This is a genomic window from bacterium (assembly GCA_026708015.1).
Taxonomy (GTDB): Bacteria; Actinomycetota; Acidimicrobiia; order Acidimicrobiales; family Bin134; genus Poriferisocius.
Map to the genome: position 1 here is coordinate 1 of JAPOVT010000048.1, position 115343 is coordinate 115343.

General features: G+C 64.6%; 110 protein-coding genes, 1 tRNA gene and 1 pseudogene (1 of these 112 running past the window's edge). 59 read left to right on the forward strand and 53 right to left on the reverse strand.

Annotation, left to right across the window (positions count from 1 at the left end):
• Positions 1 to 1271: 1271 nt before the first annotated feature.
• Both OXG30_10665 and OXG30_10670 read left to right on the forward strand, forming a co-directional pair.
• A complete protein-coding gene (locus OXG30_10665) occupies positions 1272 to 1898 on the forward strand; it encodes an HAD-IA family hydrolase (GenBank protein MCY4135355.1) in 627 nt (208 codons plus the stop codon).
• A gap of 319 nt (positions 1899 to 2217) precedes the next feature.
• The gene (locus tag OXG30_10670; protein ID MCY4135356.1) at positions 2218 to 2400 is read left to right on the forward strand and encodes a hypothetical protein; all 183 of its coding nucleotides are present in this window, start codon (positions 2218 to 2220) and stop codon (positions 2398 to 2400) included.
• 37 nt (positions 2401 to 2437) lie between these two features.
• Here the strand turns inward: OXG30_10670 and yihA are convergent, their stop codons facing one another.
• The 11 genes from yihA to OXG30_10725 form a co-directional block, all read right to left on the reverse strand.
• Positions 2438 to 3034: a ribosome biogenesis GTP-binding protein YihA/YsxC gene (gene yihA, locus OXG30_10675; protein MCY4135357.1), complete on the reverse strand. Its 597-nt coding sequence runs from the start codon at positions 3032 to 3034 to the stop codon at positions 2438 to 2440.
• A gap of 40 nt (positions 3035 to 3074) precedes the next feature.
• Complete coding sequence (locus OXG30_10680) at positions 3075 to 4115, reverse strand: XRE family transcriptional regulator (GenBank protein ID MCY4135358.1); 1041 nt, start codon at positions 4113 to 4115, stop codon at positions 3075 to 3077.
• Positions 4112 to 4696 (reverse strand): hypothetical protein, encoded by a 585-nt coding sequence (locus OXG30_10685; protein ID MCY4135359.1) that lies wholly within the window; start codon positions 4694 to 4696, stop codon positions 4112 to 4114. The genes OXG30_10680 and OXG30_10685 overlap by 4 nt, the downstream gene beginning before the upstream one ends.
• Positions 4697 to 4793: 97 nt before the next feature.
• Positions 4794 to 6098: an acyl-CoA dehydrogenase family protein gene (locus OXG30_10690; GenBank protein ID MCY4135360.1), complete on the reverse strand. Its 1305-nt coding sequence runs from the start codon at positions 6096 to 6098 to the stop codon at positions 4794 to 4796.
• A 49-nt stretch (positions 6099 to 6147) separates the two neighbouring features.
• Positions 6148 to 7326: an amidohydrolase family protein gene (locus OXG30_10695; GenBank protein ID MCY4135361.1), complete on the reverse strand. Its 1179-nt coding sequence runs from the start codon at positions 7324 to 7326 to the stop codon at positions 6148 to 6150.
• A gap of 89 nt (positions 7327 to 7415) precedes the next feature.
• The gene (locus OXG30_10700; protein MCY4135362.1) at positions 7416 to 8447 is read right to left on the reverse strand and encodes an NADPH:quinone oxidoreductase family protein; all 1032 of its coding nucleotides are present in this window, start codon (positions 8445 to 8447) and stop codon (positions 7416 to 7418) included.
• 33 nt (positions 8448 to 8480) lie between these two features.
• Positions 8481 to 9230: an ABC transporter permease gene (locus OXG30_10705; GenBank protein ID MCY4135363.1), complete on the reverse strand. Its 750-nt coding sequence runs from the start codon at positions 9228 to 9230 to the stop codon at positions 8481 to 8483.
• 17 nt (positions 9231 to 9247) lie between these two features.
• Positions 9248 to 10222, reverse strand: coding sequence for an ABC transporter ATP-binding protein (locus tag OXG30_10710; GenBank protein MCY4135364.1), 975 nt, complete (start codon positions 10220 to 10222; stop codon positions 9248 to 9250).
• Between the two features lie 108 nt (positions 10223 to 10330).
• On the reverse strand, positions 10331 to 10636 hold the full coding sequence (locus OXG30_10715; protein MCY4135365.1) for a HigA family addiction module antitoxin: 306 nt from the start codon (positions 10634 to 10636) through the stop codon (positions 10331 to 10333).
• Positions 10636 to 10926 carry a type II toxin-antitoxin system RelE/ParE family toxin gene (locus OXG30_10720; protein ID MCY4135366.1) on the reverse strand — a complete coding sequence of 97 codons (291 nt, stop codon included), beginning with the start codon at positions 10924 to 10926 and terminating at the stop codon, positions 10636 to 10638. The genes OXG30_10715 and OXG30_10720 overlap by 1 nt, the downstream gene beginning before the upstream one ends.
• A 202-nt stretch (positions 10927 to 11128) precedes the next feature.
• The gene (locus OXG30_10725; protein ID MCY4135367.1) at positions 11129 to 11260 is read right to left on the reverse strand and encodes a hypothetical protein; all 132 of its coding nucleotides are present in this window, start codon (positions 11258 to 11260) and stop codon (positions 11129 to 11131) included.
• A 41-nt stretch (positions 11261 to 11301) separates the two neighbouring features.
• Here OXG30_10725 and OXG30_10730 point away from each other — a divergent pair, with 41 nt between their 5' ends.
• From OXG30_10730 to OXG30_10740, 3 genes are all read left to right on the forward strand, one after another.
• The gene (locus tag OXG30_10730) at positions 11302 to 12252 is read left to right on the forward strand and encodes an MFS transporter (protein ID MCY4135368.1); all 951 of its coding nucleotides are present in this window, start codon (positions 11302 to 11304) and stop codon (positions 12250 to 12252) included.
• A gap of 86 nt (positions 12253 to 12338) precedes the next feature.
• Positions 12339 to 12749: an NAD(P)H-dependent oxidoreductase gene (locus tag OXG30_10735; protein MCY4135369.1), complete on the forward strand. Its 411-nt coding sequence runs from the start codon at positions 12339 to 12341 to the stop codon at positions 12747 to 12749.
• Between the two features lie 76 nt (positions 12750 to 12825).
• Positions 12826 to 13590, forward strand: coding sequence for an SDR family NAD(P)-dependent oxidoreductase (locus tag OXG30_10740; GenBank protein MCY4135370.1), 765 nt, complete (start codon positions 12826 to 12828; stop codon positions 13588 to 13590).
• Positions 13591 to 13601: 11 nt separating this feature from the next.
• Here the strand turns inward: OXG30_10740 and OXG30_10745 are convergent, their stop codons facing one another.
• Positions 13602 to 14084 carry a dual specificity protein phosphatase family protein gene (locus OXG30_10745; GenBank protein ID MCY4135371.1) on the reverse strand — a complete coding sequence of 161 codons (483 nt, stop codon included), beginning with the start codon at positions 14082 to 14084 and terminating at the stop codon, positions 13602 to 13604.
• 83 nt (positions 14085 to 14167) lie between these two features.
• Here OXG30_10745 and OXG30_10750 point away from each other — a divergent pair, with 83 nt between their 5' ends.
• Positions 14168 to 14476: a hypothetical protein gene (locus OXG30_10750; protein ID MCY4135372.1), complete on the forward strand. Its 309-nt coding sequence runs from the start codon at positions 14168 to 14170 to the stop codon at positions 14474 to 14476.
• Here the strand turns inward: OXG30_10750 and OXG30_10755 are convergent.
• Positions 14466 to 15752 (reverse strand): amidohydrolase family protein, encoded by a 1287-nt coding sequence (locus OXG30_10755; GenBank protein MCY4135373.1) that lies wholly within the window; start codon positions 15750 to 15752, stop codon positions 14466 to 14468. The two genes, OXG30_10750 and OXG30_10755, sit on opposite strands and share 11 nt — an antisense overlap.
• Positions 15753 to 15858: 106 nt before the next feature.
• Between OXG30_10755 and OXG30_10760 the strand changes: the two genes are divergently transcribed.
• Entirely contained in the window at positions 15859 to 16674 is an 816-nt protein-coding gene (locus OXG30_10760; protein ID MCY4135374.1) for a coniferyl-alcohol dehydrogenase, read from the forward strand.
• A 19-nt stretch (positions 16675 to 16693) separates the two neighbouring features.
• Here OXG30_10760 and OXG30_10765 read toward each other — a convergent pair whose 3' ends face one another.
• Positions 16694 to 17212, reverse strand: a complete 519-nt coding sequence (locus tag OXG30_10765; GenBank protein ID MCY4135375.1) for a hypothetical protein — start codon at positions 17210 to 17212, stop codon at positions 16694 to 16696.
• Positions 17213 to 17294: 82 nt separating this feature from the next.
• Between OXG30_10765 and OXG30_10770 the strand changes: the two genes are divergently transcribed.
• Both OXG30_10770 and OXG30_10775 read left to right on the forward strand, forming a co-directional pair.
• A complete protein-coding gene (locus tag OXG30_10770) occupies positions 17295 to 19385 on the forward strand; it encodes an acetate--CoA ligase family protein (protein MCY4135376.1) in 2091 nt (696 codons plus the stop codon).
• Between the two features lie 3 nt (positions 19386 to 19388).
• Entirely contained in the window at positions 19389 to 21383 is a 1995-nt protein-coding gene (locus OXG30_10775) for an acetoacetate--CoA ligase (GenBank protein ID MCY4135377.1), read from the forward strand.
• Here OXG30_10775 and OXG30_10780 read toward each other — a convergent pair.
• Positions 21380 to 22870 (reverse strand): AMP-binding protein, encoded by a 1491-nt coding sequence (locus OXG30_10780; protein MCY4135378.1) that lies wholly within the window; start codon positions 22868 to 22870, stop codon positions 21380 to 21382. The genes OXG30_10775 and OXG30_10780 overlap by 4 nt on opposite strands.
• Before the next feature lie 135 nt (positions 22871 to 23005).
• Here OXG30_10780 and OXG30_10785 point away from each other — a divergent pair.
• Positions 23006 to 23155, forward strand: a pseudogene (locus tag OXG30_10785) (heme-binding protein).
• Positions 23156 to 23164: 9 nt separating this feature from the next.
• Here the strand turns inward: OXG30_10785 and OXG30_10790 are convergent.
• From OXG30_10790 to OXG30_10800, 3 genes are read right to left on the reverse strand one after another with little or no spacing between them, the layout of a single operon-like run.
• A complete protein-coding gene (locus OXG30_10790; protein MCY4135379.1) occupies positions 23165 to 24316 on the reverse strand; it encodes an acyl-CoA/acyl-ACP dehydrogenase in 1152 nt (383 codons plus the stop codon).
• A gap of 25 nt (positions 24317 to 24341) precedes the next feature.
• Positions 24342 to 26321: an acetate--CoA ligase family protein gene (locus tag OXG30_10795; protein MCY4135380.1), complete on the reverse strand. Its 1980-nt coding sequence runs from the start codon at positions 26319 to 26321 to the stop codon at positions 24342 to 24344.
• Positions 26318 to 26659 (reverse strand): hypothetical protein, encoded by a 342-nt coding sequence (locus OXG30_10800; GenBank protein ID MCY4135381.1) that lies wholly within the window; start codon positions 26657 to 26659, stop codon positions 26318 to 26320. The genes OXG30_10795 and OXG30_10800 overlap by 4 nt, the downstream gene beginning before the upstream one ends.
• Before the next feature lie 20 nt (positions 26660 to 26679).
• Between OXG30_10800 and OXG30_10805 the strand changes: the two genes are divergently transcribed.
• A complete protein-coding gene (locus OXG30_10805; GenBank protein ID MCY4135382.1) occupies positions 26680 to 27708 on the forward strand; it encodes a 2-dehydropantoate 2-reductase in 1029 nt (342 codons plus the stop codon).
• Here OXG30_10805 and OXG30_10810 read toward each other — a convergent pair.
• From OXG30_10810 to ftsH, 4 genes are read right to left on the reverse strand one after another with little or no spacing between them, the layout of a single operon-like run.
• Entirely contained in the window at positions 27705 to 28484 is a 780-nt protein-coding gene (locus OXG30_10810; protein MCY4135383.1) for an enoyl-CoA hydratase-related protein, read from the reverse strand. The genes OXG30_10805 and OXG30_10810 overlap by 4 nt on opposite strands.
• On the reverse strand, positions 28477 to 29088 hold the full coding sequence (locus OXG30_10815; GenBank protein ID MCY4135384.1) for a methyltransferase domain-containing protein: 612 nt from the start codon (positions 29086 to 29088) through the stop codon (positions 28477 to 28479). Before OXG30_10815 ends, OXG30_10810 begins: the two co-directional genes overlap by 8 nt.
• A gap of 11 nt (positions 29089 to 29099) precedes the next feature.
• The gene (locus OXG30_10820; GenBank protein ID MCY4135385.1) at positions 29100 to 29510 is read right to left on the reverse strand and encodes a hypothetical protein; all 411 of its coding nucleotides are present in this window, start codon (positions 29508 to 29510) and stop codon (positions 29100 to 29102) included.
• On the reverse strand, positions 29495 to 31525 hold the full coding sequence (gene ftsH, locus OXG30_10825) for an ATP-dependent zinc metalloprotease FtsH (protein ID MCY4135386.1): 2031 nt from the start codon (positions 31523 to 31525) through the stop codon (positions 29495 to 29497). Before ftsH ends, OXG30_10820 begins: the two co-directional genes overlap by 16 nt.
• Before the next feature lie 52 nt (positions 31526 to 31577).
• Between ftsH and OXG30_10830 the strand changes: the two genes are divergently transcribed.
• From OXG30_10830 to OXG30_10895, 14 genes are all read left to right on the forward strand, one after another.
• On the forward strand, positions 31578 to 32360 hold the full coding sequence (locus tag OXG30_10830; GenBank protein MCY4135387.1) for a type II CAAX endopeptidase family protein: 783 nt from the start codon (positions 31578 to 31580) through the stop codon (positions 32358 to 32360).
• A 52-nt stretch (positions 32361 to 32412) separates the two neighbouring features.
• Entirely contained in the window at positions 32413 to 33567 is a 1155-nt protein-coding gene (gene manA, locus OXG30_10835; GenBank protein MCY4135388.1) for a mannose-6-phosphate isomerase, class I, read from the forward strand.
• Between the two features lie 55 nt (positions 33568 to 33622).
• The gene (locus OXG30_10840; protein ID MCY4135389.1) at positions 33623 to 33859 is read left to right on the forward strand and encodes a Trm112 family protein; all 237 of its coding nucleotides are present in this window, start codon (positions 33623 to 33625) and stop codon (positions 33857 to 33859) included.
• Between the two features lie 43 nt (positions 33860 to 33902).
• Positions 33903 to 34934: an SIS domain-containing protein gene (locus OXG30_10845; protein ID MCY4135390.1), complete on the forward strand. Its 1032-nt coding sequence runs from the start codon at positions 33903 to 33905 to the stop codon at positions 34932 to 34934.
• Between the two features lie 42 nt (positions 34935 to 34976).
• Positions 34977 to 36419, forward strand: a complete 1443-nt coding sequence (gene ahcY / locus OXG30_10850) for an adenosylhomocysteinase (GenBank protein ID MCY4135391.1) — start codon at positions 34977 to 34979, stop codon at positions 36417 to 36419.
• Positions 36420 to 36485: 66 nt separating this feature from the next.
• Positions 36486 to 37160 (forward strand): ComF family protein, encoded by a 675-nt coding sequence (locus OXG30_10855; GenBank protein ID MCY4135392.1) that lies wholly within the window; start codon positions 36486 to 36488, stop codon positions 37158 to 37160.
• Positions 37151 to 37483: a ribosome-associated translation inhibitor RaiA gene (raiA, locus tag OXG30_10860; GenBank protein MCY4135393.1), complete on the forward strand. Its 333-nt coding sequence runs from the start codon at positions 37151 to 37153 to the stop codon at positions 37481 to 37483. The genes OXG30_10855 and raiA overlap by 10 nt, the downstream gene beginning before the upstream one ends.
• A 114-nt stretch (positions 37484 to 37597) precedes the next feature.
• Positions 37598 to 40324 carry a preprotein translocase subunit SecA gene (gene secA / locus OXG30_10865; protein MCY4135394.1) on the forward strand — a complete coding sequence of 909 codons (2727 nt, stop codon included), beginning with the start codon at positions 37598 to 37600 and terminating at the stop codon, positions 40322 to 40324.
• 22 nt (positions 40325 to 40346) lie between these two features.
• Entirely contained in the window at positions 40347 to 41447 is a 1101-nt protein-coding gene (gene prfB, locus OXG30_10870; GenBank protein ID MCY4135395.1) for a peptide chain release factor 2, read from the forward strand.
• A 124-nt stretch (positions 41448 to 41571) separates the two neighbouring features.
• Positions 41572 to 42249, forward strand: a complete 678-nt coding sequence (gene ftsE, locus OXG30_10875) for a cell division ATP-binding protein FtsE (GenBank protein ID MCY4135396.1) — start codon at positions 41572 to 41574, stop codon at positions 42247 to 42249.
• 53 nt (positions 42250 to 42302) lie between these two features.
• Positions 42303 to 43196 carry a permease-like cell division protein FtsX gene (locus tag OXG30_10880; GenBank protein MCY4135397.1) on the forward strand — a complete coding sequence of 298 codons (894 nt, stop codon included), beginning with the start codon at positions 42303 to 42305 and terminating at the stop codon, positions 43194 to 43196.
• A gap of 119 nt (positions 43197 to 43315) precedes the next feature.
• Positions 43316 to 44398: an S-(hydroxymethyl)mycothiol dehydrogenase gene (locus tag OXG30_10885; protein ID MCY4135398.1), complete on the forward strand. Its 1083-nt coding sequence runs from the start codon at positions 43316 to 43318 to the stop codon at positions 44396 to 44398.
• A 154-nt stretch (positions 44399 to 44552) separates the two neighbouring features.
• Positions 44553 to 44972 carry a hypothetical protein gene (locus OXG30_10890; GenBank protein MCY4135399.1) on the forward strand — a complete coding sequence of 140 codons (420 nt, stop codon included), beginning with the start codon at positions 44553 to 44555 and terminating at the stop codon, positions 44970 to 44972.
• Positions 44973 to 45029: 57 nt separating this feature from the next.
• Positions 45030 to 45671 (forward strand): protein-L-isoaspartate(D-aspartate) O-methyltransferase, encoded by a 642-nt coding sequence (locus tag OXG30_10895; GenBank protein MCY4135400.1) that lies wholly within the window; start codon positions 45030 to 45032, stop codon positions 45669 to 45671.
• A gap of 11 nt (positions 45672 to 45682) precedes the next feature.
• Here OXG30_10895 and thpR read toward each other — a convergent pair whose 3' ends face one another.
• Entirely contained in the window at positions 45683 to 46186 is a 504-nt protein-coding gene (gene thpR / locus OXG30_10900) for an RNA 2',3'-cyclic phosphodiesterase (protein MCY4135401.1), read from the reverse strand.
• A 163-nt stretch (positions 46187 to 46349) separates the two neighbouring features.
• On the opposite strand from thpR, the gene OXG30_10905 reads away from it, so the two are divergent.
• From OXG30_10905 to OXG30_10940, 8 genes are all read left to right on the forward strand, one after another.
• A complete protein-coding gene (locus tag OXG30_10905) occupies positions 46350 to 46649 on the forward strand; it encodes a type II toxin-antitoxin system RelE/ParE family toxin (protein ID MCY4135402.1) in 300 nt (99 codons plus the stop codon).
• A 17-nt stretch (positions 46650 to 46666) separates the two neighbouring features.
• Complete coding sequence (locus OXG30_10910; protein MCY4135403.1) at positions 46667 to 47758, forward strand: HigA family addiction module antitoxin; 1092 nt, start codon at positions 46667 to 46669, stop codon at positions 47756 to 47758.
• 153 nt (positions 47759 to 47911) lie between these two features.
• Entirely contained in the window at positions 47912 to 48112 is a 201-nt protein-coding gene (locus OXG30_10915; protein ID MCY4135404.1) for a hypothetical protein, read from the forward strand.
• 39 nt (positions 48113 to 48151) lie between these two features.
• Positions 48152 to 48559, forward strand: coding sequence for a M67 family metallopeptidase (locus OXG30_10920; protein MCY4135405.1), 408 nt, complete (start codon positions 48152 to 48154; stop codon positions 48557 to 48559).
• Between the two features lie 10 nt (positions 48560 to 48569).
• Positions 48570 to 49520: a cysteine synthase family protein gene (locus OXG30_10925; protein ID MCY4135406.1), complete on the forward strand. Its 951-nt coding sequence runs from the start codon at positions 48570 to 48572 to the stop codon at positions 49518 to 49520.
• Between the two features lie 246 nt (positions 49521 to 49766).
• Entirely contained in the window at positions 49767 to 50498 is a 732-nt protein-coding gene (gene rph, locus OXG30_10930; protein MCY4135407.1) for a ribonuclease PH, read from the forward strand.
• Between the two features lie 11 nt (positions 50499 to 50509).
• Positions 50510 to 51106: an RdgB/HAM1 family non-canonical purine NTP pyrophosphatase gene (gene rdgB, locus OXG30_10935; protein ID MCY4135408.1), complete on the forward strand. Its 597-nt coding sequence runs from the start codon at positions 50510 to 50512 to the stop codon at positions 51104 to 51106.
• A gap of 14 nt (positions 51107 to 51120) precedes the next feature.
• Positions 51121 to 51205 (forward strand) — tRNA-Leu (locus OXG30_10940).
• Positions 51206 to 51717: 512 nt separating this feature from the next.
• Here OXG30_10940 and OXG30_10945 read toward each other — a convergent pair.
• From OXG30_10945 to OXG30_10960, 4 genes are all read right to left on the reverse strand, one after another.
• The gene (locus OXG30_10945) at positions 51718 to 52866 is read right to left on the reverse strand and encodes a phospholipase D-like domain-containing protein (protein ID MCY4135409.1); all 1149 of its coding nucleotides are present in this window, start codon (positions 52864 to 52866) and stop codon (positions 51718 to 51720) included.
• Entirely contained in the window at positions 52863 to 53648 is a 786-nt protein-coding gene (locus OXG30_10950) for an ion transporter (GenBank protein ID MCY4135410.1), read from the reverse strand. The genes OXG30_10945 and OXG30_10950 overlap by 4 nt, the downstream gene beginning before the upstream one ends.
• Before the next feature lie 401 nt (positions 53649 to 54049).
• Positions 54050 to 54445 (reverse strand): hypothetical protein, encoded by a 396-nt coding sequence (locus OXG30_10955; GenBank protein MCY4135411.1) that lies wholly within the window; start codon positions 54443 to 54445, stop codon positions 54050 to 54052.
• Between the two features lie 145 nt (positions 54446 to 54590).
• Complete coding sequence (locus tag OXG30_10960) at positions 54591 to 55010, reverse strand: GIY-YIG nuclease family protein (protein MCY4135412.1); 420 nt, start codon at positions 55008 to 55010, stop codon at positions 54591 to 54593.
• A gap of 483 nt (positions 55011 to 55493) precedes the next feature.
• Between OXG30_10960 and OXG30_10965 the strand changes: the two genes are divergently transcribed.
• Positions 55494 to 56057, forward strand: a complete 564-nt coding sequence (locus OXG30_10965; GenBank protein ID MCY4135413.1) for a hypothetical protein — start codon at positions 55494 to 55496, stop codon at positions 56055 to 56057.
• Positions 56058 to 56087: 30 nt separating this feature from the next.
• Positions 56088 to 56678, forward strand: coding sequence for an ATP-dependent Clp protease proteolytic subunit (locus tag OXG30_10970; GenBank protein MCY4135414.1), 591 nt, complete (start codon positions 56088 to 56090; stop codon positions 56676 to 56678).
• Positions 56679 to 56695: 17 nt separating this feature from the next.
• Here the strand turns inward: OXG30_10970 and OXG30_10975 are convergent, their stop codons facing one another.
• The 4 genes from OXG30_10975 to OXG30_10990 form a co-directional block, all read right to left on the reverse strand.
• Complete coding sequence (locus OXG30_10975; protein ID MCY4135415.1) at positions 56696 to 57169, reverse strand: hypothetical protein; 474 nt, start codon at positions 57167 to 57169, stop codon at positions 56696 to 56698.
• A gap of 2 nt (positions 57170 to 57171) precedes the next feature.
• Positions 57172 to 57858 (reverse strand): ribulose-phosphate 3-epimerase, encoded by a 687-nt coding sequence (gene rpe, locus OXG30_10980; GenBank protein MCY4135416.1) that lies wholly within the window; start codon positions 57856 to 57858, stop codon positions 57172 to 57174.
• Between the two features lie 65 nt (positions 57859 to 57923).
• On the reverse strand, positions 57924 to 58688 hold the full coding sequence (locus OXG30_10985; protein MCY4135417.1) for a glucose 1-dehydrogenase: 765 nt from the start codon (positions 58686 to 58688) through the stop codon (positions 57924 to 57926).
• A 4-nt stretch (positions 58689 to 58692) separates the two neighbouring features.
• Positions 58693 to 59460, reverse strand: a complete 768-nt coding sequence (locus OXG30_10990) for a hypothetical protein (protein ID MCY4135418.1) — start codon at positions 59458 to 59460, stop codon at positions 58693 to 58695.
• 101 nt (positions 59461 to 59561) lie between these two features.
• Between OXG30_10990 and OXG30_10995 the strand changes: the two genes are divergently transcribed.
• The 3 genes from OXG30_10995 to OXG30_11005 all read left to right on the forward strand — a co-directional run bounded on the left by OXG30_10995 (position 59562) and on the right by OXG30_11005 (position 61345).
• A complete protein-coding gene (locus tag OXG30_10995; GenBank protein MCY4135419.1) occupies positions 59562 to 60707 on the forward strand; it encodes a Rieske 2Fe-2S domain-containing protein in 1146 nt (381 codons plus the stop codon).
• Positions 60708 to 60789: 82 nt separating this feature from the next.
• Positions 60790 to 61053: a ribbon-helix-helix protein, CopG family gene (locus tag OXG30_11000; protein ID MCY4135420.1), complete on the forward strand. Its 264-nt coding sequence runs from the start codon at positions 60790 to 60792 to the stop codon at positions 61051 to 61053.
• Positions 61040 to 61345, forward strand: coding sequence for a type II toxin-antitoxin system PemK/MazF family toxin (locus OXG30_11005; protein ID MCY4135421.1), 306 nt, complete (start codon positions 61040 to 61042; stop codon positions 61343 to 61345). The genes OXG30_11000 and OXG30_11005 overlap by 14 nt, the downstream gene beginning before the upstream one ends.
• A 22-nt stretch (positions 61346 to 61367) precedes the next feature.
• Here OXG30_11005 and OXG30_11010 read toward each other — a convergent pair whose 3' ends face one another.
• Positions 61368 to 62189, reverse strand: coding sequence for an enoyl-CoA hydratase-related protein (locus OXG30_11010; GenBank protein ID MCY4135422.1), 822 nt, complete (start codon positions 62187 to 62189; stop codon positions 61368 to 61370).
• An 84-nt stretch (positions 62190 to 62273) separates the two neighbouring features.
• On the opposite strand from OXG30_11010, the gene OXG30_11015 reads away from it, so the two are divergent.
• A complete protein-coding gene (locus OXG30_11015) occupies positions 62274 to 63473 on the forward strand; it encodes an amidohydrolase family protein (protein MCY4135423.1) in 1200 nt (399 codons plus the stop codon).
• Between the two features lie 45 nt (positions 63474 to 63518).
• Here the strand turns inward: OXG30_11015 and aceE are convergent, their stop codons facing one another.
• The gene (aceE, locus tag OXG30_11020; protein MCY4135424.1) at positions 63519 to 66215 is read right to left on the reverse strand and encodes a pyruvate dehydrogenase (acetyl-transferring), homodimeric type; all 2697 of its coding nucleotides are present in this window, start codon (positions 66213 to 66215) and stop codon (positions 63519 to 63521) included.
• 45 nt (positions 66216 to 66260) lie between these two features.
• Between aceE and OXG30_11025 the strand changes: the two genes are divergently transcribed.
• The gene (locus OXG30_11025) at positions 66261 to 66719 is read left to right on the forward strand and encodes a ribonuclease HI (protein ID MCY4135425.1); all 459 of its coding nucleotides are present in this window, start codon (positions 66261 to 66263) and stop codon (positions 66717 to 66719) included.
• Between the two features lie 19 nt (positions 66720 to 66738).
• Here OXG30_11025 and OXG30_11030 read toward each other — a convergent pair whose 3' ends face one another.
• Positions 66739 to 67194, reverse strand: a complete 456-nt coding sequence (locus OXG30_11030) for an SRPBCC family protein (GenBank protein MCY4135426.1) — start codon at positions 67192 to 67194, stop codon at positions 66739 to 66741.
• Positions 67194 to 68087: a TIGR01777 family oxidoreductase gene (locus tag OXG30_11035; GenBank protein ID MCY4135427.1), complete on the reverse strand. Its 894-nt coding sequence runs from the start codon at positions 68085 to 68087 to the stop codon at positions 67194 to 67196. The genes OXG30_11030 and OXG30_11035 overlap by 1 nt, the downstream gene beginning before the upstream one ends.
• A gap of 71 nt (positions 68088 to 68158) precedes the next feature.
• On the opposite strand from OXG30_11035, the gene OXG30_11040 reads away from it, so the two are divergent.
• The 5 genes from OXG30_11040 to OXG30_11060 all read left to right on the forward strand — a co-directional run bounded on the left by OXG30_11040 (position 68159) and on the right by OXG30_11060 (position 74164).
• Positions 68159 to 68464, forward strand: a complete 306-nt coding sequence (locus OXG30_11040; GenBank protein ID MCY4135428.1) for a lipopolysaccharide assembly protein LapA domain-containing protein — start codon at positions 68159 to 68161, stop codon at positions 68462 to 68464.
• 127 nt (positions 68465 to 68591) lie between these two features.
• The gene (gene lpdA, locus OXG30_11045; protein MCY4135429.1) at positions 68592 to 69989 is read left to right on the forward strand and encodes a dihydrolipoyl dehydrogenase; all 1398 of its coding nucleotides are present in this window, start codon (positions 68592 to 68594) and stop codon (positions 69987 to 69989) included.
• Positions 69990 to 70026: 37 nt separating this feature from the next.
• Entirely contained in the window at positions 70027 to 71349 is a 1323-nt protein-coding gene (locus OXG30_11050; protein MCY4135430.1) for a 2-oxo acid dehydrogenase subunit E2, read from the forward strand.
• The gene (lipA, locus tag OXG30_11055; protein MCY4135431.1) at positions 71346 to 73052 is read left to right on the forward strand and encodes a lipoyl synthase; all 1707 of its coding nucleotides are present in this window, start codon (positions 71346 to 71348) and stop codon (positions 73050 to 73052) included. The genes OXG30_11050 and lipA overlap by 4 nt, the downstream gene beginning before the upstream one ends.
• A gap of 5 nt (positions 73053 to 73057) precedes the next feature.
• Positions 73058 to 74164 (forward strand): Xaa-Pro peptidase family protein, encoded by a 1107-nt coding sequence (locus OXG30_11060; GenBank protein MCY4135432.1) that lies wholly within the window; start codon positions 73058 to 73060, stop codon positions 74162 to 74164.
• An 18-nt stretch (positions 74165 to 74182) separates the two neighbouring features.
• On the opposite strand, the gene OXG30_11065 is transcribed toward OXG30_11060, so the two are convergent.
• Both OXG30_11065 and metH read right to left on the reverse strand, forming a co-directional pair.
• Positions 74183 to 75040 carry a hypothetical protein gene (locus OXG30_11065; GenBank protein MCY4135433.1) on the reverse strand — a complete coding sequence of 286 codons (858 nt, stop codon included), beginning with the start codon at positions 75038 to 75040 and terminating at the stop codon, positions 74183 to 74185.
• A 12-nt stretch (positions 75041 to 75052) separates the two neighbouring features.
• On the reverse strand, positions 75053 to 78583 hold the full coding sequence (gene metH / locus OXG30_11070) for a methionine synthase (GenBank protein MCY4135434.1): 3531 nt from the start codon (positions 78581 to 78583) through the stop codon (positions 75053 to 75055).
• A gap of 82 nt (positions 78584 to 78665) precedes the next feature.
• Here metH and OXG30_11075 point away from each other — a divergent pair, with 82 nt between their 5' ends.
• The gene (locus OXG30_11075; protein MCY4135435.1) at positions 78666 to 80138 is read left to right on the forward strand and encodes a leucyl aminopeptidase; all 1473 of its coding nucleotides are present in this window, start codon (positions 78666 to 78668) and stop codon (positions 80136 to 80138) included.
• Here OXG30_11075 and OXG30_11080 read toward each other — a convergent pair.
• The 4 genes from OXG30_11080 to OXG30_11095 are packed head-to-tail and all read right to left on the reverse strand — an operon-like array spanning position 80098 to position 83491.
• Positions 80098 to 80613 carry a hypothetical protein gene (locus tag OXG30_11080; protein ID MCY4135436.1) on the reverse strand — a complete coding sequence of 172 codons (516 nt, stop codon included), beginning with the start codon at positions 80611 to 80613 and terminating at the stop codon, positions 80098 to 80100. The genes OXG30_11075 and OXG30_11080 overlap by 41 nt on opposite strands.
• Before the next feature lie 3 nt (positions 80614 to 80616).
• Complete coding sequence (locus OXG30_11085; protein MCY4135437.1) at positions 80617 to 81804, reverse strand: hypothetical protein; 1188 nt, start codon at positions 81802 to 81804, stop codon at positions 80617 to 80619.
• Between the two features lie 52 nt (positions 81805 to 81856).
• Positions 81857 to 83041 carry a hypothetical protein gene (locus OXG30_11090; protein MCY4135438.1) on the reverse strand — a complete coding sequence of 395 codons (1185 nt, stop codon included), beginning with the start codon at positions 83039 to 83041 and terminating at the stop codon, positions 81857 to 81859.
• Between the two features lie 9 nt (positions 83042 to 83050).
• Entirely contained in the window at positions 83051 to 83491 is a 441-nt protein-coding gene (locus OXG30_11095; GenBank protein ID MCY4135439.1) for a hypothetical protein, read from the reverse strand.
• A gap of 107 nt (positions 83492 to 83598) precedes the next feature.
• Between OXG30_11095 and OXG30_11100 the strand changes: the two genes are divergently transcribed.
• Both OXG30_11100 and moeB read left to right on the forward strand, forming a co-directional pair.
• A complete protein-coding gene (locus OXG30_11100; GenBank protein ID MCY4135440.1) occupies positions 83599 to 84372 on the forward strand; it encodes a Sir2 family NAD-dependent protein deacetylase in 774 nt (257 codons plus the stop codon).
• Positions 84373 to 84487: 115 nt separating this feature from the next.
• Positions 84488 to 85651 carry a molybdopterin-synthase adenylyltransferase MoeB gene (gene moeB / locus OXG30_11105; GenBank protein MCY4135441.1) on the forward strand — a complete coding sequence of 388 codons (1164 nt, stop codon included), beginning with the start codon at positions 84488 to 84490 and terminating at the stop codon, positions 85649 to 85651.
• 22 nt (positions 85652 to 85673) lie between these two features.
• Here moeB and OXG30_11110 read toward each other — a convergent pair whose 3' ends face one another.
• The 3 genes from OXG30_11110 to OXG30_11120 are packed head-to-tail and all read right to left on the reverse strand — an operon-like array spanning position 85674 to position 88138.
• On the reverse strand, positions 85674 to 86039 hold the full coding sequence (locus OXG30_11110) for a DUF2304 domain-containing protein (protein MCY4135442.1): 366 nt from the start codon (positions 86037 to 86039) through the stop codon (positions 85674 to 85676).
• Entirely contained in the window at positions 86036 to 86740 is a 705-nt protein-coding gene (locus tag OXG30_11115) for a glycosyltransferase family 2 protein (protein MCY4135443.1), read from the reverse strand. The genes OXG30_11110 and OXG30_11115 overlap by 4 nt, the downstream gene beginning before the upstream one ends.
• 9 nt (positions 86741 to 86749) lie before the next feature.
• Positions 86750 to 88138, reverse strand: a complete 1389-nt coding sequence (locus tag OXG30_11120) for a hypothetical protein (GenBank protein MCY4135444.1) — start codon at positions 88136 to 88138, stop codon at positions 86750 to 86752.
• 74 nt (positions 88139 to 88212) lie between these two features.
• On the opposite strand from OXG30_11120, the gene OXG30_11125 reads away from it, so the two are divergent.
• The 5 genes from OXG30_11125 (at position 88213) to rfbD (ending at position 93342) form a co-directional block, all read left to right on the forward strand.
• Positions 88213 to 89736, forward strand: a complete 1524-nt coding sequence (locus tag OXG30_11125) for a hypothetical protein (protein MCY4135445.1) — start codon at positions 88213 to 88215, stop codon at positions 89734 to 89736.
• Positions 89737 to 89840: 104 nt separating this feature from the next.
• Positions 89841 to 90947: a glucose-1-phosphate thymidylyltransferase gene (locus tag OXG30_11130; GenBank protein MCY4135446.1), complete on the forward strand. Its 1107-nt coding sequence runs from the start codon at positions 89841 to 89843 to the stop codon at positions 90945 to 90947.
• 5 nt (positions 90948 to 90952) lie between these two features.
• On the forward strand, positions 90953 to 91519 hold the full coding sequence (locus OXG30_11135; protein MCY4135447.1) for a dTDP-4-dehydrorhamnose 3,5-epimerase: 567 nt from the start codon (positions 90953 to 90955) through the stop codon (positions 91517 to 91519).
• A gap of 1 nt (position 91520) precedes the next feature.
• Positions 91521 to 92483 (forward strand): dTDP-glucose 4,6-dehydratase, encoded by a 963-nt coding sequence (gene rfbB, locus OXG30_11140; GenBank protein ID MCY4135448.1) that lies wholly within the window; start codon positions 91521 to 91523, stop codon positions 92481 to 92483.
• Positions 92484 to 92496: 13 nt separating this feature from the next.
• Positions 92497 to 93342: a dTDP-4-dehydrorhamnose reductase gene (gene rfbD / locus OXG30_11145; protein ID MCY4135449.1), complete on the forward strand. Its 846-nt coding sequence runs from the start codon at positions 92497 to 92499 to the stop codon at positions 93340 to 93342.
• 67 nt (positions 93343 to 93409) lie between these two features.
• Here rfbD and OXG30_11150 read toward each other — a convergent pair whose 3' ends face one another.
• Positions 93410 to 96250, reverse strand: a complete 2841-nt coding sequence (locus tag OXG30_11150) for a SpoIID/LytB domain-containing protein (protein ID MCY4135450.1) — start codon at positions 96248 to 96250, stop codon at positions 93410 to 93412.
• 356 nt (positions 96251 to 96606) lie between these two features.
• On the opposite strand from OXG30_11150, the gene OXG30_11155 reads away from it, so the two are divergent.
• From OXG30_11155 to OXG30_11170, 4 genes are read left to right on the forward strand one after another with little or no spacing between them, the layout of a single operon-like run.
• Positions 96607 to 99699 (forward strand): glycosyltransferase, encoded by a 3093-nt coding sequence (locus OXG30_11155; protein MCY4135451.1) that lies wholly within the window; start codon positions 96607 to 96609, stop codon positions 99697 to 99699.
• 11 nt (positions 99700 to 99710) lie between these two features.
• Positions 99711 to 100538: an ABC transporter permease gene (locus OXG30_11160; protein MCY4135452.1), complete on the forward strand. Its 828-nt coding sequence runs from the start codon at positions 99711 to 99713 to the stop codon at positions 100536 to 100538.
• Positions 100539 to 100551: 13 nt separating this feature from the next.
• Positions 100552 to 101778 (forward strand): ABC transporter ATP-binding protein, encoded by a 1227-nt coding sequence (locus OXG30_11165; GenBank protein MCY4135453.1) that lies wholly within the window; start codon positions 100552 to 100554, stop codon positions 101776 to 101778.
• 11 nt (positions 101779 to 101789) lie between these two features.
• Positions 101790 to 103712 (forward strand): methyltransferase domain-containing protein, encoded by a 1923-nt coding sequence (locus OXG30_11170; GenBank protein ID MCY4135454.1) that lies wholly within the window; start codon positions 101790 to 101792, stop codon positions 103710 to 103712.
• 14 nt (positions 103713 to 103726) lie between these two features.
• Here OXG30_11170 and OXG30_11175 read toward each other — a convergent pair whose 3' ends face one another.
• The 4 genes from OXG30_11175 to OXG30_11190 all read right to left on the reverse strand — a co-directional run bounded on the left by OXG30_11175 (position 103727) and on the right by OXG30_11190 (position 109101).
• Positions 103727 to 104788, reverse strand: a complete 1062-nt coding sequence (locus OXG30_11175) for a glycosyltransferase family 4 protein (GenBank protein MCY4135455.1) — start codon at positions 104786 to 104788, stop codon at positions 103727 to 103729.
• 246 nt (positions 104789 to 105034) lie between these two features.
• Positions 105035 to 106009 carry a hypothetical protein gene (locus OXG30_11180; protein MCY4135456.1) on the reverse strand — a complete coding sequence of 325 codons (975 nt, stop codon included), beginning with the start codon at positions 106007 to 106009 and terminating at the stop codon, positions 105035 to 105037.
• Between the two features lie 7 nt (positions 106010 to 106016).
• A complete protein-coding gene (locus OXG30_11185) occupies positions 106017 to 107285 on the reverse strand; it encodes a glycosyltransferase (GenBank protein MCY4135457.1) in 1269 nt (422 codons plus the stop codon).
• A 58-nt stretch (positions 107286 to 107343) separates the two neighbouring features.
• Positions 107344 to 109101: an acetyl-CoA carboxylase biotin carboxylase subunit gene (locus OXG30_11190; GenBank protein ID MCY4135458.1), complete on the reverse strand. Its 1758-nt coding sequence runs from the start codon at positions 109099 to 109101 to the stop codon at positions 107344 to 107346.
• Between the two features lie 75 nt (positions 109102 to 109176).
• Between OXG30_11190 and OXG30_11195 the strand changes: the two genes are divergently transcribed.
• Positions 109177 to 109935 carry a biotin--[acetyl-CoA-carboxylase] ligase gene (locus OXG30_11195; protein MCY4135459.1) on the forward strand — a complete coding sequence of 253 codons (759 nt, stop codon included), beginning with the start codon at positions 109177 to 109179 and terminating at the stop codon, positions 109933 to 109935.
• Here OXG30_11195 and OXG30_11200 read toward each other — a convergent pair.
• Positions 109910 to 110773 carry an aminotransferase class IV gene (locus OXG30_11200; protein MCY4135460.1) on the reverse strand — a complete coding sequence of 288 codons (864 nt, stop codon included), beginning with the start codon at positions 110771 to 110773 and terminating at the stop codon, positions 109910 to 109912. The two genes, OXG30_11195 and OXG30_11200, sit on opposite strands and share 26 nt — an antisense overlap.
• Positions 110770 to 111786 (reverse strand): anthranilate synthase component I family protein, encoded by a 1017-nt coding sequence (locus OXG30_11205; protein ID MCY4135461.1) that lies wholly within the window; start codon positions 111784 to 111786, stop codon positions 110770 to 110772. Before OXG30_11205 ends, OXG30_11200 begins: the two co-directional genes overlap by 4 nt.
• Positions 111787 to 111940: 154 nt before the next feature.
• Here OXG30_11205 and OXG30_11210 point away from each other — a divergent pair, with 154 nt between their 5' ends.
• The gene (locus OXG30_11210) at positions 111941 to 112315 is read left to right on the forward strand and encodes a hypothetical protein (GenBank protein ID MCY4135462.1); all 375 of its coding nucleotides are present in this window, start codon (positions 111941 to 111943) and stop codon (positions 112313 to 112315) included.
• Between the two features lie 38 nt (positions 112316 to 112353).
• Here OXG30_11210 and OXG30_11215 read toward each other — a convergent pair whose 3' ends face one another.
• Together OXG30_11215 and OXG30_11220 are read right to left on the reverse strand one after the other, a co-directional pair.
• Positions 112354 to 113580, reverse strand: a complete 1227-nt coding sequence (locus tag OXG30_11215) for a DUF222 domain-containing protein (protein ID MCY4135463.1) — start codon at positions 113578 to 113580, stop codon at positions 112354 to 112356.
• A 126-nt stretch (positions 113581 to 113706) separates the two neighbouring features.
• Positions 113707 to 115343: the 3' portion of a site-specific DNA-methyltransferase gene (locus OXG30_11220; GenBank protein MCY4135464.1), read on the reverse strand. Its footprint extends 1033 nt past the window's final position; 1637 of the gene's 2670 nt are visible here — the last part of the coding sequence; its start codon lies off the right edge, out of view; it ends in the stop codon at positions 113707 to 113709.

The following is a 115343-nucleotide window of genomic DNA, read 5'->3' on the forward strand; positions in this document are numbered from 1 at the left end:
CCCCCCCCCCCCCCCCCCCCCCCCCCCCCCCCCCCCCCCCCCCCCCCCCCCAGCTGATCATCGTCGACAACAGTGTGTCGAGGTGGACAGAGCTGCAGTACCTCCAGCAGTGGACCGAAATTGCTGAGTGTGGCACGTATATTCATTGACGGCCTTCGCCATGAGTCCTAAATGAGACGATGAGACCTGAAGACGACTATCTCCTGGCGGTCGGATGGGCGCACTATGCGTTCCTGTATCTGGAGTGGGAGGTCATTTATGTCCTCCATCGCATCACCGAAACGGAATTGGCGTCACTGACGGATGACTCACCCAGAGGTCTGTTTCGGAAACTGCAGAAACACTGGACCGACGATCCGGACTATCCGAATCTGGTGGAGCGATACAACGACACCGTGACGCGGCGTGAGCACTTGGCTCACTCTCATCCCGCGACCCTTTCTGACGGTATGCAGAGACTCCACAGGTACAACATTAAGCGAGACAAGGACAGGACTGTAATGTTTATCGAGACGGACTGGCTAAAGCAGCTTGCCGGAGACGCTATCGCCTTGAACTGCGAGTTCAACTCATTCCGTGTTACACGGCACTCTGACCAGACAGAGAGAACTGTCTAATATTGTCTGCAAGTCCCAACAACGGAGTCCGCTATCAGTTCTCGAATCCCTTTCGAGCTCGCTCTATAGCGTCATGCAGAAGCTTGCGCTCATCATCACTTGGCACTTTGCCAATCAAGAATCGACAGCCCTTTTGAGTTGCGTTGCTGTGTAATATAATTGAGGAATTTTCGAAGTCTTCGACTAGGTCTTGAACATCTTCGCTCTCTAACCACTTGGCCTCAACTTTACTTGGCTTTTTTGTGGAACAAAGGTGACGAAGTTCGACGCTTTACCTCTCTTTGACAGCCCGATATAGAATTTGTTGTAGTTGAGTGATACGTCTGGATCAACTTCTCTGGCAATATCAAACAGATGGTCCGTAATTCGCAGCGTGCTTGGACTAGCTTTATCCTCCCAGTAGGGGCGATCTGTTGCTATGCTGGCAGCTCAGGTTGATCGGAGAGACGTTCATGAAGCCAAACTTCATTGAACTCCGGATGGCTCTTCATGGAGATTTGTTTGAGCTGAACAAATTCGGATGCCATCGACGGGTCCTCTTGAAGTGCGAGTATGTGAAACTAGGGGTTCAACCTAGGGATGTCAACCGGCTGGATCTTGTGTAGGTTCGTCTGAGCGTTTCTGCTTTGAGACCCGTGAGGGTACTCTCGGGCGGTGGTTGAGGCGGTGTTGTTTGACATGGGCGGAGTGATCGTGTCGGGGCCGTGGGAGGGGTTTGCGGCCTATGAGCGGGAGAATGGGCTGCCGGAGGGGTTGATTCGGCGGATCAATTCGACTGATTCCGATAGCAATGCTTGGGCGCGGATGGAGCGGGGAGAGATCGGGCTGGAGGAGTTTGCCGTGGCGTTTGAGGGCGAGGCAGCGGCGATGGGTTATCAGGTGGATGGGATGGCGGTGCTGAACGGGCTAGGTGGAGAGCTGATTCCCAGCATGGCCGAGGCGGTTCGTCGGTGCTCGGAGCGGCTGAAGACGGGGCTCTTGACCAACAACTACGCGCCGATGGGGTCTTCAGAGCGGTCTGCGGAGCTGGCCGAGGTGCTGGGGCGGTTTGACGTGGTGATCGAGTCGTCGGTGGTGGGGGTGCGCAAACCCGATCCGGCTTTTTACGCCTTGGCCTGTAAGGCACTCAGCGTGGAGCCCTCGGGGTGCGTGTTTCTCGACGACTTGGGCGTGAACCTCAAGCCGGCTCGGGCCATGGGGATGACCACCATCAAGGTGATTGATCCCGACGAGGCGCTGGCCGAGTTGGAGGCCGCAGTGGGGTTCCCGATCAGAGGTTGAGCCGCAGGGCGTTGGCTAGTTCGGCCCGTAGCTCGGAGTTGCCTTGGCCCTTGGCTGACCAGAGGGAGGCCGTTTTGGCGTGGGTACCATGGCTGCCATGGCCTTCCGGGTCGAATGGACAGATGGCACTCTACGGATCGAACTCAGCAGATGGGATCGCATGGCCAACTTTCGACGAGCCGTTGAGATCGACCGCGCCCAATTGGCCAGTGCGGTTGTTGTCCCGCGTGGGGAACTCGAGACCAAGATCGATCACCGCCAGATCGGAATTGGGGCGCACTTCGGATGGCGATGGCCGGGCAGGCGTCGAGTGGGGACCATGCTCGGCCGGGCCGTGGTCGGAAAACAGTTCTGGGCTGTGGCCCGCAGCGGGCCGGAACTGCCTCTGCTAGTGCTGGACCTGATCGACCACGAATTCGTGAGGGTTGTGATCGATGCGAGCGATTCAGAAGCGATTGCTACATCGATCGGGTCGGACTCTTCGCCTGAACGGGATATCTGACCACAACGACGGCCAGGCGAATGCAGTCCGATGGTGGTCAGGGGTTGAGCCGCAGCGCAGCAGCCAATTCGGCCCGTAGTTCGGGGATGCCCTGGCCCTTGGCTGCGCTGGTCCACAGGACATCGCCGGGGGCGACGCCGAGACCTTGAGCCAGCTCGTTTCGGCGGGCACCGCGGCGGGAGGACTTCACCTTGTCGGCCTTGGTGGCCACCGGGCGCAGCGCCACATCGTGGTGGGTCAGCCACTCCACGGTCTGAAGATCCAACGGTGTGGGGCCGACCAGGCCATCGATCAGCAGCAGCACCTGTACCAGCGCGGGCCGGTCGATCAGGTAGCCGTCCATCATCTGCTGCCAGCGGTAGCGGTCGGACTTGGGGGCTTTGGCGAAGCCGTAGCCGGGGAGGTCCACCAGCCAGCGACCGGGCTCACCCTCCAGTTCAAAGATGTTGAGTAGCCGGGTGGCCCCTGGCGCCTTGGAGGTACGGGCCAAGCCCTTGCGGTTGGCCACTGCGTTCAGAAGCGACGACTTGCCCACATTCGACCGGCCCACCAGCGCTACCTCGCAGCGCGACTCAGGCAGTTGGTTGGCATCGCTGGCCGACCGTAAAAAGCTCAGGGCCAGCGGCTTGGACATCCCTAAAGGCTACCGGCCCCTTTGGCGCGCCTTTGCGGCCTTAAACGAGTCGAAGATGAGCCGCGTCAGAAAGGAAGGGGTTATCTGGATTATCAGGAGAGAAGCCGCAAATGATGGCGGCTTCGCTGTCGGTGAGGCCACGAGCGATCAGGGCTTGGCCAATCTCCGCGGCGAGACGGGGCTTTTCTGGTGGCAATTCATCGCTGACGGGTTCGTGGGTGCGCCAACCCAACTTGCTGAATTTCTTGTAGAAGCTGGTGCGCTGTGTAGCACTGATTGTCTCGAGGCGATACGCGCGTTCGATGAGTGCCTGCATCGATACTCCCCAATGCCTTTTGAGATCGTGCAGCTTGCCAGTGGTGAGGTTGCGGAGTTGGGGGCGGATGGTGTCGGCGGGCATCAGGAATTCGGCAGCGAAGGCCGAGGCGTCGGCTTCTACATCGTCGGGTACCCCATGGCTGTGCAGGCAGAGGTGGCCCAACTCGTGAGCCAGAGTGAGGCGTCGGCGGTCGGTGGGCGGTGTCGAGTTCAGCATGATGACGGGCTGGCTGTCGCTCCACTGTGAGAGGCCGTCGACGCGAGAGGTACCGAAGTCGGCGACAATGATGAGACAACCAGCGGCTTCCATCCACCCTGTGAGATCGCGTACTGGTCCGCTGGGCATGCGCCACTGCATTCGCAGCAGGCGGGCGGCGGTGTCGGGCTCGTACTCGAATGGATCAAACCAGGGGACGGTCAGTTCCACATGAAGCTCCACTTCGTCGAATAGCCGCTGGGCGTGGAGGCGGTAGAGGTTCAGCTGGGCTTCTAGACGACGCCATGCTGTGGCTTTCGCCGTTGCCCGGCGACGCATGTGAGCACCGACAGCTAGTGCCCCCTGCATGCGGTCAGCTTGGTCCAGAAAGTCGGGGGTAAGGCCAAGGGCCGAAGCGATGTCACCCAGAACACCCTCTGTCGGCTCTCGCAGATTGTGTTCGTAGCGGGACAGGGCGGCTTGGGTAATCCCAAGCTGCCCTGCCAGGGCGACTTGGGTCAAACCGCGGGCTCGGCGAGCCGTGGCGATGGCCTCTCCCAGGCTCATTGCTGGATTGTCCCAGACCTCCCACCGGCGTCTGGGAGGCCGAATTGTGGCTGCGGTGGCACCGACGGGCCTGTGATTGGCACCGCGGGCGCGCCTTGTGATGGTTCGGGAAGCTCGACCATCCAGACCATGTTGCCCACGCCATCACGATAGGAGAGGACCGCGGAGCCGATCTCACGGGCTTCTGGCACCCAGCGATACCCTGCGATCAGTCGGACCTCGGTTCTGCCGTCTAGTTGCAGCTCCAGTGACAGCTGCTCGAAGAACGCATTGGCCGCCGCGGTGGGGTAAGAGGCAACGCGGCCATGAGAGTCGTGGCGTTTGATGCGCAGCCGGTAGGTGTCGTCAACCAGGATTTCCCGAGTTGGCCCGCTGTCGACGAACTGGACTGTGTCCGAATCCTCCAGATTGGCGGTCAGGTGGGTCCACAATCGGTCATGAATCCAGTTGGCCAAGCCGCGTTCGCTCGCGTCGGCCACGAATTCAGGAAACGTCGAGCGATAGTCGTTCAAGTCGTTCCGGGCTTTGAAAACGGCAGCACCCAAGGATTCGACGATCTTGTCGCCGAGCGCCTCTAGCACCTCTTGGGGATTTGGATGCGATTTCATACCGGAAAATATACCATCATCGAAACTTTGAGTCGTGTACCTCGGAAAATGACTCAGAGACGACCAGTCGCTAGCTGTTCATCACCTCGATGTCGAGGTGGTCGGCGAAGCGCTCGAGGGCGGCGGCTCGGCGGGTGGGGATGTGCTCGGTGGGAAAACCGTCCACCGCGGCGTATTCCTTGAGAGTGCGGCGGGCGATGGACACCTTGTGCACCTCGTCGGCCCCGTCCACCAGGCGGGAGGCCCGGGCGTTGCGGTACATCTCCTCCAGGGGCATGTCGGCTGAGTAGCCCAGGGCGCCGTGGACCTGGATGGAGCGGTCGATGGCGTTGAACAGCATCTTGGTGCCGTACACCTTGATCATGGCGATTTCGGTGCGCGACGCGGAGGAGCCGTGCTTGTCCATGTGCCAGGCGGCGTGCAGGCACAGCAGCCGGGCCGAGGCGATATCAATGCGGGTCTCGGCGATGAAGTCCTGCACCATCTGCTTTTCGGCCAACAGGCTGCCGTGGGCGAATCGGGACAGAGCCCGCTCGCACATCATGTCCAGCGCCCGCTGCGACTGGCCGATCCAGCGCATGGCGTGGTGGATGCGCCCAGGGCCGAGGCGCTTTTGGGCCAGCACGAACCCGTCGCCGGGCTCGCCGATCAAGTTCTCGGCCGGCACCCGCACGTCGTTGTAGATCACCTCGGAGTGGCCCAGGGGATGGCGGGCGAACTGGCCAGGGTAGGGGTGGTGCATGTTGGGCACGTCCCGCACGATCTCCAAACCGGGGGTGTCGGTGGGCACCACGATCATGGACGACCCCTGATACGGGTGGACATCGGGGTTGGTCACCACCATGGCGATCAGGAAGTCGGCCCCTGAGCCGCCCGAGGTGAACCACTTGTGGCCGTTGATCACCCAGGTGTCGCCGTCGCGCACCGCATTGGTCTCCAACAAGGTGGGGTCGGACCCGGCGGTGTCGGGCTCGGTCATCGAAAAACCCGAACGCAGCTCGCCGGCCAACAGCGGCTCCATCCACTTTTTCTTCTGCTCCTCGTTGCCGCCGATGGCCAATAGTTCGGCGTTGCCGGAGTCGGGGGCGTTGTTGCCGAATATGGCCGGTGCGATTGACGACCGGCCCAATATCTCGTGCATCAACCCCAGCTTCACCTGGCCGAAGCCCTGGCCCCCCAGCTCCGGGTCGAGGTGGCAGGCCCACAGTCCCCGGTCCTTGACTTGCTGCTTCAGCGGCGCGGTCAATGTCTTCCACTGCTCGTCGGTCACCTCCAGCTCGATGGTCTCCAGCGGCAGGATGTGCTCGTCGAGGAACGCCCGGGTCCAGTCAAGCTGCTCTTGGAACTCGGGCTCGGTTTCAAAATCCCAGGCCATACAAGGCCCCTTTCAATCAGGTGGTGAACTCGGAGGGCGGTGGTCTGGGCTAGACGGCCAGCCGCGACAGGCCAGCGCCGTTGTCGCACATGATGCGGCGTATGTCGTCGTCGCTGAACCCGTTGAGGTCGTCCACAAACGACACCGGGTTGGCCAGTCCTTCGGCGTGGGGGAAGTCGGAGCCGAACAGCATGTGATCGGTGCCGATCAGCCCGGCCAGTTCGTGCAGGTCGTCCTCGTAATAGGGCGACACCCACACCTGGTTGCGGAAGGTCTCCACCGGGTCTTCCTCGAAGGCGTGGCGGTGCTGGCCGTAGGTCTTGGCCAGCTTCTGGATGAGGGGCCGTACCCAGTACGAGCCGGTTTCGATGGTGGCCACCCGCAGGTTGGGGAACCGCACCAGCACCCCGTCGGCCAGAAGCGAGGCCATGGTGTCGCTGATCGGGGAGTGCGACAGCAGGCTCTGGAGCGGGTTGTAGCGGAAGGCTTCGGTCTCGGTGCCCAGCCCCCAGCGATGGTTCATGAACGAGTAGCCGGAGTCGCCGGAGTGGAAGGCCACGCACACGCCGTGGTCGTTGAGGAACTGCCACACCGGGTCGTGGGCGGGATGGCCCAGAGAGCGGTAGTTGCCGTGGCCGTCGGGCACCGAGGTGGCCCGGAAGTTCACCAGCCGCAGGCCCCGGCCGATGGCCCATTCCAGTTCGCCCAGTGCCCAGTCCACGTCAACCAGGCTCAGGTACAGGGCGGTGAAAAGGCGCTCTTGGTAGGAGAAGCCCCAGTCGTCGTCCAGCCAGCGGTTGAACGCCCCGAACGCGGCGGTGATGGCGTCGATGTCGTCTTCCAGGCAGGCCTCCATGCCCACGCCCAGGGTGGGGAACAAAAAGCAGCCGCCCAGCCCTTGGGAGTCCATCAGTGCCAAGCGCTCATCGCGGTTGCGGTAAGCGGGGCTGATGGGGTCGAGCTCGCCGAAGGCCTCCCGCATGTCGCTGGCCGAGGTCTTGGCCCGGAAATACTCATCGAGGATGCCGGGTTTGGCCACCGGGTCGAACGTGGGATTGGGAATGAACCGGTTGATCCGCCCGCCCACGATCAGCCGCTGCTTGCCCCCGATGTCGGCCCACTGCATGCAGCGCTTGGCCATCTTGGGGTCGATGTGGCGGGTGAAGGCGTCGGTGGCCTCGTAGTAGTGGTTGTCGGCGTCGAAGGCGAGATATCCGAGCTCGGTCATGGCTCTATTTTGGCTTGTTTGCTCGGCAATCGACCACAGCAGGGAGTGTTGATCAGTAGACCGCCCGCGGGACTACAAACGGGCTTGGATCAGCAGACCACCACGATGCGCCCAGTGGTGAGGCGGTCCTCCATCTGCTCCAGGGCGATGGGCAGCTGCTCGAAGGCCACGGTGCCGCCCACCAGCGGGGCGATCCGGCCCTCGGCTAGCCGGCCGCAGAGCTCCTCGTGGATCCGGTCGCCCAGCGATCGGGGGTTGATATTGAACCCCGCCATCCCGCCATAGACCGCCGGATTGCTGTTATAAGCCAAGAGCACCCCGCCGATCGAGACCTGGGAGAAGCACAGCAGCCGCGGGCGAAGGCCAGCGGCATCCTCGGCTTCGATCTTGCTGGCGAAGCCGATGATCATCAGCCGACCGCCCCGGGTCATGCACCGCAGCGAGGTCTCGGTCACGTCGCCCCCCACGCCATCGAACACCAGGTCGACTCCGGCTCCGCCGGTGATGTCCCGCACCTCGGTGGCGAAGTCCCCCTCCCGGTAGTTGACCGCGGCTTCGGCCCCCAGAGAGCGCACCAGCTCGCACTTGGCCTCGCTGCCCGCAGTGCCGATCACCCGGGCCCCGGCGTCAACAGCGAGCTGCACCGCGGCCGAGCCCACCCCGCCGGCCGCGGCGTGGATCAGCACCCACTCCCCGGGTTGGACCTGACCCCGCTCGTGCAAACCCAGCCAGGCCAAATGGAACGGAAAGAAGAAGGCGGCCGCCTCGGTGTCGTCCAGCGATTCGGGGGCGTCGAACACCATGTCGGGTTGGGCGATCACCTTGTCGGCGTAGCCCCCGAAGGCACTCTCGGCCGTGGCGTGTACTCGGCGTCCGAGCCATTCCTCGGCCCCCTCTCCAGCGGCATCCACCGTGCCCAGTACTTCCATGCCCAGGGTGTAGGGGAGGTCGGGGTTCACGGTGCGGTAACGCCCGTGGCAGCCGTCGATCTCGTTGAAGTTCAGCACCGTCCGAGTGGGCGCCACCCGGATCTTGCCCGGCTCCGGCACCGGCTCGTCGATTTCGTCCAGCCGCAGCGCCTCCGACGGCCTCCCATATTGATGAACTCGCCACGCTCGCACGGCCGCGAAGCCTAGCGGTGCGGCCTGAACGATCTAATTGCGCGACGGGACCCAGCTGAATGTCCGCATGGCAATGGCGATGGCACCGATGCCCCAGATGGCCAGCACCAATGAGGCCCCGAGGGGCACACCGTCGGCCGTCGGGTCGTAGGCCGCGACAAGGAGCTCGACGAGGGCTTGGACGGGGAAGAGGGAAACCAGGGTCTCCAGCCAGCCGGGGATGTTGATGCTGGGATCGAAAACACCGGAGACCAATGCCAGGGGGAGGTAGGTGGCATGGGTGATGGGACCGGCAGCATCGGCATGGGAGATGGCCGAACTGAGGGCGAGTCCGAGGGCGGCAAAACAGATGATGCCGAGAACGAGTCCGAGCGCGAGAGCAAGCACACCTTCGGTTCGGGGGGAGACGTCGAAGGCGACGAATCCCAGAAGGATGGTGGCGGCGCTGGCCAACAGGGTGGTGGCCAAGGTGCTGAGGAGTTGCGCGGTGAGATACGCCCGCGGATCGAGTGGCGTGGTTCGAATCCTCTTCAAGACCCCATCGGCCCTGAGAACAGCCAGGCGAGATGCCAGGTTGGCGTAGGCGGAAACCATCACCGCGAAGGCGACCACTCCGGGCACCACCAAGTCAATGGCGTTGATGTCGGTCCGGTCGCCAATCTCGTCCCCTGAGTTGACGGCCCCGAGTAGGGCCAGCAACAAGAGCGGCAGCAGGAAGGTGAAGAAGGCATAGTCGGGGTTCCGCCAGAAGGCCCGCTGTTCGAGCTTGGCCTGGCGACCCATTCGGACAAGGATCGACATCATTGCGATCTCGAATCTGTCGGGAGCGATTGCCTGCCGACCAGCGAGAGGTAGGCCTGCTCAAGGCTCGGAGGCTGAACTCGGAGACTGGCAAATGCCCGCTGCGACGCGTGATCGTCGAGCAATTCGAGTCGACGAGTGAGGGCGCGGACATTGTCGATCTGGCCGTCCACAGACTCGTCGGCTGTTTTGAGCCCGGGGAACTCGCGAGCAAGCTCCTCAGCGACTTCGGCCGACGCCTGGAACGAGACCGTCACCCCCAAATTGGCCAGATGAGCCAGTTCCTGGGTGCTGCCGATCGCTCCGGCCGCGCCGTCCAAGAGCACTGCAATTCGGTCACCAAGGCGTTCGGCCTCGTCTAGATAGTGGGTGGTCAGCAGTATGGTCTTGCCTAGTTCTCGCAGACTGGCGATGGCTTCCCAACAGCGCGCCCTCGCCTCTGGGTCGAAGCCCGTGGTCGGCTCGTCAAGGAAGATGACTGCCGGGTCGCCGGCGACCGCCAGTGCGAAATCGAGTCGGCGACGCTGCCCTCCGGAGAGTTTTCGTATCAACTTCGCCTCGTCGTTACGAAGGCCGACGAGGTCGAGAATGTCGTCGTAAGGCAGCGGATCGTCGTAGTAAGACCGCCAGGTGTTGATCATCTCTCCCACCCGAAAGAATTTCGGGAATCCGCTCTCTTGGAGCACAACCCCAACGCGTGGCCGGAGAACTTCACCAGATGCGAGCGGGTCGCACCCGAGGACTTGGACCGATCCGGAATCGGGTTCGAGGAATCCCTCGAGGATCTCCATGGTGGTGGTCTTGCCCGCGCCGTTCGGTCCAAGCAGGCAGAAGATCTCACTCCGCTCGATAGAAAACGAGAGCTCCCGCAAGACCGACTGGTCGTCAAACGATTTCGAAACGCGGTCGACCTCGACCACTGTCGTTACGGCCGCTCTCCAAACGCGGCCGTGTTGCCGCTCGGAGCTGACCATGCATGCACGGTTCTTGACACTAGGTCAGCGGAAATAGCGCTGGTCACCCCGAGGGTGTGAGTCTGCCCTCGCGGTGGGCATCCGGCTCGCCGATCTTCATCTGCACGGCTACACGGGCTCGTATCGTTTGACATCGACCTCGTCAGCTCGGGCTCGCATCATTGCCGCGTCGTACCAGGCCTGCATCCGCAGGAGCATCTCCATGCTTGCATCGAAGGCTTTCTCAAGACGGAGTGCCATTTCTGCTGATAGGGCGGCATTGCCGTTCAACAAATCGGACAGGGTTGCTCGGCGGACCCCCAAGATCTCGGCCGCTTTCGAAACGCTCAGACTGAGTTCCTCGATGATCTCAGTGCGAACGAAATCGCCCGGATGCGATGGGGTCATGTTGATTTCGATTTCGTGAGCTGCCATTAGTGGTAGTCCTCCAAGTTCAAACGGTTGATGTGGCCAGCCTCTTCTTCAAAGGTAATCCGCCAGTTGCTCGACACTGAGACGCTCCAATGCTGGCTGCGGTCCCCTGAGAGCCGGTGAACTCGCCAGCCGCGAGGAGCACTTGCCACGAAGTCGTCCATGTTGTTCGCCAGGACCAAGGCGGTAAGAACCTTGCGCACTCGATCGGTCAGGTCGTAGGGAAGGTACTTGGGGTTGTCGTTGTTGAGCAGTTGATGTAGTCCGCGATGGCGGACCGAGCGGACCTTCACCCATCAAGTGTACGGTATCACCGTTCCGTTTGCTATCGACGAGAAGTTACCCAACACCCACTGGGCGGTAGGGTCGCTGGGTGGCTGATCGATCGGGGTTTCGGGCTTCGACTCGGGCCCTGCGGTTGCGCAACTTCCGGTTGTTCTGGTTTGGGGCCTTGGTGTCCAACACCGGGACGTGGATGCAGATTCTGGTGCTGGCCTATGTGATCGACGAAATCACCGACCGAGGGGCGTGGGTCGGGCTGGTGGCGATCACCCAGATGGTGATGACGGTTTTCACCAATTTGTGGGCCGGGCCGCTGGCCGACCGGGTGCCCCGCCGCAGCATCATCCTGATGACCCAGAGCCTTCTGTGCGTCGGCGCCTTTGGGTTTGCCGCCCTGTGGGGGGGCGGGAGTGCGCTCGCCGGTCATCTACATGCTGCTGGCTTGGGGCTACGGGATCCTCAACGGATTCATGCTGCCCGCCTGGCAGGCCTTCATCGCCGAACTGGTGCCCAAAGAGCTGCTCTTGAACGCGGTGACCCTCAACTCCACCCAGTTCCAGGCCACCCGGGCAGTAGGGCCAGCCTTGGGCGGCGTGCTGTTGGGATTCTTCGGACCGGGCTGGGTGTTCTTCGCCAATGGGGTCTCCTTTTTCGCGGTGCTGTTTACCGTGGTGCTGATCCAGGTGCCCCGCCTGTTGCCCGACGACCCGCCCCCCATCAGGGTGTTCACCGATCTGCGCGAGGTGGTGGGCTACTGGAGAACCCAGCCAGGCATCCAAAGGGCATTCAAGACGGTGCTCATCACCGCTACTTGTGCCCAGCCCATCATTTTCCTAATCGTGGTGTTCGCCGAAGAAGAGTTCAACACCAGCGGTTGGCAGCTGGGCCTGCTGGCCGCCGGCACCGGCATCGGATCGATCATCTTCTTCCCCCTGGTGGCCGGGAGAGGTCAGTTCACCGCCCGGTCCCGACTGCTGGGTATTGGGCTGAGCATCTACGGCCTGGCGTTGGCCGGATTCGGTCTGGCCCCGTGGTACGCCATGGCCATCGTATTCTTACTAATCCTCGGCGGCTGCCACCTCGCCACCGCGTCGACGCTGAACACCGTCATCCAGCTCCAGGTGGAGGAGTCCATGCGGGGTCGGGTCATCGCCTTGTACCTGATGGTGATCAACGTGGCCATCGGCGTGGGCACCATGATCCAAGGGGCGCTGTACGACTGGATCGGCCCCCGACTAACGGTGTCGATCAGCGCGGCCACCATCGTGGTCCTGGCCGCCTGGCTGGTGAGCACCCGCCGATTCGCCTCCATGGACGTGGGCACCGCGGCCACCTAATCCACAAGCACTCGGGGCGGGGGAGTACCGTCGGATGCGTGCGCGTGCTGGTGGTATCCCACTCCAAGACCGGGGGCACGAAAGCCATGACCGAGGCGGCGGTGGCCGGGGCAGGCCATCCCGACATCGACGGCGTGGAGGTGCTACAAGTGGCTGCCCTCGAGGCCACCCCCGACGATGTGATGGCCGCTGACGGCTACCTGCTGGGCACCCCGGAGAACTTCGGCTACATGAGCGGCGCCCTCAAGCACTTCTTCGACACTGTGTACTACGACTGCCTGGACCACACCCGAGGCCGGCCCTACGGGTTGTTCGTGCGGGCCGGCAACGACGGAACCGGGGCAGTGCGGGCGGTTGAGCCCCTGGTCACCGGGCTGGGTTGGAAGGCGGTGGCCCCACCGGTTGTAGCCACAGGCGAGCTGACCGACGGCCACCTGGATGCCTGCCGGGAATTGGGCATGACCTTGGCCGCCGGATTGGAGCTGGGGATCTACTGAGTTTGTCTGCCCCATCAGTCACGAGGCGTCCAGCCGGTATGGGAGTCAGCCAGGGTGCAGTCCATAAGATCGGACCATGAGCAGTTTGTTCGACTTGACGGGGAAAGTGGCGGTGGTCACCGGGGGAACCAAGGGCATCGGCCGGTCAATCGCCAAGGGCTTTGCCATGGCCGGCGCCGAGGTGGTGATCACCGGGCGGCGCCAGGAGGGCTGCGACGAGGCCGCCGCCGAATTGAACGATGAACTCGGCGGCCAGTCGGTGCGGGGCATTGCCTGTCACATGGGGGAGTGGGACCAAATCGATGCCCTGGTCGACCGGGTCTACGACGAGTTGGGTCGACTCGACGTGCTGGTCAACAACGCTGGCATCAACCCCGCACCGGTCACGGTGGCTGAGTGCACCGAGGCCTACTTCGACAAGGTGTACGCGGTGAACGTGAAGGGGCCGATCCGCTTGGCCGGGCTGGTGGCCCCCCGCATGGGGGAGGCCGGCGGCGGGTCGATCATCAACGTGACCACCATGGGGGCCTACGGCGGTGGCCCCGGTGTGGGGATCTACACCTCCAGCAAGGCCGCGTTGCACAACCTCACCCGGGCCATGGCTGGGGAGTGGGCTGGGCTGAATGTGCGGGTCAACTCCTTGGTGCCGGGGCCGTTCATGTCGGAGATGATGAAGGGGTCGATGCGATTCGACCCCGAATTCCCCGAACGATCGGGGAAGGCCACCATGATGAAGCGGGTGGCTGACTGCGACGAGATCATCGGTTTGGCCCTGTTCCTGGCCTCCGACGCGGCCTCATACGTCACCGGCCACGATTACAAGATCGCTGGCGGCATGTGAGCAGTGGCTTTTCACACTCCAGCGGCTAAGCGGGCGATCTGAGCCTCCTGCGAGTGGGACTGCGGTCCCGCTGCGGGCCGGGCGGCTCGCACTGCGGTCACCGCACCTTTGAGGTCCATTCCCCGGGAGGTGAGCACCGAGATGCACACGATGCCGGCCCGGCCGTAACCCGCCCCGCAGTGGATCATTACCCCGGTGCCCTGGTCCAGATGCTGGTTGATTTCATCCACCAACTCTCGAATGGCCTCGTCGGTAGTGATCCCTTGATCGACCACCGGCACATGAATGGCCTGGTGGGGAGCAGGGTCGGCCAGCCACGCGGGATATTCGGGAAAGCGCATGGCAATCTCGGCGTTGGTGAGCAAGCACACCATCACCCCGGCGCCCACATCCTCAAGGGCTGCGGCCGGATCAGGCCCGGTTACTGCGAATGCCGTGGCGTGGAGATGCCCGTTCGCGCCGGGCACCGGGATGCGGTGAATCCCTCCTGCCATTTGGTACCGCGCCGCCCCCACCTGCACCCCGCCACCCTACTGGGGGCCGAAACGCGGCTGGAAGGAGAAACCAGCCAGTGTGGATGTCGACAGCGCGGTTGGGGGATGCTGAGGGGATGTACGACTTTGCGGGCAAGGTGGCGCTGGTGATGGGGGCGGCCTGTCTTCCCGAGATCGGGCGGGCGGTTGCCGTGCGGCTGGCTCAGGCGGGGGCTGATGTGGCCTGCGCCGACTGGGTGAACGAAGCAGTAGAGCACCGGATAGTGCTGCTCGTTGGTCTCGATGTTGGTGCAAAGGCCCGCAGGGGAGATCAGATAGCCCCCGGAGTCAATTCCGATGCGCACAGCTCCGAGGGCCGGAGGGGTCAGAGTAAGCGCAGCCTCAGCGGTTGACGCCCTGGTTCCGGGTGGTGAACCCGGCCAGATCGCGGTCTTTGCCCTGGTGGCGACCTTTGTCCATGGACTGCACCGTGATGTCGTGGTCGGCGGCGGAAGCCCGCAGCGCTCCCACCGTGCAGTCGGCTCGGTCGCGATGGGCGAACGGGTCGAACTGGTACCAGGCCATGGCGTTGAGATGGGTGATCTTGTTCACCTCGTTGTCGGGCACTCCAGTCAGCGTCTCATCCAACAGTTCGGGGGCGTTGGGCCAGGTGGAGTCGCTGTGGGGATAGTCCATCTCCCAGCAGATGTTGTCGATGCCGATCTCGTGGCGCAGGGCAACCCCCACCGGGTCGTTGATGAAGCAGGTCAAGAAGTTGCGCCGGAATACCTCGCTGGGCAGCAGATTGTCGAAGTCCTGTCCGGTCCACAGGTGGTGCATGTCGTAAGTGCGGTCGGCCCGGTCCATGAAATAGGGAATCCACCCGGTGCCGCCCTCCGAAAGGGCGATCTTCAGGTCGGGGAACCGGCGGGGGATGGGCGACCACAAGAGGTCGGCGGCCGCCTGGCTGATGTTCATGGGCTGGAGCTGGATCATCACGTCCATCGGGGCGTCCGGAGCGGTGATCACCATCTCGCCCGAGGAGCCCAGATGAATGGAGCACACACTGCCGGTGTCGCTGAATGCCTCCCACAGTGGATCCCAGTAGTCGCTGTGGAAGCTGGGCTCGCCCAGCTTGGCCGGGTTCTCGGTGAAGGTCATGGAGTGGCAGCCCATCTCGGCCACCCGGCGAACCTCGGCGGCGCACTCCACTGCGCTCCAGATCATGGGCAGGGCCATGGGGATGAACCGGCCCGGATAGGCCCCGGCCCACTCATGGATGTGCCAGTCGTTATAGGCCCGAATCAGATCGCCGGCGAACTCCTTGTCAGGGTGGTTGGCGAACAACCGGCCGGCGAAGCCGGGGAACGACGGGAAGCACATGGAGCCCAAAACCCCGGCGGCGTTCATGTCTTTGACGCGATCGTGGACGTTGTAGCAACCGGGCCGCATCTCATCGAAGGCGGTGGGCTCGATGCCGTACTCCTCCTTGGGTCGCCCAGCCACCGCATTCAGGCCCACGTTGGGGATGATGGCGCCGTTGAACGACCACACGTCATCACCGGAATCGGTGTGAATCACCCGGGGCGCCTCATCCCGCCATTTCGCCGGGAGATGGTTGTCGAACATGTCAGGCGGTTCGCACAGGTGGTCGTCCACGCTGACCATGATCATGTCGTTCAGGTCCACAGCGTCCTCCGTTGGTTTCCTGGTGCGCCAGTGTGACCCCAACGATACTTGGCGCAGTAGTATTCGCCAGCCGAGCTATCCCCCCAGCAGCCCTAGGAGGCCCCTGATGTCGAACCCCATGAGCTACGAAGGCCGCAACGTCGTGGTTACCGGCGCCTACTCCGGCGTGGGAGCCGCATTGGTGGAGTTGCTGTCCAATCTGGGGGCGGCATCGATCACTGCACTAGACATCAAAGAGCCTGAAGGTCCGATTACCCGATACATCCCCACCAACATGGGCGACCCGGTTGCGGTGGACGAGGCGGCTGCGGCCATTGATGCCCCCGTACACGTGCTGTTCAACAACGCCGGCATCGCGGCCACCTTTTCGCCCGAAGACGTGATGAAGGTGAACACACTGGGGCTGATGCGGCTGACCGACGCCCTGTTGCCCAAGATTCCCGCGGGGGGCGCGGTGGTCAACACCGCCTCCATTGCGGGGATGAACTGGCCGGCCCACCAGGCCGAGATCACCGAGCTGTTGTCCATCGATGACTGGGACAAGGCGGTGGCCTGGGTGGAGGAGCACCCCGAGGTAGTGTCCGACGGGTACATGTTCTCCAAGGAGTGTGTGCAGATATTCACCATGCAGGCCGCCAAGGGAATGCTGGCCAACGGCGTGCGCATCGCCAGCGCCTGCCCGGCGCCCATCGACACCCCGCTGCTGCCCGATTTCAAGCAGACCATGGGCGAGGAGATGATCGACTGGACGGCGGCAAACTCCGGCGGCCGCTACGTGACCGCGGCTGAGGTGGCCAACTTGCTGGCCTATCTGGGTTCGGACGCGGCGTCGTTCGTGTCCGGCGTGAATGTGAACATCGACAATGCCTTCCAGGGCTCGATGATCACCGGCCAGGTGGACTTCGGGGATTTGGCCGGCTAGATCGCCGGGCCGTGATCAATTAGACCGCGGCCGCCAAACGAGCCTGGAGTTCGGCGGCGTAGGCCGCAACCTGATCGGCCACGTCGCCAAGCACATCGGCGTCAAGCCCCTCGGCCAGCTCGGGCGCTCCGGCCTGGGCCAGCATGGGGGCTATCTCGCCGGAACGGATCTTGCTCACGGCCCAGTCGGCGATGGGGCCGTGCGCGGTCTCGTCGAAGGGGATGATGTGGTTCCGCCCGCCGCCCAGGTGGTTGTAGTGGTAGTGGGGGGCGTCCTCGAAGAGGTCGAAGCGCAGGTATTCCCACTGGCCGTCAGCATCGAACACATGTAGTGACACGCCCCGGTCCTCGATCCCCAGCGGTGCGGCGCGGCGCAGCTCCTCCACGTAGGCCTCGTCGCCTCCGTAGTACTCCACCAGCGCCTCAGGGGTGAGGTCGCGGTACTCCACCCCGATCGTGATCACCCCGGCAGGGAAATAGGTGGTATGGGCATCGTCGGGCCGCATGGGCGGCATCTCGTAGACGTGGCCGATTTCCATGGCGGCCAGCGTAGCGTGCCGGGGTTCATGGCCGACTCTCGCTGAAGGGCGGAGGCAGAGAGGTAACTACCATCGGATTCCCATGGCCCAGCGGCGAGTCGACCTGGAGGAGTTCTTCCACCCCATCGGGGTGGCGGTGATCGGAGGGGTCGACCGCACCCAGACCGAAGACGGGTTGCGGGAGGCGATGGATTCTCGTTGGGGAGAGGGGAATTGGCATCTGGTCAACCCCAAGGGCGGAGCGATCGGAGCGGTGCCGGTCTACGAGAAGGTGGCCGACGTGCCCGAGCCGGTGAGCCTGGCGGTAATCTCCACCCCTCCAGCGGCGTGCGCGCAGATTGTGGACGAGTGCGGGGCCGTCGGGGTCCGATACGCCCTGGTGTTCTCCTCGGGATTCAGCGAAGTCGGCCCCGAGGGGGCCGCTCTGGAGGCTGAACTGGGGGAGGCGGGCCGCCGCAACGGCATCCGCATCTTCGGCCCCAACACCAATACCAACGCCTTCGAGCCAGTACCCGACGTACCCGGATTGCGAGGGGGCAAGATCGGGGTGGTCACCCAGTCGGGTCACAACGGTCGGCCCATCATGCAGGGGGTTTACTTCGGCATCGGGTTCAGCCGCCAGGTGCCGTGCGGCAACGAGGTTGACCTCGAAGTGAGCGACTTCATCGAGTATTTCGCCTACGACGACGACACTGCGGTGATCGCCGGCTACATCGAGGGCTTCCGGTCGGCCAAAAAGCTGCGCACCGCGCTGGAGGCGGCCAACGCGCAGCACAAGCCGGTGGTGATTTTGAAGATTGGAGCCACCGATGCCGGATCGCGCATGGCGTCGTCGCACACTGGTCACCTCACCGGATCAGATGAGGTGATCGACGGGCTGTTCGAGCAATACGGGGTGGTGAGGGTGCGCGATCTGGACGAGCTGCTGGAGACGGCCGCTCTGTTCGCCAAGCTAGGGCCGGATGTGGCCGAAGGGGCCGGGCTGTACTCAATCTCCGGGGGATCGAGCACTTTGATGGCCGAGGCCGCCGAGTTGGCCGGCGTTCCAGTGCCCCGACTGGCCGAATCAACGCAGCAGAAGCTCCACCGGCATATCCCTGGCTATCTCGCGGTGTCCAATCCGGTGGACAACGGAGGCACGTTCATCGTGAGCCAGCCTGCGGAGGTTCGCCAACAGGTGATCCGGGACATCTGCGACGATCCGGCGGTGGGGTACACGGTGGTAGGAGTGACCGGTGCAGTGCCGCCGATGACCGATCTGCTGGGCGACGACATCGTGGCCTTGGTTGACGAGGTGAAGAGGCCGATAATCGCCACTTGGAACTCGCTAAAGGTGGACGAGCCGGGCTTCGACCGGCTGGTGGAATCCGGCATACCGCTGTTCCGCTCCTTCCGGGGTTGTTTCGCCGCCCTGACCGACTATCACCGCTACCAGCGCCGCCGGCAGGGCTTCCGAGCGCGCCCTCCGCTGGCTGATGCCGTGCCGGAGGAGGCTCAGGCCGTGCTGGGGGAAGCAGTGCCCGACACCGGTGCCCTGTTGCGGGCATTCGGCTTGCCGCTGGCCACCAGCGCGGTGGCCCCGTCGGCAAGTGACGCCCATCTGGCCGCCGAAGAGATCGGTTTGCCAGTGGCGGTCAAGATCGCCTCAGCCGATTTCCCCCACAAGTCCGACGCCGGGTTGGTGGTTCTGGGGGTGGACTCCCTTGACGGGGTGGAGCGGGCCGCGACGGCGATCTTGGACCGGGCTCGTGCAGCCGCGCCCGATGCGGCCATCGAAGGGGTTGAGGTCCAGCAGATGGTGATCGGCGGCACCGAGATGATTGTGGGGGTGACTCGCGATCCCACGCTCGGCGCCGCAGTCATGGTGGGCACCGGTGGGGTGTTCACCGAGGTCTTGGCTGACACTTCTGTCCGCCCGCTGCCTCTAGATGAGGCCGACGCCTACGAGATGATTCGCTCCCTCAAGGGCTTTCCCCTGCTCGACGGTGCTCGGGGTCGCCCGCCGGCCGATGTGGACGCACTGGTCAAAGTGGTCATGGCCACCGCAACCCTGGCCACTGCCCTCGGCGACCGACTCACCGAACTCGATCTGAACCCGGTAGTGGTGCTCGACCGCGGCCAAGGCGCCGTAGTGGTCGACCACCTCATGATCCTGGCTGATCCCTACTCTTGACCCATGGACGAGACGCCGGCGATGACCGACGACGTGGTGTGGCGGCCGCCACCAGATGCGTGGTCGGTCTCCCGCATGGGACGGTTCGCTGAGCGCTACCACCCGGCAGGTTTCGGCAACTACGAGGCTCTGTGGCGCTGGTCAGTTGAAGAGCCCGCCGCTTTTTGGGGATCAGTCTGGGACTATCTGGAAATTGGACCAACGCCCGCGCCCGAGTCGGTAATCGGCGGCGAGCCGATGCCCGACACAACGTGGTTCGACGGCGCGACTCTCAACTACGCCGAGCATCTCCTGCGGGGAAACGGGCTAGACGACACCGATGTTGCCGTGGTCGGCCGGTCCCAGACCCGCTCAGACCGGGAACTCACCTTGGGCGAGCTGCGCGAGGAGGTCCGCAGAGCAGCGTCCGGCCTGAAACGCCTCGGTGTTGGTCCTGGTGATCGCGTTGTCGCGCTGCTGCCAAACATTCCCGAGGCACTGATTGCTTTTCTCGCCACTGCGTCAATCGGCGCGATTTGGGCCTCGTGCCCGCCCGAGTTCGGGGCCCGCGGCATTCTCGATCGTTGGGGCCAGATTCAACCCAAGGTGCTTTTCGCCATCGACGGCTACCGATACGGGACCAAGGAAATAGATATCGGGGGCGTCTTGGACCAGATTCGGCGCGGACTGCCATCTGTGCAGCACACCGTGTTGCTGCCGTATCTGGATCCGGCGGCCACCAACTCGGGAGATGCCCAGACGTGGTCCGACCTGACCGCGGCAACGACCGATCCGCTGCGATTCGAGTCGGTTCCGTTCGCCCATCCCCTCTATATCCTCTCCTCTTCGGGCACCACTGGACGCCCAAAGCAGATCGTCCATGGGCATGGAGGGATCCTGCTCGAACACGGCAAACAGCTCGCCCTGCACCACGACCTCGGGTCAGGAGACCGGTTCTTCTGGTTCTCGACTACTGGCTGGATGATGTGGAACTACCTGGTATCGGGGCTGCTTACAGGAGCCTCGATCGTCATGTTCGACGGCGATCCCGCGGCGCCGAGTCTGGACACCCTGTGGTCGGTCGTCGATCAGACCGACGTGACATTCGCCGGATTCTCGGCTCCCTTCATCATGGCGTGCCGGGGGGCGGATATACGCCCCACCGACTCGCTCGACCTTCGCTGCTTGAGCGGCATAGGTTCCACTGGGGCCCCGCTGCCCGACGCGGGATTCCGTTGGATTGCTGAAGCGGTAGGCCCTGTGGCGGTCTCGAACATCAGCGGTGGGACCGATGTGTGTAGCGCGTTTGTGGGTGGAGCGCCTGTGCTGCCCGTGCGCTCAGGTGCTCTCTCCTGTCGTCAGCTCGGTTGGAGTGTGGAGTCGTTGGACGCTGATGGCAAACCGCTGCGGGGAGTCGACGGGGAGCTCGTCATCACCGCTCCGGCGCCGTCAATGCCGGTGGGCTTCTGGGGCGATGAAGATCGCGGGCGCTACCGGGCCTCCTACTTCGACTCTTTCGATGGCGTCTGGTGCCATGGCGATTGGATCACGATCTTCGACGACGGCTCGTGCGTTATCAGTGGCCGTTCCGACGCCACGCTCAATCGCGGCGGAGTCCGTCTGGGGACAGCAGACTTCTACGCGGTCATCGAGGAACACGACATGATCGACGACTCACTCGTCGTGCATCTAGAGGACGACGACGGCGGGCTCGGTGATCTGCTGGCATTCGTTGTGTTGCGAGATGGCCAGGAACTGACCGACGAGCTCCTTGAGGTGTTGCGGGCGAGGCTGCGGGCCGAACTCTCGCCGCGCCACGTGCCAGATCACATTCAGGCCGCTCCCGCTGTCCCGCGCACCATCTCAGGTAAGAAGCTCGAGGTCCCCGTGAAGCGAATCTTGCTGGGCGCGGCCGCATCCCAAGTCGCGTCGGCGAGCGCCCTTCAGGATCCAGATTCGCTGCACTTCTTCGAAGCCTTTGGGGAGCGTTGGCGGGGTGCTGACTCTGCGGGGGCCTAGGGCCAGAGTTCGTCGCGGAGCTTGGTGCGCAGGACTTTGCCGGTGGGGTCGCGATCGACGGTGGGACGGATGATGTAGCGGCGGGGGCGCTTGTAGCCGGCGAGGTGCTCATTGCAGGCGGCGTCGATGGCCGCGGTCACGTCGTCAGGGGCAAACCCGTCGGACACGGCTAGATACACCACCACCTGCTCGCCTCGGTCGGGGTCGGGGCCGCCCACCGCGCAGGCATCGGCCACCCCGTCGATGGCGAACACCACGTCCTCGATCTCTGCTGGGTAGATGTTGACGCCCGCGGCCACGATCACTTCCGAACTGCGGCCGGACAGATACAGATAGCCGTCCTCATCGAGGTAGCCAATGTCGCCCACCGAGAAGAACCCGGAGTCGTTGTAGGCGTCGTCGGTCTTGTCGTCGGCGTTGATGTAGCGGAAGTAGCGCCCCTCGGGGCGGCGGAAGTACACCGTTCCAGGCTCCCGCGGTCCCAGAATCTCGCCGTTGTCGCCCACAATCTGGATGGCCAACTCCCCGATGGGAGTCCCCACCGTGCCGGGACGGGCCAGCCAATCCTGTGAGCTGCACATGGTCATGCCGCCCTCGGTGAAGCCGTAGTACTCAGTTAATATCGGGCCCCACCAGTCGATCATGCGCTGCTTCAGCGGCACTGGGCAGGGCTCCCCGCCGTGCAGGACAGTGGCCAATCGGGTGTGTTCGAGCTCGGCCTTGCGCTCATTAGACAAAGCCAAGAGCTGGCGGAACATGGTGGGGACCATGATGGTGGCGGTCACCCCGTTATTGATCACGTCCACGGCTCGTTCCGCGTCCCACCGGGCCATGATTCTCATGGGAGCGCCGTTGGCCAGCGCGCCCAGCGCGAAGGCCAGGGGAGCACCGTGGAAGAGCTGGGCCACCATGAGGTGCTTGCCGTCGCGAGGAAGCCCCAACCCCTGAGCGCCCAGCGAGGAGAATTCCCACCACTGCTCGAAGGTGGACTCCGAGTCCAGAGTGCGCTCGACTCCCTTGGGTCGACCGGTGGTGCCCGAGGTGTAGGGAATCCGATAGCCGGTGCCCCCCGAAGGGAACGGTGCCGAATCCTGCGCATCCACCCAGGCGTCGAAGTCGTCGCAAATCCACACCACGGGGCGATCGCCCGCCGCGTCTCGCGCCGCGGGGGTGTCGGCAACCACCAGTGCTGAGCCAGCGTCGTCCAAGACGTAGGCGATCTCGGTGGCGGTCCAGTTGGTCTTGATCGGGGTCATCTTCAGCCCGGCCCGGAAGCAGGCCAGCATGACTTCCACGAACTCGGTGCGGTTGGAGCACACCAGCCCTACGTGGTCCCCAGGCGAGGCCCCCGCGGCCAGCAGTCCCCAGCCGATGGCGTGGGTTCGGCGGTCCAACTCTGCCCATGACACCTGGTGTTTGTCGTCCTCCAACGCCAGGTCATCCGGTTCCCGCCTGGCCAACTCCGCCAGCACCGAGGGTTCGCTCACCGCTGCGACACTACTGGTCCAGGCATTTCGTTGGGCGGCTACTATTTCCTTTATCGCGGACTGGATTTCCGAGGCGTTCAGCGAAATGCCGGGGCTGGCGTGAGCGGCTCCCTGTCGCTGGCGGTAGCCGACCGTATTGCCGGCGGAGCGCTCATCCGAGACGACAACGGAACGCTCCTGGGCTCCATTGGCATCAGCGGGGGAACGTCCGACGACGACGACATCTGTGCCATCGCTGGGATCACCTCGGTGGGTCTCGTCGCTGACACGGGAGATCCGCAATGATCCGACGGGTCAGGAGGGCTGGCCGCCGAGGCCGATTTGGCGGGCGATGATGTTGCGCTGGATCTCGCTGGAGCCGGCGCCGATGGTGCCCAAGCGGGCGTTGCGCCAGTGGAGCTGCATGTTGGAGTCGAGGGTGTAGCCGTAGCCGCCCATCACCTGCATGCCGGTATAGCTGGCCCGCATCATGGCCTCGCTGATCCACAGCTTGGCCATCGACACCTCCAGCGAGCACGGCTCGCCCGCGGCGATGCGCCGGGCCAGATCCCAGGTGAGCGTACGGGCGATGTTCACGTCGACGGCCACGTCGGCCAGCATGTGCTGGATGGCCTGAAAGCGCCCGATGGCCTGGCCGAACTGCTCGCGGGTGTTGGCGTAATCAACGGCCTCCTCCAAGATGGCCTCCATCGGGCCCAGGTTGATGGGCAGTGACGAGAACCGCTCCCGCTCCAGATTGGCCTGGAGGTTGCGGTGGCCCTTGCCTTCTGTGCCCAAGATGTTGGCCGCCGGTACCCGCACGTCGGTGTAGGTGACCATGTTGGTCCCGCTAGCCCGCTCGCCGATGGTCTCGATGGGGGTGATCTCGATGCCGGGGCTGGACAGATCCACCACGAAAAAGGTGATGCCGTCCTGCTTTTTCGGCTCGTCGGAGGTTCGGGTGGCCAGCATCACGTAGTCGGCGTGGCGGGCGAATGAGTTCCACATCTTGGTGCCGTCCACCACGTACTCGTCGCCGTCGCGCACCGCCCGGCACTTCAGGTTGAAGGCGTCCGATCCGGCGTCGGGCTCGCTGAGGGAGAAGCAGAACTTGAGGTGGCCGCTGGCGATGCCGGGCAGGAAGCGCTCCCGCTGTTCCTCGGTGCCGTAGATCTGCAATCCCCCCGACGCGTGGATGGCCGACCGGTACACCATGATGGCGAACGACATCATGGCCCGACTCAACTCGTGCAAGACGATGGCCACCTCCACGATGCCGCCGCCCTGGCCGCCGTAGTGCTTGGGTATGCCCACCCCCATGAACCCGGCGTCGGCGAACCGCTGGTAGGTGTCGAGTGGCGGCTCGCCCTTGATGTCCCACTCCCGGGCGAACCCGTCGGGCATCTCCTGGGCCGCGAACGCCCGCACCGATTCCCGCAGCATCTCCTGTTCGGGCGTGAACTCCACGGGCGCCTCCCTTAGCCGGCGATGCTCAGTGGCCGACGCGCAGCACGTCTACGGCGGTGACCCCTGAAGTATGCACGATAAGCGGGTTGATCTCGGCTTCTGTGCGGTGGCGGGCGGCGATGCATCCCAGTCGAACCAGCACTTCAGCCGCGGCGTCCTGATCCACCCTGGGGCTGCCCCGCACTCCGTTTAGCAGCGCTCCGGCCCTGGTGGCGTCCAATAGGGCGTGGGCCTCTTCGAAGCTCAACGGGGCGGGGGCGACGGCCACGTCGTCGACCAACTCGGCGAGCACCCCTCCAGGTCCGACCACCACTGATGGACCGACTTCGGGGTCCAACCTGATGCCGACGATGAGCTCGACGCCGGGGTCGGCCATGGGCTGCACGGCCACCGCAGCGTCGACCATACCCAGCTCCTGGCCGCGGGCCTCCAATTGGGCGGCGGCATCGGCGACATTGTCGGGATGCACATTGAGATCCACCAGCCCGAGATCGGACTTGTGGTCGAGGCCCTCACCCATCAGCTTGACCGCGGCGGGGCGGTCGAAGTCGTAGTCGGCCGGGGAGCAGCTCGGGGCCATGATGTCGGCCAGCAGATGGTCCAATGTCTCGTCCGGCCATGGGAGCGGCTGCGGTTGTAGATGCCGCTGGCTTGTCCAGGCGTCCAGGCAGCGGAACAGCCGATCGGGAGAGTCGAATACCGGTATCCCGGCTTCGGTCAGCCTCGGGTAGTCCACCGGATGCCACCCGGGCGCGCTGTATACCGCCACCGGGGTTCGCCTGCCGGCCAGGGTTATGAGAGCGTCGATCTGCTTGTCGATGATGACCTCTGGGCCGATCAGCATCCCATGGACCAGGAAGTCCAAACCGGGGTCGTCGCCCATGGCATCCAGTGCGGCCGGCAGCAGGTCGTGGTCGACGACCGACTGGCCGGTGAGGTCCAGTGGATTGCGAGGCCCTCCCAGGGTCATGCATTCGGCCAGCTTGGACTGGACCGAGCCTCCCAAGGGGGGCACGTCGAAGCCGTTGTAGCGGGCAGAATCGGCCAGGATTCCCGCCACCGCTCCCGATGACGACAGCACTCCAGCGCGCTGCCCCCATCGGCCCCGGGCCGCGGGAAGCGCGGCCAACTCGGCCAAATCGTGGGCGAGAAGAATCCCATGGCGCCGACAGCGAGCGGCAAATGCCTCGTAGCTGCCCACCAAAGCGCCGATGTGACTGCGGGCCGCAGCAGCACCTTCGGGCGAGCGGCCCGCCTTCAAAACCAGCACGGGCTTTCCCGCGGCCCAGGCCTCGTCGGCTGCATCGAAAAACCGATCGGCATCGCGCAGCCCTTCCGCATACACCAGGATCTGCTCAGTGCGGTCGTCTTGGGCCAGGTACCGGACGTAGTCGCTCACCTTGAGGTCGATGCCGTTTCCCACCGCGAATCCCACGGTGAGTCCATGGCCGTTTTGCTGGAGATGCTGGACCAGAGACGACACCAGGGCACCGCTCTGGGACACTACGCCGAGGGTCCCAGCGGGCAGTTCGTCGGCCATGGCGTAAGGAGGGAAACCGGCCGGGATCCGGTCCACGCAGTTGATCACACCGTTGGTGTTGGGCCCGCACACCGCCATCGGGGTGTCGGCCAGGAAGGCTTGCATCTCCAGGTCGAGCGGCGATCCGTCCCGGTCGCCCTCGCCGAACCCGCCGCTGAAGACGATTGCTGCCCGGCTCCCGAGCGCCTCGGCTTGGCGCAGGATGTCGATGGCCGCGGCCGCAGGCACCAGCACCAGCACCAATTCGGGTGGTTCGGGCAGCGATTCCAGGTCGGGGTAGCAAGGCCGTCCTTCCAGCGAGTCGTATCGGGGGTTCACCAGATACAGGTCGGCTGGCACATCGTGCTTGAGCAGGTTGCTCAGGGCCCATGAGCCCAGCTTGTTGCTCTCTATCGGGGTGGCCCCCACCAGCGCGATGGACCGGGGGCGCACCAGCGGGACGAGGTCTTTGAATGGCGGGCTCATCCGGTGATGGTCAGCCCGGCTTGGCCGGTGCGGACCACCATGAATTCCATACCCTCAGGGCCCGCGGTGAAGCCGTATTCCACGTTGGCGGCCAGCAGCAGGGTGTCGGGCGGCTCTATCACCACGCCGCTGTCCAGGATGGCACTGCCGGCCAACACCACCATCAGTTCGTCTTTGTCATGGCTGTGGGGCGGAATCACATAGCCCGGCGCCAGCCGGATGGCATGGGCGAAGAACGATCCTCGATGAAGCCATGCCTTCTCTAAGCCGGTGTCGTCGGGGTCGGGGTTCTCGGCGGGCTGGAACCACTCCGCATCGCGATATCGGGAGAGGGCCATAAAGAGTTCCTACCATGGTAATGATGCATGTGGTCGTGGCCGGTGCCGGGGGAATCGGCGGCACCATAGCCGGAGAGATCGCCTTGGCTGGCGGTGAAGTGAGTGTGGTCGATGGCTGGTCCGACCATGTTGAGGCCATCCGAAACGACGGGCTGCGCTTGGTTGGTCCGGCACCGGGGAATGTGCGCACGACGCGGCTGCCCGCGTGGCACACCAGCGAGAGTCAACAGTTGGGGACCATCGACGTCTTGGTACTGGCGGCGAAGGCATTCGACAACCAATGGCTGGCCTCCCTGTTAGCCCCCCAACTGGCGGCGGATGCCACGATCATCTCCGCTCAGAACGGGGTCAACGAGCCGCTGTTAGCCCAAGAGTTGGGTCCTGAGCGGGTCATCGGCACGGTAGTTCTGTTTGCCGCGGCCGCAACCGGGCCAGGCCAGGTAAGGCTGGATTGGCGTCCCACGCTACAGATCGGCGAACTCGACGGCACTCATACCGAGCGGCTGGAGCGGGTGGCGACGGCGCTGGGTCCGGGGATTGACGTGGTGGTGAGCGACAACATCTGGGGGGCGATCTGGTCGAAGCTGGTAATGAACTGCATGAGCAACCCGGTAAACGCGGCGCTCGGGGGCAGAGCCAGAGACTGTCGGGAGCAGCCCGGGCCTCGGCGGATCAGCCTGGCCTGTGGGTCGGAGGCGGTGGCGATAGGTCAAGCCCGGGGTCACCGCATCGAGCCGGTAAGCGGGATCGACGCCGAGCTCATTCTTGTCGGCGGTGCAGGCGGGCCAGGGGCCGCCGATCTAGAAGCCCAGTGGGAGGCCACCGCTGCCGAGTTGGGGGAAGTCAAGGGGTCGATGCCCACCGACATCGAGCGGGGTCACAAGACCGAGATCGACTCGTTCAGCGGATTCATCAGCCGAGAGGGGAAGGTGCTGGGCATTCCCACCCCGGTCAACGACGCGGTGTTCCAAATTGTTCGGGGGATCGAGGCTGGTGCCCGATCGCCCGGCCCCCACAATCTGGACGAGCTTCTCGGCGTGTTGGGCTAGCGCCCTTGCCAGCGGGGCGGTCGCTTTTCCGCGAAGGCCTGGGGGCCCTCTTGGGCATCGTCGCTGGCATAGACCGGTTCGTAGATCTCGTCGGCCACGGCGGCTGCCTCGGCGGGAGAAAGGCCGGCGGTGCCCCGGATCATGGCCTTCCCGGCGCGGACGGTGAGCGGCGCGTTGGCCGTGATTGCCCTGGCTAGCTGGGCCGCGGCCGACTTCAGTTCGGCTGCGGGCACAATCCGGTTGACCAAGCCAAGCTCATAGGCCCGCTGGGCACCTATCGGTTCGGCGGTGCACAACAGCTCTATGGCCACTCGGGGTGGGATCAGCCAGCCAAGCTGAGCAGCCCACGGCGAGCCCCGGCCCACCTTGGCTTCGAGGATGCCGAAGCGGGCGTGGTCGGCGGCCACGCACAGGTCGCACTGCATAACCAGGTTGAATCCGAAGGCATAGGCCACGCCGTTGACCGCAGCGATGACCGGCTTGGTAACCCCGCCGTCGGCCAAGCGATCCCTGGTGAGGTGAGAGGGCAGTCCTCGCTCGGCTCGGGCGGCCATCTCCTTCAGGTCGGCTCCTGCCGAAAAGGCTGCATTACCCGCGCCGGTCAGCACGGCCACCGCGATGTCGTCGTCGGACTCCACCCGGTCCCAGGCGGCTGCCAAACCCTCCGACACCGCCTGGTTTACGGCGTTGCGGGACTCAGGACGGTTGATCGTTACCCAGGCCACGCCCTCGGCAACTTCGAACAACACCGCTTTGGCGGCTGATTGGTCAGCCATTGCATACCGCCAGAGCCAAATAGTGATCGTCAGCGTCGTCCAAGTGCTCCAGCGTCCAACCCCCCTCGGCCAACAGCGGTCCGATGCGGTGCGGGTCGATATTCATGTCGTGGGCGTGGGTCCCCCGGTCTTTGTGGCGCGCGGCCAGGGCGTGGCGGCTGATGGGGTGAAACACGCCCAGCCGAGCGCCGCTGCGGGCAGCGCGAGCCATCTCCTGAAGCGTGCCCACCGGATTGGGTAGGTGGGGGAGCAACCCGGCGGCCAGGATTCCGGCAACGCAGCCGTCCCTCACGGGCAGCATCCCGATGTCGCCCAGCGCGCACACCGAAATCGACTGGCGCCCCAGGCGAGCTGCTTCCAAGAGCATGGCCGGAGTGGCGTCGATACCCAAGACGACGCCTTGATGGCCGACCGCAGCCCGCAACGGGGCCAATGCCCGACCCGAGCCGCAGCCGGTGTCGACGGCCACATCTCCGGGGGACAACCCGAGCTGGTCCACCGCCCACTTGAACAGGACATCGTCGTCCGGATGGCGGTCCTCCCAGCCTGCCGCCCGGGAGGTGAAGAACTCCCTGGTTTCCGCCAAGTCCCTCGACAAGCCCATAGAGCGACAGGCTATTGCCGGACGGAGGCGACAAGAGCCGACAACTCCGCAGCGGTGGCCGGGCCGGCCAAGGAGGCGCACACCGCGCCGGTGCGGTCGGCCAGCACAGCCAGAGGGACGGCGTCCACTGCATAGCGGCGGTGCAGGTCGCCGTGGCGGCGGAATTCCACCTCCTGCACCGCCAGCGAATCCTCGGCCAGGCTTTGGGCTGCTTTCACCACTGCGGCGCAGGTCGAGCAGGTCTTGGAGGTGAACACCGCCAACAGCCATTCGGCGTTGGGTTGGGCGAAGTCCCAGCGCTCCAAACTGATGGGCACCGAATATGTCGGCGCGGTCGGGCTTGAGGGGCGGAAGCGACGATAGAGCCAGGCCACTGCCAGCGCCCCGGCGATGACCCCAAGGGCGATCAGGGTGCGGGCCACGACTCCGGGGCGTCAGGCTCTTCCAATTCGGCGGTCGAGGCAACGGTGGTCGTAGCCGAGCCCCGCGTCCCTCCCGCGTTGCGAGAGCCGAGTGCCGCGCCGATTATGTCCCGGGGATCTCCAATGGGGCCCTCATCGCCCAACTCCACCAGTCGCCCGACCTCATCGCCGGAGATGGTCTCATGCTCTAGCAAGGCGCGAGCCACCAGGTCGAGGCCGTTGCGGTGCTTGGACAGCACCTCGCGGCACCGGTTCTCTTGAGTTCGCAGTATCTCAGCCACTTCTTCGTCGATCACTCGAGCGGTCTCGTCGCTGTATTCCCGGTTGGTCATCATCTCGTCGCCCAAGAACACCTGCCCCGCGCTTCGCCAGGCCATCGGCCCGATGCGGTCGCTCATACCCCACTCCCGCACCATGCGCCGGGCGAATTCGGTGGCGCCGGCCAGATCATCGGCCGCGCCGCTGGACGACACCCCGAACATCAATTCCTCGGCGATGCGCCCGCCCATCCGCATGACCAGCATGTCGTCGAGGTAGTCGCGTCGCAGGGTGTGGCGGTCTTCCTCGGGGAGCGTCATGGTCACCCCCAATGCCATGCCCCGGGGAATGATGGTCACCTTGTGGAGCGGATCGGCGTGGGGCAAAACCGCAGCGCACACCGCATGGCCGGCTTCGTGGTAGGCGGTGATCTGCCGCTCTTCCTCGGACATGACCATCGACTCGCGCCGCTGTCCCATCAGCACCCGGTCGCGAGCGTTTTCGAAGTGGATCATTCGGATCTGTTCAGAATCGTTGCGAACCGCAAACAGCGCGGCCTCGTTGACCAGGTTGGCAAGGTCGGCGCCGCTCATGCCCGGAGAGCCCCGGGCGATCAGCGGCAAGTCGACATCGGCGGCGATCTTCTTGGACCGGACGTGGACGTTGAGGATTTGCAAGCGGTCGTCAGCCTCGGGCAGCGGGACCACCACCTGGCGGTCGAACCGTCCGGGACGCAGCAGCGCCGGGTCCAAGATGTCGGGCCGGTTTGTGGCCGCCATCATCACAATCCCCTCGGTGGCCTCAAAGCCGTCCATCTCGGCCAGCATCTGGTTGAGGGTCTGTTCCCGCTCGTCGTGGCCCCCGCCCAGACCGGCGCCCCGCTTGCGGCCGATGGAGTCGATCTCGTCGATGAAGATGATGGCCCGCCCCATCTTCCGGGCCGACTCGAACAGGTCCCGCACCCGGCTGGCGCCCACGCCGACGAACATCTCCATGAAGTCCGAGCCGGTAACCGACAGGAACGGCACCCCGGCCTCGCCGGCCACCGCCCGGGCGATGAGCGTCTTGCCGGTGCCCGGCGGACCCACCAGCAGCACGCCTTTGGGAATGCGGGCCCCGATCTGGGCGAACTTGTCGGGGTGCTTCAGAAAGTCGACGACCTCGACAATCTCCTTCTTGACCCCCTCGTAGCCGGCCACGTCTTCAAAGGTGGTTCCCGGTCGCTCGGTGGTGTAGGTCTTGGCCTTCGACCGCCCGATGGACATGATCCCGCTCATCTGGCCCTGGGCCCGGCGCTGGAACCACCAGAAGATCAGGAAGATCAGCGCCACCGGGATCAGCAGGGGCAGGATGCTGGCCCAGATGCTGCTGCGGGGGGTGTGGAACTCGAATGTCGGGATGTTGGTCCGCAAGGTCTCTTCGACCTGTTCAGGCAGCGGGTTGGGCCCGGTGGTGTGGAACTTGGAGCCGTCTGCGCTCTCCGTCCTCGTTCCTTTGATGTCGCCGGTGTTGTTGTTGTACTCAGCCTCTTCGATGTTGCCATTGGTGGCTGCTACGACGAAGTCCCGGAACGAAATCTCCTCGCCCTTGTCATCGCCGCGGAACACATTGGAGAACAACAGGGCGGCCAGCAATCCCAGCACCACGAACCACACCCAGCGGGGCATCCGGCCCTGCGTGGCGGGCTGCTGACCCGGGCCGCGCTCGGGATCTCGCCGCTCAGGCGGCGGGGGAGGCGGCGGCGGAGAGGAGGCCATCGGCCAATTCTACGAGTGGTTGGCGACAAAGTCACCATTACGCTGCGGTGCAGTGGCAGTAGCTGAGCGGACAAGAGCCCGGGAAATCCGCTGGGGTTTGCCCGATGTGTGCATCGGGGTGGTGTTTTCCTGGGTGGCTGCGGTGGTGGTCTTCTTCGTTGTGCTGGCCGCAGTCGGCCTGGATACCGGAGGTGAGACCGGCACCGGGTCGTACGTGGGGCGCTACGGGCTGAGCGACGCCATGAGCCAGGAGCGCAACGACCCGGCGCTTCCCCTTTGGATCCTGCCGGTGGGCCAGATCGGGCTGTGGGGCGGGTTCGCCCTGACCACGCTGGTGGCCGGCACCCTGCGAGGAACCGGACTGCGGCGCGACTTCTGCTTGTCGATGAAGGCGTCGGATGTGCCTGTGGGGCTCTTGGTCGGGGTGTTTGCCCAGATCGCAGTGGTTTGGATCATCTATGCCCCGTTCCAGCAGTTCTTCGACTTCGACGTGAGCGAGGCCGCCCGGGAGATAACCGACCGGGCCGCCACCGGCGGCGACATCGCCCTGGTGATGCTGGGGGTGGTGGTGGGAGCCCCGATATTCGAGGAGCTGTTCTTCCGCGGTCTGGCTCTGAAGGCGTTCGAGCGGAAATGGGGGCCGGTGATGGGAGTGCTGGCCTCCTCCGTGCTGTTCGCCGCGGTGCATCTCCAACTCCTCCAATTCCCCGCACTGATGGCCTTCGGCATCATCGCCGCCCTGTTGGTGAAGCGCTACAAGCGGTTGGGGCCGGCCATCTGGGCCCACGTCGGCTTCAACCTGGTCGCGGTGATCAACCTGATCTGGCTGGCCTAATTTGAGACTGTGAGCGCTGGGTGGCCGGCAGGCGATTGAAGGTTTGGAGACGGTGAGGACACCGGGTGTTCTGTCGGGGGCGATCCAGCCCTACGCATGGGGATCGCGGGAGGTTCTGCCCCGGATCATGGGGGTGCCGCCCACCGGAGAGCCCCAGGCCGAGTTGTGGCTGGGCGCCCATCCCCGAGCGCCGTCGATTCTGCGGCGCAGCGGGACAAACCGGCCGCTAAACCAGGTGATCGCTGACGACCCGGTAGGAGAACTGGGAGCAAGCGCGGCCCAGAGCTTCGGCGGGGAACTGCCCTTTTTGCTGAAGATCCTGGCCGTGGACAAGCCGCTTTCGCTCCAGACCCACCCCACCCGCAGCCAGGCCCAAGCGGGGTTCGATTCCGAGGACGAGCAGGGAATCCCCCTGGATGCCGAGCATCGGTCGTATCGAGATCGAAATCACAAGCCGGAGATGATCTGCGCGCTGGAGCCGTTCACCGCCCTGTGCGGGCTTCGGCCGCCGGAATCCGCCGCGGCTCTTCTCGACTCGCTGGAGGTTGCTGCTCTGGACCCGGCAATCAGCTTTTTGCAGGCAGGAGAGATTGCGCCGGCGCTTCGATGGCTGCTGGAGCGTTCGCCGGAATCCGGCACTGAGATCGCCCAGCAGGCGGCGGCGGCCTGCGCTGAGCCGGGCCCGTTTGCCGATGAGCGGCATTGGGGGGTGCAGATCGGGGAGCAACACCCTGGAGACATCGGAGTGGCCATCGCCCTGATGCTGAACCTGGTCCGCCTCGAACCGGGACAGGCCCTCTTCCTGGGGGCCGGCAACCTGCACGTGTACCTGCGGGGGGCTGTCGTGGAGGTCATGGCCAATAGCGACAATGTGCTCAGGGGCGGCCTCACCGTGAAGAACGTTGACGTTCCGGCTCTGCTGGACGTAGTGGACTGCCGTCCCCATGAGGTGCTGGTCCAGGCTCCCACCCGACCTTGCTTCACATTCGAGGCACCGGTTCCCGATTTCAGCCTCACCCGAGTCGAGTTGGCTGGCTCGCAGCGGTTCGCGCCCTCGGGTCCGGAGATTGTGCTGTGCGCATCGGGGAGCTTGACGGTGGCGGGACACGAGATCACCGGTGGCGGAGCCGTCTGGGTGCCGGCGGGAGCAGGCGCACTGGAGATGGCCGGCAACGGACTGGTGTTCCGGGCTGCCACCGGCGGTTAGAAGCTGAAGGCGACAGCGCTAGGGATCGCGGCGTTGAGTGAGTAAGACTGTGGCCATGGCGCTGGATCCCCGACTGCTCGAGATTCTGGCCTGCCCCGATGACAAAGGGCCGCTGCTGTATTTCCCCGATGAGGACTCGCTATACAATCCGCGCCTGCACCGCCGCTATTTGGTGGAAGACGACATCCCCAACATGCTCATCGACGAGGCTGAGACTGTGGATGAGGCCGAGCATGGGCGGCTGATGGCCAGAGCGGAGTCGGAGTCCATTCCCTTCACCTTTGCTTCGTGAGGAATGGGCGCTCCGTGAGCAACCCAGAGTCCGGAGCGCAGCGGTGAGCGAGCGGGTGGACACGCTGGGCATGTGGCCGGCGGTCAATCGCCTGCCCGAGCAGATGCTGGACGCGCTGGAACGCTCCAATGACCTGGAAGGGCTGCCCGACCGGTCGGAGATCTCCAATGTGCTGGTGTTGGGCATGGGTCCGGGCGGGTTCGCAGGCGACCTGCTGGCGGTGACCGCGGGTCCGTTCATGCCTTTGCCCATTGTCGTGGTCAAGAGCTACCAACCGCCGTCGTATGTGGACCAGCAGACCCTGGTGTTCGCTCTCTCCGCCAGCGGCGACACTCCCGAGATCGTCCAGGCTGCGGCCCAGGCCGCCGAAGCCGGATGTCGGGTTGTGGCGGTGACCGGAGGTGGCCAACTGGCCCGGATGGCATCTGCCTGGGATGCGCCGCTGGTCGAGGTAGATCCGATGCTGTACCCGCCCCGGGCCGGGCTGAGCGTGCTTACCGTCGCCCCGATGATCATCCTGGGGAAGATGGGCCTGTTCCCCGGCGCTGACCAGTGGGTGCGCCACGCGGTCCATCAGGTCCGCAGCCGCCGGGACACCATGCGGGAAGCGGCGGCTGATTTGGCCCGTCGCCTATCCGGCACGGTGCCGCTGATCTACGGAGGGGGCGGGCTCGGGACCGTGGCCGCCCGGCACTGGAAGAACATGATCAACACCAGTGCCAAGGCCCCCGCCTTCAGCGCGGGCGTTCCCGACCTGTTGCACAACGAGATCGCGGGGTGGGGCCAGCACGGTGACTTGACCCGCCAGGTCTTCAGTCTGGTGCTGCTGCGCCACGAGCACGAACATCCCGAGGTGATGCGGGGCTTCGACATCCTGGTCGACTTGATGGATGAGGTAGTGGGAGCAGTCCACCTCGTGGAGGCGGCCGGGGAGGGTCACGTGGCCCAGGTTTTCGACCTCATGTACCAGGGGTCGGCCACCGCACTGGAAATGGCTGCCGCGGTAGGCCTCGACCCCGGACCGGTACCAGCGATTATGGCGGCCCGACAAGCCCTGGCGGGTCGCACCACATGACCCCATTGAGGGGAAACCCGACTTCAGAAAGCGATAGTTGCAGTGGCTCTTGACCAAGACTTCAAAGTGGCCGACCTGGCTCTAGCCGAAACCGGGCGCAACGAGATCCGCCTGGCTGAGCACGAGATGCCCGGTCTGATGGCCCTGCGGGCTCAGCACTTCGACGCACAGCCCCTGGCCGGGGCCCGCATCACCGGCTCGCTCCACATGACCGTGCAGACCGCAGTGTTGATTGAGACCCTGATTGCGCTGGGCGCCGAAGTGCGCTGGGCGTCGTGCAACATCTTCTCCACTCAGGACCCGGCCGCGGCCGCGGTGGCTGTCGGCCCTACGGGCACCCCCGACGACCCCCAAGGCGTGCCGGTTTTCGCCTGGAAGGGCGAGACCCTGGAGGAGTACTGGTGGTGTACTGAGCGGGTGCTGCGCTGGCCCGACGGCGGGGGGCCGAACCTGATCCTCGACGACGGCGGTGACGCCACCTTGTTGGTACACATGGGCGCCGATGCTGAGGCGGTGGGAACCGCCGGGGACCCCGATGAGGCCGACTCCGAGGACTTGGCCGAGATCCGCCGCCTGTTGGGCCGCACGCTGGCCGATGATCACGGGTTGTGGTCCGCCATCGCCAAGGGGGTCCGCGGCGTGTCGGAGGAGACCACCACCGGCGTCCACCGGCTCTACCGGATGAAGGCCGAAGGCTCGCTGCGGTTCCCGGCCATCGACGTGAACAACTCGGTGACCAAATCGAAGTTCGACAACCTCTATGGCTGTCGGCATTCGCTGATCGACGGCATCAATCGGGGCACCGACATGATGATCGGTGGCAAGACGGCCGTGGTATGCGGCTATGGCGACGTGGGCAAGGGCTGTGCCCAATCGCTGCGGGGCCAGGGCGCCCGGGTGGTGGTCACCGAAGTGGATCCCATCTGCGCCCTGCAAGCTGCTATGGAGGGCTTCGAGGTTCAGCGGCTCGAGGATGTGCTGGAAACAGCCGATCTGTTCATCACCGCCACCGGCTGCAAGGACGTGATCAGCGCCGAGCACTTGGGACGGATGAAGCATCAGGCAGTGGTGGGCAACATCGGCCACTTCGACAACGAGATCGACATGGCCGGGCTCAACGCGCTGTCCGACGTTCAGCGCATCAACATCAAGCCCCAGGTGGACGAGTACGTCTTTCCCGACGGGCATTCGGTCATCATCTTGTCGGAGGGCCGGCTGCTGAACTTGGGCAACGCCACCGGCCACCCCAGCTTTGTGATGTCATGCAGCTTCACCAACCAAGTGCTGGCTCAGATGGAGTTGCACGCCAACGCCGAGGCCTACGGGACAGACGTGGCCACGCTGCCCAAGGATCTCGATGAAATGGTGGCCCGCCTGCACCTGGATGCCCTCGGAGCGCGCCTCACCACCCTGACCCCGGCCCAGGCCGACTACATGGGCGTCTCGGCCGAAGGACCCTTCAAGGCCGACCACTACCGCTACTGACCTGTCCAGTTGGGTGGGCCCGCGAGGGCAGGTCAATCTGTCACCGGTCGCTTCTAGCGTCCAGCCATGTTGTTTTCGCAATTTTGCGCGGGATGCGATGGGCCGGGGCCGTCGCCGTGTCGCCGGTGTACGGCGGGTATGCGCGCCGTGGGGGAGATGGCCGCGCTCGAGCCGCTGTCGGGGCTCTGGGCGGTTTTCGCCTACGCGGGGGCGGGCCGGGAGCTGCTCGCCCGGCTCAAGTACCGCAATCAGCGTTCGTGCGTGCGGTGGCTGGCGTCGGCCATGGCCACGACCCTGCCTTCGGACCTGGCCGCCGACGCGGTGACGTGGGCACCGACGTCCACGAGGCGGCGGCGCCAACGGGGGTTTGACCAGGCCGAGCTGCTGGCTCGGGCGTTGAGCCGCGAGACGGGGGTGCCCGTGGTCAGGTTGTTGAGGCGCGTAGACGAGGCGGGCCAGACCGGTCGGAACCGCAGCCAGCGGTTTCGCGCTCCGGTCTTTTCCGTCCGCCAGGCCTCGCCGTCGGCGGTCCTGGTGGTGGACGACGTGATCACCACCGGGGCGACCCTTCAGTCTGCGGCCAAGTCGCTTATCGGAGCAGGGGCGGAGCGAGTGGACGCGGTGGTAGCCGGGGCCACTCCATTGCCCTACACCACGCCTTCCGCGTGGCAACCTTCTGGTGTGGCTACCATGAGGACCCACAAGAGAAGCCCAGCCGAAAGGGAGCCGCCATGGATGTGACCATCAGCAGCAGCGGGATGCAGGTGTCGCAGAGACTGGGGGAGGCCACCCGAACAAAGGTGGGCAAGCTGGACCGCTATCTATCGGGCATCGATCACGCCACAGTCCGGTTCAGCGAGGAGAAGAACCCCCGAATCCCCGAGCCCGACATCTGCGAGGTCACCCTGGAGGGCCACGGCTATCACATCCGCAGCCGAGTCAACGGTCCGACGCCGTTCGCGGCATTGGACCGAGCCATCGCCAAACTGGAGCGCCAGCTTCGCCGCACGAAAACCCGCCGCGTCGACCGGCAGCACCACTCCCGGGAGCACCGGGCCAGCTAGTTCAGGCCAAGCGACGAGGGACTCCTCGACACGCCCACAAGAGCGCTCACCGTGGCGCGGCGCGTGGTCTCCGCTATCGGGATATGGGGGGCACAGCGGTAGAGTGGGCGCGGCATGAGTGTGTTTCAGAAGATCCTGAACACCGGAGAGGGCAAGAAGCTCAAGGCACTGGAGAGCCTGGTGCCCGATATCAACGCGCTCGAGCCGGAGACCAAAGCACTGTCCGATGACGCGCTGCGGGCCCGCACCGGGGAGTTCCGCCAGCGCTTGGAGAACGGCGAGGATTTGCACGACCTGCTCATCGATGCGTTTGCGGTGGTGCGGGAGGCGGCCTGGCGGGTGATCGGCCAGCGCCACTATGACGTGCAGTTGATGGGGGGCGCGGCCCTGCACTTCGGCTGGGTGGCCGAGATGCGAACCGGCGAGGGCAAGACCCTGGTGTCCACGCTTCCGGTGTATTTGAACGGCTTGGCCGGCAAGGGCGTGCACGTGGTCACCGTGAACGACTATCTGGCCGCTCGCGACGCCGACTGGATGGGAGCCATCCACCGTTGGCTGGGCCTCACTGTCGGCCTGGTGGTCCCCGGCGAGCGGGGCTCGGAATTCAAGCGGGAGCAGTACGGCTGCGACATCACCTATGGCACCAACAACGAGATGGGCTTCGACTACCTGCGGGACAACATGGCGATGTCGGCCGACCGCCGGGTCCAGCGGGGCCACAACTACTGCATCGTGGACGAGATCGACTCCATCCTCATCGACGAGGCCCGGACCCCCCTCATCATCAGCGGGCGCCTGGCCGACGCGGCCAAGACGTACTACAAATTCGCCAGCGTCGTGCGGGGTTTGAAGCGCGACGTCCACTACGACGTGGACGAGGAGAAGCGCATCGTGGCTCCCACCGAGGAAGGGGTGCATGCGGTGGAGCGGGCGCTGGGGGTGGAGAACCTCTACGACTCGGTCAGCGCCAACCTGGTCCATCAGCTCCAGGCCGCGCTGCGGGCCAAGGAGCTGTACCACCGGGACAAGGACTACATAATCCAGCGGGGCGAGGTGAAGATCGTCGACGAGTTCACCGGCCGGGTGTTGGAGGGCCGCCGCTGGTCGGAGGGACTGCACCAGGCGGTGGAGGCCAAAGAGGGGGTGAAGATCAAAGAGGAGAACCAGACGCTGGCCACCATCACCCTCCAGAACTACTTCCGGCTGTACGACAAGCTGGCCGGCATGACCGGAACCGCGGTGAGCGAGGCCAACGAGCTGTTCGGCACCTACGGCCTCCATGTGGTGCCGATTCCCACCAATCTGCCGGTGGTCCGGGCTGACGAGGGCGACCTCATCTACAAGAGCGAGGACGGCAAGTTCAACGCCTTGGTGGAGGATCTGGTAGAGCGCTACGAGCGGGGCCAGCCGGTGCTGGTGGGCACCGTCTCGGTGGAGAACTCCGAGAAGCTGGCCGGTGTGCTCAACAAGCGGGGCATCTCCCATGAGGTGCTCAACGCCAAGCAGCATTTCCGGGAGGCCGAGATCGTGGCCCAGGCCGGTCGCCTGCACGCCATCACCGTGGCCACCAACATGGCCGGACGAGGCGTGGACATCGTGCTGGGGGGCAACCCCGAGGCCATGGCTCGCCGCGACGCAGCCGCCGAGGGCCTCGACCCCGCCAGCGAGCAGGGCCAGGCCCGGGCCGCCGAGCTGCTTGAGAAGTACGAGGCCGAGTGCGGCGCCGAGGGCGAGAAGGTGCGGGAGCTGGGGGGCCTCTATGTGCTGGGCACCGAGCGCCACGACAGCCGCCGCATCGACAACCAGCTTCGAGGCCGCTCCGGTCGCCAGGGCGACCCCGGCGAGAGCCGGTTCTACCTCTCACTGGAAGACGATCTGATGCGGATCTTCGCTACCGGGGCCATGAACTGGGTGATGGACAAGGCCCTGCCCGAGGACGTGCCCATCGAGGCCAAGATGGTGACCAAGGCCATCGAGCGGGCCCAGGGCACGGTGGAGCAGAAGAACGCCGAGGCCCGCAAGAACGTGCTCAAGTACGACGAGGTGCTAAACGAGCAGCGCAAGGTGATCTACAAGCGGCGGACCCAGATCCTGTCGGGCGGTGACCTGCGGGCCGAGGCCCTAGAGCACTTGGGCGAAGCGGTCGACGCCGTGATCACCGGGCACTGCACTTCGGAGGATCCCGCCGACTGGGACCTGGAGCAGCTCGAAACCGAAGTCCGAGTGCTGTGGCCAACCCAGATCGGCCCTGACCAGATGAGCGAAGCGACCTCCACCGACGATCTCTACGACGTGCTGGTGGGCGAGGCGGTGGCCCACTACGAGCAGCGGGAGCAACAGGTCGGAGAAGATGCCATGCGGGAGGTGGAGCGCCAGATCATGCTGCGCATCATCGACCAGCGCTGGCGCGAGCACCTCTATGAGATGGACTACCTCAAAGAGGGCATCAACCTGCGGGCCCTCGGCCAGAAAGACCCTCTGACCGAGTGGCAGCGGGAGGGGTTCGAGATGTTCGGCCAGATGATGGCCGGCGTGGCCCGGGACTTCGTCACCTACATCATGCACGTGGAGATCAACGTGGAGTCTCCGGCCGGCGCCGAAGATGCCGACACCAGCAACGTCACCGAGTCGGGTCCGGCCGATCCGTCCACTCAGCCGTCACTGGCCCGGGCCGGAGCACAGGCGGCCTTGGCCAGCACATCGGCCGCCCCCGCGATGGTGGAGGAGTCGGCTCCAAAGTCGAGGACGCCGATCGTGAAGTCGGATTTCGACAAAACCCCCCGCAACGCCCCCTGTCCGTGCGGATCAGGCCGCAAGTTCAAGCAGTGCTGCGGGCGTTGACTGCCTGCTCCCGGAACATTCCGTGCCTGACTTCACCGGCGACCTCGCCCTGCTCCGATCCAAACTGGACGAAGCCCGGCTCTACCTGCACATCGATGAGCTGATCGCCCGGCGCCCTCAGCTGGAGGAGGCCGCGGCCGCCCCCGGCCTGTGGGACGACCCCGACCAGGCCCGCAAGGTGACCAGGGAACTGGCCGAGTTGATGGAGGACTTGGAGCTGTTCGCCGGCCTGGAGGCCGCCTTGGACGACGCCGACACGCTGCACCAGCTGGCCACTGAGGAGGACGACGAGTCGCAGACCCCCGAGATCGCCCAGATGCTGGAATCCCTGACCGCAAAGGTTGACGACCTGGAGCTGCGGTCGCTTTTGGGCGGCGAGCACGACGGATCCGATGCGGTGTGCGAGCTCCACAGCGGCGCAGGGGGCACCGATGCCCAGGACTGGGCCGAGATGCTGCTGGCGATGTACCAGGGGTGGGCCGAGCGCCGCGGCTTCGACTTCAAGGTCGATTCGGTGTCGGAGGGCCAGGGGGCGGGCATCTCCTCGGCCGACTTCACCATTTCGGGGCGCAACGCCTACGGCCTGCTCCAGTCGGAGCGGGGGGTGCATCGCCTGGTGCGGATCTCCCCGTTCGACTCTGACGCCCGCCGCCACACCGCGTTCGCCCAGTTCAAAGTGGTGCCTTTCTTCGACGAGGTGTCCGGCGAGGTGGACATCGAGGACAAAGACCTGCGGATCGACACCTTCCGGTCATCGGGCGCGGGCGGGCAGCACGTGAACGTGACCGACTCGGCGGTGCGGATCACCCATCTGCCCACCGGCATCGTGGTGTCGTGTCAGAACGAGCGCAGCCAGCACCAGAACAAAGACCGTGCCATGCAGATCCTGGCCGCTCGCCTGGCCGACCTGAAGCGGGCTGAGCGGGCAGCCGAGATCGCCGGGTTGGCGGGCGACTACCAGAAGGCGGAGTGGGGCAGCCAGATCCGCTCCTATGTGCTGCACCCCTACCAGCAGGTCAAAGACGACCGCACCGGCGTGACCATCGGCAACGTGGAGGGGGTCTTGGCCGGGGACCTCGACGAGCTGATCGAGGCCTATCTGCGGTGGAGGCGCATGTCTTGACTGCGGCCAGGCCGAGCCCGGAGGGTGCGCAATCGTTGCACGGTGACGGTGGTAGCGTTGGTCGAGCTTTCTGGGCCAACAAAGGGGGGTTTGTGCCCGGATCGCAGTTCGGAGTTCACAGCGCATGATCAGAATGGAGAACGTCACCAAGGTGTACAAGGGCGAGGTGCTCGCCCTTCAGAACGCCTCCTGCGAGGTGCAGCGGGGGGAATTCGTCTTTTTGGTTGGGCCGTCGGGATCGGGAAAGTCCACGTTCATGCGCCTGCTTAACAAAGAGGAGAAGCCTGACCGGGGCCGGGTGTACGTGGCCGGGAAGGACATCGGGCAGCTTCCCAGTTGGAAGGTGCCCTTTTTGCGCCGCAACATCGGGTGCGTCTTCCAGGACTTCAAGCTCCTGCCCAACAAGACCGTGGTCCAGAACGTGGCCTTCGCTCTGGAGGTGATCGGGCGTCCCCGGGGCGTGATCAAGGAGAAGGTTCCGGCCATCTTGGAGCTGGTGGGCCTCTCCAAGAAGATGCACAACTATCCCGACGAATTGTCGGGCGGGGAGCAGCAGCGGGTGTCCATCGCCCGGGCGTTTGTGAATCGGCCGCTGATCCTGCTGGCCGATGAGCCCACCGGGAACCTCGATCCGAACACCTCGCTGGGCATCATGACGCTGTTGGACCGCATCAACCGCACCGGCACCACCGTGGTGATGGCCACCCATGACCGCAGCATCGTCGACAAGATGCGCCGCCGGGTTGTGGAACTGGACCGGGGCCAGATCGTCCGGGATCAGTCCCGGGGCGTCTACGAATAGCCCATGGCATTGAGGGGTCTCGACGACAGGGGCCAGTGGGCCGGCGGTAGCCGATGAGCCTCAAGCTGGACTATGTCCTGCGGGAGACGGCCAGCAACTTCCGCCGGAACATCACCCTCACGCTGGCCACCGTCATCACCGTCACCATCTCGCTGACCCTCCTCGGGGCGGCGCTGCTGTTCGGCGACGCAGTCGACAACGCCACCGTCCGCTGGAAGGACGGCGTGGAGTTCATAGTGTTCATGGACCCCGAGATCAGCCCGGAGTTGGAGGCGGACATCCGCCGCCAGCTCGAGGACGCTCCCGAGGTCAGCGGGTTCACCTACATCGACAAAGACGAGGCCTACGCCGAGGTGCAGGATCTCATGGGCGACTCGCCGGAGCTGGTGGAGGTGATAACACCCGAGCGGCTGCCGGCCTCGTTCCGGGTCAAGCCCACCGACACCCTGCCCGAGCGGGTTGACGAGCTGGCCGCCGCCTTCCGCACGCAGCCGGGGGTGGCCAGGGTGGTAACGGCCAGCGAGACCATCCGAGCCATCGAGGATCTGTCCAGCGGGTTGCGCCAGCGGGTGATCATCATCGCCATCGTCTTGTTGGTGGCCGCTGCCGTGCTGATCTTGAACACCATCCGCATGGCGCTGTTCTCCCGCCGCCGAGACATCGAGGTGATGAAGTTGGTGGGGGCCACCAACTGGTTCATCCGGGTGCCGTTCATGTTCGAGGGACTCATTCAGGGGCTCATCGGAGGGGTTATCGCCATTCCGCTGATATGGCTGACCAACAATTTCTTCAGCGTGATCAACGACGATGTCTCGCTGGAGTTGCTGCGGGGCTTCACCGTCGATCCGTCCCGAGTGTGGGCCCTGGGCTTCCAGATGGTGGGTCTGGGAGCCATCGTGGGCACGGTGGGCTCCGGCATCGCCGTCAGCCGCTTCTTGGACACGTGACAGGCTGCCCTCGCCTCCGCGACTGGGCACCAGACGAACCGGCTTTTCTCAGGGCGTAGTAGGTTCGCGGCAGTTGGTCTCGGTCTTAGTGGCCGATGGCCGGGCGAAAGGAGCAGCAGATGGCCCAGCAGGTTCAAGCCGTAGTCGCCAAGGCCAAGGGCGAGCCGGTAGGCATAGAGACCATCGAGGTGCCCGACCCCGGGCCGGGCGAGGCCCTGGTGGCCGTGCAGGCCTGCGGCGTCTGCCACACCGATCTCCACTACCGGGAGGGAGCCATCAACGACGAGTTCCCGTTCCTTTTGGGCCACGAGGCCGCCGGCGTGGTGGAGTCGGTGGGAGAAGGCGTGACCAACGTGGCTCCCGGCGACTTCGTGATCCTCAACTGGCGGGCGGTGTGCGGTAATTGCCGCTCGTGCCTGCGAGGGCGCCCGTGGTACTGCTTTGCTACCCACAACGCCACCCAGAAGATGACCCTGGATGGCCAGGAGCTGTCGCCCGCACTGGGAATCGGGGCCTTTGCCGAAAAGACACTGGTGGCGGCGGGCCAGGCCACCAAGGTCAATCCCGAGGCCCAGCCCGAGGTGGCTGGACTGATCGGCTGCGGGGTCATGGCCGGGCTAGGCGCCGCCATGAACACCGGCGGGGTAGGCCGGGGCGATTCTGTGGCCGTCTTCGGCTGCGGCGGGGTGGGCGATGCGGCCATCGAGGGATCACGCCTGGCCGGTGCTCACACCATCATCGGGGTGGACATAGACGACACCAAACTGGAATGGGCTCGAGAATTCGGTGCTACCCACACCATCAACTCCTCCCGGGAGGACCCGGTGGAGCGGATCAGGGAGCTGACCGGTGGCCACGGCGTGGACGTGGCCATCGAGGCCATCGGCCTGCCCCAGACCTATGAGCAGGCCTTCTATGCCCGGGACTTGGCCGGGGCCGTGGTGCTTGTCGGTGTGCCCAATCCCGAGATGCGCATTGAGCTGCCGATGATCGAGGTATTCGGGCGCGGCGGTGTCCTCAAGTCGTCGTGGTATGGCGATTGCCTGCCATCTCGGGACTTCCCCATGCTGATCGACCTCTATCTCCAGGGAAGGCTCAACCTGGAGCGTTTCGTGTCGGAGACCATCTCGCTGGAGGGCGTTGAGGAGGCGTTTCACGCCATGGAGCGGGGTGAGGTGCTCCGGTCTGTGGTGGTGATCTGAAGACCTCGGACTCATCAGTCCGTTCCACAGAACTGAAAATCACAGTTGACGCTCAGAAAAGGGAGTCGCTACCCTTTTCTGTTGCGGGTGGGGCTTATGGGGCCTGTGAGGCTTGAGTAAGTCCTCAAGCCTCCCCTTGACGGAGGCACCCGACATGCCTGAATTGAACCTGACAACGATCGTTACCTCGATCATCGTCCTGCTACTGCTTGCCCTGCCGTTTGTCGCCGCCCGGCTACCGCATTCCCGGCTACCGCATTCCCGCCTACCGCATTCCCGCCGACTCGTGGCCCGAGACGCCCAGAAAGCGGGACCCGGGCCGGGATTCACTTACGCCTTGGTTCCCCCCGGTGGCCATCCCGATGAAGGCGAGGGCGAAGAGAAGGGCTCTTGGCAGTGGTGCTTGGCCTTCATCCCCAACGAGACCGCCGACGGCGGCTCTGAGATGCCGCCGTGGTGGGCACCGGCGCCGCCCTGGAATGCGTCCGAGGAAACCGGCCCGGATTTCACCCGCGACGCCGACGCCCTTCAAGCGGTGTTCGACGAGACCAGCGCCTATCCCGCGGCGAGGTAGTCAAAACTCTCGCCCATTCTTCGCCCCGAAGCAGGAGCGGTTGGAGCATCATTGGGGATGGTCCAAGACCGGCACCTAAACCGGCGGCTGACAATGGTGCGCCGCCAGATCGAGGGGCGAGGAGTCAGCGACCCGCAGGTTCTGGACGCCATGAGGACGGTTCCCCGCCATCGGTTCGTGTCGCGGACGCTGGCCGGCGACGCCTACAAGGATCACCCGCTGCCCATCGGTTCAGGCCAAACCATCTCCCAGCCCTACGTCGTGGCCCTCATGGCCGAGGCCGCGGCCATAGAGCCAGACAACCGGGTGCTGGAGGTGGGAACCGGATCGGGCTATGGGGCGGCTGTGCTGGCCGAATTGGCCGCCTCCGTGGTTTCTGTGGAGCGGCACCGAAAGCTGGCCAACTCAGCGGCCCAAGTCCTGGCTGAACTGGGGTATGACAACACCACCGTGGTGTGCGCCGACGGGTCGCAGGGCCACTCGCCCGGCGCCCCCTACGACGCAGTGCTGGTTACCGCGGCAGCGTCCAACATTCCCTCAGCGCTCATCGACCAGCTCGCCGACGGCGGGCGGTTGGTCATCCCCGTGGGGCCGGCCTCGTTCTCCCAGAATCTCACTTTGGTTCGTAGAGACGGCGATGAGACCACTTCCGAGCGATTCTGCCCCGTGAGGTTCGTCCCTCTCGTCGAGGAGCCTTGAGCGGGCTCTACTCAGCCGGCCTCTTCCAACGGCCAATGGCTCAGCCGGGAGTAGCGGGACCCATCAGGGTGGAGTTGGCTGGACACCAGCCACAGCTCGCGGGCCAAGAACTCGGCCTCGAAGGGCTGTGCGACGACCGTGCCCGGCACCCGCTTGCGGGCTCGGGCCAAGGTGAGATGACCGGTGAACTCCCGACGGTCCGGCGGCTGGCCAATGGCCGCAGTGCGTGCTCCAACCTCGGCCGCCAATTCGCTCAGCCCATCCGCAGGCAGCATCAGCACCCTTGCCCCCAACCGCCTGCTGGCCGGTCCCAGCCGCACGGTGCTGGCCGATCCCTGAAACCCCCGCAAGCTGTCCTCCACCTCGCCCTGCTCCGTTTCCCCGAAGAACCTCAGCGTGATGTGCCACTGCTCGGGCACCGTCCATCGCAACCCCTCTACCTCGGGCCGATCCAATTCGCCCAGCAGCTCCACAACCTCCAAAGGCGGAAAAACAGCCAAGAACAGCCGGGGCATCAGTGAATTGTGGGTGCGAACGTCACGGTAATCGTGGTACTCCACAAGTTTGTCGGCAGAACGAATAGGTTGATCTATGGGTGGGTTCGGGTTCGTCAGGGAGTGAACTCACAAAAGGTACTTGCATGATAGGGTGTTCACCTCTAGGGTGAAAGCATGAAGCATGAGGCTGGAATTCGAGGACGACGACCTTCGACGACTGTACGAGGAGCGAGACTTCGTGCTGCCCAGGTTCGGCCCCGATGTCGTGAAGGCCTTCCGGAAGAAGGTGGGGTTTCTCGCCCAGGCGGAGTCCGAGGTCGATCTTCGGAACTACAAGGCACTGCACTTTGAGAAGCTCCAAGGGGGGCGTGCTGGTCAGCATTCGATCCGGCTCAATCGCCGGTGGAGGCTCATCTTGCGGATTGAGACCGATGCCGAAGGCCGGCTGCTGGTCGTTGTCGAGATTGTCGATTACCACTAGGGAGGAGATTCGTGACTATGGCTAGAACCTACACTCCTGCCGAAGTCTTTCCGGCCGGTGAGTATCTCCGGGATGAATTAGACGAACGTGGATGGACCGCGACTGAGTTTGCGGAGATCATCGGTAGGCCCCTCCAGGCAGTTTCCGAGATCCTGAACGGGAAGAAGGAAATCACCACTGAGACTGCGATTTCCTTCTCTGAGGCGCTTGGAACCACCCCTGAGCTTTGGCTCAACCTACAAACCGCATATCGCCTTTTCGAGCAGCGCTCAGCCACGAGCCACGAAGAACTTACCCCTGTTGCGCGGCGAGCTCGACTGCGCCAGGTTATTCCGCTGGCTCAGGTACGGTCTCGGGGGTGGGTCCCTGAGACCGATGACCTTGATGCAATCGAGTCGGCCGTATGCGAACTGCTGAAAATCGCCAACCTTGATGAGCGTCCTCGGTTTGCCGCGGCGGCGAAGCGCTCCAATTCTGCCGATCCGATCACGATTGAACAGGCCGCTTGGCTTGGGTATGTGCGGAAAATCGCTGATACCCAGGATGTTGCAGAATTCGGAATCGACGAGTTAAGGCGACTTGCGACGCGGCTACCCCGGATTCTCAAGGACGGACCCAGTGAGCTGGTCAGGCTGCCAACACTCCTCGGGGAATGCGGCGTCTGTTTGGTATTCGCAGAGGGCCTTCGAGGAGGCAAGCTCGATGGTGCGGTTACGTTTCTTCCCGACGGCCGTCCCGTCATTGGCCTGACTACGCGAAACAACCGATTCGACAGTCTTCTCTTTGCTTTACTGCACGAGTGTGCCCATTTGACGCTGGGGCACATCACTGCGCTTTCTGGCGCGATCCTCGATGACGATTTGATGGGCCCACAGAGTGATCCCGATGAGTTAGCGGCAAATGATCAGGCCACTGAGTGGCTGTTTCCTGGTGGATTCGAAGCCGCGTCGGTGTCTGTACCGGCAATCGTTCAAGCAGCATCGCGATACAACGTGCATCCGAGCGTGGTCATTGGGCATATCCAGCACAAAACTGAGAATTACAGCCTCCATCGCAGTCGAATCCCTAAAGTCCGCCCTGAGCTTCAAGACGCAGGACTCCTCTCATGACGGCTGCGGCTGAGTGGGAGGCAGCAAGCCGTCATCCGACCTTTTCCTTCTACCTCACGGCTCCTGCCTGCAAGAAGAATCCTGCAGTTGCCTTTGCCGCAGTAGGACTGGCCGACGGGATCACAGGAGCGAGCTGAGGCGCCGTCCGACCGGGTGAAGGTACGCCGCGGCGACCCAATCGATGAGCCTGAAGACATCGCCGGGCCGTGGTGGGCGGGCGTGGTGCCTGTCGCCACCCGATTTGAATCGCCCAGCACAGCTGCCGGCTTCACCGGCGATTCCGGCCCGCCGGCTCCTGTGGTCGCCCTCGCTGGTCTGACCCCCGACCAGCGACTCCTTTCCAATGGCGGCTGATCGGTGCGCAAGCCCAGGTAGGGTGAGCGGGTGCTGCGGTTGAGCAGTGAGGTTTATGCGCAGGTAATCGCCCATGCGCTGTCGGGACTGCCCAACGAGGCGTGCGGGCTGCTGGCTGCCCCGGCGGGGAAAGAGCAGGTCACTCGGTTCTTCCCGGTGCGCAATGCGGCGGAGTCCAGCCAAATCTACCGGCTCGACGATGCCGAGTACCTCCAGACTGAGCGCACCGCCGATGACGAGGGGCTGGCGTTGGTGGCGGTCATGCACTCCCACACCCACACCACCGCCTATCCGTCGCCCACCGATGTGCGAGACGCCACGGCATTCGACCCCTTCGGAGCGCTGCTCTATGTGATCGTGTCGTTGAAGGATCCCGAGCCTGCGCTGCGCTGTTACCGGATTGCCGACGGGGCCATTGCTGAAGAGCCCGTGGCAGTCGAGGGGTAATCTGGGGTCTGTGACGGCACACAAATCGGTGATCGATCTGATCGGGAACACCCCGATGGTCGATGTCACCGTGCTGTCGCCCAACCCGGCGGTGGCCATCCACGTCAAGCTCGAGGGAGTCAACCCCGCGGGATCGGTCAAGGACCGAGTGGCGCGCGAGATGATCCTCGAGGCCGAGGCCGACGGGACCTTGGAACCGGGCCGCACCATCATCGAGCCGTCGTCGGGCAATACCGGGATCGCCCTGGCCATGATCGCCCGGCTCAGGGGCTATCCCATCAAGATCGTCATGCCCGAGAACGTCTCGGCCGAGCGCCGCCAGCTTCTTGAGGTGTTCGGGGCCGAGATCATCTGGTCGCCGGGCGCTGGGGGGTCGAACGGGGCCGTCCGCATGGCCCAGAAGCTGGCCGACGACAACCCCGAGTGGGCGTTCCTCTACCAGTACGGCAACGAGGCCAACCCCCGGGCCCACTACAACACCACCGGCCCGGAGATCTACGCCGACTGCCCCGAGATCACCCACTTCGTGTCGGGACTGGGCACCAGCGGCACCTTGATGGGAGTGGGCGCCTATCTCAAGGAGCGCAAGCCATCGGTGCAGGTGCTGGCGGTGGAGCCCCCCGCGGGGGAGATGGTCGACGGGCTCCGCAGCTTGGACGACGGGTTCATCCCCCCGGTCTATGAGAAATGGGGCGGCGATCAGCTCTTGGACGGCAAGCGCATCGTGCGGCCTCGGGAGTCGATCGAGTGGACTCGGCGCCTAGCCGAGGAGGCTGGCATTTTCGCCGGCCTCTCTACCGGCGCGGCGCTGGCCGGGGCCGCCCGAGTGGCCGAGCGGATTGACGAGGGGGCGGTGGTGGTGGTGTCGGCCGACGGCGGATGGAAGTACCTGTCCACCGGGGCGTGGACTGATCCGATCGACCAGGTGACTGCCCGAGCTGAGTCAACTATCTACTTCTGAACCTAGTTTGAAAAAAATTTCTACCTAGGCAGGTTTTTTGGTGTTTGATGTGCTATAAGTCCCCCGTTCTGCTAAAGTGCTTGCACCCAAACCACACCACCACGCTGGAGCACGGCTCCAGCCGAGCGGCCTCGACTCATCCCGCCAGAGTCGAGGCCGCTCCTTTTGTGCGGTCTTGTGTCCTTGTTAGGGTGCCCCTAGCGATGCAACAGGGCTGGAGGTATAAGGTATGAGAGCAGGTCAAACATGAGGGGCGACGGTCGAGCCGCTGATGATCTGCGACCCATCAGCTTCGAGCGGGAATTCACCGAAATGGCCGACGGCTCGGTGCTGGTATCGTTCGGCCGCACCCGGGTGCTGTGTACCGCGTCGGTTGATCCCGACGTGCCCCGGTGGATGAGGGGCCGGGGCACGGGCTGGGTGACGGCCGAGTACTCGATGCTCCCGGGGTCGTCGCCCGAGCGGGTCAATCGGGAAGCGGCCCGAGGCCGCCAGTCGGGCCGCACCCAGGAGATCCAGCGCTTGATCGGCCGCTCGCTGCGGGCGGTGACTGATGCCGCCAAGCTCGGCGAGCGACAAGTCATCTGCGACTGCGACGTGCTGCAAGCCGACGGCGGTACCCGCACCGCCGCCATCAGCGGCGCTTATGTCGCGCTTCACGACGCTTTCAGCCGCTTGTTGGCCGCTGGAAAGATCGAGCATCACCCCATGATCGAGGCGTGTGCTGCGGTGTCCGTCGGGATCGTCGACGGAACGCCGGCGCTCGATCTGCCCTATGACGAAGATGTGGCCGCCGAGGTGGACATGAACGTGGTCATGACCGAATCAGGTCGCTTCGTGGAGGTGCAGGGCACCGCCGAGGGAATGGCATTCGGCAGAGACCAGCTGGACGAGCTATTAGACCTGGCCACGCTGGGAATCGAGCAGATCATCAAGCGGCAAAACCAGCTGCTGGCCGACCTGCCTCCGTCCCGTTGAATTCTGGTCCGTTGAACTCCGCCTCGGATGAGCGACGGCAGTTTGTGGCGGCAACCGCCAACCCCCACAAGTTGGTTGAGATTGCGGCCATCCTGGGATCGGCGGTGGAGCTGCTGCCCCGGCCCGCCGGCCTGGGTGAAGTGGTCGAAGACGGCGACATGCTGGAGGCCAATGCCCGGCTGAAGGCGGTCGCGGTCTGCGGTCATACCGGTCAGGCCGCAGTGGCCGATGACACCGGATTGGAGGTAGTCGCGCTGGGCGGAGCGCCGGGCGTGAAGTCGGCCCGCTACGCCGGTGAGCACGCTGATGACGCCGATAACCGAGCCCGGCTGCTAGACGAACTCGAGGGGGCAGCCGACCGGTCGGCTCGCTTTCGCACGGTGGCGATAGTGGCATTTCCCGACGGGGGCGAGATGCTGGCCGAGGGCATGACCACCGGGACCATCGCTGTCGAGCCGCGAGGAGACGGGGGCTTCGGCTACGACCCGGTGTTCGTTCCCGACGGGGGAGACGGGCGCACATTTGCCGAGATGTCACCCTACGAGAAGAACGCCGTCTCCCACCGGGGCCGGGCATTTCGGGCCTTGGCCACCCAGTTGGGCTTGTAGCCTGTAAGCGCCTCGCGCCAGTGGCGGAACTTGGCAGACGCGCAGGGTTTAGGTCCCTGTGGGCGCAAGCCCGTGTGGGTTCAAATCCCACCTGGCGCACTTTTTTTGAGGCATGTCAGATAGGGTGGAAATAGGCACCACACAGGAGGGTCAGGGATGTCAATGGCATTTCGCCTAATGCGGAATGTTTCAGTGCGCAAGCTCCGTAGGAAAGCAAACTCTGACGAATTGACGCTTGCTGACATTGAAGCAGACACCGGAAAGGGACCAGCCGCCGACCTCTCCGATTGCACCTTCCACGCCAGCACAGAGGACTTCCTTGCGGCGCTGAAAGCGCGGCGAAACGGGTCTACGTCCTAAAGCACTCCCCCTACCTCTCGGAATGCCCACACATGCGGAAAAACCCGTATTCCTACGTGCCTACAACCGCCTGTCGCTAGAACAGCAAACCCAGTCAAAATGGGTCTTCGCGTTGAAGTTGGGGCTGGGATGCTGTGAAGGTCCACGTTTGAGTCGGGCGCCTCGCTGATTCCTTTGACTGACAGATAGTCCAAGAGGCGGGTTCCCTGGTGTTGAAGTTGGCGCGGCGGCGTGGTTCGGCGCGGCCGGTTTCAATTTCGTGGGATAGTGACTACTACTGTGCCAAGCATCTTGTCCCAAGGGGTCTGGCCTCGTCGGTCGCCCTGTAGGACGACCCACCCAATCAACATCCAAAGAAATGCCAAGCCTACTAGTACCGGAGCAAGGTAGAACAAGGGTGCTGTAATGAAGAAGGTCAACCACAATCCATATTTCAGGATGATCTCTCGAAAGAACATTCGACAGCCGCCAGCCGCTGACAGATCATCAATTCTGATGACTCGCATCCTGAAAATCTGCTTCGCCGGAGTTTTTCCCTGGCTGTAGACGGCTAGCGACCAGATCAGCCACCCGATAATCAGCGTCACAAAGATAAGCACATATTCAACAACGAACGCAGCCAGCCGTCTTTTGCTTGAAGGCAGTTCAAGGACTCTGTTAGTACTGGTTTTTTCAGTCCGGCCTGCGGGTTGCCTCGAAAGCGTATCCAAATCGAGATTGGATGTTGGGTCTGCGGACGTGACTCCGTCGTTGGCAACGTGGGGAGTCCATCTGCCGCCTTCCCGCCAGCGGTATTGATTGCGACCAGTCGGGTCGGATTGCCACGATCCCCTTCCTACACCAGCCTCACGGCCGGTTGACTCTGCTTTGCCCCCAACATTCTCGATTTCCCTTTGTCCAAGATCGACACTGTCAGCCATGTACCCAGCTAAACGCTCAGCACAATCCCAACCCTTCTCGTGAAGCCCCCTGACCTCCCCCCAAGTGCGGATCAGGTCGTCGCCGGTGGCTTCAACCATGATCTCGACATTTGCTTCCAACCCGTTCTTAGTCAGGTTTGCCGACCCGACCAGAGCAGCCACCGGGACTCCTTCGGATTCCACCACCCACGCCTTCATGTGAGCCATCGAAGGCCCCTCTTTAGCCCTTTTGGTCCGATACCAATTGCGGACCTTCACATCCGTTCTAGAAAGAAAGTCAACCGCTCGTCCCGCGTCATCATGGGAGATGTTCGACCAGTACCTAGAGCGAGTATCACCAATCAGCAAAGACACAGGGCGGCCAACGGTCTGGAGGTCCAGCCACGCGAGCCCTGCTGGACTGGCATAGCCCACGACAACAAGCAGCCTTCCCTTGGGATAGTCGCTTAGGAATCGCTCAATCCGCTCAGAAACCCTCACTCTATGCTGGCCCTCCCGTCGTGCGATTCTCCTTCCACAAGCTCGCCGCTTTGAGGTTCCCTCTGCTGTAGTGATCGTTCGCTTCTGTCGTTCCTCTCGACTTGGGCGGTCAGCCGTTCTACGGCCGCCGTCAGTTCTTGGACCTGTCGCCCTAAGTCGGCCTGATTGGCCTGTTCCTTGCTTCTGGTGAACCAAGCAGCGAGGTTAGCGGTGATTACTCCGAAGACGGTTATCCCCGCGAGCATGAGGATGATCGCTACAGCCTTCCCACCACCTGTCTGCGGTGAGATGTCTCCATAACCGACGGTCGTCATCGTCACGATTGCCCACCAGATCGTGTCACCCCAGGAGTCGATTTCGGCGCCACCGCGATCCTCGAAGAACCAGACCCCGACTGCCGAGGCAGCGATCAGCCCAACAGCAGCGGCCAAAACGTAGCGGCCCGACGTTCCAGCCCAAATCCGCTTTACGGTGTGAAAGCCACGTTCAACGAATGCAGCCACTCTGAGAACCTTCAGCACCTTCAACACCCGCACCGACCTCAGAGCACGCAATGGCATCAGCACTGGGATCAGCGTTAGGGCGACGATGGCGAAGTCGTACCACTTGGTCACCGCGTACCGCCTGCGACCAGGACCGTGAACCACCAACCTCACACCAAGCTCGACAGCGAACACTCCTGAGATCGCCCAGTTCAACACAGCGACAGCTGATGGGTAGAACGACTCGAACACCAGAAGCGGAATGCTCCCCAGAGCCAAGACCAGCATCGGCCAGTCCACAGCAGATTCCCACCGGGCAACAGCGTCAGGGCGTTGGGGAGATCTCATGTCGGCGGGCGATCTTATCGCCAACGCCCCCCATTCCCTTCAGAGGATGGTCTGGACAGGCCCGATGGTACGCTCATTCGGGTTTTCAAGGGGGCGCGATGGACGCCAACACGATTGTTTGGATAGTTGTGGCCACCGTTGCTGCTCTGATCGGCGTGGGCGCTTGGAGGGAGTTCAACAGAGAGCGGGCCTTGCATTGCGAAAGATGCGGTCACGCCGGCCCGTTCCCAGAACGTGAGATGATGAACCTGCGAGACGGCCGGCCCTCTGCCCAGATTGCGGAATCCAACTCACACGCCGGAGAACAAACAGGTACTCCTAGCTGCGAGCAGCTTTCGTCCAAACGTTCGGCCTCACCCTGGGGGCGACCAGTAGTACGATTCGCCGTATTCATCGTCCCAGTCTCGGTCGTGGGGGATGCTGAACGAGTCTCTCCATCCGGCGTTGCACACCCTAAGCGACTGGTGGATTACATACGTCTGACTTCCTCCCCGGTCGCTGCACTCATCGGCGTAGGAGTGCAACACAGCCGGCTCGCTCTGGTCCTGCTTGATCTCCTGCACAGCCGCCGTGTTCGCTTCAACAGCCTCGCGCACTTCATTCAGCGCCTCACGCTGCGATGCAGAGCTCACGAGACTGACAACGATCAGGGCGATCACCGCAAGCAGTAGAAGACCCGCCAGCCACGTCAATGCCTGCAATTTCGGGTTCGTGTTCCCTGTCGTCGCCATCTCCGGTGGTGTGTCCATCGTCGCCCTCACTAGATCCTGGCATTTGAAGCCCTCGGACCAGGGACAGCCCCAAAATCTATTTGGGAATCAGACAGACTCTATTGCGTCCACTCCATATGACAGGCTGCTGACCAGATTGCTGTGCCAGTCACGCCCACCCCGTTCAGGACTCCTTGTAGTTGTCGGCGGGCACCCCCCACGCGTTGCCTTCGATGTGCCCTCTGAAGTCCCAAAGCCCTCGCTGGGGGGAGTGCCCCCGGTGCTTGTTGGTCAGTTCGTCGTTGCCGATGAGCCGCAGAACGTCGATCAGTGCTCCCTCTACTTCAAGCGCGGTCTGCTCGTTCATGCCGTGACGGGCGATGAAGCACCTGACTTCGCGGCCCTCTGCCTCGATCTCCCGAATCTTGTTTAGCCGCTTGTTGTGCCACTCCGTCTCATCGGAGTGCTGTAGACGTGAGAGAAAGCGGTTGCCCTTCCCCTTTCCCACATAGAAGATCGTGCTGTCGCGCGGGTCTTGGAAGAAATACACGTAGTGCTGCAAGTTCTCGATTTCTAGCGCCGTGAATCCTTCTTGGTCGGCCATGTCCTCTCCTTTCACAATGGCTGCGAGACGACTGGCAAGCTCTGTTCACCCTGAATCATCACCTGTGCCAAGGGACACAATATAGAAGCCAAACGACCACGCGACCAGCAGGTACGATTCCACCAGAGGCAGCCCGCTGCTGTCGGGTTATGGTGGCCGCATGGCAAGACGGCGGCGCACTAGACGGTGGCGATCTGTGCAGGGGTACACACTGCGTAGCCCTCGCGGCAAGGTCGTCTACGTAGGAATCACGAACAATCCTCGGCGGCGGGCCGTCGCGCACCAGAAGTCGGGCAAGTACGGGCACTTGGAAGTGGAGACGGTCGGGATGCCCAGGGGGTTAGCTCGACGGTGGGAAGCCGGGAGGCTGGCATGGCACCGCCGACAGAACAGGGGCCGCAACCCCCGGTACAACAAGACCAGAAGCGGAAGCTAGGAAAGTGCCCAAGGACAACGGCTGGCGGGAGGTGACTAGGACCCCACATGACTGATGATTTTCGGCGGGTTGTGACCGCAGTGGACGGCGAGGGCCACTCGGTGGTGGACAGTGATGGGCCGCCGCCGGTGGTGATCAGCCCCCGCCATCTTGACCAGTTTCTCACCGCCATTTGGGCGGTGGACGAGCTTCCCACCAGCTACACCGCGCCGGGCGACCGGGACGGCTTCAGGCTGTCGCCAGCGGCCGGTGGGGTGAACATCATCCGCAACAAGCTCCCACCCGACTCGATGGTTTACGTGGACGCCGACGAGGCCCTGGTCATGGAGGGCCGGATTCCCGAGGGGTTGTTCACCAATGTGGTGATCTGGAACGAGCTGGGCCAAACGGCCGACTATCTGGAGCGCACCGTGTCGCTGAACGACGCCCAGATGGAGATGGGCGAAGACCGCCGCTATCGGGTGGTCATCGCCCACCGCGATCCCGGCGTGCCCAACTGGCTGGACACCTGCGGTGAGCCTCGGGCCGCGGTGTTCTGGCGGTTCATGCTTCCTGCCGAACCCCCTGATGCGCCGGTCTGCGCGGTGGTACCGGTGGATCGGGTGGCCTAGACGCAGTAGCGGGCCGGTACGATTGTGGCCATGACCAACCCCGTCCTGTTCGAGCCGGGCAGCCCCGAGCGCGGTGCCTTCGAGATCTACAACCGGCTTCTGAAGAACCGAATCGTGTTTCTCGGAACCGATGTGAACGACGACATCGCCAACTACATCACCGCCCAGCTCCTCTATCTGGAGGGCGAGGACACCGACAAGGACATCTGGCTCTACATCAACTCCCCGGGCGGGTCGGTCACCTCGGGCATGGCCATCTACGACACCATGCAGTTCATCACCCCCGATGTGGGCACCATCTGCATGGGTTTGGGCGCCTCGATGGGCCAGTTCCTGCTGTGCGCCGGTGCACCCGGCAAGCGCTACGCCCTGCCCCACGCCCGGATCATGATGCACCAGCCCTCCGGCGGGGTTCGGGGCCAGGCCGCCGACATCGCCATCCAGGCCGAGCAGCACGCCTACGTGAAGTCGCTGCTGGCCGAGCGCATCGCCACCCACACCGGCCAGTCGGTGGAGCAGGTGGAGGCCGACTCCGACCGCGACCGCTGGTTCACCGCCGAAGAGGCCAAGCAGTACGGCATCATCGACCACGTGATCGTCAAGCGCGGCGAGATGCTCTGAGGAAGTCTGGTCCTCAGCTAGCCCCGCACGTCCAACCGCACCTCGCCGGGGATCCTGTCGGGATCGACGAAGACGACAGGGCTGTCCCAGTCCAGATCCAGGCCGCAGTGCTCCGCGGCGTAGCGGCCCAACTCGGCGGAGGCCGTCCCGCTTTCTTCTAGCTGGGCGGCATCGAGTCCGGCGCTTTCCTCTCCGCTGAATACCCCGATGATGAGGCTTGCCGTGTCGATGATGACGGCCAGCGACGACTCGACCTCCAGGGGCGCCACCCGTTGAATCGACTCCAGTTCGTCTATCACCGCCTGCGCGCCGCTGGGATCATCGGAATAGTCAGCGGCTAGGGCGCCCTCGGGGCTGAAGGCGGTCTCCAGTCGTCCGCAGAAGGTTTCCAAGCTGGGCTGGTCATCGTTGCCGCAGGCACTGAGCGACAAGGCTGCGAGCGTCAGAGCCCCCAGCACCAGCGCCAGTGCAGCCGCCGTCGGCTGTCGCATCGTCAGGCGTGAGCGGCTGCTTCTCGCAACTCACCGATGGCGTGGTTGAACCCCAGTTCATCGGAGAAAACCGCGCTGCCGGCCACGAATACTCCCGCTCCGGCCTTGGCGGCGGCTCCGATCGTGCTCCGTCCGATGCCGCCGTCCACCTCCAGTTCCACATCGTGGCCGCCGCCGTCGATCATGGCCCGCACCTCGGCCACCTTGGACTCCATCGAAGAGATGTACGACTGTCCGCCCCAGCCGGGGTTGACGGTCATCACCAGCACCAGTCGGCAGAGGTCCAGCACGTGGGCCACAGCCGAAGCCGGAGTGGCCGGGTTGAGGGCCACGCCGGCGTCCATTCCCAGCTCTCGGATGGCCCCCAGAGTGCGGTGCAGGTGAGGACAGGCCTCGGAGTGGACGGTGAGCAGCTCGCAGCCGGCCTCGGCGTAGCGGGGGGCCAGCTCATGGGGCTCTTCCACCATCAGGTGAGCCTCGAATGGCAGCGACACCAGGGGCCGAATCGACGCGATCACATCGGGACCGAAGGTGAGATTGGGCACAAACCGGCCGTCCATCACATCCCAGTGGATCCGGTCGGCCCCGGCTTTCTCCAGATCGATGCATTCCTCGCCCAGCCGGGCGAAATCAGCGGGCAGCACGGAGGGCGCGATCAAAATGTCTGAGGCCAAGACCTCTTCGGCCATGATCCGACCCTACCCGGTGCTGACCGCCGAAAAGTGAACCATTTGCGCGAAGTCGAATGGCCTGCTCAGCGCAGCATTCCGCCGTCGACGAACACCGGCCGGCCGCTCATGAACACCGAGGCGTCGCTGGCTAGGAACACCGCGGCGCCCACCAGATCGTCGGGGACGCCGAGGCGGCCGAAGATTGTCTCGGCGGCCACCTGCTCCTCGAACCGGGCCCGGGCTTCGGGGTCGCGGGGCAGGATCATGTCGGTGGCCACCGGGCCGGGAACCAGCAGGTTCACCCGAACCCCCCGGCTGGCCCACTCCCGGGCCATGGTGGTGGTCCAGTTAGCCATGGCCGCTTTGACCGCGCAGTACGCCCCGATGCCCTCCATGGGCTGGAAGGCCCCCAGCGCGCCGATGTTGATGATCGATCCGCCCCCATCGGCGGCCAGGTGATCGAGCGCGGCCTGCGACAGAAACAGCGGTCCCTTGAGGTTCACGGCCAAGATGTCGTCTAGCTCCTCGGGGGTGACCCGGGTGGTGACGTGGGGACGCAGCACGCCGGCGTTGTTCACCAGCACGTCGAGGCGGCCAAAGCGCTCAATGGCAGCCTCAACCAGCAGCTGATGCTGATCGAGTTGGCCGACGTCGAGCTGGGCGGCCAGGGCCTTGCCACCAGCGGCGGTGATCTGGTCGGCCAGGGTTTGGCAGGCATCCAGCGTGCGGCTGGCGGCCACCACCTTGGCCCCGGCCTCGGCCAGCCCCAAGGCCAACGCGTGGCCGATTCCCCGGGAGGCTCCGGTGACGATGGCCACCCGCCCGGTCAGGTCGAACTTATCGGTCATCACATCAATCCTGTTCCCGCGCGGCCAGCCAGTTCTCCAGGCTGGCGTCCTCCCAGTCGTCGGGCCCGTACACCGTGTGGGGCAGCGGAGTCATCAGGTGGGTGTCGCCGCCGGTGACGTATTCGACCGAGCGCTGTTCCCAAGCGGTGATCCGATCGTCGGCGGTTCCCTCGTCACACAGGCCCCGGGTGGTGTCGCGGTTCTGGCGGAAGGTGACGTGAGAGGCGATGTCGGTGGCCCACACCATCACCACCTCATGCTGGTTGTTGAGCACCTCATACAGACCGGTGGGGCGGTGGCCGTAGTCGGCCATGAGTGGAACCCGCTCCTGTACCACCGCAGCCAGAAACTCCAGCGGCGTACCGGGGCGCACAGTGAGGATCTCGTTCACGAACAGGGTGCCGTTGATGCCTTCTTCGACGATCTCGGCGGTGTTCGGGCTGCCGGGCACACCCCCGCACAGCCGGTCGAACCCGCCGGAGCGCCACTGGGCGGCCTCGTCCCACCAGTCGCCGTAGAAGGCCTTGCGCCGCTTCAGGTTGAGCCGGTCGAGGTTCTTGGCCAGGCCCTTCCAACCGTCCGAGCCGATGTCCCAGATGTTGATCACCTGGGGCCAGCGCCCCCCGCCCGCTCCCAGGATGTAGAAGGTGCCTTGAAGCCCGAACATATCCGGCATGCGCAGCACCGGGTCTTGCCACAGGTGCTCCATGTAGTCGTATTGGCCCTGGCCGATGATGTCGACCACCTCGTACAAGTACAAGTCGCGGTTCACGCCGGGCCTCCCAAATGGTCAGTGCTCGTACGGTGAGGCTTCATCATCCGCCGACGTTACTGGGCTGAGGCGGTCAGATGATGAGGGCCTAGGCTTCGTCTGTGCGCCGCGAGACCCAGGTGGAGCTGATCCGGGAGCTCCTGGATCACCACGCCGCGGGCACCACGCAGTTGGCCGACGCCACGCTGGCGCTGCCCGCCGACGTCTACACCAGCGAGTCTCACTGGCAGGCCGAGCAGGAGGCATTGTTCCGCCGCCGCCCGGTGGTGGCCTGTCTGTCGGGGGCGGTTACCACCCCGGGCGACTATGTGTCGCTCACCGTCGGTGGAGTCCCGCTGGTGGTGGTGCGGGGCGACGACGGGGTGCTGCGAGGGTTTCGCAACGTGTGCCGACATCGGGCTTCATCGGTGGTGAGCGGCTGCGGATCGGGGGCCGCGTCGCTGCGGTGCCCGTTCCACGCCTGGACCTACCGCCTCGACGGGTCGCTGCTGGCCCGTCCCCAGGCGGGGGAGGGGTTCGCCGGAACCGACGAGTCGGAGCTCTGCCTGGTGTCGGTGCCGGTGGGGGAGGCCAGTGGGCTGGTGTTCGTGCGGGCCCAGGGCGATGAATCGGTGGACGCCGCCGGGTTGGTGGGCGATGCCGCTCAGGACCTCGACGACTTCGGGGTGGGCGGCTACGTCCCGTTCGACCGGTGGGAGTCGAGCTGGCCCTGCAACTGGAAGCTGCTGGTGGACACGTTCTTGGAGTCGTACCACGTGTTCTCGCTGCACCGCGCCACCGTGGGCAAGTACTACCTGTCCCAGCCCATGACCTATCGGGGGTATGGCCCCAACCTGCGGTTCCAAACCTGCCAGAAGTCGATTCTGGAGCTGGCCGAAGCTCCTGATGGCCAGTGGGACCTGCTCAGCCGGGCCACCGTGGAGTACCTGATCGCCCCCAACACGATCCTGAGCCACAGCGTGGACCACTTCGCCGTCTACCAGTTTCTGCCTACCTCGGCCGATCACACCGACATCACCATGACCCTCTACACCCCTGAGCCGGTCACCGACCGCACCCGCCCCCACTACGACCGCACCCTGGAGCTCCACCAGAAGGTCGGCGCCGGCGAGGACTTCCCCCAAGCGGTCAAGATCCAGCAGTCTCTGTCCTCCGGCCTCATCGAAGAAACCCTGGTCGGCCGCCACGAAGTGGCCCTCATCCACTTCCACCAAGCGCTGGGGGGACTACTCGAAAGCGGGAAGTGACGAACCAGGGTAGGGCAGAATCCCTGATAAATAGGCGAAAGAGGCTTGACGTCCAATCTGTCATACAATATTATATTTACGTATGACGATGCTCAGTTTCCGAGTGCCCCCAGAGGAGGCGGCAAGAGCCAAGGAGTTATCCGAAGAACTTGGGATTTCGCTGTCTGAGATGTTTCGCGACGCCTTCAGTCGCCACCTGAACGCCCTGCTGGCCGAGCGCGATGCCGAGATCTACGAGAAAATGCCGCTTACTGAGGAGGAGCTGTCAGCATTCGACGGTGTCGAATATTGGCTCCCGGCTGAAGACTGGTCTGACTGGATTGAATGGCTCGATGAAAAGGGGTGAGATCTGGTTCGCCGAAACCCCAAGCGGTGACCGGCCGGTGCTCGTTCTCACACGCGATCCGGTCGCGGCTCGCATCGGAGGTGTAGTTGCTGCCGAGCTCACCCGCACGATCCGGGGTATTGCGTCGGAGTTGCCCCTGACCGTTGAAGATGGCGTCCCCGTCGAAAGCGTCGTTAGCTTTGACAACATTCACACCATTTCTCGCCACGCCTTCCGACGCCGGGTTACCCAACTCAGCCCTGTCCGCATGAAGGAGGCCTGCCAGGCCCTCAAGGCCGCTACCAGCTGCTAGCGGCCTCTCCGGCAGTGCTTCTCTAGCCGAATTGCTCGGTTTGCCAGGCGAGGGCGGCTTTGAACCCCTCGGTGCGGATAATACGGCCGAATTCCTGGGCGGCGGGGGACTGGTGGGCGATCACGTTGTGCTCGCGGGCCATCTCCTGAGCCAGGGTGTAGCCCATCAGCTCTAGGACCTTGTTGCAGATGGCCTTGTTGGCGGCGGAGATGTCGCCGGGCACGGTGGCCACCCGGCGGGCCAGGGCGTGGGTGTGCTCGGCCAGTTCGTCGGCGGACACCGCCTCCAGCACGAACCCGGCCCGGGCTGCGGTGGCGCCGTCGATCATGTCGCCGGTGAGCAGCAAGCGCTTGGCCCACTGCGGTCCGGCCAGATAGGTCCACATGTGGGTGGACGGCGAGGCCATCGACCGCACGATGGGATAGCCGAACTGGGCGTCGTCGGCACAGACGGTCATGTCGGCGTGGAAGGCAATGTCGGTGCCCACCGCCAGGCAGTAGCCCTGCACTGAGGCGATGACCGGGGTGCGCAGCCGCCACATCTCCTCGAATCTCCGGAACGGCTCCACCAGGGCCAACTCCTGCTCAAGGGAGCGTGAGTCGTAGTCCAAGTCGATCTCGTCGGGGTCGAGGTCGATACCCGAGCAGAACACCCCGTCCGCGCCCTGAACAACAATGGCCCCGATGTCGGAAGCGGCGTCGGCATCGGCCAACGTGTCGAAGAACTGCCCGAGCTGGGCCATGGTCAAGGCGTTGCGCCGGTCGGGGCGGTTCAAGGTGATGTAGCGCACCCGCTCGCAGTCCTCGGTGAGGATGGCGGTCTCGGCTTCTAGGGTTTCTGGCACGGGGCCGACGGTAGCGCGGCTGACAAAGCGCCGAGGCTACCGTTCAAGCAGACACCGCCGAGAACGCGGCAGTACCCTGATTCCGTGGACGAGCTTGGATACAACCCCTTCGACTGCGACAACCACTACTACGAGGCGGTGGACGCCTTCACCCGCCATGTGGACCCGGCCATGCAGCCCCGCTGTGTGCAGTGGGCCGAGGTGAACGGCCGCCGCTACCACTTGGTGGGGGGCAAGATCAGCAATGCGGTGGTGAACCCCACCTGGGACCCCATCGCCCTGCCCGGCGCCCTGCACAACTACTTCCGGGGCAATCCCGACGGAACCAACATCGCCGACATGCTCCGTGAGCGCGAGCCGCTGCCCCGCTATTACGTGGACGACCGCGACGCCCGGGTCGACAAGGTCCACCAGCAAGGCCTCCAGTCGGTGTGGCTGTTCCCCACCTTGGGGGTGCTCTATGAGGAGCTGATCAAGACCGACCTCGAGGCGGTGAAAGCCCTGTTCGGCGGGTTCAACCGCTGGCTCGAAGAACAGTGGGGCTACGCCTACCGCGACACCATCTTCGCCGCCCCCTATATCCCGCTGGGCGACGTGGACTGGGCTTGCCAGGAGCTGGAGCGGTGCCTCGACAAGGGAGCCCGCACCATCGTCATGCGCCCCGCCGCGGTATGGACGGCCTACGGCTCGCTGTCGCCCGCCGACGAGCGCTTCGACCCGTTCTGGGCCCGAGTGAATGAGGCTGGGATCTGCGCGGTGGTCCATGCCGGCGACAGCGGGTACACCACCCAGGGTTACGACGAGGACGGGTTCGCCTCATCGAGCATGGGCAAGCAGCGCAAGTACAAGCCCAGCATCAAGGCCTACAATATCGAGCGGGCCGCCTACGACTACCTCATCACCCTGTCGCTGGAGAAGCTGTTCGAGCGGTTCACCAACCTGCGCATTGCTTCAGTGGAGAACGGCTCTCAATTCTTGGGCGACATGTTCCGCAAGCTGGAGCAGGCCACCCGCAAGAACGTGGGCTGGTTCAAGGAGGATCCCTCCGAGCTGTTCCGCCAGCATGTGTGGATCAACCCCTTCTGGGAGGACGACGTGGCCGAGGTGGCCCACTACATGGGGGCCGACCGGGTGATCTTCGGCAGCGACTGGCCCCATATCGAGGGAATGCCCCAGCCGCTGGACTACCTGGTGGAGCTCAAGGACAAGGGCTTCGACGGCGCCACCGAGAAGAGGATTCTCCTCGACAACGTCACCGAGCTGAACCAGCTTCAACCGGCCTGACGGTGGTCTGACACCTAACGGCGCCCCCGGACCAGCGGCATCCCGCTAGCCGGTGGGGTCGAAGTGGGGGTTGTTGAGGTCGTAGCGGGCGACGGCGTCCTTGGCCACCGACGGGTCGAGGCTGCCTTCGGCAGCCAGGGCGCTCAAGATGGCCGCGGTCACGCTGTTGGCATCGGTTTCAAAGAAGCGGCGCAGTGACTCACGGGTATCGGAGCGGCCAAATCCGTCAGTGCCTAGCGGAATGAACCGGCGAGGCACCCAGCGGGCGATCTGATCGGGCACCATGGTCATATAGTCGGTCACCGCCACCACCGGCCCTTGGCCTTCTTGGAGCCGTTGGGTAACCATCGGGATCTGGGCCTCCTCGTCGGGGTGCAGGCGGTTCCAGCGCTCCACCTCCAGAGCCTCCTCCCGGGCCGCCTTGAACGAGGGAGCACTGAGCAGGTCCACCCCGATCCCGTAGCGCTCGGCGAGCTCGGCCTGGGCGTCTCGGGCGGCCTGGTGGGCGGTTCCCGAGAAGATGATTGAGGCCTGCTGTTCGGTGCCGTCCAGCGCGTGGTTCCACTGGTACAGCCCCGACAAGATGTGCTCGTCGCTGATGAAGTCGGCCCGGCGGGGCTGGCGGTAGTTCTCGTTGTAGATGGTGATGTAGTAGAAGACGTCCTCGCCGCCGCCGTTGCCGTACATCCGATTCAGCCCAGAGCGCACGATGGCGCCCAGCTCGTAGGCGAAGGCCGGGTCGTAGGCGCAGCAGGCCGGCACGGTGGAAGCCAGCAGATGGCTGTGCCCATCCTGGTGCTGCAATCCCTCGCCCAACAGGGTGGTGCGACCCGCGGTTGCCCCCATCAGGAAGCCACGGGCCCGGGAATCGGCCGCCGACCAGATCAGATCGCCCACCCGCTGGAATCCGAACATGGAGTAGAAGGAGTAGAACGGCACCATCGGCACCCCCATGGTGGCGTAGCTGGTGGCCGCCGCCGTCCACGAGGCCAGCGACCCGGCCTCGGTGATGCCCTCCTCCAAGAGCTGGCCGTCTTGGCCCTCGGCGTAGGACAGCAGCAGGTCGTGGTCCACCGGCTCATACAGCTGGCCCTCAGAGGCGTAGATCTTGAACTCCCGGAACAGGGAGTCCATGCCGAAGGTGCGGGCCTCGTCAGGGACGATGGGCACGACCCGGGCCCCGAATTCCTCGTCTCGCATCATGTTGCGCAGCATCTGAGTGAACACCATGGTGGTGGACACCTCGCGCCTGCTCGAGCCCTCGTCGTAGTCGGAGAACAGCTTGTCGTCGGGCAGCTTGACGGGCCGGCGGATGTTCACCACCCGGGTGGGCAGCGGCCCGTCCAACTCCCGTCGGCGGGCCATCAGGTATTGGTGCTCGGGGGAGTCGTGGGGGGGCTTGTAGTAGGGGGGATTGGCATCATCTTCGAGCGCCTCGGCCGGAATTTCCTCTTCCAAGCGAAGCCGGGAGCGCAGCACCATGAGCTGCTCAGTGGTCATCTTCTTGATCTGATGGGTGGCATTGCGGGCCTCCAGGCCCTCGCCCAGCGTCCAGCCCTTGATGGTCTTGGCCAAGATCACCGTGGGCCGGTCGGTGGCCTCCACTGCGGCCTTATAGGCGGCATAGAGCTTCAGGTAGTCATGGCCGCCCCGGGGCAGGTCCTCGAGCTGTCGGTCGCTCAGGTGGGCCACCATCTTGCGCAGTCGGGGGTCGGGTCCGAAGAAGTTCTCCCGGATATAGGCCCCGGACTCGGTGGCGTAGCGCTGATACTCCCCGTCCACCGTGGTCATCATCTTCTCCAGCAGCACGCCGTCCACATCGACGGCCAGCAGCTCGTCCCAGCGCGAGCCCCAGATTACCTTGATCACGTTCCAGCCCGAGCCCCGGAAGTTGCCCTCCAGCTCCTGGATGATCTTGCCGTTGCCCCTCACCGGGCCGTCGAGGCGCTGGAGGTTGCAGTTCACCACCCAGATGAGGTTGCCCAGCTTGGCCCGGCCGGCCAGCGAGATCGACCCCAGCGTCTCGGGCTCGTCGCATTCCCCGTCGCCCACGAAGCACCACACCTTGGAGTCGCTGGTGTCCTCGATGCGGCGGTCGTGCAAATAGCGGTAGAAGCGGGCGTGGTAGATGGAGTTGATCGGCCCCAGCCCCATCGACACTGAGGGGTATTCCCAGAAGTCGGGCATGAGCCGGGGGTGGGGGTAGCTGGACAGGCCGCGGCCGCCGATCTCCATGCGAAAGTTGTCCAATTGATCTTCGGTGAGGCGGCCCTCGAGATAGGCCCGGGCGTAGATGCCCGGTGCGGCGTGGCCCTGGATGTAGACGGCGTCGCCGGGCAGCCCATCTTCCTTGCCCTTGAAGAAGTGGTTGAACCCCACCTCATAGAGAGCGGCCGATGAGGCGAATGTGGACAGGTGACCGCCGATGCCATCGGCTCGCTTGTTGGCCTTCACTACCATGACCGCGGCGTTCCACCGGATGAAAGCCCGAATCCGACGCTCTATGTTCTCATCGCCGGGGAAAAACGGCTGGTCGGCGGTGGGGATGGTGTTCACATAGGGCGTCTGCACCGTGCCCGACAGGCCGGCGCCCAGCTCGTCGGCCCGGTCGAGGAGTCGCCGCAGCAGGTATCGGCCGCGCTGCCCGCCCGAGGCGCTGACCACGGCGTCGAGGCTGTCGAGCCATTCACGGGTTTCGTCGGGGTCGGTGTCCGGCAGTTGGTGTGAGAAGTTCACGGCCACGCCACCATGCTTTCAATTCTGGAGTGGTTGTGCCACCATGAGGTGGTGACTGAGGCAAAGAGTCCCACGGTGGTGTATACCGACGGCGCCTGTCGGGGAAACCCTGGTTCTGGTGGATGGGGCTGGGTGGTGCCCGACGGACAGTCCGGGTCGGGCGGGGCGCCGCAGACCACCAACAACCGCATGGAGCTGATGGGAGTGCTGGAGGCGCTTCGATCGCTGGATGGGCCCCTCGAGGTGTACTGCGATTCCACTTACGTGGTCAATTGCTTCCGCGACCGGTGGTGGGAGGGGTGGCTCCGCCGGGGATGGCGCACCGCCGACAAAAAGCCGGTGGCCAACCAAGAACTCTGGGTCCAGATCATCGAGCAGGTTCAATCGCGGCCGATCAACTTCCACTGGGTGAAGGGTCATTCCGGCAACCGCTGGAACGACGAGGCCGACCGGTTGGCCACCGAGGCGGCTGACAGCCAGGACGTCATAGAGGAGCAGTCCCTGTTCTGAATTGGCCCCGACGCTGGCGTTAGTCGCCGCTGTCCCCTGAGCTGAATCGGGCAACAAGATTGTCAAGTGTGGCGGCGATGTTGGTTTGGAAGCTCTCGGGTGTGTACGCCACAGCAACCATGAAGCGGTTGATGGCAGGGGAGGTGGTGAAGTCGGACGACTCGGTCACTTGGGTGCCTCCGTCTACCGGCTCGAGTTCGTACCGCCACCGGTTCTTGCCCCAATGGCACCAGGCAATGCGGCGGTTCTCATCGAACTCCACCACTGTGCTGGTGGTCTTGTAGGGGAAGCCGTACAGCTTCATGGCCATCTTGAACTTCGACCCCAACTGCATGGGTCCTGATCCGGAGACGATCTTCCTCACGGTGCCTGAGCCGTCGAACTCGGAGTGGCGGGCCGGATCGGCCAGCAGGGCGAAGACCTGCTCGGCAGGAGCGGGAACCACTCGGCTGTCGGTGAAGATGCGCTTGTGCATCAGAGAATTCCCTTTAGCGTCGGAGACAGGTCGGGATGGCGGAACTCGAAGCCAGCGTCGGCTAAAGCAGCGGGATTAGCTCGTGCGCTGGAGAACAAGAGCTCGTCGGCCAATTCGCGGCCGAGCAGAAGCCGGGGGCCGAATCGGGGAACAGCCATGGCGGCGGGGCGGCGCAGTACTGAGGCCAGGGCGCGGGTGAACTCCCGGTTTGTGACGGGGTTGGGCGCGCAAAGGTTCGCTGGTCCGGCGAATTCGGACTCCAAAAGGAAGACCAGTGCCCGAACCTCGTCTTCCAAGGAGATCCACGGCCACCACTGCCCACCGTTGCCCAGCGGTCCGCCCAGTCCCAGCTTGAACAAGGGCAGCATTCTGGTCAGGAATGGTGCATTGTTCGCCACTACCAGCCCAGTGCGCGCCAAAGCCACCCTGATGCCGACACTTTGGGCTTCGATGGCCGCGGTCTCCCAGTCAGCAGTCAAGGACGCCAAGAACCCGGTGCCGGGGCCAGACTGCTCGTCGAGCACTTCGTCTCCCCGGTCCCCGTAGTAGCCCACCGCCGAACCGGCCACCAGCACTGCCGGTGGACTCGAAGCCGCGCCCATGGCCTCCACCAACAGCTCCGTGGCGTCCACCCGGCTGATGCGCAGCTCGCGTTTGCGGTGCTCGCTCCAGCGGCGGTCCCCGATGCCCGCACCCGCCAAATTCACTACTCCATCGATGCCGTCGAATGCGTCGTTATCGATGTCGCCAGTCGCCGGGTTCCAGTAGCGGGAGTCCTCGGAGAGCGACTGCTGATTGCGCACTAGTCGGACAACTTGATGGCCCGAGGTTCGCAGCTGGCTGACGAGTGCCGACCCGATCAGCCCAGAAGCTCCGGCAACAGCAATCCTCACAGCCTCAGGGTAGCGGAGAGAACGGGCGGCCAGGCCCGATGGGCAGACCAAATCGCGGGTAGCGTGTTGCCATGTCTGAGCCCGAGCCAAGCGTTCCGTACGATCATGGAGGCACTGAGGAGACAACGCCCAAGGAGCGATCATTCGTCGATGTTCTCCGGCAGATCAACGCTCGAATGGTGCTGGGCACGCTGGCCGCAGTGGCTCTCATCGTGTTCATCGCCCAGAACACCGATGAGACCAGGGTCAACTTCCTGGGATGGGACTGGGATCTGCCCCTGTTCCTGCTGCTGTTGATCACCATCGTGCTGAGCGTGGTTTGCACGGAGATCGTCAGCTGGTACATGGGCCGTCGGCGTCACCGACGCAATCGCTGAGTCTGCTTCGGTGAGCACACGCCGCTTGATTCTCTTGGCTCTCTTGTGCGGGGTGGCCATCTTGGTGGCGTTCGCCGTTCAGGCTGTACTCATCCTGCGTTGACGAAGTCGCCTATAGGCTGAAGGCATGAATAGCAGCCATGACGTGGTGGTGGTCGGCGGTGGCCCCGGCGGCTACGCCGCCGCGCTCTACGGTGCCGCTGCGGGCCTCGACGTCGCGGTGGTGGAGAAACAGAAGCTGGGCGGGACCTGCCTGCATGTGGGTTGCATCCCGGCCAAAGAACTGCTGGAGACGGCATCGGTGTACCGCACCGTGGCCCACGCCGATCAATTCGGCATCACAGCGCCGTTGCCGACAGTGGATATGGCCGCGGCCCAGGCCCGTAAGCAGAAGATCGTGGACCAGCTCCACAAAGGAGTGGGCAAACTGCTGGAAGGCCGCAAGGTCACCCTCGTCGACGGCAGGGGTTCGCTGGGATCGGGTCGAACGGTGTCGGTATCGGGTGGGGAGTCCGGCGAGATGAGGCTGAGCGCCGATCACGTGATCCTGGCCACGGGTTCAGTGCCCCGGACCCTGCCCGGTTTCGAAGTAGACGGCGAGCGGGTGTTCACCAGCGATGAGCTGCTGTCGATCACCGATCTGCCCGAACGGGCCGCCATTATCGGAGGCGGGGCCATCGGCTTGGAATTCGCCTCGATGCTGTCCGATCTGGGCTCGGAGGTAACGGTTTTGGAGGCGCTGCCCCGGATCCTGTTGGGGGCCGACGACGACGTGGTGAAGATGCTCACCCGAGCGTTCAAGAAGCGCAAGATCGAGATTCGCACCGGCGTGGCGGTGACAGGGTGCCGCCATTCCGGCGACGGCGTGGCGCTGGACATGGACGGTGACGACCCATTGAACGTGGACGCTGTGGTGGTTTGTGTGGGCCGTCGTCCTTTCACTGACGGCTTGGGCTTGGACGACGCCGGAGTGAAGACAGATGACGGGGGTTACGTGGTGGTTGACGAATACTGCCAGACCACCTCCCCGGGGGTATACGCCGTGGGCGATGTGGTCCGCACCCCGCAATTGGCCCACGTGGCGTTTGCCGAAGCAATCATGGTGGTGAAGCACCTGCTGGGGGAATCGCCCGCCCCGGTGGACTACGGCAATGTTCCGTGGGCCATCTACTGCCACCCCGAGGTGGCCTTTGTGGGCCATACCGAGGCATCGGCCGAAGAAGCGGGGTTCGACGTGGCCACCTCGATGCACCGGCACATCGGCAATGGACGGGCCATGATCGTGGGAGAGACCGACGGGTTGGTCAAGGTCATCGCCGACCGCAACGACGATGGGACCAGCGGACGCATTCTCGGGGTCCACATGGTGGGCCCCTGGGTGACTGAGCAGCTTGGCCAGGGTTATCTTGCGGTGAACTGGGAGGCCACCGTGCCTGAGGTGGCCGAGTTCATTCAGCCCCATCCCACCATGAGCGAGCTGTTCGGTGAGACGGTGCTCTCCCTCACCGGCCGGGCTCTGCACTGAGCGGTATGAAGTTGAATGGTTGCGACGAGGAGCGTTGATGTCTGAGGTCAGGATGCCGCAACTGGGCGAGACGGTGGTGGAAGGGACCATCGTCCAGTGGTTCAAGCAAGTGGGCGACAACGTGGCCGAAGACGAGCCGCTCTTCGAAGTATCCACCGACAAGGTGGATTCCGAAGTGCCGTCGCCCATGTCTGGAGTGCTGGTGGAGATCGTGGCTGCCGAGGGCGACACGGTGGAAGTGGGCGCGGTAATCGCCGTTTTGAGTGAGGACGGGGCGGCCGCACCGGTCGCGCCAGCCCCACCGGCGGCGCCAGCAGCAACCCCGGCCCCGGTAGAGGCGCTGCCGGAACCAGAGCCTGCTCCTGCAACCGCCCCCGCTCCAGAGCCCGAACCTGAGCCGAGCGTTTCGAATGGCGGCAATACCGCTTCCGGCGGCGAAGGCATTCTGCTGTCGCCGGTGGTACGTCGGCTTATCGCTGAGAACGGGTTGGACCCGTCTCAGATCACGGGCACCGGCAAAGGGGGGCGCATCACCCGAGCCGATGTCGAGTCGTACCTGTCCCAGCACCGCACTGCGGCTGCGCCGACGACGGCGGCGGCACTGCCACGCCCGCCCTCACCGGCGACGCCGTCTCGCACCGTCGGACGGGACACGGTGGTGCCGCTCAATAACATCCGCCGCATCACTGGCGATCACATGGTGCGGTCGAAGCAGGTGTCGCCCCATGTGCTGACCGCGGTGGAGGTGGACTTCGAAGGGGTGGAACGGGTGCGGCAGTCCCACCGGGCGGCATTCAAGGCCGAGCACGGCTTCAGCCTCACCTATCTGCCCTTCATCGCCCGGGCGGTGTGCGACGCCCTCCACTCCTATCCCCACATCAACGCTTCGGTGGGAGAAGGCGAACTGGTCGTACACAACTATGTGAACCTGGCCGTCGCCGTCGACCTCGACTTCCAGGGGCTGCTGGCCCCGGTGGTGGTGGACGCCGACCGCAAGCGGCTGGTGGCCATAGCCGAGGAGGTGGCCGATCTGTCGCAGCGGGCTCGGGCCAAGAAGCTGAACGCCGATGAAATTTCCGGGGGCACGTTCACGATCACCAACCCCGGCCAGTGGGGCACGATGATGCAGTTCCCCATCATCAGCCAACCCCAGGTGGCCATCTTGTCAACCGACGGAATTCGCCGTCGGCCGGTGGCAGTGACCGCCGAAGACGGCAGCGAGGCCATTGCCATCCACTCGGTGGGGGTGCTGGCCCTGGCCTGGGACCATCGGGCTTTTGACGGGGCCTATGTGGCCGCCTTCTTGGACCACGTTCGGTCGATCATCGAAACCCGCGACTGGCATACCGAGATGACGTGATTGCAGAACGGGATGTCGTAGCAGAAGATGACGCAGTGAATCCGCTTCGCATCCGGTGGCTGGGGCGGGTGTCGTACCGGGATGCGCACGCCTGCCAGCAGGCCATGTTCGAGCGGCGGGGCGACTGCTTGCTGCTGTTGGAGCATCCCCATGTGTTTACTCTGGGGCTGCGGGGCGACGAGGCCAACATCCTGGTAAACCCCGCCGAGGTGGGGGCCGAGGTGGTCTACACCGACCGGGGCGGCGATGTCACCTATCACGGGCCTGGCCAGCTCGTCGGCTACCCGGTGATGACCGTCCCCGGCAAGCGGGGTGGGGGCATGGCCGACACAGTGGCCTATGTGCGCTCAGTGGAGCAGCTGGTAATCGATGCGCTGGCCGATCTGGGGTTGTCCAACTGCGGTCGCCTGTCCGACTACCCCGGAGTGTGGGTTGACCCCGACAGCGACAATCCTCGCAAGATCGCCGCAATCGGAGTGCGCCTCAGCCGCGCTCGCTCCATGCACGGCTTCGCCCTGAACGTGGACTGCGACTTGGACTGGTTCGATCGCATCGTGCCCTGCGGCATTCCCGACAAGGCGGTCACCTCGTTGGCTGCCGAGGGGCGTCGGGCAACCATGCTAGAGGTGGTGGACGCGGTGGCAGCCCGGGCCGCCGACCGCTGGGGCGCCGGGGGAGTGGACCGGGCTGACGTGGCCTGGCGGCAGCGGCCCGAGGATTTGAGCCCGTTCAGCCGGGGTATGGGACCGGGCGAGCTGCCGGGCAAGGCCGTCCGCCTGCAAAGCAGGATGAACGAAGCCGGCCTCGACGGCGGCTTGGACATTACCGAGCGCAAGCCGCCCTGGATGCGGGTGGCCCTTAGGACCGGCCCCGAGTTCCGGCGGCTTCGGTCGGTGCTGCACAGCCGGAATCTGGTGACAGTGTGCGAGGAAGCCGGGTGCCCCAACATCTACGAGTGCTGGAACGAGGGCACGGCCACGTTCATGATCAACGGAGAGCGCTGCACGCGGGCCTGCGGGTTCTGCCTGGTGGACACGCAGCGCCCCGAGCCCCCCGACCCTGTAGAGCCCGAGCGGGTGGCCGACGCGGTGGAGGCCATGGGCTTGGACTACGCGGTGGTGACCGCGGTGGCCCGCGACGACCTGCCCGACGGGGGCGCCGCCGGTTTCGCCGCCGTCACCGCTGCCATCCGCCGCCGTACTCCCGGAGTGCGGGTGGAGGTGCTCATTCCGGATTGCAAGGGCGACCCCGAGGCGCTGGCCGTGGTCTTTGAGGCCCGACCCGATGTGTTGAACCACAACATCGAGACCGTGGCCCGACTTCAGCGGGTGGTACGGCCCTCGGCGGGCTATGGCCGCAGCCTGGCCGTGTTGGCCCGGGCCAAGGCGGCGGGGCTCACCACCAAGTCGTCGATCATCGTCGGCCTGGGCGAGACTAACGATGAGGTGGTCCAGACCATGGCCGACTTGGCCGCAGTGGGCACCGACATCGTGACCGTCGGCCAGTATCTGCGGCCCACTACCCATCATCTTCCGATTGCCCGGTGGGTGCCGCCGGACCAATTCGAGCGATTTCAGGAGATCGGCCTATCGTTGGGCATCTCACACGTGGAGGCCAGCCCCTTGACTCGCAGCTCCCACCACGCCCAACACGCCCACGCCCAGGCTCTGGCTTCTCCAGTCAGGGCCGCAGGAGTAGGTTGACCCCGATGTTCAGCCAGCGGCTAGACCGGGCCCGAACCCTGATGGCCGAGCAGCAGGTGGATGTGCTGCTTCTGTCGGTGGGTGCCGACCTGCCCTACTTCTGCGGTTACGAGGCCATGCCGCTCGAGCGGTTGACCATGCTGGTGGTGCCCCGAAGCGGCGACGTCCGGCTCATCGTTCCCCGACTGGAGGCCCCCAGGGTGGTGGAGCGGCCAGACGTGTTCGAGGTTGTGGCGTGGGACGAGACTGACGACCCCATCGATCTAGCCCGCTCGTTTGTTGGCTCCGTCTCGGTGGCGGCAATCGGCGATCACACCTGGGCAGGTTTCCTCGTCGATCTGATGAAAGCTTTGCCGGCGACCGAGTTCCGCCGGGCGTCAGAGGTGACCAGCCCGCTGCGCTCAGTGAAGGACGCTGTCGAGGTGGAGTCGCTGCGGTCAGCGGCCGCCGCTGCCGATCGAGTGGCGGTCGAGCTTCGATCAGGCGACATCGAGTTGGTAGGGCGGACCGAAGCAGAGGTTTCGGCCGAGTTGGGTCGTCGGCTGTTGGCTGAGGGCCACCAACGGGTGAATTTTGCCATCGTGGCCGCTGGCGAGAACGCGGCCAGCCCCCACCACGAGCCAGGGGAACGGGTTATCAAGTCAGGCGAGATCGTGCTGTGCGACTTCGGTGGAACCATGGCCGACACTGACGGAGTTGGCTACTGCTCTGACATCACCCGGTGCGTACACCTTGGCGAGCCCCCCGCCGATCTAGTCGATGCCTATGACGTGCTGTTCGAGGCCCAGGCCGCCCAAGTGGCCGCGGCGGAGGTCGGCCGGCCCTGCCAGGAAGTCGACCGGGTAGGGCGGTCGATGATCGCCGAAGCGGGGTTTGGCGACAACTTCATCCACCGCACCGGCCACGGCATCGGCACCGAGGCCCACGAGGCCCCCTACATCGTGGAGGGCAACACCCTTGAGCTGCGTGCTGGCCACGCCTTTTCGATCGAGCCCGGCATCTATCTGCCCGGGCGATGGGGCTTGCGCTTGGAGGACATTGTTGTTGCAGCTGCCGACGGCCCCGACAACCTCACCACCACCGATCACCGCTTGGCTGTACTTGACGTGTGACCGACACTCTGGCCGGGTTCAGGAAGTATCGAGCAACACCCGGGCGACCAAGTCCATTCCGAAACCGGTCAAGATGCCCAGATACAGCAGGCCGGTGGCGGCCATAACCGCAGAGTAGAACCGCTCCCGCAGCGCGGCCCGAGCTAGAACCACCAGTCCCGCGGTGGTCACCACGCAGGCCACCCAGAACCAGCCCAACAGCCCGTTGTAGCCGTCGTCGATGGTCCCGCTGAGCACCGATCCCATGCCGGTGGGCCACAGCATCACCACCAACTCCGGCAGCCACAGCAGTCCGGTCCATCGCACCAACTCCAAAAGCGGGCCCCGGGCCAAGCCGGGCTGTACCAGATACCAATGGCCCAACAGCATGGCGTCGGTAACTGCACCGAGGAAGAACGCTCCGATCACGGTACGGGCTACCGCCAACGCGGCTGGGTCTCCGGCGTCGAGCCCGCCGGCCACCACTCCGATCAAACCCACCGCGGGGGCGATGAGATCCAGGATCGGGGGGAATTCTGGGACGCTGCGGTCGAAGCGCTGCTCTTCCCGGTCTATGCCGGTCATCTCGGCGATCTCGGCGCTGCGCCGTTCCATCCGTTCTCTCTGCCCGCTCACCCCGGCCCGTCGTCGGAGCACCGACACCGCCAGCGCCGCGGCGGCGGCTGTGGCCGTGGCTGCCGCGGTCCAATCCCGCACCGGTACCGGATCAGTGGCGAATCCCAGCCAAGCACCGCCTGCGGCCAGCAGTCCGAAAACGCTGCGCATAAGCCAGCCGTAGCCCAGTCCGGCTTCCCGCCGCCGGGTGGTGAGCCAGGTAAACGCCAGTCCGCCGACGGCCAGCTGCACCAGCAGGGTGGCCGGCTGAAGTTGGATCACTCGACAGTTCCCTTATCCCCGCACTGCTGACCTGGCATCTGAGCGGGCGACGAAGTACTTGGCCTGGGGGTGGTGGCAGATGAGGGCCGAGGTGGTTTGCTCGGGCTGGTATTGGTAGCTGGTTTCCTCGCCGACTTGGATGCCGATTCGGTCGGCGTCGAGGAGCTGGGCCACGGTGAGGTTGTCCTCGAGGTCGGGACAGGCGGGGTAGCCCCAGGAGTAGCGGCCGCCCCGGTACTGCTGGCGAAACAAGCCGATGAGGGTGGGCCCGTCCTCGTCAGCGAATCCCCATTCGGCGCGGATGCGGTGGTGCCAGTGCTCAGCGAGGGCTTCAGCCATCTCCACTCCGAGGCCGTGAAGCAGCAGGTAGTCCTGGTAGCGGTTGTCGGCGAACAGCTTGGCGGTGGCTTTGGAGACCTCGGCGCCCATGGTCACGATGTGGAAGGCGGCGTAGTCAACCTCATCGCCATCGGCGGGCCGGAAGAAGTCGGCAATGCACTGATACGGGTCTTTGGGCTGCCGGGGATAGTGGAATCGGCAGAGCTCGGAGGTGCGTTCGGGGGAGTCCCACACCACCAGATCGTCACCGCTCCCGTTCACCGGGAAGTAGCCGTACACCACTTGGGGCACCAGCAGTCCCTGGGCCATGGCTGAGGCGAGCTGCTCGCGCATCGTGGGGCGAATGCGCTCTTTGAACGCGGGGTCGTCCTCGCCGTCCACGGGACGGAACTGCCACTGATTGCGGAACAAGGCAGTTTCGTTCACGTACTCGGCGATGTCGGCCACGGGAATGCCCTTGACCACCCGAGACCCCAAAAACGGGGGCTCGAAGACGGGATTGTCGGTGGCCACCGATGGCGCCCTGTCCGGGATTTCGTCGCCCGCCACCCCGGCGGCGTCCCGGCGGGCCCGGCGGGGCAGGTCGCGGCCGCCCGGGCGGCGTCCGAAGTCGGGATCTTCGGTGCCGGTGCGGCGCAACTCGCCCAGCCGGTCCATCACCGCGAGGCCCTCGAAGGCGTCCTTGCCGTAGAACACCCGGCCCTGATAGGTCTCCCGCATGTCCCGCTCTACGTAGGTGCGGGTCAGCGCGGCACCGCCCAACAGCACCGGGAAGTGGTGGAGGTCTCGGGTGTTCAGCTCCTCTAGGTTGTCCCGCATGATCAGGGTGCTCTTGACCAGCAGACCGCTCATGCCGAGGGCGTGGGCGTCCACCTCCAGAGCCCGTTCGATCATCTCGGCGATCGAGACCTTGATGCCCAGGTTGTGAACCTCATAGCCGTTGTTGGTCAAGATGATGTCCACCAGGTTCTTGCCGATGTCGTGGACGTCGCCCTTTACGGTGGCCAGCACGATCCGGCCCTTGCCCCCGGTGTCGTCGGCCTTTTCCATGTGCGGCTCCAGATACGACACCGCGGTCTTCATGGTCTCGGCTGATTGGAGCACGAACGGCAGCTGCATCTCGCCAGAGGCGAACAGCTCGCCCACCACCTTCATCCCCGCCAGCAGCGTGTTGTTGACGATGTCCAGCGCCGGGGTGGTGGCCAGCGCCTCATCCAGGTCGTCCTCCAGCCCGTCGCGTTCGCCGTCGATGATGCGCTGCTCCAGGCGCTGCTCCACCGGCCACCCGGAGCGGTCCTCTTTCACGGCCGCAGTGGTGGTCACGTTTTCGAATGCGGCTAGGAGCTCGGTCAGCGGGTCGTAGTCGCCCCGGCCCTCCGACGCGATCCCGCCCGACCCTCGGCGGTCGTAGATCAAATCCAGGCACACGTCTCGGTGGTGCGGGTCTACCCGGTTCAGCGGGATGATCCGCCCGGCGTGCACGATGGCCGAGTCGAGCCCGGCGTTGAGGCACTCGTGCAAGAACATGGAGTTGAGTACGTGGCGGGCGGCGGGCTTCAGCCCGAACGACACGTTGGACACTCCCAGCGTGGTGTAGGCACCGGGCAATTCGGATTTGATGCGCCGGATGGCCTCGATGGTGGCCAGGCCGTCTTGGCGCAGGTCGTCGTCGCCGGTGGACAGCGGGAATGTCAAGGCGTCGAAGATGAGGTCGGAAGGGGACAGCCCGTAGCGATCCACGGCGAGGCGGTAGAGGCGGTGGGCCACCCGCATCTTCCACTCCAGGTCTCGGGCCTGGCCCTCCTCGTCGATGAGCAAGCACACCACCGCCGCGCCGTACTCCCGGGCCAGCGTCAGCACCCGGTCAAGACGTGAGCCCTCCGCCTCGCCGTCTTCCAAGTTGGCCGAGTTCAGCACCGCCCGGCCGCCGATCCACTCCAACCCGGCCTGCATCACGTCGGGCTCGGTGGAGTCCAGTACCAGCGGGGCGGCCACGCCGGTGGCGAACCGGCGGGCCAACTCGTCCATGTCGGCGGTGCCGTCGCGCCCCACGTAGTCCACGCACAAATCCAGCAGGTGGGCGCCCTCGCCTACCTGGTCGCGTGCGATCTGAAGGCAGCCGTCCCAGTCGCCCTCCAGCATGGCGTCGCGGAACTTGCGGGAGCCGTTGGCGTTGGTGCGCTCTCCCACGATCAAAAACGACGTGTCCTGAGCGAAGGGCACCGCGGTGTACATGGAGGTGGCCGACGGGGGCAGTGCGCCGGGCCGGGGTCCGGGAACGAGGTCGGCGCAGCGGTCGATCACCGCTTGGAGGTGCTCGGAAGTGGTGCCGCAACACCCGCCGATCACGCTCACCCCCAGCTCGGTGACGTAGCGGGCCAGGTAGTCGGCCAACTCGTCGGGTCCGACGTCGTAGTGCATCCGTCCGTCCACCACCTGGGGGAGTCCGGCGTTGGGGATGCAGGCCACCGGCACCGGACACTGCTCCGATAGCACCCGCAGGTGCTCGCCCATCTCGGCGGGGCCGGTGGCGCAGTTCAGCCCGAACACGGCGGGACTCAGCGGGGCCAGCGCGGCCAGCGCCGCGCCGGTCTCGGTGCCGGGCAGCATCCGGCCGGTCATCTCGATAGTGACCTGCACTTGCAGCGGCACTTCTCGGCCCGCGGCGGCCATGGCCCGACGACAGCCGTTGATGGCCGCTTTGGCCCCGAGCAGGTCGTACTGGGTCTCGATGATGAACAGATCGACCCCGCCATCTAGCAGTCCCCGAGCCTGCACCTCGAAGGCGTCGCGCAGGTCGGCGTAGCGGATCTGGCCCAGCGATGCCAGCTTGGTGCCTGGCCCCACCGAGCCGGCCACCCACCGGGGCCGGCCGGCGGCGGAGTGGCCGTGGGCTGCTTCTTTGGCGATGCGGGCCGCGGCCAGGTTGATCTCGTAGGCCTGGTCGGCGATGCCGTATTCGGCCAGGGGCACGGCGAACGCCCCGAAGGTGGCGGTCTCCACCGCGTCCACTCCGAGGCCCAGGTACAGGTCGTGCATCCCGGCGATGAGCTCGGGCCGGGTGAGGCACAAGAGCTCGTTGCAGCCCTCCAGATCGGGACCGCCGAAGTCGTCGGCGCTCAGCGGCTGCTCTTGGACATAGGTGCCAAACGCCCCGTCGTAGATGAGGACGCGCTCTTGGGCCGCATCCTCATAGGAACCCATGGAATGCGAGGCTACTTTGCATTGGGGGCTGTTTTGATGCTGGATAACATCGCAGGGGCTTGAATCGATCTGAGGAGAACAGGTGATCGCGTTTCGAACCGGCAGGAAAATCCCGGCTCGCGCCGAGCTGCACGCGGTGGGGGTGTGCTCAGGGGGCGATGCTGAGCGGCCTGATGAGCTGGACTGGGAGGTGTTGAGCGGCCGGGGGTTCGAGGCCAAACCCGGTCAGGTGGAGATCGTGTCAGGACCAGACCGGCCCATTGCCGTGGTAGGGCTGGGACCGGCCGAGAAGATCACTACCGCGGTGATTCGCCGGGCGGCGGCATCGCTGGCCCGGTCGGCCAAGCGGGCAAAGCGAATCACAGTGTCGGTGCTCGATGCCGTGCCCGACAGCGTCGACCGCGCCGAGGCGCTGAGTGCTTTGGCCGAGGGGATGACACTGGGGGCCTACACCTACGGAGACTTCAAGTCTGAACACAAGCCCAACAAGCTGGAGAACGTGCACGTCATCGGTCCGGGGGGCCGGGAGGTGTCCGAGGCGCTGGAGCAGGGCCGACGAGTGGGCGAGGCGGTGTGCTTCGCACGTGATCTGGTGAACGAGCCCGGCGGGTCGCTCACTCCCACGCGGTTTGCGGAGATTGCCGAGGAGATTGCCGAGCGGGAGGGGCTGGAGATATCGGTGCTCGATCTGGATGCCATCCGCGAGGCGGAAATGGGCGGTCTGCTGGGGGTGAACCGGGGATCGGATCAACCGCCGCGGTTTGTGGAGGTGTCGTATGCCCCCGACGCGGAGGCCGAGTGCTTGGGGTCGGTTGCGCTGGTGGGCAAAGGGTTGACCTTCGACTCCGGCGGACTGTCGATCAAGACCGGTACCGGGATGATGACCATGAAGTGCGACATGAGCGGGGGAGCGGCAGTGCTGGGAGTGATGTCGGCCATTGCCGCAGTGGCCCCCCCGGTCAAGGTCACCGGCTACGTGCCCATGACCGACAACATGCTGGGAGGCGATGCCACCCGGCCCGGCGATGTGCTGACCATTGCCAACGGCAAGACCGTGGAGGTGCTCAACACCGATGCCGAGGGCCGCCTGGTGCTGGCCGACGCCCTGTCGCTGGCCTGCCGGGCCGAGCCCGATGCCATTGTCGATCTGGCCACTCTCACCGGGGCGTGCATGGTGGCGCTGGGCCCCAAGGTGGCCGGGCTCATGGGCAACAACACCGCGTGGACCGATCAGTTGGCCGACGCCGCCGAGCGCACCGGCGAGCGGGTATGGCGGCTGCCGCTGCCTGACGACTACAAGGCCCAGCTCGACTCCTCGGTGGCCGACATGAAGAACATCGGCGGGCCCCACGGAGGGGCGCTGACCGCCGGGCTGTTCTTGTCCAACTTCGTGGAGGAAGGCATCCCCTGGGCCCACCTGGACATAGCCGGCCCCGCGTTCACCGACACCGAGGACGGCGAGACCGCCAAAGGCGGCACCGGCTTCGGCGTTCGGATGCTCCTGGATGCCCTGGTCAACTTCGAGCCGCCCGCGGGGGCTTCGGAGGATGACTGAGCCACGCGAACACTCCATAGGCCCCTCCGGCCACGACCACTGCAAACGGGGCAAATAGCCACTGGTCGGAGTCGAATAGCTGGTCAACGGCCGTTACCGGCCACGCGGCCGCCACTAACCCGGCGGCCAGAGCCAGGATGTTCACCGCCACATGGCGCCAAGTAGCAGGCATCTCGACTGGGCCGAAGCATCCGCAGGGCATTTCCGACTCCGTGCGCACCATGGCCGCGGCCACCACTGCGAACCCGGCATAGAGCGCAGCGAGGGCAGTGGCGGGAATGACGCCCCCCACAATGAATGCGCTGACTGCTACCACGAGTTCAACCAGACCCAAGAGCCGCACAGCCCATGGGCGGTGGTAGAGCTGAAGCCGAGCCAGCGCGGCCGACGCCGGTGCGGGAGTGACTGTCTTGGCCGCGCCCGCGGCGCCCAGCAGGACCGCGGCTATCAGATAGACCGCGGCCGGATACTCCATGGGCTAGCGCGTGAAGCGGCGCAGGGCGTGGCGGCGACGCTCGGCGTTGATCGCGTCGCGCTCGTCGACGCTGAGCCGGGGGGTCTCGGGGTGGAGGCAGCCGTCGATCTCGGACATCGGCATGAGCCGCAGGGTGGGCACCGGCGCGGACTCGGCGTTGTTCCACCGGTAGGTGATGGCCCCTTGGGGGCAGCCGCCCAGGGCGATCCAGTTCTGGATGCCGGGATCCTGGTGGGAGATCACCACCCGCAGCACGCTGTCGGGGTCGAGCCGGGCTTGGGAGTCGTTCATGGTGGTGGGGAGGTTCACGTAGTCGAGGCTCTGGTACCAGGTGTCGCCTACTTGAATGTTCCAGTACAGGCAGTCGGGCGGGGTCACTTCAAAGAGCAAAGCCTCGTCGGGGCCCACCTCATACCAGCACTGCCCATAAGACTGCTTTTCGCTTCCTCCCTGGGCGCTCTGACTCACCTTGCGGGGAGGAACATGGTCGAAGGAGTTGATCTGGCCTCGATTGCGCTGATCCCCGGCGAATTCGGTCCAATACATGGGCACGGTGTTCACCTCCCGGGCCAACTCGTCGAACAGTTCGCATATCCGCACCGGATCTAGCCGGCCGGGAGGGCCGGCCGGGTCGAGGCATTCGAAGTACAGCTCGGCATGGTCCTCGGCCGCCCAGTCGGAGAAGAACTGGCGCACGAACAGCCGAGACTCGAGCGGCTCGACTTGGAACCAGTCGCCGACGTGGTCGCCGGGGTCGGGGTCGGGGCTGAAAATGATGTCGATGTGTCCGCCGCCAATGTCGGTCAGGTCGGGACTGCCGACGTCGACGAGTTGGGTGATGCGCCCTCGACCGAAGCGGTGGTCCATCAGCGATAGCCCCAAGTAGCGCAAGGTGTCGATGCGCCCGGTGAGACGGTAGGTGTGGCTCAGGTCCACCGGTGCGGTCATGTACATCGCATCGGGATTGTCCTGGCCCACCTTGAATGGGTACACCCAACCCAGCTCGGGGTGGTCGGGATCGTTATTCTCCACGATCCGGTCAAAGGCCCAAAAGAACATCCGCAGCTGATGGCGCAGGCCTTCGGCCTGCTCGGATGTATCAGTCCCGTTTTCTGGATCGAAGATGTAGTCGGCCGACTCCTTGAGGGTGTCGCAAAGCCGATTCCAAGAAGCTCTTAGGTCGTTGTCCACGGTGTATGTCTAGCCGCGGCCATTCCATCTGGGCAGCCCAAGGACATGATGCCTATCTCGTGAAGCGCCGCAGGGCGTGGCGGCGGCGCTCGGCGTTAAGGGCGGCGCGGTCGTCGGCGCTGATTTGGGGGGTGTCGGGGTGAAGGCAGCCGGCGACTTCGGACACTGAAATCAGCTTCAGCTCAGGCACCGGCGCGGAGTCGGCGTTGTTCCACCTATAAGTGAGCACTCCTTGGGGGCAGCCGCCCAGGGCGATCCAGTTCTGGATGCCGGGGTCTTGGTGGGAGACCACCACCCGCAGCACCCCGTCGGAGTCGAGGCGGGCCTGGGAGTCGTTCATGGTGGTGGGGAGGTTCACGTAGTCGAGGCTCTGGAACCAGGTGTCGCCCACTTGGATGTTCCAGTAGAGGCAGTTTGGCGGGGCCACCTCGAACAACAGGGCCTCGTCGGGGCCCACCTCAAACCAGCACCCTCCGTAGGCCTGCTGATCGCTGCCTCCCAGGCCTTCGCCGCTGTATTTCCCCTCAACGTGGGCGAATGTGTTTATCTCATCCCGGTCGCGGTAGCCCACCGCATAGTCGGTCCAAAACTTGGGGACGGTGTCGATCTCATTGGCCACCTCGCCGATCAGTGCCGCGGTGCGAACCGGGTCGAGTCGGGCGGGGGGAGCTGAGGAGTCGAGGCATTCCAAGTGGAGCTCGGCATGGCTCTCGGCGCCCCAGTCGGAGAAGAACTGGCGAACCAGCAGCCGGGCAAGCTCGGGCACAACCTGGTACCAATCGCCAACGTGGTCGCCGGGGTCGGGGTCGGGGCTGAAGACAACGTCGATGCGTCCGCCGCCGATGTCGGTGAGGTCGGGCGTGCCCACGTTCAGCCGTTGGGTTATGCCTCCTCGTCCGGAGACGAAATTCAGTATTGACAACCCCAAGTAGCGCACTGTGTCGATGCGTCCGGTGAGGCGGTACGTGAGGTTCAAATCGAGCGGCGCGGTCTGATACAGCCCATCGGGGTTGTCTTGGCCGAATTTCGCGGGATAGGTCCAGCCCAGTTCGGGGTGTTGGGGGTCGTTGTTCTCAAGGGTTCGGTCGAGCGCCAAATAGAGCATCCGAAGGTGGTGGCGCAATCCCTCAGCCTGCTCGGAGGCGTCCACTCCCAGCGCAGGGTCGAACACGTAGTCGGCCGATTCCTTTAGCGTGTCGCACAGCCGGTCCCAGGAAGCTTTCAAGTCATTGTCCACGGCGTATGTCTAGCGTCCTGCACCCAGGGCAGGGGACTTGGGCTGAGAGTAGTAGGAGGAGTGGGTGCGCTGGAGGTGGGCAGGCAGCCGTTTGAGTTGCATGTTGTTGAGCGGGGGCAGTTGGCGCCTGACGGCATACCCGGCGTGGCCCTCCGAGGCCAGCCGGAACATAACCAGGCGGTGCAGGGTGCGGTGCATTCCGCCCCGGGGTCCGGCCTTGGGGCTGATGCCCAATTGCAGCGCGATGGGGGCTACGGAGAGTTCAAACCCATCAGGCGAGCTCTCGAACTCGTGAGCCATATGGCGCAGGAGCCAGGCAGCGGTAGGGCCGATGATTCCCAACCAGAAAAGCTCCGCGTATCTGGATCGGGGATCGTGCCCGCATTCCTCGGTGACCGAGTCTCGCCAAGGCTCTATCCAAAGTGAAGAGTGCATGAAGGGGGATGTCATGGGAGGATCGTTTCTGCCAGCAGGGGCTTTGCCAGATACATGGAGGAAGATTTAGATGAATTTTGCCTACTCTCATGCAATGCTGTCAAGGGTCAGATAGGAAATTCATGCGTCAGATCGAAGAACTGGGCGAAGAGATCGAGGCGGCCCGAAATGTGCTGCGTTCCGCGAAGAGAATTGTCGTGCTCACCGGAGCAGGGATCTCTACCGACAGCGGCATTCCCGACTTCCGGGGGCCGGAGGGGCTGTGGACCAAGAACCCCGAGGCCGAGAAGACGGCCACGCTGTCGTCGTATGTGTCCGACCCCGAGCTGCGCAAGCGCAACTGGCAGCGGCTGGTCGAGGGGTCGATGTGGGAGGGCAAGGATCCCAATCCCGGACACCGGGCGCTGGTGGATCTGGAGCGTCAGGGAAGGCTGCACACGCTGATCACCCAGAACGTCGACGGCCTGCATCGGGCGGCGGGCACCTCTGAGGACCGATTGGTGGAGATCCACGGCACCACGTCCAAAGTCCGCTGCCTGGATTGCGGCGACACCGCTCCCATGGAGTACGCCTTGGAGCGGGTGAGGGCGGGGGAGGCCGACCCGCCGTGTCGCATCTGCGGCGGGATCTTGAAGTCGGCCACCATCTCCTTCGGCCAGAATCTGGTGATGGCCGATCTGCACCGCTCGGAACAGGCCGCCATGGCCTGCGACAGTTTGCTGGCGGTTGGTTCCACCCTCACCGTGTACCCGATCGCCAACGTGGTGCCCATTGCCCATCAGGCCGGTTCCCCGGTGGTGATAGTGAACGCCGAGCCCACTCCCTTCGACGGATTGGCCGCCGCAGTGGTGCCGGCCTCGATAAGCGAGGCGCTGCCGCTGATCGTTGCCCAATGAACCGGCCCGGGGATTAGTTCAGGATTGGTAAAATCGGACTAACTCGGTAGGATTTGTAGGGAATTCTCCCCGACGCCTGAACCGATGTCCCGCCACGATCGAGGTGATTTTGGCCATGTCCACATTCAGAGATTTGTTAAAAGAGGCCAAAGCCGTGATCCGGGAGGCCGATCCCTCGGGCGCGGAGGCGATGCTGGCTGAGGGCGCGGTGCTCCTTGACGTTCGAGAGCCTGACGAGTACGAGCAAGGGGCGATACCCGGCTCGGTCCACATCCCCCGGGGCAACCTCGAGCCCAACGTGGAGAACCGGCTGTCCGACAAGGATGCCCCGGTGGTGGTCATGTGCGCGGGCGGCGTTCGCTCTGCGTTCGCGGCCCAGACCCTTCAGGAGATGGGCTACGGCGACGTGGTGTCGATGGACGGCGGATTCAACCAGTGGAAAGACGAGGGCCGGGACTGGGCCCTGCCAGTGTCGCTGACCCCCGACCAGCGCAACCGGTACCACCGCCATTTGCTGCTGCCCGAGGTAGGCACCGAGGGCCAGATCAAGCTTCTGGATGCCAAGGTCCTCTGCCTGGGTGCCGGAGGGCTGGGCTCTCCCGCCGCCCTGTACTTGGCCGCCGCCGGAGTGGGCACCGTGGGCATCGTGGACATGGACGTGGTGGACGCCTCCAATCTCCAGCGCCAGATTCTCCACAACCTCGACCGGGTGGGGGATCGCAAGGTGGACTCGGCCAAGAAGACACTCAACGCCTTGAACCCCGACGTGAACGTGGTGACCTACGACGTGCGGCTGGGGGCCGACAACATCGTCGACATCATCAAGGACTACGACGTGATAGTGGACGGCGCCGACAATTTCCCGGTGCGCTACATGCTCAACGACGCCTCGGTGAAGCTGGGCATCCCCGTGGTCCACGGTTCGATCTTCCGGTTCGAAGGCCAGGTCACGGTGTTCGATCCCCGCAACGGCCCCACCTACCGGGACATGATCCCCGAGCCACCCCCCGCTGAGATGGCCCCGAGCTGCGCCGAGGCCGGTGTGCTGGGAGTGCTTCCGGGCATCGTGGGTTCGATCCAGGCCTTGGAGGCCATCAAGTTGATCTTGGGCCACGGAGACACCCTGGTAGGGCGGCTGCTGGCCTTCGACGCCAGCGAGATGTCGTTCCGGGAGTACAAGCTGCGGCCCGATCCGGATCAGCCCGTCACCTGGGAGAACCGGGACAAGATCCAGGTTGTCGAACTCGACGGGCTCTGTGCCCCCGCCCCGCTGGGCTAGACGATTGGCTTAGTCCTTTGGACTAGTCCTCAGAGCGGGCGTCCTTTCGCTGCTCTTCGAGTTCACGGCGCAGGAGCGCCACCTCTTCCATGAGGATCTGAATGCGCTGCTCGGTGCGGCTGAGCTCCCAGGAGTACTGCACCAGTACAATCAGCACGAATCCCAAGGCAGCCATGAACACCAGCGACGGCGTGTAGTCCACTCCCAGCCAGCCCCCCACGGTGTCGGCCACATCGGGGGCCGCGGCTAGCAGCAGCATCAGTGCCGAGGTGATCATCCACAGCAGCCCGTACTTGGAGACCATCCCGCCCCGGCGCTGGAGCTTGAGGATGATGGCCACCACGACGGCGGCTAACAGGGCAGAAACGATTCGGGCGGTGAGGCTCATGATCGACCTCCGATGAAGACAGCGAGCAGGGTTCGGGCGTAGTGGAAGACCAGGGTGGCCCCCTGGGTCGATGGCTGGCCCCCTTGGCGGGGGGCCATGGCCACCGGCACTTCTTGGATGGCCAGCCCGGCGCGGGCGGCGATCGACAGGCCGAGCAGGTTGTCTAGGTATCCCGCCGGAAGCTGCTGGGAGAACAGCTCCACGCAGGGCCTCGACATGGCCCAAAACCCCGATGTGGGGTCGGTGAGCGCCACGCCGCGGCGATGGCGGAGAACTTGGCTGACCAGGCGCATGGCCGCCCGCCGGATTCGGGACACCGGGTAGGGAGCGGCGCAGTCGGAGTGGAATCGGCTGCCCAGCACCAGATCGGCTCCCGAGCGGGAGGCAGCCAGCAGAGTGGGAATATCGGCGGCGGCGTGCTGGCCGTCGGCGTCCAGCACCAGGGCATGGTCCCACTGGCGGCGGGCGGCGTAGCGGAAGCCCAGCCGAAGGGCGGCCCCGTAGCCCAGGTTCACCGGCAGCCTCAGGACGGTGGCCCCGGCGGTGGTGGCCTTCTCGGCAGTGTCATCGGCCGAGCCGTCGTCCACCACCACGACCTCCATTGGTCCGGAGCAGGACCGCTGCAAGTCGGAGATCACTGCTCCCACGGTGTCCTCCTCGTTGAAGGCGGGGATAACAACGATGAGTCGGGGAGCGGCCACGGTCACAGCCTAGGAAGCAACGCCGGCAAGCGCTGCTCCCGCGGTGGCCAGCACCACCGCGGTGAGACCCCAGCGGATGATGCGGTTGTCCAAGACCGGGACGAAGGCGGCCACCGCGAAGGGCAGAAGGGAGAGCCCGTAGCGGGGATTGGTGTCGAAGTAGATCCCCAGCGACAGATAGCTGGCGACCATGGTCACCACTCCGGTGGCCACCATGCCGACGGCCGCGGCGGCGGCTAGGGCTCGATGGTTCGATCCTTTGGCCGCGAACAGCGCGACCGCACCCAACCCTGCGATGACCAGCAGGTTCAGGAGGCCTCCCAGGGGCTCGAGCAGGCTTCGGGGGAGGGTGTCGGGCACGAAGGGATTGCGAAGCGGGCTGAGGGTGGAGAAGAGCTCGTCGCCCAGGCGGTCCCATTGGAAGCCGTCAACCTGGTAGATGGCGTTGGTGGGCAGCTGCTCCGCATCGATGTGGCCTCGGGCGTCCTGTACTGCCGACCAGGTGATGATCGAAGCCACCGTCACGATGACCGCGGCACCGGTCACCATCGACCAACGGCGGATCTTGTGTGGGGTCAGGTCGTCTCGGCGCTGCCAGCCCCGCACCGCCAGGTAGACCACGGCCGCACCTACCGCCACTGAGTTGGTGAACTTGAGCCACACTGCCACCAGGGCGGCCAGTGGCAGCAGCCAGCTCGGTGCCCGTCCGCCCTCCCACCGCAAGGCGGCGGCCAACACTAGGGCCCCGCCCAACAGAGCGGTGGTGTCGGGATTGATGATCGACGACTCGTGGAGCACGGTGGGCGACACCACCAGCCAGCCGATCAACAGCGCCTTGATCCAGCTCGAGGCCCCGAGGCTGCCCAGCACGTACCACAGCACCACCGCCGCGGCCCCCAGCCACAGGATCCCCACCAGGCGGGCGCCGGTGATGGGGCTGTCGACGCCGGGCACGGCCTCAATGGCCTCTCCGCCCAGCGCGGTGGCGGTGTAGTACACCGGCGGATGGGGTGAGGCGGTGTTGAGACCGGAGTTGGGGAACTGGTCGGGGCTCAACAGGAGCGACCCGCACGGGGGCAATTGCACCTGGATGATGCTGGCCGGGCTCAGCTGGGGGACTCCCCGCTCACCAGTGAGGTGGAGCCAGTCGTTGAGGGCGTCGATGGACAGCCGCAGCGGGTAGTCGATTCCCCGGCAGGCGGCCTCCTCCATGGTTTCCTGATCGATGGTGTCGCCGTGTCGGGGCGCATGGAACGGCGACTTAAGGGCGTAGTCGGCATGCTGGAGCTCGTCGATGTGCGACAGGGCCGGATGGTCCCGCACATGCAGCCCCACCAGCACCGCCACGGCGACCAGCACCGCAGCAAATACGACGTGATCGCGATGCCTTGCCGACACCCGTTCAGAGTAGACCCTCGGGACCTTTTCCAATGACCGGACAATAGGCAGCAGCTGTGCTACGCCTTGTCGCAATGAATGAGCCGGTGGCGTCTCACATTCGTTGGATGCAGAGATTCAGGTTGAGTTGGAAGGTTGATCTGGTCGTACTGGTGGGCATCCTTGTCTTGGTTGTGGGGCTAGTGGCGTTGCAGGTGAGGGATCATCCGCAGCTCTCACCGATTGATGAACTTCAACACTTCGACTACACGTTGAAGTCACCGTCTGCTGGCGTGCGAGTTGGCGAGATGTTTGGAACAGAGGCAATGAAGGCGGTGGCCTGCCGCGGCATAGATCATCATGGGTGGGAAGCTGGGTCCCCCTATCTTCCAGAGTGCGGCGACATTCGTCCCGATCCAGGCCTGTCTCCTGGACATGGCTTCAATACGGCCTACCAGCATCCGCCCCCGTACTACACGCTGACAGCCCTGATTGGGGAGGTGGTGTTGCTACTGCCCGGTGACGAGAGCTCGCTGGTGGCATATCGGTTGGTGGGTGCGCTGTGGCTGGCTTCCGGACTGGCGTTGATCTGGTATGCGCTGGGCTTGGTAGGAGCAAGCACAGCGGGTCGAGCCTCGGTAGTGGGGTTGTTGGGGGTATCGCCGGTAGTGGTTCATGCTTCGGCCTTTGTCAATCCTGATGCCGTCGCATTGCTGGGCGGCGGTTTGTTGTTGCTGGCGTTGTTGAAGTGGGAGTCGGGGAGTTGGCCATGGTGGTCGGTTGCGGTCGCGTCGGCGGCTGCCGTATGGCTCAAATTAACCAACGCATTTGCCGTAGGCGTTGTGGTGCTGTACCTGTCATTTCGGATTTGGCAGGAATGGGACAAGCGACACTTGCCTCAGGCGAAGGCAGCGAGGCGCGAGCGTTTGCTAGCGGCCTCCGTATCTGCCCTTCTGGCCCTTGCTTCGGTCTTGTTCTGGCGGTTTTGGCAGGAGAATCGAGGGTTGAGCGAAGAAGAGGACCTTCCCGTATTCGCCGACCTGCGATTCGACAGCTTTCAATGGGCGCTGCTCGACGACCAGCTGAGAGCGGCAGTCACGCCGTTTCGTGACCAATGGGTCCCTGGTGTCCTTCCCCGCGACCTGCTAGTACCGCTTGCTGGAATAGCTGATGTCGGGCTGCTCGCGTTGTTGGGGGCAGCGCTGGCATTCACTGCGGCCAGGTCCGCCTACAGGGCTCTGGTAGGCGGTGTATTCGGGGCCATGGTGGGGATTGGGATACTGACGATGATCTCGTTCCATTTGGCATTGGGGCTTCATGCGGTCACACCCGGAAGATATGGGCTGGCGGTATTGCCGTTCGCGGCAGTGGGGATCGCGCCGGTTTTGCGCCGCAACGTTCTTGTCCGGATGCTGATAGGAGCGTTGGCTTGTACCACAGCGGCGGTGATGCTCTACGGCGTTTTGTTCTTCAGCCCCAAACCTGGCGCGCCAGAGAGCGAACCGGTTGACGGTCTCCTTCCCCGCGATGAATTGATTTCTGAACAAGAAGATCTTCTAAATGCCTATCGCTGCCAGCTTGGCGTCGATATCCACTTGGTTCCGGGTGGGTGTCCATAGATATCTGATCTGTCTGACCAGATGCCACCGTAGACAGGGCCTTTAGTTGGTATCGGTATACGGGTGAAGATGAGGGCGCAGCAGCGCCGTACACTGGCGGGCGCATGAAAGGGTTGATCTTGTCGGGAGGAGAAGGGACGCGGCTGCGCCCGCTTACCCACACCCGGGCCAAGCAGTTGGTGCCTATCGCCAACAAGGCGGTGTTGTTCTACGGCATCGAGGACATGGCCGCCGCGGGGATCACCGACATCGCCATCGTGGTGGGCGACACCCATCAGGAGATTCGGGATGCGGTGGGCGACGGTTCAAGCTTCGGAGTGAGCGTGACCTACATCCGTCAGGAGGCTCCACTCGGCTTGGCCCACTGCGTGCTCATAGCCCGGGACTTCTTGGGCGACGACTGCTTTGTCATGTACTTGGGCGACAACATGCTGGAGCAGGGCCTGGCTGAATTCGTCGAGAGGTTCGAGAAGTCCAGGGAGCAGAGTTCCAGCGAACGGGGCGATTCCGGTACCGACCCCTGTCGAGCGCAGATCCTGCTGACCCCGGTGGAGAACCCTTCGTCGTTCGGAGTGGCTGAACTCAATCCCGATGGCGACGTGGTGAACCTGGTGGAAAAGCCCACCGATCCGCCCTCCAACTTGGCCTTGGTGGGTGTATACATCTTCGACTCCTGTATCCATGGCGCGGTGGCGGCCATCGAGCCTTCGGCCCGGGGCGAGTTGGAGATTACCGATGCCATCTTCTGGCTGATTCAGAACGGCTACCGGGTGAGCCATCAGCTGTTGGACGGATGGTGGATCGACACCGGCAAGAAGGATCCGCTGCTGGCATGCAATCGACTGGTGCTTGACACCGTGGCTCGCCGGGTGGACGGAGCGGTGGACGATGCCTCAAGGGTTGAAGGGCGGGTGGTGGTTTCAGAAGGGGCCAAGATCGTCAATTCCACCGTGCGGGGACCGGCGGTGATCGGGGCCAACACCCGGATCGAGAACACGTTCATCGGGCCCTACACCTCCATCGGCGACGAGTGCGTGGTGGTCGACGCCGAATTGGACCACTCGGTGGTGCTTGAGGGCTGCCGCATCGATGGAATCGGCCGGATCACCGACTCCCTGATCGGCCAGCACGTGCAGTTGACCCAATCACCTGAGCGTCCTCAGGCATCTCGGCTCATGCTGGGCGACCATTCCCATCTGGAGCTGGGATAGCAGAAGTGGCCGCGGTAAGTCCTTGCGAGGCGATTGCGGGCGCATTCATTGTGTCCCCCGACATCCACGGAGATGAGCGGGGCGTATTTGTGGAGACCTACCGGCGGGAGTGGATTCCCGGCGTCCGGGAGATGATCCAGGCCAACCGGGGAGACCGGCGGTCCGGCTCGGTAGTGGGCTTGCACTATCACCTCCATCAGGCCGACTACTGGTACGTGCCGGTGGGACAGGCCCGGGTGGTGCTGCACGATCTTCGATCGGGTTCGCCCACCGACGGGCAGACCGTGGCGCTTCCCCTGGGCACCGAACCGGACGGAGTCAATCACCACCGAGGGGTGTATATACCGCCGGGGGTGGCGCATGGGTTTGCCGCTCTGTCGGACATGACCATTACCTACTTGGTTGACGGCTACTACAACCCGGCCGACGAGTTGGGGGTGGCGTGGGACGACCCGGAGATTGGCGCCGATTGGGGGGTGGACAGCCCCATCCTCTCGGTTCGCGACCAGTCGAACCCCCGCCGCTCGGAAATCCCCGACCACTTGATCCCCCGGTTCGGCCCTCAGCTGTGACATGAAACTGCTGATCACCGGGGGCGCCGGATTCATCGGGTCGAACTATGTGCGGTGGCTGCTGGCCTATAGCGACGACTCGGTGGTGGTGTACGACGCCCTCACCTATGCCGGCAACCGCGACAACCTGAGGGATTTCGAAGACGATCCCCGCTTTGAGTTCATCTACGGCGACGTGTGCGACCGCGACGGGGTAGTCGAGGCCATGGAGCGCTGCGATGCGGTGGTCCACTTTGCTGCCGAGAGCCATGTGGACCGTTCCATCGTGGGCCCCGATGCCTTCGTGCGCACGAACTGCGATGGCACGAACGTGGTGTGCGACACGGCCCGGCGGCTGGAAGTGGGCAAGCTGGTGCAGGTTTCCACCGACGAGGTGTACGGGTCGATCGACGAGGGCTCCTTCGCCGAGACCGACCGGCTGGAACCCCGTTCGCCCTACTCGGCGTCCAAGGCCGGGGCCGACTTGATCGCGCTGGCCCATGGGGAGACCTTTGGCCTGCCGGTGGCCATCACTCGAACCACAAACAACTTCGGGCCCTATCAGCACCCCGAAAAGCTGATCCCCCTGTTCACCACCAACCTCCTCGACGGGCTGGCGGTGCCCCTGTACGGCGACGGTTTGAACGTGCGTGACTGGTGCCATGTAGACGACAACTGTGCGGCCATCGACTTGGTGCTGCGCCAGGGTTTATCGGGAGAGATCTACAACATCGCCGGAGGCAACGAGCTCACCAACCGGGACCTGACCGAACGGCTGCTGGAGTTGTGCGGTCGGGACGAATCGTTCATCCGCTACGTGGACGACCGCCTGGGCCACGACCGACGCTACTCGGTGGATGCGACCAAAATCGGCAGCCTGGGGTGGTTGCCAACCCGGGAGATGGATGAGGCTTTGGCCGCCACCGTGGAGTGGTACCGGGACAACCGCTGGTGGTGGGCGCCGCTCAAGCAAGCGGCGACATGAGGGCCGCGGGGCTGTGAAGGTTCTGGTCACCGGGGCGGCCGGACAGCTCGGCTGTGACGTGGCGGCGCAGTTCGCCGATTCCGGCCATGACGTCATTGCTGCTCGCCGCCGAGAACTGGATGTCTCCCGGCGAGAACAGGTGCTCGGTGTGGTGGGTTCTGTCCAGCCCGATGTTCTAGTCAACTGTGCGGCCTATACGGCGGTGGACGCTTGCGAGACCGATGCTGAGCGGGCCTATGAGGTCAACGCATTGGCGGTGCGCCACCTGGCCGAGGCGGCCTACCGGTTTGATGCCCACCTGTGCCACGTTTCCACCGACTACGTGTTCTCCGGCGACAAAGCCGAGCCCTACCACGAATGGGACCAGCCCGATCCCCGGTCGGTTTATGGCGCCAGCAAGCTGGCCGGCGAGCAGGAGGTAGGCGAAGCTGCCACCGTGGTGCGGACCTCGTGGCTGTGCGGTCGCCACGGCGCCAATGTGGTGGCCACCGTGTTGCGGCTGGCTGCCGAAGGCGGGCCGCTCCGATTCGTAAACGACCAGCGGGGCTCGCCGTCGTTCACTCCTGATGTGGCCATCATGATCGAGCGGCTGTGCGTTGACCGATCTCCGGGGCTGTATCACGTGACCAATCGGGGAGAGGCGTCTTGGTATGAGTTCGCCCGGGAGGTCATGGTCGCCGCAGGCCATGACCCCGACCGGGTAGAGCCCATCACCACGGCTGAACTCGATCCGCCTCGTCTGGCCCCCCGACCGGCGAACTCGGTGCTGGAGAACCGGGCGCTGGGTTTGACCGGCTTGGACCAGCCCCCTGACTACCGGGAGTCGCTGCATCGCTTGGTGGCCGATCTGCGGGGCTGATCAGTGGATGTTTAGGGCTGACCTCGACGGCGGAGCTGGCTCTGACAACGCGACATCCGCCCCCCGGTCAGATGGTGGCCGACCGGCGAATGGCCTCGCAATCGTCCACTTCCTCTTGCTCTGACTCGCCGAAGGTTTCAGGCACGCGGCGGCAGTGTGAGAAGAACAGGAGTTCGAAGTTGTCGGAGAACTGGCTTTCTAGGTGCTCGAGGGCCCGCTGGCGGGCCACGGCCACCCGGCGGGTGGTGGGCAGGGAGCACACGTCGGCGATTCCGTTGTCGTCGCTGTCGAAGGCGTAGGTGGTTGGACCGCCGAGGCTGAAGTTGAGGCAGAAGTCCGGACCGTCGATGGCTCCCGAGTAGAACATCTCGTCATCGGCGGTCATCGGTGATCCGTTGTTGTCGGCTGGCTCTGTCTCCGGGCCGGGGCTGGTTGGCGGGACCGGGGCCGTGGACGGGTTAGCCTGGACATCCCGGTACTGGGCGCACTCGTCTACCGCCTCTTGCTCTGGCTCGCCGAACGTAGCGGACAGGAGCGAGCGGCACTCCTCGGCTAGGCGGTCGGCAAAGACTTGCCGGGCATCTCCAAAGTCCTTCAAATCCTGCAAGGCGTTCTGGCGGGCTACGGCCACCCGGCGGGTGGTGGGCAGGGAGCACACGTCGGCGATTCCGTTGTCGTCGCTGTCGAAGGCGTAGGTGGTTGGACCGCCGAGGCTGAAGTTGAGGCAGAAGTCCGGGCCGTCGATGACTCCGGAGTAGAACACATCGTCGGCCGGGGTTATGTCCCCGGGGTCCCCCGGATCGTCTGGCGTGGTGGTGACGGTGGCCAGAGGAACGGTGAAGCTGAAGAGGGTGGACAAGAGCTGGTTCTGTCCGCTCTCTCGGGCCGCAGTATTGATCCGGGCCTGAAGTCGGTTGCCGGTGACGGTGACAGTACGAGAGGTGCCGATGATCCGGATTTGGGCCTTGTCCAACCGTCCCGATCCGCCAATGCCACCCACGGTCTCCATGCTGATGAGCTGCCCCACTGCGGTATCGGAATGGTCGTTCAACCACCGGTTGAGGTCGGCAACTGAATAGGAGCGCGTCCATGAGGTGTAGGGGTTGCCGTCTTGGCTGTCGAAGGGGTCGGGTTTGGCTGACAGGTAGGGGAGATCAGTGGAGAACACATACCCACTGCGCTCGGTGTGGCCGCCGTTGGACGCCGAATAGAACGCTCGAATGGGGGCACCGCCGTGCTGCAATATCTGCCCCTCGGTGTTCTCCACGGCTTGGAGCCAGGTAGCGGCGTCGGCGTGCTTCTCGCGGAGGTCTCCCACAAATGCCTGGTCCCAAACCGTGGCGTACAGGTCGAAGGGCCGGTTCCACGAGCCAGAGGCCCGCCGCTCCCGAAGGGTGGCGCTGGCGTAGCTTCGGGCGGCAATGGCCTGGGCCTCGTGAATTGGCAGCGGCCAGTTCATGGGCGTCTCGGCGATGCCCCGGAGATACTTCTCCATAGGAAGGGAATCGAGGATCACATAGAAGGTTCCGGGGTCTCCTCCGGCGGGTACCAGGTTGATGCGGCCGTGGGAGTAGGAGTGGCCGGTGTTGGACACCCTTACCGAAGTGCCGGTGGCGAAGTGGAGTTGGGCCGTCTGCCCAGAACAGCCGTTGCCGCACACATCGGTGCCGTTGACGGTAAAATGCCAGTGGCCGACGTGGCGGGTGACGGTCACTGAGGTGCCCGCGGGTACCCGGATTTCGCCTTGGCCGTCGACAGTGATGCGATTTGCCCCTTGGGGGGTCAGCCTGGTGCTGGTGGTGGTGCTCAGGTGGACGCGGATGGCGTCTTCGGGATGCACCGGCTGCGGTGGGGTCTCGATCACCGGCTCGGGATTCGTTGGGGGTGTGCCCACTGATGTGGTGGGAAGGGCGCTGTGGGGGTCGCTGAAGAACTTCTCGATGGTCAAGGAGTCCACGACGACCAGGAAACGGCTCGGGTCTCCGGCAACGGCGATGAGGTTGATGCGGCCGTGGGAGTAGGAGCGGCCGGTGGTGGATGCGGCCACTGCGGTGTCGGTGCCGAAATGGAGTTGGACCGTCTGCCCGGCACAGCCGTTGCCGCAAAGGTCAACATTGCCGTAACGGATGCGCCAGCGGCCGCCGACTCGGGAGATGGCGATAGGGGTTCCGGCTGGGGCCCGGACCGCTTCGAGGCCGCTGTGAGTGATGTTCTGGTCGTCAATGGTGATCCGGTTAAGCCCCTCGGGGGTGAGGGTGGTCGCCTCGGCGTTGGCCAGCAATACCTGTATCCATTCTGCTGCTGTGTCGCTGATTGGGGCTGGCCCGCCGGGGTCGTTGTGGGGATCGTCGAGGAACTCCTCGACAGTGAGCGAGTCGAGGGTGATGTGGAACCGGCTCGGGTCTCCGGCGACGGCGATGAGGTTGATGCGGCCGTGGGAGTAGGAGCGGCCGGTGGTGGATATGGACACGGCGGTGTCGGTAGCGAAGTGGAGTTGGGCGGTTTGTCCGATACAGCCGTTGGGGCATATGTCGGTCCCGTTGTAGGTGATGTGCCAGCGACCTTGGTGGCGGGTGAAGGTGATGGGGGTTCCGGCCAGGGGACGGGCTGCATCCTGGCCACCGACTGGGATGTTCTGGTTTTCAACGGTAATCCGGTTGATCCCTTCGGGGGTAAGGGTGGTGGTGTCGGTGGTGGCCAGCAACACCTGGGCCGCGTCCTCAGGAGACGTGGGCGTCGCGGCTGGGCTCGGTACGGGGGTTGAGGTTGTGGGAGTGGGCGCTGGTCCCGGGTCGTCGGCCGGGCGACCGTAGTTCTCCACCAACTGGGTGTTCTCGTAGTAGAAGCTCAGGATTGCTGAGGCACTCTGTCCGGCCTGGGCTCGGGCGAGGCCTCCCCACTGGCTCATTCCCACTCCGTGACCCCAGCCGCTTCCACTGAAGGTGGCAGTGGCCGAAGGGTCCACGATGAGCACCGGTTGGGGGTTGGGGCTGTTTTGGGCTGAAGCCGGGGCTGCAACCAGAACTGATGCCGCTACGAGCAGAACCGAAGCGGCGGCGAGTAACTGGGATAAGCGAGGGCGGTTCAGCACTGCCGACCGCTGCCAATGCATAGAACGTCCAAAATCGATTGGCCGCCCGCCGGGCAATTCTCCCAGTTTCGGCCCTGGCCATCAAGTACACACCGATTCCCAGCGCGGCGTTCAAGGCTGTCGAGGGAGATTCGGGTGAAAGGGAAACCGGGGCGTACAGGTAGGGTGTCGTAGTGGTTCGTCGTCTCCTTGAGCGAGCTCTGCCCCGGGGTACCCGCCGCCGACGGCTGGTGGGCGGGGCAATGGTGATCGCCCGGGAGACCGGCAACACGCTCACCCGTATAAGAGACGAGTGGCAGCGGCGCCGCGATGAGGGGAATCCCGAGGCAGAGCCGCTTGTACCGGCTGCGGAACGCTTGGAGTCGGCGGACGAAGCGGAGGCCGAGATCGAGCCCGCGCCGCCGCGTCAGCCGGCCGGAGTGACCTATCGGGAGTGGTTCTGCCGGCTGCCGGCCGATTCAAGCGTTCTGGAACTTCAGCGGCAGTGGTTTGAGGAGTGGCCCCGCCCGCTCAAGGTTTGGGGATTGGTAGTGGACGACGGCGGCGACGTCGCCGCGACCGAGATGTCGCTCCACAGCCAGTCGTGGGGGTTGGTCGAGGTGGTCAAGGTCGAGGTCGGCGGGCTGGCCGAGGAGTTCGACCGGCTGTCGCAGCACTACCCCAAAGACCTGGTGGTGTTGTTGCGGGCGGGCGATCGGCTTCGGCCCGATGCGGTGTTCAAAATGGCCCAAGCGGCGTGGCGCGACCCCTGGCTGGAGTTGGTGTACTGGGACGACGACCGGGCCGGTCTGGCCGAGGTATGGGATTGGCACCGGGCGGGAATGCCAGAAGGCGTCTATTTCGACGATGATCTGGACCGCCTGAGCCAGCCCCGGCTCAAGCCGGGATGGTCTCCAGATCTCCTGGCCGGTTCGAACTACATCGGGCGGGCCTTTGCCATGAGGGCCCGAGGTCTGCAAGCCGACGCCGCGCGGCGCTATCGCGATGCAGGAACCGACGACGACTCCCTTTGGTGGGATCTGCTGTTGAGTCTGGATGTAGCTGAACAGCAGGTGAGCCGACTGCCCGCGGTATTGCACGCCGCTGATCGCCATGAAGAGCGACCCGAGGCTCACCATCTGGAGTTGGTTAACCGCTGGGTGGCTCGTCAGGGCTGGTCGGCCCGAGCCGAAGCAGGGGCCAGCGGAGTCCACCTGGCTTGGGTGCCAGATCGAGACGTATTGGTCAGCGTTATCATCGCCACCCGGCACAACCGAGAATTATTGGAGGGCGCATTCGACCTGATCCGCTCAGCCAACCACCCCAGCGTTGAGCTCATCATCGTGGACAACGGCGGCCAAAGCGACGAAAACGAGGCCTGGTATCAGGATCGGGCTGCTGATCTGAGTCCTCGGATCGTCTGGTGGGAAGAGCCGTTCAACTACTCCGCAGTGAACAATCGGGCCGCGGCCCAGGCCACCGGCGAGGTGCTGGTGTTCTTGAACGACGACACCTCCACGGGCGATCCCGAGTGGCTCCAAGAACTCATCGGCTGGGCTCAATGCCCCGAGATCGGAGTTGCCGGGCTCCAGCTCCTTGACGACGACGGCCTCATCCAGCACGGCGGGGTGATCATCGGGATGACCGGCTTGGCCGGACACCTGTTCCAGGGCATGGCCCCGCATTCCGACAGCCTTATGGGGCCAACCGATTGGACCCGAAACACGATGGCGGTGACCGGGGCCTGTCTGGCCGTGCGCCGGTCGGTGTACGAGGAGATTGGAGGTTTCGACGAGCGCTTGGTGCTTTGCGGCAGCGATGTGATGCTGGGACTGCGGGCCCGGCAGGCCGGGTACCGCAATGTGGTGTCGGCATTCACCCCGATCACCCATAGAGAATCAGCCACCAGAGGTCCGAACATTCCCGACGGCGATGTATTCGCCAGCTATTGGGCCTACCAGCGCTGGCTGATGGGCGGCGACCCCTATTTCTCCCCAAATCTCGACGCATCCCAATCGGAGCCGGCGGTGCGCTGCGAGGAGAAGCCGGGCGTGTTGAAGCAGCTCACCGAGATGCTGGGTCGGCCCATGGAAGTCTTCTATCAGCGCAACGAGACCGGGGAGGCCCACGCGCTGGCATTCGCCTCCGAAGCCGATCGGGAACTGGCCGAGTCGGTTCATCAAGAACACCGGGCGGTCCAGGGCCGGCGTGAGGTGAGAACCGTCAACTGGTTTGTGCCCGAGTTCCAAAACCCGTTCTACGGCGGCATCCATACCGTGTTCCGGTTGGCCGACCATCTGGCCGTGCACCATGGGGTGGAGAATCGTTTCATGGTGATGACCGGGCCCGTCGACCACGACGAGCGGTGGTACCGGTCAGGGATCTCCGCGGCCTTCCAGTCGCTGGCCGACAGTCCTATCAGCTACCACGACTCCTTCGCCTTTAATCCCAAGGAGATCCCCCCCGCCGATGCGGCCATCGCCACCATGTGGACCACCGCCTACTTCGCGGCCCGCACCCCAGATCAGACCCGCCGCTTCTACCTGATCCAGGATTTCGAGCCCATGTTCTACCCGGCCGGCACGCTCTATGCGCTGGCCGAGCACAGCTACCGGCTGGGGCTTTATGGGCTTTGCAACACCGGCCATCTAGCCGACATTTACCGAGATCGCTACGGGGGAGTGGCCGATCATTTCTGGCCCGCGGTGGACGGCTCGGTCTTTCACGCCCGCAACCGCATCAAACCTGATCCCGACCGCCCGGTGACCGTGTTCATCTATGCCCGCCCCGGTCATCTGCGCAACTGCTGGGAGTTGGCCGCTAGGGCCGTGCGTCTCGTGAAGGACGAACTGGCCGACGACGTGCGCATCGTGACCGCGGGATCGTGGGCCTTCCCCGAGCACATGGACTCCCTCATCACCCACATGGGTCAGCTCGACTACCGAGAGACCGGCCCGCTGTACCGCACCTGCGACATTGGGGTGGCTCTCACCACCTCTGAGCACCCCTCCTATCTGCCGCTGGAGTTGATGGCCTGTGGCACCGCGGTAGTGGCATTCGAGAACCCGGCGGGGGATTGGCTGCTGCGCCATGACCACAACTGCATGCAGTCGCCCCAGACCGCCGACGGGCTGGCCGCCGAGATCGTGGCTCTGGTGCGGGATCCCGCCCGCCGACAGCGGCTGGCCAAGCAGGGCTTGACCGACATCGCCGCCCGCCACGCTCGTTGGGATCTGAACCTGGCTGGCGTGTACGACCATCTGTGCGATCCCGAGCTGCGGCTATGAAGGGGATGGCTATGAAGGGGGTGACAGGCCGGGGTAGCGCGCTGGAGATCTGGGGCTACCGAGAGCTGATCGGCCGTCTGGTGCAGCGGGAGCTGGGCTCGCGCTACAAGCGATCGGTGCTGGGCTGGCTGTGGTCGATGCTCAACCCCGCGGCCACCCTGGCCATCTACGCGCTGGTGTTCGGCGTGCTGTTGAAGTTCGACCCCCCTCGGGCCGGCAATGGCCGCTTCGACAACTTCGCCCTCTATCTCTTCTGCGCCCTGGTCATGTGGAACGCCTTCTACGGCGTGATCACCGGGGCAATGAATGCGCTACTGGACCTCGGGTCGCTTCTGGGCAAGGTGTACTTCCCGCCCGAGGCGCCGGCCGTAGCCGCCCTGCTCACAGTGCTGTTCCAAGCAGTCATCGAGGCGTCCATCCTGATGCTGATCTTCATCTGCCTGGCCAACGTGAGTTGGACTTTCCTGCTGTGGCCGGTTCTGCTGCTGCTTCTCTCGATCTTCGCCCTCGGGATCGGCCTGATGCTCAGCGTATGGAATGTGCGCTATCGCGACGTGGGCTACCTGTCCACCATTGCCCTGCAATTCCTCTTCTACGTGACCCCCATCGTCTACCCGCTGTCGCTGATTCCCGAACGGGCTATGGGGCTGCCGGTGCGAGACATCATCCGGCTGAATCCGCTGTCCCAGTTCACCGAGGCCTCTCGCGAACTTCTGTACGGGCTGGACTGGCCTGGCCTGCTTCGATTGGGACTCATGGCTCTCATCTCGCTGGCCGTGGGCGCGGCGGGCTGGCTGATGTTCAAGGCTCGAACCCGCGACATCGCCGAAGAGCTGTAACTGTGGTGGAGCGATGAGCGAGAAAGCGATGGTGGTCGATGGTGTGTCCAAGCGCTTTCAGCTGACTTTGGACCGGCCCCTGAGCCTGAAGGAAGCTTGGACGGGGCTGCGTCCCGGATCGGGCCGACCGTTCCGGCGAGTGCGCAGCGAGCCGTTCTGGGCCCTTCGCGACGTCAGCTTGGAGGTGCCCCGGGGCTCGATGTACGGACTGGTCGGACGCAACGGATCGGGCAAGTCCACCCTGTTGCGGGTCATGGCCGGGATTTACCGGCCTACCGAGGGCCGGGTCGAGGTCAAGGGCCGGACTTCGGCCCTTTTGGAGCTGGGGGCGGGATTCCACCCCGCACTGAGCGGTCGGGAGAACATCTATCTCAACGCCTCGGTGCTGGGAGTGCCGAAATCGCAGATTGACGACCGAGTGGAGCAGATCGTCGAGTTTGCGGGGTTGGAAGAGTTCATCGACAGCCCCGTGAAGATCTACTCCAGCGGCATGTACGTGAGGCTGGGCTTTGCCGTTGCCGTCCACGTCGACCCCGAGATCCTCATCGTCGACGAGGTGGTCGCCGTGGGCGACGAGGAATTCCAGCTCCGGTGCTTCAGCCACCTGGAGTCGTTGCGGTCCCAAGGGGTGACCATCGTGCTGGTCAGCCACGATCTGGGCCTGCTGCGGGCCAACTGCGATCAGATGGCGTGGCTGAACCGGGGCCTTCTGGCGGCTGAGGGCGACCCGCAAAACGTGATCAACGCCTATCTCGACACCATCGACACCGAGGGAGCTGCTTCGGTAGGCCATCGTCTCCGTCCCGACGCCGGGCAGGCGACCCCGCTGCGCATCACCAATCTGGAGTTCTTCGATGACGCCGGGCATCGGCCCAAGTCATTCGCCTCGGGAGACCCGCTGGTGGTGCGAATTCACTACTCCGCCTCGGAGCCGATTGAAGACCCGGTGTTCTCACTGGGGTTCTACGACCACAACAACCTTCACCTGGCCGGCCCCCGCTCCCATGCCGACGGATTTCGACCTGGCAAGGTAGACGGTGAGGGATGGGTGGAGTTTCGCTTGTCCCGCATTCCGTTCCGCTCCGGCGCGTTCCATGTCAACGCCGCGGTGCAGGATTCGGACGCTTCGTTCCTCTATGACCGTCGAGCCCGGGAGTTTTGGCTTCAGATCTCCGGCGAGCCCGACCCTCAGGCCAATGGACTGTTGAATCTGGAGGGCGACTGGCGGTCCGGAGTCTGAGGCGAGCTGGAATGTCCTTTGAGCCCTTGCCAATCAACTCAATTGGTAAACCGCTTCCCTATGCCGATGGGGCTGAGGCTGAGCTGTTGACCCTATTCCGAACGGTTGAGGATCGCCGGGTGGGGTCGGATGAACTGGCGTCGGCGGTACGCGACTGGCCCACTGCCTATCACCTGGCTCCTGAGCGGGCTGTGCTCTTGGCCCCGGTCGCCATCGGACCGGATGACCGGGTGCTGGACGTGGGGGCAGGCTCAGGTGTCAACACCCGGATCTGCGCCGACCGGGGGGCGGCGGTGACTGCGGTGGAGGGCAGCGCAGTCCGGGCGGAGCTGATCGCCCATCGCTGTGCCGGAATGGAAGGCGTTCGAGTGCTCTGTGGACCGCTCGAAGGGTTGGGAGACGACGGACGCGGGGCCTACGACGTGGTTCTATTGGTGGGAGTGCTGGAATATGCCAGCACCGGCCATGGTGGGGGAGAGGGGCCAGAAGCCCTTCTCGCCCGAGTAGTCGATGCCCTGGCCCCGGACGGTGCGTTGGTGCTGGCCATTGAGAACCGCCTCGGACTCAAGTATCTGCTGGGCTTTCCCGAAGACCACCTGGGGCTGCCGTGGGTGGGATGGGAGGGCTATCGCGACGGGGAGCCCACCACCTGGTCTCGACGGGAGCTGGCCGGGATGCTGACTGACGCCGGGTTGGCGGCCCAGAGGTGGCTCTACCCGTTTCCCGACTACAAGCTGCCCACCGCGGTGTTGGCCGAGGAGATTTACGATCGGCCCGACGGTGTCGACATGGTGGACCAGATTGTGGGCCAGCCCACGAGCAGTGAGTACTTCCGTCCCGTCTTGGTTGCCGACGAGAGGGCCGCCCACCGGACGCTGCTTGCGGCCGGACTGGGACCCGATATGGCCAACTCATTCTTGGTGGTAGCTGGTCGGAGTCCCCAATCAGTGGAGGCCCGAGTCGATGGGCAGTCCCTGGCGTGGCGGGTGGCTCCTGATCGACGACAGCGGTGGAGGCAGCAAGCAGTTGTCGTTGATTCGGACCAAGGGCTGGTCGTGAAACGCCGCCTCATGGCACAAGCCGGGGTCTCTGATTTCGAAGAGTGGCTGGGGCAAGCCGAAGTGGCCGAGGAGGACTATTTCGCCGGTCGAAATCTCGAGCAGTGCCTGCTGGACTCTGCCCGGGAAGGCAATACCGACGAGATCGCCAGGCTGTTGAGGGCGTGGCGGGCGGCGCTAGCAGCTCACGAGACACCCATTGACTTGGTTGCCGCGCCCCATCCCTATCTGCCCGCCGATGCCAAATGGGTGCTGCCCCCCGACTGGTTGGATGCTGGGCCGGACAACTTCGTGGTCACCGAGGACGGCCTCCAGTTCGTGGATCGGGAATGGCTAACGGCCGGGGGAGTGGATGTCCGGTTGGCCGTGGTCAGGGGGCTTTGGAAGACGGTCTCGGCCATGTTGAGCGCTCGCTGCCATCTGCCCTGGCCGGTGACCTGGAGCAACGACCGCCTCGTGGCCCATCTCGGCACCTTGATCGGCGAGGACATCGACGATGAGCTGATGAGGCGGTGGAGGCAGGCGGAAGACGAACTGGTGCGTCGGGTGTACCGCCAGCCGGCGGCGAGGTTGGCCGAGCTGCACGATGTCGGCAGCCGCTCCCGTTTGGACCTGTTGGGATCGTCCCTGGCTCCGTACCGGCGCATGGAGCATTTGGTGCATCGGCAGCAGGAGCTGATTGCCCAGCTGACTGAGCAGCATGAGACGGCCGCGAGCCTAGAGGAGGCTCAAGCCCGCTTCGCTCGTGCCGAGGCTCAACTGGCAGAGCTTCAGGCCGAAGTCGCCGAGGCCCGAGAACGCTTGGCCCGGGTGGCCTGGCGAGAGCGAATCCACAACAGGGTCGCCAAGCTGATTCAAGGCATCCGCAACCGCTGAGGCTCTTGGCCAGTTCAATCCCGGGCTTCGACCAAGTCCTTGAGCGCGATCCACATCTGCTGGCGCGTGACCGAGATATCGAATCGCTGGGCCGCCTTGATGCCCCGGTCCCGCAGGCCATTCCTCAGCTGCTCGTCTTCCAAGACTCGGTCTAGGGCCGTAGCCATCGTCGCTGGCCGCTTGTCGCTGAGCACGATGCCCGCCCCGTTCACCGTCTCGGCCACTGCGGCGGCGTCGTAGGCCACCACGGGCAGGCCGTTGGCCATGGCCTCCACCAGGGGCACCCCGAATCCCTCGTGCTCCGACGCGCAGGCGAGCACATCCGAGAGCTGATACCACTGGAGCAGGTCTTTGTCGGAGACTTTGCCGGCAAAGACCACTCGACCATGCACGCCGAGCCGGCGAGCAAGGCTCTTCAGGGAGAGCAGGTATTGAGGAGGAGAGGCGTCGCCAACCAGCACGAGCCTCGACAGGGGCCGGAAGCGGGACAGCACTGCGAAAGCGGCGATGAGGTCGTGCTGGCACTTGTTGGGGGCCAGCCGCCCCACGAACAGCACGGTGCCGCCGTCCTCGGAGACCCCCGATTCGCCCTGGTCGAGTTGGCCGACACGGCCGCCCAACTGCCAGAGCACAGGGGAGACCACCACGTCGTTGATGCCCAAGTCCCTCAACTCTCGGGCATTGAATTCAGAGTCGGCTATGCCCCGGCGGGTGAGCGGCGCCAGTTGGCTGAGCTGCTGTCGTCCCCGCTCGACGCTCCTGGCCAGTTCGGGCTGCCAGGCCCGGAAGTAACTCGCCGGTGTGATGTTGTGGTAGTTCAGCACGATGGGAGATTTGTTGCGGATCGCGCCCTGAGCGACTTCTGAGCCGATGGAGTGCTGGAGAATCGAGACTCGCGCATCGCCCTTCCACCGCTCAATTGGGATTGTGCTGCTGTCTGCTCGGGTTCTCCGCTCGACGACGATGCGAACTTCGTAGCCCTTTTTCTCGAGTATTTCCTGAATGAGCCGCGTGTGGTTGCTGGTGGCGTCGGCGGAGGCCATCTGGGGAATCAGTATGTCGACAGCCGGGCTCATGCTTCGCTCGGTTCGGAGTCGTTCGAGGAGTTTGCCGTAGCCGGGCTCATGCTTCGCTCGGTTCGGAGTCGTTCGAGGAGTTTGCCGTAGCCGGGCTCATGCTTCGCTCGGTTCGGAGTCGTTCGAGGAGTTTGCCGTAGCCGGGCTCATGCTTCGCTCGGTTCGGAGTCGTTCGAGGAGTTTGCCGTAGCCGGGCTCATGCTTCGCTCGGTTCGGAGTCGTTCGAGGAGTTTGCCGTAGCCGGGCTCATGTTTCGCTCGGTTCGGAGTCGTTCGCGGAGTTTGCCGTGCGGCGGGCCACGACTATCTGGCTGATGCGGGAGTCGGCGCAGGGCTCAAGCCGGGCGTCGAAGCCGGCGCGCTCCAGCAGGTGTCGCCAGGTGAGCGGTGAGATGCCCAGACCCGATCCCAGCTCCGACTCGACCTGGCTCCGGGATGTTGGATCGGCCACGGCCACGATGATCCGGCCGGCACCCTTCAGCTTCAAGCTGGCCTGGTTGATCATCCCGATCAGGTCCTTCAGCGGGAGGTTCTCAACCATGCCGGTGAGCACGATCGTTCCGAATTCCCCGTCTTCGGAGCCCACCAAGTGGGCGAGCACGTCGCCGGTTCGGACGTCGATTCGACGGTTGAGTCCGGTGAACACTCGGTCGGGATCTTGTTCGACGCCATAGGTGCGCATGCCCCGGTCGCCAATGGCCTCAACGAGGGCTCCTTGTCCCGCGGAGAGCACCAGGCACGGCTCCGACCCCGCAAGCCCGGCCACTTGAGCGACAACTTCGGCCGACGGCTCGGGGGGATCATCGAGAATGCCCCATCCAGCAGGAACAGACTGGTCGATGGGAAGACCGGCGGCATCCTCCAAGCGGCCCAGGCGGGCTTCAAGGCTGCGCAGATGCCGGATCAGCACTCCGGCGAACAGGTTGAATTGGTCGGTCAAGAATCGGACGTACCAGTAAGTCAGCTTGCGAATTGCCCACTTGATGCCCCGAAGGCCACGGCGCGACCCGATGGGCACCTGGGGGTCGAGTGCGGCCAGACTCGCAGTTTGGTCGAGAAGGTGGCCGTCGTGGCTGAGCACATCGAAGGAGCCTCCGGAAGGAGACAAGTCGGCCCAGACCTGCTCGGTTTCGAGTTCGAGCAGAGCGATTTCGCTGTCTTGTCGGCGCCGATTGTCGGCCTCGGCCTCGAATTCCGCGCTGATCCGCTTCGTGTCGACCAATTAGGGCCTACTCATCTCGTTCATCTCGGCGTGGTCTCCGAGCGAGCCTCCGAGCGAGCCGGAAGATGGCCGATCGGCCAAGGTCCTCACGCAGGCGGAGGTTCTCGGCCTCCAATTCGGCGATGCGGGCGTCTTGCTCGGCGGCGCGGGCATCCTTTTCGGCTATGCGTATGTCCCGTTCGGCGATGCGGGCATCTCGCTCGGCTATGCGGACGTCTCGCTCGGCTATGCGGGTGTCCCGCTCAGCGACGCGGTCCTTCCACTCCTCGATAAGGGTGTTCCGCTCGTCAACCCGTTCTTCTAGCTCGGCAATTCTGTCGTCTTGATTGGCGACGCGGTCGGCGAGCTGCTGGCTGCGCGTTTCGGCGCCCAAGGCTCTTTCGCGCAGGCTGAGAATCTCGTGGCGGATCTGCTCGTGATCCTCACTGTCGACCAGGTCTGCGACCATGGGTGAATCGTAGTGGTGGCCAGTCGCAGAATTGACGGGGAGGTGCCAAGAGCTGGCGTCCTCGCCCCAGCGGGCGATGAACCTCTCCCATTCCCAAGGCTCGATCACCGGTGCCCGGCTGGCGCTCTCGTGGTGTATCAGGGTGGCAGCGGGCTCCACCACTACTCGCAAGCCCGATCGGAGAAGCCGGAGGCACAAATCGATGTCGCCGTAGGAAGCAGGAAACTCTAGCGACATCCCCCCAACGGTCAGCACGTCACTGCGTCGGGCGAGCAGGCAGGCCCCGGTAACGCTGATCACATCGTGGGCCACATCGGCCCCGGCCGCGGCGGCTTCAGATAGCTGACATCCCCGGAACGAGTGAATGGGCTGGGCGTCTCCGATCTCTATGCCGATGTGCTGAATCGACCGGTCGGGATACAGCAAGGTTGCCCCGACGGCACCGATGGTGGGATCGTCGAGATGAGCGGCCATTTGGACCAGCCAATCGGTGGTTTCTGCCTCGATGTCATCGTTGAGCATCAGAATAAGCTTCCCGCTGCTGGCCAACAGCCCGCAGTTGACGGCCCTGGAGAAGTCGAAGGTTCCCGGGCCCCGGTGTATGACCTCTACTGGCAGGCTGTTCGCTGACCGGAGTGATGGCCGGGGCTGCTCACCCTGGAACTCATCGCCCACCACCACGATCACTTCCTTGGGCAAGGGCTCGAGTTGGGCCAGAGTGTCCAGACAGCGGTTCAGCATCGATGTCTCAGCACCGGGCAGGCGTTGGCCGGCGCTGGGAATGATGATCGAGGTGCTGGCCTGTGAGTGCGGTTGGGGATCGGCCATGAGCTTGTTCGATGCTACCGGGGGGCTGGCCGGGCTGACAGCCGGCGCAGAGCGGTGTCTATTCGATGACTGCCACCACGTCGCCACCACCCACCGAATCTCCCTCGGCCACCTTGATCTCGGTCACCGTGCCTGACTTCTCGGCGCACACGTTGTTCTCCATCTTCATGGCTTCGAGCACGACGATGGGATCACCGGCTTCCACTGTGTCGCCCTCGGCCACCATGACCTTCACGATGGTTCCCTGCATGGGAACGATGACGTCGCCGCTCCCGCCGCTGCCTCCGCTCTTGCTGGCCGCGGCTCGCTTGGGGCGTTTGGCTCCGCTCGGCCCGGAAGCGACGGCGGCTGGAGCGGTTTCGGGAACCCACATCCTCACCGAGTAGCGCTGTCCGTTGACCTCCACGTCGATGTCCCGCTGTACCAGGGGCTCGGTGTCGGAGGGGGGGCTGGCCGGGGCGCTCTTGACTCCGGTCAGGTCGAGCGTCTCCTCCACCCACTTGGTGGAGTGGGTGAGGGCGGCGAAATCGGGGTGGGCCAGGATGGCCTTGTCGGCGGGAATGGTGGTGGCCACCCCGCTCACTTCCAGCTCGTCGAGGGCCCGCAGGGTGCGGGCAATGGCAGTGGGCCGATCTCGGCCCCAGCAGATCAGCTTGCCCACCAGATTGTCGTAGAACTGGCTGATCTCATCTCCGGCCTCGTACCCCCCGTCCCAACGGGTTCCGTACCCGCTGGGCGCCCGCAGGCCGGTGATCGGCCCCGGTGACGGCAGGAAGGCGCCCTCGGCGGGGTCCTCGGCGTTGATGCGCACTTCGATGGCGTGGCCGGATATCTCGATTTCGTCCTGGGTGAACGGCAGGGGCTCGCCGGAGGCCACCTTGATCTGTTGCTCTACCAGGTCGATCCCGGTGACGAGCTCGGTGGCCGGATGCTCCACTTGGAGGCGGGTGTTCATCTCCAAGTAATAGAACTGGCCGTCCTCATACAGGAACTCCACCGTGCCGGCGTTCACGTAGTCGCAGCCCTGGGCCACCTTTACCGCGGCCTCGCCCATGGCGGCCAGGACTTCGGGGTCGATGCCGGCCGCGGGGGCCTCCTCGATCAGCTTCTGATGGCGGCGCTGGGCTGAGCAGTCGCGGGTGCCGAGATATACGCAATTGCCGTGGCTGTCGGCCAGAACCTGCACCTCAACGTGGCGAGGTTTCTCCAGATAGCGCTCCATGTAGATCTCGTCGCGCCCGAAATAGCTGAGGGCCTCCCGCTGGGCCGACTCGATGGCCTCCTCCACCACGCTCTCGTCGGCCACCACCTTCATGCCCCGGCCGCCGCCGCCGTAGGCCGCCTTGATGGCCACAGGGTAGCCGTGCTCATCTCCGAAGGCCCTGACCTGGTCGGGGTCGGTGATGAGGTCGGTGGTGCCGGGAACTCCGCTCACCCCGACCCGCTCGGCGGCCTGGCGGGCAGAGATCTTGTCGCCCATGACCTCGATTGCCTCGGGGTTGGGGCCGATGAACGCCACGCCCTGGGCAGTGATGGCCCGGGCGAAGTCAGCGTTCTCGGAGAAGAAGCCGTAGCCGGGGTGGACGCCGTCGGCCCCGGTGCGCTCGATCACATCGAGGATGGCCTCGGTGTTGAGGTAGCTCTCGGCCGCGGTTTGACCGCCCAGCGCGTGGGCCTCATCGGCCATCCGCACATGGAGGGCGCTGCGGTCGAGGTCGGAGTACACCGCCACCGTGGCGATGCCCAACTCCCGGCAGGCCCGGATCACTCGAACAGCGATCTCCCCCCGGTTTGCGATCAGCACCTTGGACAACACGGCAATATGGTGGCAGACGGGTTCTCAAGCACGCGAATAATGGCGGTTCGACAGATTGGAGTTTGGCGCGTGGACATGAACGAGGTTGCCGGTTATCAGGTGGAATGGGTATCCGAAACCGGCTCGACCAATGCCGATCTCTTGGCTGCGGCCCGCCAAGGCTCAGAGACAAACCGAGTTCTGGTGGCCGACTATCAGAGCGCAGGGCGAGGGCGCCGGGGTAGGACCTGGGATGCGGCACCGGAGTCGAGCCTTTTGTTCTCGGTGTTGACCAGGCCCGAAATTCCCGTCGCGGCGGCTCATCTGGTGACCACCGCGCTGGCTTTGGGCGCGCTGGAGGCTTGCGACTCGCTGGCCGGGGTACGGCCCGGCTTGAAGTGGCCCAACGACTTGGTGGTGGAAGATCGCAAGCTGGCCGGAGTGCTGGCCGAGTCGGTGGTGACCGGGGACAGGCTCGAGGCCGTGGTCGTGGGTATGGGCCTCAATGTGCGGACTGGAGCAGCGCCATCCGAGGTTGTCGGCACCGCGGTCGCTCTGGAGGATGTGTGCGGTTCAGCCGTTGACCGCCGAGAGCTCCTGGTCGCAGTGCTGACGGGGTTCGCCCACTGGATGGATCGGATCGAGGCGGCCTCCGGGCAAGCGGAGATGGTTGATGCGGCCCGTCGGGAGTCGGCCACTCTTGGTCGCCGGGTTTCGGTTGAGCTGGGTGACGGGAGGGTGCTGGAAGGATTGGCCGAGGATGTGGACGATCGGGGTGGGTTGCTTCTAGAGGGTGGGAGAAGGGTAGTGGTTGGAGATGTTGTGCATCTCAGGGATCAATCTGAGTCGCCTTGAGGTGGGCGAACGCTTGGGCCGCGGCTTGGGTGAGGGGGCCGGGAGCAGAGGGAAGAGGGTGGCCGTCGACGGCGTGGATGGGGTGAACGTCGCGGGTGGTGGAGGTGAGAAACGCCTCGTCGGCCGAGGCCAGCGCCTCGAGCGGCACATCTTTCTCAAGTGCGCCGGTGAGTTCGATCACGAGCTGGCGGGTTACCCCGGCCAAGCATCCTGAGGCCAGTGAGGGTGTGATCAGTCGGCCTTCATAGGCGAGGAACACGTTGCTGCCGGTGCCCTCGCACAATTGGCCTTGGGTGTTGGCGAAGATTGCCTCGCTGGCCCCGGTGTCTACGGCCTCAGCGAGCGCCCGCACATTGGCACCATAAGACACAGTCTTGAGGCCGGCCAGGGGACTGCGCTCGTTGATGGTCCAGTCGACGGTGGCCACTGCGATGGTGGCCGGCCAAGGGGCCTGGGGGGTGGCGGCCACCGTCGCGGTGGGCGGGCTGTCGCCGCGGTTGCTGCCCAACGGACCGGTGCCGCTGCTAACGGTGACCCGCAGCCGACCCTCCTGGAGGCCGTTGGCGGCGGCCACCGCGATCATGGCATCCCGCAGCACCTCGGTATCGGGCACGGTGACGCCCAAGTGCTTGGCCGAGTAGGCCAGCCTCTCCAGGTGGCGGCGAGCGGCGAACGGCATTCCCCGCACGATGATCAGGGTCTCGAACACGGCGTCGCCCACCAGCCAACCGTGGTCGAAGGGTGAGATCCGGGCCTCGTCTTCGGGCAACAGCGCCCCGTTGATCCATACGGTGCGGGCCTGTGGCGAAGCCTCAGCGGGCGTCGGCATCTCCGTCATATCGCGATGTATTCCCCGGTGGCCACGGCTAGGAGCCGCTTGGCCTTCAGTTCGGTTTCGCGCCACTCGTCTTCGGGGTCGCTGTCAAAAGTGATGCCCCCGCCGGTTCCCAGGTGTAAGTGCTCGTCTTCGATCCAGAGGGTGCGGATGGCCACGTTCAGATCGCCCCGCTGGCGATCGGCGTCCACCCAGCCCACCGCGCCGCAATACACCCCTCGGGGCTGGGACTCCAGGGCATCGATGGCGTCAAGGGCGGCCAGCTTGGGGGCGCCGGTGACCGACCCCGGGGGGAAGGTGGCGTCGATCAGCTCCGGCCAACCGCAGCCAGCGGCCATCCGTCCCCGAACGGTGCTCACCAAGTGTACGAGTCCGGGATGGTGTTCCAGGGAGAACAGGGCGGGCACGCTCACCGTGCCGTAGTCGCACACCCGCCCAAGATCGTTGCGCACCAGGTCGACGATCATCAGGTTTTCAGCCTGGTCTTTTGGCGTCAGCCCCGACGGTTCCGCTGCGGTGCCCTTGATGGGCGACGACTTCACCCACTGCCCATTGCGCTCCAAGAACCGCTCGGGTGAGGCTGAGGCGATGTGAACGCCGTAGTCGGGCAGCCGCAGCACGGCAGCGTAGGGGGCGGGGTTGCCCTCGGCCAGCGCCGCCCCCAGCGCGGCGATGTCGGTGTCGGGATCGATGAGCGGCGCGCTCAGTCGGCGGGTGAGGTTTACCTGGTAAACGTTACCGGCGGCAATCATGTCCCGGATCTCCGACACCCCGGATGTGAAGCCGGCCTGATCCAGCGAGCTGGTCCAGGAGTCGGCGGGGAGGCCCTTCCAAGGACGGCCCCTCCAAGGGCGAGCGGGACGCACGGAGTCGAATCGGGCGCACACTGCCTTGCCGTGGAAATCGATGGCCACAGCCCAGAAACCGGTTGACTCCAGGGCACCCAAATCGTCGGTGACGTCAACCAGCCGGGAACACAGGTGATGTCCCACCACGGCAATAGCCGCCATCTCCATCGGGTGCAGTGTACTTGAGCATTTGCTCCAGTTGTCTCGTCCTTTGCCTTGTTCAGGGTTGTGTAGGGGATTGGCCCCGGTTATGGTGAGGGAGCTTTCGGCGCCGGCTTCAATGGCTGCCCTTTCAAATTGCTTGAGCGAGAGGGAGAGATCGATGCCGGTGAGCGAGATTGAGCGGATGGAGTTGGTGGGCAGGTTGCAGGACGCAATTGGCAGGGATGCAACGGAGACCCTGATGGGGTGTGTTCTGCCTGAGGGCCGCGACCAATTGGCCACCAAGGCCGACTTGGAGGTACTCGGTGCCGGATTGCGGGCTGAGATGGCTGAATTGCGGACCGAATACTCGACAGAGATGGCCGGATTGCGGGCCTTTGTAGAGTCGGGTTTCGCCGGGGTGCACGTCGAAATTGCCGGATTGCGGGCCTTTGTAGAGTCGGCGCTGGCCAAGCAGGCCCGCCTTCACTACGGCACTCTGGTGGCCTTCTTGCTAAGCGTGTGGGGCGTCTTTTTGGCGCAGAACTTCATGTAAGCAACTCCCACTGGCGGAGGGCTGATTTCTCTTACCTCTCAGTTCAGCAGAACCGAGTTGACGTGAGCGGGCTGCCAGTTGGTTGTTCCGGTGTCGGGGAATGGGTCGGGTGGGGGTTGGGTTTGCCATCGGCCGGTGTCGGGGTCTTGGGTGGTCTGGTAGCCGTGGTCGTGGATGTCGTGATGGCAGTCGTTGCAGACCAGCACGAGGTTGGGGTAGTCGGTGGTCCCTCCGTTTCTCCAGAACTTGATGTGGTGGGAGAAGCAGCGGTTGGGGGCGGCGCCGCAGCCGATGCAGCCCTGGTCGCGGATCGTCAGGGCGATGCGCTGGGCGTCGGTGGCGGTGCGGCGTGTGCGCCCGAGCCAGAGGTTCTGGGTCTTGGCGTCGAATATGGCGGGGAAGATGTCGGCTTTGAGGGCGAGCCGCACCAGTTCTTGCATGGGCAGTGGTGTGCCGTCGGAGAACCTGGCGTTGACCAGTTCCCGGTTGGTGGCGTCGTAGTCGGCTACCAGCACCAGGGCGATACCCTTGGCCTTGCCCTTCTCGGGCTCCAAGATCAGCTCGGCTAGCGCATCGGCCATGCGCTGTTGGGGAGTGCGGCGAGTCTTGGGGTCTTCTTGGCGCCACAGTTCGCGTTCTTTCTCAGCCACGACTGCGGCTATATGCTGACCAGTGGTCGGGTCGAACTCTGCGTTCCATACGAACATGCCGGTGTCGGCGCTCTTGAACATCCGCGAGGTGCGCCTGTTTCGCTGGGCCTCGAGGATGGCCATCCCGTCGTCGCCGGACATTTCCTGTTGGTGGCGGCGCATGGTCTTGGAGAAATCGTCGATCCGCTCGGTCTTGGCCGCGTCCACGAGCACCTGCTCGTCGATCGGCCCCTCAGAGGAGGCCCGGGCGATCAGCCGGGCGTGGGGCTCGGTGATCTCGCCTGCGGCCAATGCCTCGCTGGCGGCCGGCAGCTTGGACAAGCGCTCAGCGTTTCGCACATCGTGGCGGGCGTTGCGCTTGGAAGATCGCAGCTCTTCGCAGACGATTCGCTCCGCGTTGACCGCACTGGAGCGCCGGGTTGCCTCCGCGATGGCCCGTGACTTCATCGCTGCCAGCATCGACTCGGCCTGGCCGATCAGACTGATCCGCCCCCGTAGACCTTCTTCCGAGAGACCGGCAACGTCCACAGCGCTGACGCACACCGCCGCCCCGCAACCGCCTCCAGCGGTATCAGCGGCCTCGGTGCATTCGGCCTGGTCAGGGGCAAATCTCATGGCTGTAAGCATATCAACAACCAGTGACAACAACCCTCTGAATATCGTGGAAAAACAGAAAAAATCTTAGAAATTATTCAACAACAGCAACATCAACCACAATGACGTTTCTGTCAGCTCGACTCCCTATCTGAGGGGCAATTCAGCAATGGCGGTCATCTCGGCACCGGTGCGGGTGATGATCTTGACGGCCACGTTGTTGCCAGGGCGGGGCGGGGGGAAGGGCTGCGACACGGTGCCGCACAGGGCTTCCTCGGCTGTTTTGTCGAGGTTTTTTCCGAGCGACTTGAGCAGCCGCTTGATCTGGGGGTCGCCCCGTTTGTAGCCGGTCAGGTACACCAGGCGGGGGAAGAAGCCGGTGCCGTCGTGATCGGTGTCGACCATCCAGCAGTCCACATCGGCGCCGCTCGACTGCTTGACCCGCCCAGTGGAGGGGTCGTAGGTGTCGTAGCCCGCCAGTTCCACCACCAGATTGCCCTCGCGGTCGCGCTCGCAGAACACGTCGGGCTCGCCCAAAAGCGTGAGCGCACCGGCGTCGGGCTCGGTGCCGAGACCGGGGATTTGCAGGTCGCGCGACGCGGCCACCTTATGGACCCGCACCGCACCGGCATCGGCGCTAGTCGCGTCCTCGAAGGCGCCGGCCACGATGATGAGGTCGGAGATGTCGTGGCGGGCTCGCCGAGCCTCGCTGGCGGCTCGGGCGATCATCTCGGCGCTCACCGTGACATCGGAGGCGGCCAGCATGATGGCCGCGGTGAGCCGGGTCTCCCGACCCGGTGCGGTGCAGTCGGCCTCGTGCGATACCAGTAGGCCGCGGGGCCACGGGGTGGTCTCGACCACGCTCAATACCTCTTGGCCCGAGGCATCGCAGATGGGATGGGCGATCAGCGCCTCGAGCAGTCGCTCGGCATTCTGGCCTTCGGCAGCGCCAATGTCGGTGGCCTGCGCAGCCGGGTCTTCGCTGAACGGCAGGTAGGCGTAGGGCGATGCCGACTCCACCGTGAACGGCCCAGTTAGCCGGGAACGCTTGGTGTCCTCCCTGGGTCGGTCGACCAGATAGATGGTGTTCTCGGGGTCGTGTACCGTGTTGTAGGCCAAAGTGGCCGCGGAGACCCGTTGCATAGTCTCTACCTCCAGCCCTGCGGCGGGATCGCTGCTCCCATCGCGGGTGAGGTACCAGGGATGCACCGCGGTGAGCAGGTGGCGACGGGCCACAGCGATGGAGACCCGCCCGACGTCGATCCCGATCCAGCGCCGTCCCCAATGCTCAGCCATATGCGGTGTGACCCCGGAGCCACAGGTGGGATCAAGGACAAGATCGCCGGGGTCGGTGGCCATGAGGATGCAGCGCTCGATGACCGGATTAGCAGTCTGAACTACGTAGCGTTTAGTCAATCTAGTGGACATCACACTCGGCCACATGTTGTCAATCCGTCTTCCTGGTACTTCCCTTTCGTACCACTTCCAGTGCAGTTGTCCACCAGCACCACTGCCATGCAAACGGCCAATTTGGGCAAGTCGATCGAGGCCACACACTTCATCCTCGCCGCCGTTAGGCGGCGAATTCACTCCAATGGCGCGTGCTTCCGTCCCAGTGGCGTGTGTCTGCTCCTCAGGAGTAGACACACTCCAATGGCGCGTGCTTCCAGAATGGTATGTTATCCCATCGTACTCATATTCGCAAGTGCGTCCAGTTGTTGAAGCCCCTTGAGAGGTTAGAGGCATACTTCGAAAAATCTTGCCCTCCTTGGGCAAGTGGGTGT

Coding starts and splice junctions, on each gene's coding strand:
- OXG30_11210 (MCY4135462.1), top strand. CDS start 111,941: ATGCCGGTGAGCGAGATTGAGCGGATGGAGTTGGTGGGCAGGTTGCAG.
- OXG30_10745 (MCY4135371.1), bottom strand. CDS start 14,084: ATGGCAGGAGGGATTCACCGCATCCCGGTGCCCGGCGCGAACGGGCAT.
- thpR (MCY4135401.1), bottom strand. CDS start 46,186: ATGCCCCGGCTGTTCTTGGCTGTTTTTCCGCCTTTGGAGGTTGTGGAG.
- OXG30_11030 (MCY4135426.1), bottom strand. CDS start 67,194: ATGCACAAGCGCATCTTCACCGACAGCCGAGTGGTTCCCGCTCCTGCC.
- OXG30_10765 (MCY4135375.1), bottom strand. CDS start 17,212: ATGGAAATCGGCCACGTCTACGAGATGCCGCCCATGCGGCCCGACGAT.
- OXG30_10740 (MCY4135370.1), top strand. CDS start 12,826: ATGAGCAGTTTGTTCGACTTGACGGGGAAAGTGGCGGTGGTCACCGGG.
- OXG30_11005 (MCY4135421.1), top strand. CDS start 61,040: ATGAAAAGGGGTGAGATCTGGTTCGCCGAAACCCCAAGCGGTGACCGG.
- OXG30_11205 (MCY4135461.1), bottom strand. CDS start 111,786: ATGGAGATGGCGGCTATTGCCGTGGTGGGACATCACCTGTGTTCCCGG.
- OXG30_10880 (MCY4135397.1), top strand. CDS start 42,303: ATGAGCCTCAAGCTGGACTATGTCCTGCGGGAGACGGCCAGCAACTTC.
- OXG30_11160 (MCY4135452.1), top strand. CDS start 99,711: ATGAAGGGGGTGACAGGCCGGGGTAGCGCGCTGGAGATCTGGGGCTAC.
- OXG30_11150 (MCY4135450.1), bottom strand. CDS start 96,250: ATGAGCCAGTGGGGAGGCCTCGCCCGAGCCCAGGCCGGACAGAGTGCC.
- OXG30_11170 (MCY4135454.1), top strand. CDS start 101,790: ATGTCCTTTGAGCCCTTGCCAATCAACTCAATTGGTAAACCGCTTCCC.
- moeB (MCY4135441.1), top strand. CDS start 84,488: ATGTCCACATTCAGAGATTTGTTAAAAGAGGCCAAAGCCGTGATCCGG.
- OXG30_10905 (MCY4135402.1), top strand. CDS start 46,350: ATGAGGCTGGAATTCGAGGACGACGACCTTCGACGACTGTACGAGGAG.
- OXG30_10970 (MCY4135414.1), top strand. CDS start 56,088: ATGACCAACCCCGTCCTGTTCGAGCCGGGCAGCCCCGAGCGCGGTGCC.
- OXG30_10985 (MCY4135417.1), bottom strand. CDS start 58,688: ATGACCGATAAGTTCGACCTGACCGGGCGGGTGGCCATCGTCACCGGA.
- OXG30_10670 (MCY4135356.1), top strand. CDS start 2,218: ATGCTCGGCCGGGCCGTGGTCGGAAAACAGTTCTGGGCTGTGGCCCGC.
- lpdA (MCY4135429.1), top strand. CDS start 68,592: ATGAATAGCAGCCATGACGTGGTGGTGGTCGGCGGTGGCCCCGGCGGC.
- raiA (MCY4135393.1), top strand. CDS start 37,151: ATGGATGTGACCATCAGCAGCAGCGGGATGCAGGTGTCGCAGAGACTG.
- OXG30_11175 (MCY4135455.1), bottom strand. CDS start 104,788: ATGAGCCCGGCTGTCGACATACTGATTCCCCAGATGGCCTCCGCCGAC.
- OXG30_10890 (MCY4135399.1), top strand. CDS start 44,553: ATGCCTGAATTGAACCTGACAACGATCGTTACCTCGATCATCGTCCTG.
- OXG30_11040 (MCY4135428.1), top strand. CDS start 68,159: ATGTCTGAGCCCGAGCCAAGCGTTCCGTACGATCATGGAGGCACTGAG.
- OXG30_10885 (MCY4135398.1), top strand. CDS start 43,316: ATGGCCCAGCAGGTTCAAGCCGTAGTCGCCAAGGCCAAGGGCGAGCCG.
- OXG30_10960 (MCY4135412.1), bottom strand. CDS start 55,010: ATGGCCGACCAAGAAGGATTCACGGCGCTAGAAATCGAGAACTTGCAG.
- OXG30_10840 (MCY4135389.1), top strand. CDS start 33,623: ATGGCGCTGGATCCCCGACTGCTCGAGATTCTGGCCTGCCCCGATGAC.
- OXG30_10775 (MCY4135377.1), top strand. CDS start 19,389: ATGGACGAGACGCCGGCGATGACCGACGACGTGGTGTGGCGGCCGCCA.
- OXG30_10895 (MCY4135400.1), top strand. CDS start 45,030: ATGGTCCAAGACCGGCACCTAAACCGGCGGCTGACAATGGTGCGCCGC.
- rpe (MCY4135416.1), bottom strand. CDS start 57,858: ATGGCCGAAGAGGTCTTGGCCTCAGACATTTTGATCGCGCCCTCCGTG.
- OXG30_10975 (MCY4135415.1), bottom strand. CDS start 57,169: ATGCGACAGCCGACGGCGGCTGCACTGGCGCTGGTGCTGGGGGCTCTG.
- OXG30_10695 (MCY4135361.1), bottom strand. CDS start 7,326: ATGACCGAGCTCGGATATCTCGCCTTCGACGCCGACAACCACTACTAC.
- OXG30_10965 (MCY4135413.1), top strand. CDS start 55,494: ATGACTGATGATTTTCGGCGGGTTGTGACCGCAGTGGACGGCGAGGGC.
- OXG30_11125 (MCY4135445.1), top strand. CDS start 88,213: ATGAATGAGCCGGTGGCGTCTCACATTCGTTGGATGCAGAGATTCAGG.
- OXG30_11050 (MCY4135430.1), top strand. CDS start 70,027: ATGTCTGAGGTCAGGATGCCGCAACTGGGCGAGACGGTGGTGGAAGGG.
- OXG30_10760 (MCY4135374.1), top strand. CDS start 15,859: ATGTCGAACCCCATGAGCTACGAAGGCCGCAACGTCGTGGTTACCGGC.
- yihA (MCY4135357.1), bottom strand. CDS start 3,034: ATGTCCAAGCCGCTGGCCCTGAGCTTTTTACGGTCGGCCAGCGATGCC.
- OXG30_10910 (MCY4135403.1), top strand. CDS start 46,667: ATGGCTAGAACCTACACTCCTGCCGAAGTCTTTCCGGCCGGTGAGTAT.
- OXG30_10735 (MCY4135369.1), top strand. CDS start 12,339: ATGACCGAGGCGGCGGTGGCCGGGGCAGGCCATCCCGACATCGACGGC.
- OXG30_11200 (MCY4135460.1), bottom strand. CDS start 110,773: ATGACGGAGATGCCGACGCCCGCTGAGGCTTCGCCACAGGCCCGCACC.
- OXG30_10815 (MCY4135384.1), bottom strand. CDS start 29,088: ATGGGCTTGTCGAGGGACTTGGCGGAAACCAGGGAGTTCTTCACCTCC.
- metH (MCY4135434.1), bottom strand. CDS start 78,583: ATGGGTTCCTATGAGGATGCGGCCCAAGAGCGCGTCCTCATCTACGAC.
- OXG30_11080 (MCY4135436.1), bottom strand. CDS start 80,613: ATGGAGTATCCGGCCGCGGTCTATCTGATAGCCGCGGTCCTGCTGGGC.
- OXG30_10805 (MCY4135382.1), top strand. CDS start 26,680: ATGATGCATGTGGTCGTGGCCGGTGCCGGGGGAATCGGCGGCACCATA.
- OXG30_11130 (MCY4135446.1), top strand. CDS start 89,841: ATGAAAGGGTTGATCTTGTCGGGAGGAGAAGGGACGCGGCTGCGCCCG.
- OXG30_10770 (MCY4135376.1), top strand. CDS start 17,295: ATGGCCCAGCGGCGAGTCGACCTGGAGGAGTTCTTCCACCCCATCGGG.
- secA (MCY4135394.1), top strand. CDS start 37,598: ATGAGTGTGTTTCAGAAGATCCTGAACACCGGAGAGGGCAAGAAGCTC.
- OXG30_10710 (MCY4135364.1), bottom strand. CDS start 10,222: ATGGTCAGCTCCGAGCGGCAACACGGCCGCGTTTGGAGAGCGGCCGTA.
- OXG30_10690 (MCY4135360.1), bottom strand. CDS start 6,098: ATGGCCTGGGATTTTGAAACCGAGCCCGAGTTCCAAGAGCAGCTTGAC.
- OXG30_10855 (MCY4135392.1), top strand. CDS start 36,486: ATGTTGTTTTCGCAATTTTGCGCGGGATGCGATGGGCCGGGGCCGTCG.
- OXG30_10810 (MCY4135383.1), bottom strand. CDS start 28,484: ATGGCTGACCAATCAGCCGCCAAAGCGGTGTTGTTCGAAGTTGCCGAG.
- OXG30_11060 (MCY4135432.1), top strand. CDS start 73,058: ATGTTCAGCCAGCGGCTAGACCGGGCCCGAACCCTGATGGCCGAGCAG.
- OXG30_10800 (MCY4135381.1), bottom strand. CDS start 26,659: ATGGCCCTCTCCCGATATCGCGATGCGGAGTGGTTCCAGCCCGCCGAG.
- OXG30_11165 (MCY4135453.1), top strand. CDS start 100,552: ATGAGCGAGAAAGCGATGGTGGTCGATGGTGTGTCCAAGCGCTTTCAG.
- OXG30_11095 (MCY4135439.1), bottom strand. CDS start 83,491: ATGACATCCCCCTTCATGCACTCTTCACTTTGGATAGAGCCTTGGCGA.
- OXG30_10725 (MCY4135367.1), bottom strand. CDS start 11,260: ATGATGCTGCGGCGGGGCACCCGGTCGGCCAGCGGCCCGGCCCACAAA.
- OXG30_10680 (MCY4135358.1), bottom strand. CDS start 4,115: ATGAGCCTGGGAGAGGCCATCGCCACGGCTCGCCGAGCCCGCGGTTTG.
- OXG30_10715 (MCY4135365.1), bottom strand. CDS start 10,636: ATGGCAGCTCACGAAATCGAAATCAACATGACCCCATCGCATCCGGGC.
- OXG30_11215 (MCY4135463.1), bottom strand. CDS start 113,580: ATGAGATTTGCCCCTGACCAGGCCGAATGCACCGAGGCCGCTGATACC.
- OXG30_11185 (MCY4135457.1), bottom strand. CDS start 107,285: ATGGCCGATCCCCAACCGCACTCACAGGCCAGCACCTCGATCATCATT.
- rph (MCY4135407.1), top strand. CDS start 49,767: ATGAGGGGCGACGGTCGAGCCGCTGATGATCTGCGACCCATCAGCTTC.
- ftsE (MCY4135396.1), top strand. CDS start 41,572: ATGATCAGAATGGAGAACGTCACCAAGGTGTACAAGGGCGAGGTGCTC.
- OXG30_11110 (MCY4135442.1), bottom strand. CDS start 86,039: ATGAGCCTCACCGCCCGAATCGTTTCTGCCCTGTTAGCCGCCGTCGTG.
- OXG30_10795 (MCY4135380.1), bottom strand. CDS start 26,321: ATGAGCCCGCCATTCAAAGACCTCGTCCCGCTGGTGCGCCCCCGGTCC.
- OXG30_11195 (MCY4135459.1), top strand. CDS start 109,177: ATGAACGAGGTTGCCGGTTATCAGGTGGAATGGGTATCCGAAACCGGC.
- rfbB (MCY4135448.1), top strand. CDS start 91,521: ATGAAACTGCTGATCACCGGGGGCGCCGGATTCATCGGGTCGAACTAT.
- OXG30_11100 (MCY4135440.1), top strand. CDS start 83,599: ATGCGTCAGATCGAAGAACTGGGCGAAGAGATCGAGGCGGCCCGAAAT.
- ftsH (MCY4135386.1), bottom strand. CDS start 31,525: ATGGCCTCCTCTCCGCCGCCGCCTCCCCCGCCGCCTGAGCGGCGAGAT.
- OXG30_10705 (MCY4135363.1), bottom strand. CDS start 9,230: ATGGGTCGCCAGGCCAAGCTCGAACAGCGGGCCTTCTGGCGGAACCCC.
- OXG30_10750 (MCY4135372.1), top strand. CDS start 14,168: ATGTCGACAGCGCGGTTGGGGGATGCTGAGGGGATGTACGACTTTGCG.
- OXG30_11000 (MCY4135420.1), top strand. CDS start 60,790: ATGACGATGCTCAGTTTCCGAGTGCCCCCAGAGGAGGCGGCAAGAGCC.
- OXG30_10955 (MCY4135411.1), bottom strand. CDS start 54,445: ATGGACACACCACCGGAGATGGCGACGACAGGGAACACGAACCCGAAA.